This window comes from Candidatus Amarolinea dominans (assembly GCA_016719785.1).
In the GTDB taxonomy this organism is placed as follows: Bacteria; Chloroflexota; Anaerolineae; order SSC4; family Amarolineaceae; genus Amarolinea; species Amarolinea dominans.
Genome location: JADJYJ010000028.1, coordinates 1 through 115,343 on the forward strand (window position 1 = coordinate 1; position 115,343 = coordinate 115,343).

A 115,343-nucleotide genomic window follows, 5' to 3' on the forward strand; every position below is an offset into this window, starting at 1 on the left:
GTCCACCTCCGTGGACGCAATGCCAGTCGGCGCAGGCCGAAAAAAACCTGGCGGCGGAACGCCCCCTGCGCCCCGAATTCATTCGGCGGCGGAGATCGGTCGGCGCAGGCCGACCTGGCGGCAGAACGCCCCTGCGCTCCGAATTCATTCGGCGGCAGAGATCGGTCGCGCAGGCCGACCTGGCGGCGGAACGCCCCTGCGCCCCGAATTCGTTCGGCGGCAGAGATCGGTCGGCGCAGGCCGACCTGGCGGAACGCCCCTGCGCCCCGAATTCATTCGGCGGCAGAGATCAGTCGGCGCAGGCCGACCTGGCGGCAGAACGCCCCTGCGCCCCGAATTCATTCGGCGGCGAGATCGGTCGGCGCAGGCCGACCTGGCGGCAGAACGCCCCTGCGCCCCGAATTCATTCGGCGGCAGAGATCGGTCGGCGCAGGCCGACCTGGCGGCGGAACGCCCCTGCGCTCGAATTCATTCGGCGGCAGAGATCGGTCAGCGCAGGCCCACCTAGCGGCGGAACGCCCCTGCGCCCGGAATTCATTCGGCGGCGAGATCGGTCGGCGCAGGCCGACCTGGCGGCAGAACGCCCCTGCGCCCCGAATTCATTCGGCGGCAGAGATCGGTCGGCGCAGGCCGACCTGGCGCGGAACGCCCCGGGGAGGTTGCGCCCCGAATTCATTCGGCGGCAGAGATCGGTCGGCGCAGGCCGACCTGGCGGCGGAACGCCCTGCGCCCCGAATTCATTCGGCGGCAGAGATCGGTCGGCGCAGGCCGACCTGGCGGCAGAACGCCGCGCCCCGAATTCATTCGGCGGCAGAGATCGGTCGGCGCAGGCCGACCTGGCGGCAGAACGCCCTGCGCCCCGAATTCATTCGGCGGCAGAGATCGGTCGGCGCAGGCCGACCTGGCGGCAGAACGCCCCTGCGCCCCGAATTCATTCGGCGGCAAGGCGGCAGAGATCGGTCGGCGCAGGCCGACCTGGCGGCGGAACGCCCCTGCGCCCCGAATTCATTCGGCGGCAGAGATCGGTCGGCGCAGGCCGACCTGGCGGCGGAACGCCCCTGCGCCCCGAATTCATTCGGCGGCAGAGATCGGTCGGCGCAGGCCGACCTGGCGGCGGAACGCCCCTTCGCCCCGAATTCATTCGGCGGCAGAGATCGGTCGGCGCAGGCCGACCTGGCGGCGGAACGCCCCTGCGCCCCGAATTCATTCGGCGGCAGAGATCGGTCGGCGCAGGCCGACCTGGCGGCGGAACGCCCCTGCGCCCCGAATTCATTCGGCGGCAGTGTAGATGGCCCTGAACGATCACTGGCGCCATGCGTTCAGTTCCGTGCTCAGCCTGGCAATGGCCGCTTGCAGCGACGCGTCACAGCCGCGGCTGGCCGTGAAGGCGCGTTCAGCCTGCGCGACGTCGCCGGCGGCCAGGGCTGCGTAGCCCAACACCAACTGGCCGCGCGGCCATTGCGGCGCTGGTTCGACCAGCGCCAGCGCCGCGGCCTGCGCCTGGGCAAACCAGGACGCGGCCGCATCGGGTTGACGCGTCGCCAGGCCCAGGCGCGCGAGGATGGTCACTTCCAGCAGGGCGGCGCTGTCGCTGCCGAGTTGTTGACGGTAATCGGCCAGCAGGGCCAGGGCCTGTTGATAGGCAGTTGCGGCTGCGGCCGCGTCGCCGGCCGTCAGGGGGCCAGGTCGCCGCGGCGGGCCTGGGCATCGGCATTTCCCGGCCACGCGGTCAGGCTGGCGCTGAGCGCGTCGATGGCCGCGGCCGGCTGGCCGTTCGCCGCGGCGATCTGCGCCAGGCCGGCATGGGCCAGAGATTGAAACAAAGGCGTTGCGTTCGAGATGGCGACCACCGCTTGCAGTTCCGAGACGGCGGTCTCAGTCAGTCCGGTGCGCCAGGCGTAGTCGCCGGCCACCAGATGCGCGTAGGCGTCGGTGGCGGGCGCGGCCTGTAAACCGGCGTAGAGGTCAGACGCGGGCTGCTGCCGGCCCTGCGCTTCGTAGTAGGAGGCCAGCACGCCTTGGTAGAAGCTGACCGTGGGCGCCAGGCGCGCGGCGTCCTCGGCCGCCTGCACCGCGCTCGTGACCTGGCAGCGCTTATATTCGACAAAGGCCAACGCGGCGTGCGTGGACGGATTGTTCGCAGCCTGATCGTCCTCGCCGATGGCCTGCCGGTAGGCGTCCGCGGCCGCGTCGAGCTGGCCTTGCTGCAGGTAGACATCGCCCAGGCTGGCGTGCGCCAGGGCATCATGTGGATTGAGCGCCAGCGCCTGCTTGATTTCGGCCACGGCCGCGTCCAACTGTCCCTGCTGCACACGCACCAGCCCCAGGTAGAGATGCGTGCTGGCGTCCTCCTGCCGCGCCAGGGCCGCGGCATAGGTGGCGGCCGCGTCACCCCACTGCTGCAGGCGCTCGTACGCGTGCGCCAGGGCCAGGTAGTTGGTCAGAGCGTCAGGTTCCAGGGTCAGCGCCTGGCGATAGCTGATCGCGGCGTCGGCGAACGCGCCCTGGTCGAAGTAGACGCGGCCGAGGGTGAAAAAGGCCGCGGCCAGGGTTGGGTCGCGACGCGTGGCCTCTTGCAAAGCGGTCTGCGCCGCGGGCAGGTCGCCCAGTTGCCAGCGCAGCGCGCCGAGGACATACCAGGCGTCAGCGCGCCGTGGGTTGATCGCCAGCGCCGCTTGATAGGCGGTTGCGGCCTGCGCCAAATCCTGCTGCTGGTAGTAGACCTGCCCCATCAGCAGATGCGCGGCCTCCTGGCACGGGGTCAGGCGGCTGGCTGCCTGCATCTCGGTCAACGCGTCCTGGAATTTCTGCTGTTGGCTGTAGAGAATGCCCACAAGCAGGCGCGGGTCAGGATCGTCCGGCGCGGCCTTTGCCCAGGCCTGGTACGCGGCCAGGGTCTGCTCCGTTTGCCCGCCGGCGTAGTAGGCATTGCCCAGGCCGTGCAGCACGTTGGGATTCGTGGGCGCCTGTTTTGCAGCCGCCTGGAAGGTCGCCAGCGCGGCGGCGTTATCGCCCGCGGCCAGGTAGGCATCACCCAGCGCCACCTGGGCGGCGATCGGGTCGGCGGCGGTGGTTACGCTTGCCTGGCGCAGTTGCAAGGCCTGACGCCGCGCGGCGGCCGCCACATCAGGCTGGCCCGCGCTCCCGGCAATCGTCGCCAGCAGCGCCTGCGCTTGCGCGCTGTCGGGCTGCAAGGCCACCGCTTTTTGGGCAATGGGCAGGGCGGCCGCGGCATCGCCGGCCTGGAAGGTCAACTCGGCCAGCAGCCGCTGGCTGGACGCGTCCGCGGGGCGCAGGCGCGCGGCCGCGGCCGCCTGCGCCAGGGCCGGCTCGATCTGCCAGGCTGGTGTGCATTGTTCGCTGTAGGCCAGGGCCAGGTTGACGTGCGCCTCGTAGAAGTCGGGCTGCAGGGCCAGCGCCTGCTCCAGATCGCTCACGGCGGCGTCCACCTGCCGGGTGCGGTAATGAATGGCCGCGCGCTGAAAATGGATCGTTTCGCGGCCCACCAGAAAGTCAGCGCTGGCCTGCGCGTTGGCCAGGGCTTTGTCAAAAAAGACCAGCGCCTGGGGCAGGTCGCCCTGGGCGTAGAAGACATAGCCGAGCAGCGCGGTGGAGACGTAGGCCATTTGCTGCGGGCCATCCTTGACGAACAGATCAATGGCCGGAATGGTGGCCGGCGCATGCACGAAGCGTGTCACATCGCGCACGGTGGGCGCGGCGACCACAGCCTGACGGTTGGCGCCGGCGGCCGCAGCGAGGAGCGGCGTCAGTGCCACCGTCGTGTGCTGAAACAGCGGCACATCGGCGATCTCCACCTGTGGGCTGACCCCGGCGTCGTCATACCAGCCCCAAATGAGCAGGGCGGCCTTCTTGTCACGCGCACGCGCCAACGCGGTGGCGGCATCAGGCACAACCTCGCGCAGGCGCACGATCTGCACATCGGCGGCCGCGGCGGCCAGGTCGGTCGCCAGCGCATGCTCGATGCGGCGGGCAAAGTCAATCTGGCGGCTCGATTGGCTGCCGTCGAACGGCGCGATGGCGATGATGAAGCGGGACGGCGGCTGCAAGCGATCCACGAGCGTCCACGCGCCGTAGGCCAGGCCCAGGGTGGTGATGACGGCCAGGCCGATGGCCGCACGGCGGCGCAGGGCCGGCGTGGGCGCGCGGCGGGCCGCGAGAAACATCAGCAGGCCGGCGGCAATGACCAGCGGAGCCACCAGGTAAGGCCAGACGGCTAACAGCGGCGCCAGGGGTCGGGTGAAGAAGTTGAAGAATTCGACCACAAATTGCAGCGCAGCAAACAGCACACTAATCGCCACCAGGAGTGAGGCCAGGCGCTGACGGCGGTCGTGCGCCGGGTCGTAGGAGATGATGTCACGTCCCACCAAGGGCGCCACCCAATCCGCGGCTTTGACCAGGCGACCGGCCACATCCGCTGGTTTGGCGGGCGGCGGGGGCGCGGCCGCGATCTGAACGGGAGCGACGGCGGCAGGTTCGGGCCGCGCCAGCGCTGCACCGGGTAGCTGAGCGGCAGGCCGGTTGCTCTCCGGACCGGACGGCGGCGGTTCGGCCAGGGTGGCGCTTTCCTGGAAGTCGGCTTCGGTGGCCGGCGCTGTTTCTTCAGCCTGCGCCGCTTCGAGGGCGGCGAGCAGAGCGCTGGCGGAGGCAAAGCGGGCAGCCGGCGCTTTGGCCAGGGCTTGCAGGAGAACGGCTTCGACAGCCGGCCTGAGACTCGGGTTGAGGGTGCGCGGCGCGGGCGGCGGGGTCTGCAAGTGCTGCATGAGCACCCCGCTCAAGGAATCACCGCTGAAGGGCACCTGGCCGGTGAGCATCTGGTAGAGCACGATGCCCAGGGCGTAGAGGTCGGCGGCTGGGGTCACGGGGCCGCCGCCGGCCTGTTCGGGCGACATGTAGGCGGGCGTGCCGACAACGCTGCCGGCCATACTCAACTGGGCGTTGTCACCCAAGATTTTGGCGACACCAAAATCGCTGATCACGGCCTGCCCGTCACGTGTGAAGAGGATGTTGCCGGGCTTGATGTCACGATGGACAGCCCCCTGCGCGTGGGCGTAATCGAGCGCCGCGGCCACAGGGCGCAGCAGGGTCACAGCCTCGGCTGGCGCACAGGGCACGCCGCGCTGGGCCAGACGCTCTTTGAGTGAGCCGCCCTCCAGATACTCCATCACCATGTAGAACTGATCGTCCTGCGTGTCGAAATCGAACAACTGCACGATGGCGGGGTGGCGCAGGGAGGCAACCAGGCGCGCTTCCCGGGCAAAGCGCGCACTCGCCTCTGGATCGTGGGCCAGGTGCGCCAGGAGCACCTTGATCGCGACCCGTCGCTGCAGGCGTGGCTCAAGCGCCAGGTAGACTTCGGCCTGGCCGCCGCTGCCCAGGTGTTCGATAGTCTGATATTTACCAAAGTTGGTTGTGGTTGTCACGATCACAAGTCCTGCTCAGCGGGCGGTCAGTTCGAGCTTCAGGCGTATCTTGACGTCGTTGTCTACGTACAAGGCGCCGTGAACCTGCTGCACGGGGTGAATTTCGGGTATTTTCTCAATAATCCGGGGTAGGGGCATGATCTGCACTGGTCAGACACAGGTGCTAAGGAATGAGAATTAAATAAGTGTCCGCTTTGGTGCTGTCTGTATGCTCAGAATTTGCTCGGAATTGGACAGTTAAAAAATTCTCATTCCTAAGATCGTTATTCAACGCAAAGTCGCAAGGACTCGAAGGGCGCAAAGAAAGATCAGAAAAAGCCTTTGCGTCTCTACGTCCTTGCGCCCTTGCGTTAAAACTTATGTCTTTTGCCCGGTGTCTCTTTCGTATCTTCTCGATCACCCGGGGTGCGCCCCTACAAATTGAGAAGATACGCTAAAAGCTCCATGCAGTTCTGTGGCGCCTCCTGCCAATCGTGGTTGTGCAGCCGCAACGATGATTTGCGATGGACTGAACCTTACCATAAGGCGCCGCGGATGCAAAAAACCGGCAGTTCCATAATGTAGGTACAGAGTTGATTCGTTGTACGAGCCGGCTGAGCCGTTGGCGTTGCAGACTAAGTTAAGCCCGCCGGGCGTCGAGGGAGCGGTGACGTCGCGGCCGATGTTGAGCCAGGAAGACCAGATCGGCTCGGCCATTTTCCAGGAAACGCGGATGCCGTAATTGCCGGTTGCGTAGCCTGAGGTAAAGGTCGAGGTAAACGAGTTGCCGGAGATAGAGCTTGTCCAGTTCCAGGCCGTGGCGCCGGCCGAGTTCTGGCGAGAGACATCATAGGTTCCGGCTTGTCCTGTCCAGCTCCAGGTGCTGTTGGTGTTGGTGCAAAGTGGAGATGCAGATAAAGTGACCGGCGTTGGCGCGGGCCACAGGGGACCGCAACAAGTGTCTTTACAGTCGAAATTGTTGCCGCTGCAGTTGTTGGCTTCTTCGCAGTTTTGGTCGCCGACGTTGCCGCTTGCGCCGCTTGTCCCGCCCGGCCACCATTGATAGTGCCCGGGCAGGTAGACATCATTGCACTAGCTGTTTTGATTGGCCTGGCCGCGCCAGATGTTGTCCGGATCAAAGGGATTACTTTTGCGGCAGGCGCCGGCGCAGGCTGCGGCCGGAGGCGATGTAGTGGGTTGGCCCGTGAATTCGTTCATGCGCGCCGCGGCGGGCTCGTCGCGCACGAAGCCCACCGAATGAATTCGGTGTCTGATACGTGAAACCCGCTCAAGCGGGTTGCGCTGGTGGGAACCCGTTTTGTCAGGCCGTGGTGGTTGGGGTTGTGAATTCGCTCTGCGCAAGTCTTACGAATTCAGCCATCACACCCATCACCAACCTGCTTCAGCAGGTTTCGGTGTATCAGACCGTGAATTCATTCACGGGGCGGCGATGTCCTGTGCCTGCCACGAATTACACGAATTCAGCCATCACACCCATCACCAACCTGCTTCAGCAGGTTTCGGTGTATCAGACCGTGAATTCATTCACGGGGCGGCGATATCCTGTGCCTGCCACGAATTACACGAATTCAGCCATCACCCATCACCAACCTGCTTCAGGTTTCGGTGGTATCAGACCGTGAATTCATTCACGGGGCGGCGATGTCCTGTGCCTGCCACTGCGCTTGCCACGAATTACACGAATTCAGCCATCACACCCATCACCAACCTGCTTTAGCAGGTTTCGGTGTATCAGACCGTGAATTCATTCACGGGGCTTCATTTACTTCATTTACCCCATTCACACGCTACACGAAAAGCAGACCGATCTGCGCCAGGCGGTTGCCGCGGCCGGCCGCGGCCTGGAAGCGCGGGATGAGCAGGCTGTCCACGCCCCAGATGCGCCCCGGCGGCAGGAAGAAGAAGACGATGTGCAGGGTGTATAACATGCCGTAGGTCCAGTACCACTCGAAGGGCAGCGCGGTCAGGCCGATGTACAGGTTGACGGCCTGGATGAAACCGACCAGGCCGCCCAGGCGCGAGAAGAGGCCAAACACGAGGGAGACGGCCAGGAAGACTTCCATCAGGAAGATGCCCCACCCCAGCACACTGATGTTGGGAATGATGACGTTGGCGACGAACGCCTTGTGCAGCGGGACCTTTGAGGCAAAGGCCATGAGGCCCGTCCAGTCACAGAGACCGGCGGTGCGCGCTGTCAAACTGGTGGAAACGGCAAAATCGGCCGGACAGCCGAAGGAAGGGGGCAGCTTCCACGACAACTGGGTGAACCACAGATAACCGATGATGACGCGGCTGAGAAAAAGCCCGAGTCCGCCGAGCCGATCCAGACGTCCGGCTAAGCCAGGGAGAGCGATAGGTTTGAGCATAAGAACCTCCGAAAAGGGCAAAGTGCAAAATGCAAAGTACAAAGCATCATTGGAGCGGGTCGACCTGCCGCAGGCGTCTGTCCCTCATTATTGCACTATGCACTTTGCACTTTGCACTTCCTACAAACTCCAGTAGACGCCACAGTTGGCGCAGGCTTTGTGCGGGTGCGTGCTGAGCAGGTTGACGCGAAATTGCTGATAGAGGTAATCGTTCCAGAGGTCGGCGAAGGGCCGTTCGAAGAGGTTACCCAGGATCAGGCTTTCGTAATCGTGCGTGGCGAAGGGCGAGATGCAGCAGGGCAGGCAGTTGCCGTTGGCGGTGACGTAGGCGGTGGTCCAGGGGCGCAGGCAGGCGCGCCAGGGCGCCTCATCGGCCATGCGTGCGGCATCCAGGCTGTGGCGGGGATCGCGGGCGCCGGAAGCCCGGAACTGCACGCCCAGCGCCGCGCTCAGGGCCTCACATTCAGCGATGATCTGTCCTTGCAGGTCATCGTCATGGCCGAAGATGGCAAGTTCCTGCCGCGCCATACCGTATTGCGTGCCAGGCTCCTGGGCAAAGTAGGTCAGGCGCTGCACATAGACTTCGGGCACGCCCAGTTGCGCGGCCAGGCGCACCAGGTCGGGCAGCTCGATCAGGTTTTCCCGCGTGGCAACGCACCAGATCGAGATCTGCGGCTTATCCGCGCCCAGGCGCCGCTTGGTCGCGGCCAGGCCGCCTAACCCCTCGATGATCTTGTGCAGCAGGTCCGCGCCGCGAATGGCCGCGTAGGTGGCCGCTTCGGCGCCGTCAATCGAACAGCGAAACTGATCGAGGCCGCTGGCTACCAACGCCTCCTGCCAGGCGGGCGTCAGCAGGGTGCCGTTGGAGTTGAAGAGCACTTCCACCTGGCGCGCCTTGAGATAGGCGATCATCTGGGGCAGCTCGCGGTTGAGCAGCGGCTCGCCGATGCCGTGCAGCACAGCCCGTTGCAGGGCCGGGAACTGATCCACGATGGTCACGAACTCGTCGAAGCTGAGCGTTTTCAGCGGCTCACGCGTGAAGTAGGTGCGCGGGCAGGTTTCGCACAGGAGATTGCAGCGATTGGTCACCTCGATGAAGACCACCGCGGGCGACCAGGCCGCGCTGGCGCCGCGCTCGGCGCCAGTCGGCAGGCGGTACGCGTCGGGCAGAAAGGTCTGCTCCGGCAGCACAGGCAGGGGATCTGGGGGTAACTGGGTTGGCGTCAGCGCAATCGGTTGCCGCATGATACTTTCCGGTTGAGTCACCAACTCAAAGACTGTGCGCCGTTCGCCAGCGCTTCGATGGCGGAGGCTGCGCCGACGACCTGGGCGCCGGGGATGAGCTGCTCCGCGGTGATGTTGCGCGGTTTGGCGCAGGCGCCGCACACCCACAGCGTGCCGCCGCCAGCCACGAACTTTTGCACCAGTTCGCCCAGGGGCGCAAAACCGTTGGCCTGCAGGCCGTCACAATAGCCCTGCGTCGCCACCCACACCCCCTCGATCGTGAGCATGGCGGTGACCTCTTGACCGGATGAAAGACCGACATTGGCCACGACAAAGGCCAACGACGCGCGCTCGACATCATCCTTGCCGTGCGTGTTGTTGATTAGAATTTTTGCCATTGGTTGATTCTCCTATCTCGATGGTTGCTCTTGACGCCTGACCAGATGGCGGCTGCCGCGCTGATCGAGCAGCACATTGCCGGTCATACGACACCAGGCCGCCAGGTCAACGGCGACGCTGGCATCCGTAGCGTGAATTTCCAGGGTTTGGCCCGCGTGCAGGCCAGCCATGATCGCTGCGATGTCGTCCAGAGGGCCATCTGCGCAGCCCTTGCTGCCGGCATTGTAGAAGGCGTCGGCGCCCAGCAGTGAGCCAATCACCACGCCGGGCGCGGGCGCGGAGGCAATGATCGGCGCCGCCGCAGGGATGAACACTTGGGCTGCGACGGCAGGGGACGGCGCTGGCGCCTGTCCCTGCCCATACCAGACGACCAGGCAAGTTTCGGTTCGACGAACGCCCACGGCGTTCGCAATGCCGGTCGTCACTCAGTTGCCGAGCGCCTGCAGATCAGGGCTTTCGATCAGGGCGACCAGGTCATAGCGACCGGTCACGCCGTACACATGCCTGATGATCGAATCGTCCAGTTTGAGGTCTTGCAGTTCCTGCACCAACTCCTGTACACGCGTTGGCTCTGCCTCGATCAGGACAAGGGCTTGAATCATGTGGGTTCTCCGTTCGATGATTTTTTGGGAATAAAGGCTGAATTGGTCATGGGGTCGAAGGCTTCACCCGGAAGCCGCTGCCTCACCCTCAGGTGAAGGTCATCAGACCTGGCTGGCCGGTGCGGGCAATGGCATCGAGCTGATCCTGGATGCGCGTGACGGACGCGGCCAATGGGAAGAGATGACGGCTGATCAACATGTCCGCGTCGGTAGACAGGGGGTGCCAGAACACGCCATCGAGGCTGACTGTGACTTCGGGGAGGAGGTTGGTCATGCTCAACTCCAGGCCCTCTTTGGAATAGCCGCGCCGCGCCAGCGGGCGCACGAAATGATCGCTGTCCGGGATGCCCAGGCCGCGATGCAAATCACAGATGTCGGCCAGGCGCGGGGAGTTGACCGGGGTTTCCGTGGTGCTGAGGCGCACCCGAAAGCCACGGCCTTGCAGCAGGCGAATGCCCTCCAGCGTCTTGTCCCAGGAGCCTTTGCCGCGATAGGCGTCATGATCGTCGGCCGTGGCGCCGTCCAGGCTGACCTGCACGCGCAGGTTGTCATGGGCGATGGCGCCCAAGCGCTCCAGCCGCGGGCCGCGCAAGATCATGCCATTGGTCAACACCGTGGTCTTAACCCGGGCCGTGCTGTAGGCCAGCATGTCATAGATGTCATTGAGGATGAAAGGCTCGCCGCCGGTGAAGAAAACCTCGTTGAAGCCCAGGGCCACCGCTTCGTCAACCAGACGCTGGACATTGGCAAGGCCCAGCGCTCGCCGCGGCGCGTTGGGGCTGGACTTGGCCACGCAGTAGGAGCAGCGCAGATTGCAGTCGTAGTTGGTGTAGATCCACAGCTTCCACTGTATAGCCTGTATCGCCTGTATCGCCGGCGCCTCGCAGGCTGAGGCAGGCATGGGGACGGGCGCAGGCAAATCATGCGTGGGAGCGTGCAGCGTGGGGGCCGTTGCCAGGTCAACGTGCATCATCGGATTTCCTTGATCGAGATACCAGATTAGGCCATCAGGGGCAGGGGTGGGTTAGTGTACGACACCAGGCCCGACTGCTCTGTAAACTATCTTTCAATGGTCTCGCAGGCTTGCGATTCGTTACAGCCTGATTGCGTAGGAAAAATCACGAGGTGAGTTTGCGCAGATTGGCCAGGCTGGTCAGCAGCTTCTTGATGCCCTTGTTCTTGAACGCCACCGTCACTTCTTCGTCGTCGCCGCGCACCTGGCTGCTGATGACGGTGCCTTCGCCGAACAGGCCGTGGCTGACGCGATCACCAATCTTGAACTGGGGCGCGCCTGCGGGCCGGGCGGCCGGGGCAGCACGCGGTGCGGAGGTGGGCGATGCAGGCGCGGCGCGCGACGGCGACCAGACCGTGCTGCTGGCCGGCCGCGCGCTGTCCTGCGCCAAACGCGCACGATCGCCACGCGCCTCCGTGGTCACGTGATCTTCGTCCCCGCGGCGGCCCCAGGTGGTGGTGGCGCGGGCGGCGCTGCGCGCGTCGGTGCGGGCGCGCAGGCTGCGGCCCTCCATCAACTTGGCGGGAATGTCCTGCAAGAAGCGGGAAGGGGAGCTGACATCATCGCTGCCCCAACGCGTGCGGCGGAAGGCGTGCGTGAGGTAGAGCCGTTCTTTGGCGCGCGTAATGCCGACGTAGGCCAGACGCCGCTCCTCTTCCATTTCTTCGGGATCTTCCAGGCTGCGCGCGTGCGGCAGCAAGCCATCTTCCATGCCGACCATGAAGACGATGGGAAACTCCAGGCCCTTGGCCGTGTGCAAGGTCAACAGGGTTGGCGCGTTGCTCTGCTCCGGCAGGTCATCAGCGTCGGCCACCAGCGCCACCTCTTCCAGGAACAGGGTCAGGTTATCGGGCGCGGCGATGTTGGCGTAACGCGCGGCCACGTTGCGCAGTTCGAGGACGTTATTCCAGCGATCGTCCCCTTCGCCTGTGCCATCGCGCATGTATTTTTCCAGGCCCGTGTCCTTGAGAACCGCTTCCAGCAGCTCGGCCACAGTGGCGCTGGCACGCAAGCGCAGCCAGCCGGCGTGTAATTCATAGAAATCGCGCAGCGCGCCGAGCGCCCGGCGGTCGAAGGGGTGAGTGGGCGGCGCGTCGGGCGCAGGCGTGGCCGTGGCCCCGGCGCCGGTCAGCGCCAGCGCCAGCGCTTCGAACGGGGTCTTGCCCAGTTCACGCGCCCACTGTTCGAGCGTACTCAGCGTCTTGCCGCCGATGCTGCGCGGGGGCACGTTGATGATGCGGCTGAGACTGACCCAATCGAGCGGGTTATGGATGGCGCGTAGGAAAGCGAGCGCGTCCTTGACCTCTTTGCGTTCGTAGAAGCGCGTCGCGCCCACCAGTTTATAGGGCAGGCTGCGGCGAATGAACGCCTCTTCCAGCGCGCGCGACTGCGCATTGGTGCGATACATGACCGCCGCATCGCCCGGCCGCCGGCCCTGCAACACCAGGCTGGCAATCGTATCCACGACGAACGCGGCCTCTTCGTTTTCGTCATAGGCCTCGAAGATTTGCACCTTGGCGCCATAGCCCTGATCGGTGACCATGTCCACCGGCTTGCGGTGCGGATTGGAGGCAATGACGGCGTTGGCCGTGTCCAGGATGGTCTGCGTCGAGCGGTAGTTGCGGTTGAGGTTGACCACGGTCGCGTCAGGGTAATCATCACGAAGCGCAGGAGATTGCGGAAATCGGCGCCCCGAAAACGATAGATGGATTGATCGGGGTCGCCGACGACGAAAATGTTGCGCCGCGGCCCCACCAGGAGGCGTGTCAGCTCATACTGCGCGCCGTTGGTATCCTGGAACTCATCCACCAGGACATACTGATAGCGCGCCTGGTATTTGCGCCGCACCTCGTCGTTGGCGCGCAGCAGAAGCACCGGAACCATCAGCAGATCGTCGAAATCCATCGCGTTCTGCATCAGCAGCAGTTGCTGGTAGCGCACGTAAATGCGGCTGATCACTTCCTCGCGATAGGTGGCCGGGGTATAGGCATCAGGGCCGATCAGTTCATTTTTGCGCGCGAGATCGTGTTGAGAACGCCCCAGGGTGAGTAGAGCTTCTCATCCAGGTTCATCTCCTTGAGCACCTGGCGCACCAGGGCCAACTGATCGGCGCTGTCGTAGATGACAAAATTCGAGGAGTAGGTGAGATGCTCCGCCTCGCGCCGCAGCAAGGATGCGCACAGGGAGTGAAAGGTGCCGATGGGCAGGCCCCGCAGGTCGGCGCCCAGCAGACGCTCGGTGCGCTCGCGCATCTCGCGCGCCGCCTTGTTGGTGAAGGTCACCGCCATGATCTGCCAGGCCGCGGCCAGGCGTTCCTGCACAAGATGCGCAATGCGGTGCGTCAACACCCGCGTCTTGCCCGATCCTGGCCCAGCCAACACCAGCACGGGACCGGCGGTGGCGGTCACGGCCGTGCGTTGCTCAGGGTTCAATCCAGTCAAAATATCCATCGTTTGTCCAAGTCATGAAAGTGGTTGGTGCTCACGGGGCCGCGTTGGTGGATTGACAGCAGACGCCGCGCCAACCCTGACAGGCTGTCGCTGCGGAGCCTGGTACCGCCACGCCCAGCGCGGTTAAAATCTCCACCACATGGCCCAACGGAAAGCCCATCACCCCGCTGTAGCAACCGTCCAGTCGCGCCACCGGGGCAAAGGTGGGGTGCTGAATGGCGTAGGCGCCGGCTTTATCCTGGGGATCACCGCTGGCGATATACGCCGCCAGTTCATCATCCGTGTAGTTGCGCATCCATACCGTGCTCGTGCTGACCAGGGTCAGCTCACGGCCCTGCGCCGGGGCCAGGCCGGTCACCGCGGTGATGACCAGGTGATCGGTGTGGCGCAGGCTGCGCAACATGCGTGTGGCGTCCGCGGCATCCAGCGGCTTGCCCAGCAGTTCACCGTGGCGCGTCACGACCGTATCGGACGCCAGGATCAGGGCGCCCGGGCGGCGGCCGGCCAACGCCCGCGCCTTGGCCCGGCTGAGGCGGCGCGCCAGCGCCTCAGGCTCTTCGCCCGCACAGGCTTCTTCGTTGACATCCGCGGCTAACGCCTCGAAGATCACACCCAGCCGCGCCAGCAGCTCACGGCGGCGCGGTGACGAGGAGGCCAGGACGAGGATTGGATGGGCGGCTTGGCTGGTCATGAGTCGTGATTGTAGCAGGCGCAGCGTCAGCCGTCAAACAGGCCCCCAGGTTGTTCAGTTGCTTCTCGCCTGTCAGACTGCCCTCGTCGCGGTCAGTTTGCATTGTCAAGGTATCTGTGGTAGAATTTAGCCCGCAAGGATACCACTACATATTGTGGTTGAGTTAAGTAGTCACACTATATGTAGTGTTGATCTGATCAATGGATCAATTCGTTCGTGCCTGCCCCCCGGCCTCGATGGTATACCTCGATTCAGGCGCATGGGTTGTCGGCAACCACTTGTGGCGTCACGGCTGGTGTTGAAACGTAGGTGATTATGTTTTGTCCGCATTGCAAGAGCGCCGATCATCGCGTGGTAGATACGCGGGGCGCCGGTGATGGTATCCGGCGGCGGCGCGAGTGTCATCAGTGCGGGGGGCGTTTCACCACCTATGAGCAGGTGGCAGCCAGTTTGATGGTGGTCAAGAGCGACGGACGGCGCGAGCCGTATGACCGGCAGAAGCTGTTGGGCGGTATTCGCATCGCCTGCGCCAAACGCCCGATTGCCATGGCTGACATGGAGCGTCTGGTTGGGCGGGTGGAGGAGCGGTTGTACAACCTGGGACGCACCGAAGTGGTCAGCAACACCATCGGTGAAGCTGTCCTGCAGGAGTTGAAAGAGCTCGACCTGGTGGCTTACATTCGTTTTGCCACGGTTTACCTGCAGTTTCAGGACCTGTACGCGGTGCGCAACGAGATTGACAAGCTGTTGCCGTCCGGTAGCCTACCACGGTAGGCGCCCAGCGCACAGTAGAGCTATCCAGACGATGAGCGAGATTCGATTTGCGCTGAGCAGCGGCGACCGTTTCAACAGCGTCGCCTTCGACCGCCTGGTCGGCAGCTTGGTGCATCGGGCGCCAGAACCGGAGCACTCGCTGATCATTGACCTGGGCAGCGCCCGTTTTTTCGATCCCTACGGCATGGTCTGCCTGGTCATGCTTGCCCGTTCGTTGCAACGCCACCAACACCAGGTGGCGTTCGTCCTGCCTAATGACAGCGACGCGCTGCAGTTCGGTCATAGCATGGGGTTCTACGATCAGTTGGCATTGTACAGCAGCCTGCGTAATACCGGCCGCACCCGGTCAGCGGCGCCGGTGCGGAGGCACGGATTGGAACTGACCCCCATTTTGGCCGGCACCGATATTTCCACCGTCGTCGGGCATTTTCTGGCGCTGGCGCGGGCCGAGCTGGGCTTTGGTGTGGGTGACCTGGTGGACAGCGCCAAGATGGTGTCTGAGTTGAGCAGCAACGTGCGAGATCACAGCCAGGACCAGGGGCTGGCCGCGGCCCATTTGTACCGGGACCGCCGCGGCAGTCGTTATATCAGCATCGGTGTGGCCGATCTGGGCATCGGCATCCGGCAGAGCCTGAGCCAGAGGCACCCCGAAGCCGGTCAGTGGACGCATGAGCAGGCCGTCGCCCAAGCACTGGCCGGACTCTCCAGCCGATCGGTCGGCGGCGGTCTCGGCCTATCCAGTACACGTGAGTTGGTGCGGCGCTACCAGGGCCACCTCGCCCTGCGTTCGGGTGACGCCAAGCTGCAACTGAGCGCCGACAGACAGCCGCAGGCGCTGCGTGTGGCGTTGTTTGGCGGCACCCAAGTTGGCATTTCGTTCAGCCAGATGGCTGATAAAGGTTGAACATGGCGCTATATGAAAAAGTGATCGTCCTGGACAGCGCAGTCCTTGGGGGACGTGATCGCAGCATGGCCGAGCGCCTTCTGGACGAGATATTCAAACTACCGCGGCGCAGCCTGCTGGTGCTGGAGTGCGCCAAGACGATGTTCATGGATTTCTCGTGGGCGGATGAAGTGGTGGTCGCGATCGTCGAAGCGGCGCAGGATAGCAACATCACCGAGCGCTTCGTCGTGCTGCGAACGGCATCGCCCTCGGTGGCCGAGAGTGTGGATGTGGCGCTCAATCGCCGAGGGCTGGCCTGCGTCCATGTGACCGGGCGCGGTGATCTGCAGATTTTGGGCGCGCTCAGCCCGGTGCTGCGGGAGACCTTCGTGCAGGCGCTGGCGTTGAAGCAGATCAGCGCGCAAGACCTGCCGGGCGACCTGTCGCCGAGTACGAAGAGTAATCGGCTGCGCGACCTGGAGAGCAAGGGCCTGGTCTACCGGGTGGGTATTGAAAATGTAGACGGCGGTGGCCGCCGCTTCTTGTACGAAGTGGTACGCTAAGGATACGCGGGGCCAGATGAAGGGTCATCTGGCTATTATTTTCTATAGCGAATTTGGCATAGTTCACAAAAAACGAGTACCCCATGTCGAAGGAGAGCAAGCGATGGCGACTCACATGACGAGTCTCACTGAAACCGGTCCGGAACCAGGGATGCAGGCTGTGCCCGCGAGCGAGGCAATCAGCAGCCCGCTCGCGACCCATGGGCATAACGGCAACGGCAACTCGCAGAACCACAACGGTAACCATGCGCACGTGGCGACGGCCGCGGCGCTGATTCGGGCTAACAGCAGCCGCCCCAGCATCGTGATCCCCAACATGATCATCAAGCGCGATGGGCGTGTGGTGATGTTTGACATCGGTCGCATCGAAAGCGCTCTCACGCGCTGCTTTCAGAGCCTGAACCGTTTGCCCAGCGTGCCGGTGGAGGAACTGGCCCAACAGGTCGTCAACATCATTGCCGCGAAGCACCCGGCGCCGACCGTCGAGGTGGTGCAGGACATCGTCGAGACGGTGTTACAGGCCGCGGGTGAGTATGAGGCAGCCAAACACTACATCCTCTACCGCGCCGAACATGCCAAATTGCGCGGCGCGCGCCCCATTCCCGAAGACGTGCGCGCGGCGTTCGCGGAGTCCGATCCCTATTTCCCGACCCAGTTGCAAAAGTTCCAGTTCTACGACAAGTATTCCCGGTTCAACTACGATCTGGGCCGGCGTGAAACCTGGATCGAGACGGTGGATCGGGCAGTCGCCTACCTTGTGGAGCTGTCACAGCAGCGCCTGGCGGCCGAGACCTATGAGCGCCTGCGCCGCAGCATGTTGAGCATGAGCACGATGCCTTCCATGCGCCTGCTGGCGATGGCCGGCCCCGCGGCACGGCGCAACAATATCACCATCTACAACTGCTCATATCAGCCGGTAGAGAGCATTGACTCCTTCGTCGAGGCGCTCATCATCTCTATGAGTGGCTGCGGCGTCGGCTATTCAGTCGAGCATCGCTATGTCGAAAACTTCCCGCGCATCCGCAGGCAGACAGGCGCCACCGCCCTGCCCTACGTGGTTGAAGATTCGGCCGAAGGCTGGGCGGATGCGCTGCGCACCGGCCTGGCCACCTGGTTCGAGGGCGGCGATCTCCGCTTCGATCTGTCGCAATTGCGGCCGGCCGGCGCACCGCTGCGCACCAAAGGCGGGCGCGCGTCCGGCCCGGAACCGCTGCGCCGCATGTTGGAGTTTACACGCGGACGCATCCTGTCACGCCAGGGCAACTTTCTGCGGCCGCTCGATGGGCACGACATCATGTGCGCGGTGGGCGGCGCGGCCGTCAGCGGCGGCATGCGGCGCACCGCGATGATCTCGATCTTCGATTTGGATGACGAGGAGATGCGCCAGAGCAAGAACGGCGACTTCGAACGCACCAACAGCCAGCGCTGGAACGCCAACAACTCGGCGGTGTGGCCGGATCGGCAACTGACACAGCTCGAAATCGCACGTTTCATGCTCGATATGATCGAGTCAGGCCGCGGCGAGCCAGGCATCTTCAGCCGCCGCGCGGCCAACACCCTGCGCCCAGAACGACGCGCCGCCAGCGATTTTGGAACCAATCCATGCGTCACCGGGGAGACGTGGGTTGCTGTGGCCGATGGACGTGGTCGAGCTCAAATTCGCGAGCTGGCGGCCGAGGGCAAAGATGTAGACGTTTACACCGTCAAGGATGACAAGCTGGTCATTCGCACCATGCGCAACCCGCGCAAGACGGGAAACCAAACACCGATCTACCGCGTAACCTTTGCCGATGGCAGCTATGTGCGCGTAACGCTCAATCACCGTTTTGTGATGCTGGATGGCTCCGAAAAAACCGCGGCCGAATTGAAGCCAAATGATGCGCTGAAGGCAATGACAGCTTTCTCCTATCAGAAAAAAGGTCTCCCCAAAGTGGTCAAATGCGACTACGATGCGCCAGATAGCTATCGGATGATCCAGTTCGGAACCCATCGCAAGTCAGAGCATCGCCAGATTTATGCGCATCACACCGGCGTGGAATTGAACGGCATCGAGTACCAGCTACATCACCGCGATTTCGACGGACGAAACAATCACATCTCGAACCTGCAATTGATGACGATAGCGGAACATGCGGCCGAGCATCGGGCACGGATGCTAGGTCAGGACAACCCTGCCGTACGCTTGATGAATGATACCTGGCGTAAAAATCTAAGCGATGCCTGCGCCGGCGCGGTCAATGGCAACGCCAAAGAGATTTCCAATGAACAACTGCAAACAGAATTGATCGCTCTCACCCGCAAGGTTGGCCGTGCGCTCTTGCGCAGCGAGTACACCGCTTATGCGCAGGCCAACAACTGGCCGCGTATGTGGCAAGCCTATCGCCGCGATTATTTTGGCGACGACATCCGGCCGACAATGCAACGCCTCGCTCACGAGCTTGGTTTGCCGGTCATGGAAGCATGGGAAGTGGAAGCGCGTCGTTTCACCGATCTGCCGCTCCGCCAGGTCAATGGGCATACAGAAGTGCAGAAGACCTGCGAAATTTGTGGTGCATCCTTTTGGGTGCGTTTCTCGCAACGCGAGCGAGCGGTTTGCAGTCAATCGTGCAGTCAGAAACTGCATTTCCGGCTGCATGGCACTGAAGAACGTCGTATGCAGTTGAAGAATGCCCATGAGCAGCGTAAAGAAGACATACGCCAGCGGCAAGGTTAGAGTCTATAACGATCTGATATCCGAGCTCAACCGTCACCCATCGAAAAAGGAATGGCAGACGCGGTGTCGTCAAACGGAAATCTCACCCGAAGTAAGTCGGGAAAGCAGTCCTTTTCGTTCATGGACAGAGCTGGAAATGGCAGCGGGAGCGACCAATCATCGAGTGATGTCGGTGACGCCAGACGACTTCGATGATGTGTACACCGGTACCGTGGACGAAACACACACGTTTTTCAGCATCGGTAGTGAGCGCCTCGATTCGCGGGGGCGAACCGAAATGGCTTATGTGCTATCATGGCAGTGTGGAGAGATTAACTTGCGTCCGTGGGAATTCTGCAATTTGACGGCCGCGGTGGCGAGGGCAGAGGATACGCCGGAGACGCTGCGCAGCAAGGTGGAGATCGCCACCATCATCGGCGCCATCCAGTCCATGGCCACCCACTTCCCCGGCCTGCGCCCCATGTGGCGGCAAAACTGCGAAGAGGAGCGCCTTAATGGACTGCCCGGTGGTGCAAGACCCGCGCATCATGGCGCAGCTCAAGCACCATGCTCTGCAGATCAACCGCCAGGTGGCCGAGACACTGGGCATCAACCCGTCCGCTTCGATCACCTGTGTCAAGCCAAGTGGCAACACCAGCCAGTTGGTGGACTGCTCCTCCGGCCTGCACGCCCGCTGGGCGCCCTATTACGTGCGCAACGTGCGCGTCAGCGCCCACTCGCCTGTCTTCAAGGTGCTGCGCGATGCTGGCGTACCCATGGGCCCGGAGAACGGCCAGACTCCACAGGACGCCGACACCTGGGTGATCCACTTCCCGGTCAAATCGCCGGACGGCGCCATCACGCGCAAGAATCGTTCGGCCCTTGCGCAGTGCGCGTACTGGCTGCAAAACAAGGTCTACTACACCGAACACAACCCCAGCGTGACTGTGACCTATCACGATGATGAGGTGCTGGATCTGGTCAAATGGGTGTGGGAACACCAGGATGTCGTCGGCGGCATGGCTTTCCTGCCCTCGTATGACGCTCAGTACGATCAAATGCCCTACGAAGAGATCGACGCGGACGAGTACGAGCGCCTGGCGGCCGTCTTCCCGGAGATTGATTTCTCCAAACTCTACCGTTACGAAGAGGAAGACCTGACCACCGCCGCGCAGGAACTGGCCTGCATGGCCGGCGCATGCGACGTGATGCTGTGATTCAGGAGACTGTGCCCGGACTTCCGAAGCCTGCGAGACTGCGGAAGCCTTAGGTTGACATCACGCCCGGACTTCCGAAGTCTGCGAGACTTCGGAAGTCTTTTTGTTGGCACCCCTCAGCGGACGTGCTATAATGTCACGTCACGGAACAAACTGACAAATCTTATGATTATGGCTATAAATCACGCAATATGAAGTGGAATCAGATCGCGCAAGCCAAAGCGCAGCTCGACAAAGAAAGCGGCGCCGTCTTCAAGGACTGGGGCGGACGCTTGCGGGTCGCGCTGGCCTTTCCCAACACCTACTACGTCGGCATGTCCAGCCTGGCGCTGCAAATCATCTACCAAACCTTCAACGCCCTGCCCGATGTCGTTTGTGAACGGGTCTTTTGGGATAAGGGCGGACGCCAGGCCGGCCGCTCGCTCATCTCCCTGGAATCGCAGCACGACATAGACGCTTTTGACGTGCTGGCCTTCACGATCTCCTACGAGATGGACTATTTCAATGTGGTGGAGATGCTCCTGCAGGCAGGCATCCCGCCCCTGGCGGCCGAGCGCAGCGCGGACGCCACGCCGGACGGTCCCACCTGGCCCCTCCTCATCGCCGGCGGCCCGGGGGTCACCATGAACCCGGAACCGATGGCGCCCTTCTTCGACGCTATTGTCATCGGTGAAGGCGAAGAAGTCATCCCTCAACTCACGCAAATCTTCCGCTCCCAAATCAACGACAACCGCCTTGACCTGCTGGCAGTCCTGGACCAGATCCCCGGCGTTTACGTCCCGCTGCTGAGACCGGAGAACAGAGACTGGAGACCGGAGACCGGAGACCGGAGAGCGTCCTCCACCCACAATCTCCAATCTCCAATCTCTAATCTCCAATCTCCTCCTCCGAAAATCCAACGCCTCTGGGTGCGCGACCTGCAAGCGTATCGGACCGCATCTGCGCTCTACACGCCCGACACCGAATTTGCCAATCTGCATCTGATGGAGATTGCGCGCGGCTGCGGCCGCGGCTGTCGTTTCTGCCTGGCCGGTTATGTCTACCGCCCGGCGCGTGAACAGCCGCTCGCCCGCCTGCTGGACTGGGCCAAACAAGGCTTGCAGCATGGCGACCGCATCGGCCTGGTCAGCGCGGCCGTGTCCGATCACACCGAAATTGATGAAATGGCTGTGGCCTTGCGCCAACTGGGCGCGCATCTCCGTCTCTTCGATGCGCACCGACCCGATCAGCGTCCCGCTGGTGCGCGCCCTGGCCGAGAGCGGCACGCAAACGCTGACCATTGCGCCCGAAGCTGGCAGCCAGCGCCTGCGCAACGTCATCAACAAGACGCAGGGCGTGGATGATCTGATGGCCGCAGTAGAACTGGCGGAGGCGTTCAAGTTCCCGCAGCTCAAGCTCTACTTTATGATCGGGCACCCCACCGAGACCGATGAGGACATCGAAGCCCTGGTGCAATTCACGCTCGCCGCGCGCAAGCGCTTCAAGCGCCGCCTGGCGATCAACGCGACACCCTTTGTACCCAAGGCGCACACCCCCTTCCAATGGATGGCGATGGCCGACGAGCGCACCCTCAAGCGGCGCCAGGCCATGATTGACAAACGCCTGCGCCCCCATCAAGTGGCCGTGCGCGCCGAGAGTCCACAGTGGGCGCAGGTGCAGGCGGTCCTGGCCCGCGGGGATCGCCGCCTGGCGCCGGTCCTCCTGGCCCTGGCCGCGCAAGGCGACCTGACCATTCGCAGCTTTCACGCCGCGCTGGCAGACGCAGGCCTGGACGCATCGCAGTTCATCGGCGAGTTTGCGCACGATCGGCCGCTGCCCTGGCGCATCGTCGAAAGCGGGGTCAGCGACAACTTCTTCGATTACGAATGGCGCCTGACCCAAAAGGGCGAGACCGGCAGTCACTGCCCGCCCGATTCGGCCGGCTGTTTGACCTGCCAGGCGTGCGATCCGGCCTGGGCCTTTCGCTTTAGCGACGGCAAGCCGGCGAAGCGGATCGGCACTCACACGTCCGCGGGCGTGCTGAAGACCCCCATTGCGCTGCTGGGTTAGCCGGCAGATGAGCGAGAGAGCGACGACGGCGCCAATCACCAGCCTGCACGACATCCCTGTGTTTCAATTTTCCAGCCTGGCCGGTCACGCGGGCCTGGTGTACGCCATTTCCACGCGCCGCGGCGGCGTCAGCCCCGCGCCCTGGGATTCGCTCAACCTCAGTCACACCCGCGGCGATGACACGGCGCGGGTCAACGAAAATCATCGCCGCTTGTGCGCGGCCTTGAACGTACCGGCCGACGCGCTGACCAATGCCTACCAGGTGCATGGCGCGCAGGTGGGGTTGATTGGGCCGGCGCAGCGCGGCCAGCGCCAGATGGACACCGACGCCCTCATCACCGCCACGCCTGACACACCCCTGCTCCTGCGCTTTGCCGATTGCACGCCCATCCTGCTCTACGACCCGGTGCATCATGCGCTCGGCCTGGCCCATGCCGGCTGGCGCGGCACCGTGGCCGGCATCAGCACGGCGACGGTGCGCGCCATGCAGGCCGCGTTTGGCAGCCGTCCCGCCGATCTGCTGGCGGGGATTGGCCCGGCCATCGGCCCGTGCTGTTACGAGGTGGGCGATGAGGTGGTGGAGGCTGTGCAGCAGGCGTTCAGCAACCCCGCCGCGCTCTTGCCGCCTGGCCGGCGCACCCGGCGCCACTTCGATCTGTGGGCGGCCAATACGCAGCAGTTGCGGGAAGCCGGCGTCCGCCAGATCGAAAGCGCCGAGCTGTGTACGGCATGCCACCACGATTGGTTTTTCTCGCACCGCGCCGCGGCCGGCCGTTGCGGCCACTTCGGCGCCATCGCCATGCTGGCGGCCAGATGAGCGGAGCATGATCGTCATGAACAGAGAACCGTTGGCAGAGAATCTGGCGCGGGTCAGGGCACGCATGGCAGCCGCCGCGCAGCGCGCCGGGCGCGACCCGTCCGCGGTCACGCTGGTGGCCGTGAGCAAGACCCACCCCGTGGAGGCCATTCAAGCAGCCTACAGCCTGGGCGTGCGTGATTTTGGCGAGAACCGGGTGGAAGAAGCGCTGCCGAAGATGGCGGCCGTACAGGCATGGTTGGCGCAGCAGCCCGGCGCGCAGCCGATTACCTGGCATCTGATCGGTCATCTGCAGGGCCGCAAGGCGGCGGCGGCCGTTGGCCCGTTTGGGCTGATCCACTCGGTGGATCGAATGAAAATTGCGCGCAAACTGTCACAGCAGAGCCAGGCCCGTGGTCTGGAGCAGGCCATTTTGCTCGAAGTCAATGTGGCCGGGGAGGCCAGCAAGTACGGCTTCCGTATCGAGGAGATTGGCCCGGCGCTGGCGGAGATTGCGGCGCTGCCGCATCTGCACGTCGCCGGCTTGATGACGATGGCGCCGCTGGCCGCAAACCCCGACGAGGTGCGGCCGGTTTTTCAACGCCTGCGCAGCTTACGCACCGCGCTGGCGCAACGCGCACCGCAGTTCGAGCGCAGTCAGCTCTCGATGGGCATGACCGATGACTTCGAGACCGCCATCGAAGAAGGCGCGACCCTCGTGCGCATTGGCCGCGCGATCTTCGGCGAGCGCGAGTAACGCAATCCGCCGGATTGCCTTCTGGCGAGCGCCAGGCGTCACAACCCCCTGTCACGCAATCCGCCGGATTGCAAACACGAAAGAACGACAAATGCTACACGAAACAACGATTTCCTTCATCGGCTCCGGCGTGATGGCCGAAGCCATGATCAAAGGGGTGCTCGATCAACGCCTGACCAGCAGCGATCGCATCCTGGCGGCCGGCCCGCGCGCCGACCGCGGCTATGCCCTCAGCGAACGCTACGGGATTCACAGCACCACCAGTAACCTGGAAGCCGCCCGCGCCAGCGAGATCGTGGTCTTCAGCGTCAAGCCGCAGGTGCTGCCCAAGGTGCTGCGTGAGTTGAACGGCCACATCGCACCGGAGACTCTCGTCTTGTCCATCGCCGCGGGGACGCGCATCCTCGCCATCAGCCGCGGGTTGGGCGGGCAGCAGGCCATCGTGCGCGCGATGCCCAACACCCCGGCCCAACTGGGCAAAGGCATCACCGTCTGGACCAGCACGCCGCAGGTCAGTGATATGCAGCGCCAGCAGGCGGATCAGATGCTGGGCGCGCTGGGTGAGGCAATCTGGATGGAGGATGAGGCTTACCTGGACATGGCGACCGCGCTCAGCGGCACCGGGCCGGCCTACGTCTTTCTCTTCATCGAGGCGTTGATTGACGCCGGGGTCCACCTGGGCTTCTCGCGACGGGTCGCGGAGCAGTTGGTGCTGCAGACCATGGAGGGTTCGCTGGCGGTGGCGCGCACCAGCGCCCGCCATCCGGCCACATTGCGCAACATGGTCACCTCACCCGGCGGCACGACAGCCGAGGCGTTGTATCAGTTGGAGAAGGGCGGCCTGCGCACGATCGTCTCGAAGGCAGTCTATGCCGCCTATCAAAAATCGAAGTTACTCGGGGAGTTGAGTGAGAAATGATTTTCCTGCGTCAGTTCATCGTTCTGCTGTTCGGCGCGTTGCAGTTTGCCATCCTGATCCGGGTTCTGCTGACCTGGTTCCCCAACCTGGATCGGTCGAACCCACTGGTGCAATTGCTCAGTTCGGTCACCGATCCGATCCTGGAACCGGCCCGACGCCTGATTCCCCCCTTCGGCGGCCTCGACATCTCGCCCATCCTGGTCCTGTTTGCCCTGCAATTGCTCGAATCGGTCCTGCTGCGCGTCTTGTCCTGACATAAAATTGCCGGTTTTCGATTTGCGATGGCCGATGGCCGGTCTGCACTTTGCACTTTGCACTATTCAGCGTTCCTCTCTCCCCTCGTCCACTCTCCGCATGCTGTGCGCAGGGGAGAAGCCGTCGGGGTAGCGGAGGAGGAGTTTGGCGATGTTGGTGGTGGCAACCTCTTCCAACTCGACGCCAACCTCCTGGGCCAACACCGCCAGGTACCATAGCACGTCGCCCAGTTCCTTCACCAGTGCGGCATGGTCAAGTTCATGCTCATGGTACAAGTGCTTCTTCATGTCTTCGGCGATTTCGCCGGCTTCGCCGATCAGGCCCAAGGCCCAGTTCGCCAGGCGGTCGCGACGGGCGCGCTCCGGGCCGATGTTGGCGGTGCGTAAAGCCGCCCGCTGATAGTCGTTGAAATTCATAAGTCGTTCTCCTCTTAGCCCATCAGCAGCGCCCAGAGGGCGCCGAGGACCAGGAAGGGGCCATAAGGCAAGGCGCGCCCCGGCTTATAGCGGTGTTGGATGATCTGCCAACCGATGACAACCAGGGCTGCCAGGGCGCCAGCGATCAAGGTGACAAACAGGGCCTGCACGACACCGGGGTAACCCGTGACCAAACCCACCAGCGTCGCCAGCTTGACATCACCCATGCCCAATCCCGGCCCGGTGCCCGCCTTGAGCAGGGCCGCAAAGAGGGCGCCGGCGATGAAGAACACCGCGAAGGCCGCCAGGGCGACGCCACCTCCCACCAGGGCGTTGGGTAGGCCGCCGACCAGGCCGGTGGCGCCACGCGGGCCGAGACCCAGCGCGCTCGCCGCGGTCGCCACCAGGATCATCGGATAGACGATGGCATTGGGAATGCGCAGGTGTTCCACATCAATGGCCACGATCAGACTGCCGACCGCCAGGTAAAGGCTGTCCAGGCCGAGGCGCGGCGTCCAGCCTTCGGCCAGCCACAGGAGCGGCAGCCCAATCGCCATGACCAGCTCGACCAGCGGCGGTCGCAGCGCCAGGCGCCCTGCGCACGCGGGACAGCGTCCGCGTTGGCGCAGCCAATGCAGCGCTGCCAACGGAGGGGCGGCCACAGGCTGGGCGCAGTGCGGGCAGGGGCGTGCCTGGTCTGGTCGCAGAAAGCGAGGCCAGCCATCGGCCAGCCCGTTGATGGCAAGTGCCAACAGCAGGCCCATCACAAACAAGAGCATGAGATCGAGCATAGGTATCAACCAATCATTTCTCGCATGATCCAACGCGTCGTTTGACACGGGACGCTGACCACATTAGAATGAAGCACCGAGGGCGGCTGGTCGGCGTGGGCGTGACCGGCGCCAAACTTCAACCATGGACCATTCTTTTGCAAGCACCGGATTATCGTGATCGTATCAGTATTTTTCTCTGGGTGATCCTGGCCATGCTGGCGACCGGACTCTTTGTGCAACTGCCGGCCCGCACCATGACCTGGATCATTTTTGGCACTCCCCTCAGTATTGATGTCAACACCTCGACCTTGCTGGCCATCCCGCTACTGGTACTGGCAGCGAGCGGCGTGCGGGCCGTTGTGCGGGCGCATCCGCGTGCCGCGGCCGGCGAGTTGCCCAACGCCTGGATCATGGCGGCGCTACCGTGCGCTTATGTGCTGACGGCCGCGCAGTTCCTCCCCCTGATTCAGGCGCGTGTGACCTGGCTCATCGTGCTGGCCCTGACCGGCTTCCTCCTGGCCGCCATCAGCATGATGATCTACCACACCATTGACGAGAACGATCGTGTCTATCACCTGGCGCGTGTCGCGCTCAATTTCATCACCTACGCCATTGCGCTGCTGCTGTTCCTCATCGTCTATCAATCACGTGCGCGCAGCGTGCTTTCCGGCACCCTGACGACGGTCATCGGCACGCTGCTGACCCTGGAACTGCTGCGCGGCGCCGGCGCAACCATCGCCCAACGCCCGGTATTGACCTACGGTTTGCTCTGCGGCCTGGTGCTGGGCGAAGCGATGTGGGTTCTGAACTATTGGCAATTGCCCGGCCTAACCGGCGGCTTTGTCGTCCTGTTGGTTTTTTACCTGCTGGTGGGACTGGCCCAGCAGGGCGTTGCCGGGACCTGGCGCCGCATGATCGTGTTTGAATTCCTGGCGATCGGCGCGGTCGGTGTGCTGTTGCTCTGGCAGTTCGCCCCGCGCTGATGCGGCCGCGCCGGCCATGTCCAAGTGAAAGTACCACTACCGCCGCGCCTCCTGCACCCGCTGCAGCAGCCGTGCGGGCTGATCGCGCCATTGCTCCCACGGCGTCTGGCCGGCGCTGAGCGCCTGCAGGGTCTCTGTCAGCACCCGGTTGACCGGCGTCCCGATCTCCGCGCTGGCTGCTGCCACCGCTCCGTTCAGATAGGCCACTTCGGTGCGTCCTTTGCCCGCGGCCAGGTCCAGATAGAGCGACGGCGCCTTGCCCCCGCGTGCGCCGCCGACCAGGCGTCCCAGGGCAAGGCGAATCACGGCAGGCGGCAGCGTTCGTATGAGCGGCGCCAGCCACGGAAACGGATAGCCACCCAGGGTGACGGGACGGATGCGCTGAGTCGCCATGACGGCCAATGTCTCACGCCAGGCCGCAATCTCCAGGTCAGCCAGGCGAGGATCGGCCATGACCTGCGCTGGCAGCCACCCCAGGATTGCGCAGGTGGCGTTGGCCAGTTGATTCATCAGCAGCTTGGTCCACTTGAGCGCCCGAAAATCCTCATAGACACGGGTCGGCAGCCCGGCCGCCGCAAACAGCGCGGCCAATGACAGCAGCGGGAACGCGTTGGCCCGCGGGTCAACTGCGGCCAGCGCGATCCGTCCGCGCCGCGTCACCTCGATGACGCCCGGCACGGTCACCGTGACCGGCGTGGTGATCGCGCCCGCGATCACCCGCCCTGCGCCGAGAATGCCCGCCAGGCGCTCCTCATTGCCAACCCCGTTTTGCAGCGTCAGGAGCGGTGGCAGGTGCGGACGCCAGGGCGCCAGCTCGGCCATCACGGTGGCGGTGTCATATGCCTTGACCGTCAGAATCGCGAGATCAAAGCTGGCGCCGCCGGCCAGCGCGGCGGCCAGGGAGGGCACGGCCTCCACCGTCACCGCGGTGTGCGTTTGCACGCCACTGCTCAGCGTCAGCCCGTGCGCCTGGATGGCCTCGACCACCGGCGGCCGGCCGATCAACGTCACCTGCTGCCCAGCCAGAGCCAGGCGCCCACCCACCAGGCAGCCAATCGCCCCGGCGCCAATAATCAAGGTCTTCAGTGTCGTCCTCCGTGTTCATCCCTGTTAATCCGTGGTACTGCCATCCTATACTGCAAGTGGGAATAGACCTCACTTTTTCGCCTAAGGAAACAGGCGCAATTCGTGCCCGCTTGCAGTACAACTGGCAAAAACCGGCAAAAGCGGCTATAATGCGGGCCGGTAGGGATATTCAACTCTGAGCATTCAGCTCTGAGCATTCAGCATTCAGAATTATGACAAGACTGATTCTCGGTATCGAAACCTCATGTGATGAGACGGCCGCCGCGGTGGTGGGGGATGGTCAGCACATTCTGTCCAACGTGGTGGCGACACAAATTGATCTGCACCGCCAGTACGGGGGTGTGTTTCCAGAACTGGCGTCACGACAGCACATCCTGACCATCAAACCGGTCATCGAGCAGGCGCTGACAACCGCCCAGGTCGGCTGGCAAGACATCGCCGCGGTGGCGGTGACCTATGGGCCGGGGCTGGCTGGATCGCTGCTCGTCGGCGTCAACGCGGCCAAAGGCCTGGCTTGGGCGCGCGCCCTGCCGCTGATCGGCGTCAACCACCTCGAAGGCCACATCTATGCCAACTGGCTGCGGGCCGGCGGCAATACCGCGCCCCCGGTCCCTCCTGTGTTGGTGCTGATCGTCAGCGGTGGACACACCGAACTGATCCTGATGCACGAGCACGGTCGTTACACGCGCCTGGGCGCGACGTTGGACGATGCCGCGGGCGAAGTTTTCGACAAAGTGGCACGTCTGCTCGGCTTGGGGTATCCTGGGGGGCCGGCGCTGCAGAGGGCGGCCGAGGGCGGCCGGGCGCAGGCTTTCGATCTGCCGTTGGCGCTGCGCCATGATCCGAAGCACCGCTACAACTTCAGCTTCAGCGGTCTCAAGACGGCCGTGCTGCGTTTGACGCAGGCGCTCAAGGCAGACGGGGCGGCATTACCGGTGGCTGATCTGGCCGCCAGTTTTCAGCGGGCCGTCGCCGAGGCCCTCGTTGCCAGGATTCTGGTCGCCGTTGACGATTTCAAGGTCAGTCAGGTCTGCGTTTGCGGCGGCGTTGCCGCCAATGTTGAACTGCGCCGGCAGTTAGCCGCCCGCTTGCCGGTGCCGCACGCGGTCCCGCCCATCTGGTTATGCACCGACAATGCCGCCATGATCGCCAGCGCCGGTTTTTATCGCTACGCTGCCGGTCAGCGCAGCGCTTGGGACCTGGACGTGCTGCCCAATCTCAAGCTCAACTGAGCATGGGCAGTGGACAAAGGACTATGCGGCGGATGGTGCTGCAGGCTTGGGCCATGCCGCTCTGAGGGCGGCGCGCATGGCCTCTTGTTCGTTCCAGGGGGTCTCGGTGACGCCAAAGCACATCGAGCGCTCGTGGCCCTTGCCACAGGCAATGACCACATCACCGGCGCGCGCCAAACGGCATGCAAACGCCAGCGCTGCCGCCCGATCATCCACTCGCCAGTACGTTTCACCCTCCTGTCCGCCGGCGTCCTGACAGCCGCATGCAATCTCCGCTGAAATGTCCGCAATCGCTTCCGTGCGCGGGTCCTCCGCGGTGATGACGGTGAGATCGGCCAGGCGCCCGCCAATGTGGCCCATCAGGTAGCGTTTGGCCCGGTCGCGCTGGCCCGCGCTGCCAAAAACGGCAATCAAGCGGCCCTCGGGCGCCACCAGCGGCCGGACGGTCTCCAACGCCCGTTGTAATGACACAGGAGAATGGGCAAAGTCAACGATGGCCAGGAATGGCTGGCCTTCATCGAGGCGTTCCATGCGCCCGACAACGCCGTCGAAGCTGGCAATGGCGACGCGCAGCACGTCCAACGGAACACCCAGGGCGAGGGTGGAGCAGGCTGCGGCCAGGATGTTGTAGATGTTGAAATCCCCGATCAGGCGCGTCGTGATCTGCGTTTGCAGGCCGTCCACGGCCAGGCCCAGGTCGTAAATGCTGTGCCCCAGGTCGAGCGTGAAGGTGGTGCAATCAGGGGCATGGGTGATGTCGGCTGCTTGCACGGCGCCGTTCTGCAAGCCATACGTCAGGCGTCGCAACGATGACCGTCCCTGGCTCAGGATGGCGTCCAGGAGGGGAAAACTGGCATCTTCGGCGTTGAGCACGGCTGTCTTGGTTGTCCCCCCTTTTTCGACAGACGCACTCAGGTGCTGGAAGAGGATGCCTTTGGCGGCCGCGTAGTTGTCCCAGGTGCCGTGATAGTCGAGGTGCTCGTGGGTGATGTTGGTCACGATGGCCAGATCGAACTCGCAGGCATCCACCCGGCGCTGATGCAGCCCATGTGACGTGCTTTCGAGCACCGCGACCTCACAGCCGGCCTTGACCATCTCGGCCAGGTAGTGTTGGGTGTCCAGTGCATCCGGTGTGGTGACATGCAGGCCGGTATCGAGGGTGTGACCGCCGATGTCGGCTTGCACCGTGGTGACAAGGCCCACCTTGCGGCCGGCGCCGCGCAAGATGTGTGCGATGAGGGTGCCGGTGGTGGTTTTGCCGTCGGTGCCGGTGACGCCAATGACGGTGAGTTTGCGCGCGGGAAAATCATGCCAGGCGGCCGCCAGCCAGGCCAGCGCGCTGCGGCTGTTTGCAACCTGGAGATACGGTATCTCCGCGCCGCTGAGCGCGCCGCTCTCAGTCGGCGGAAGCTCGCCCACGATGGCGGCCGCGCCCTGCGCCGCGGCCTGGCCGATGAACTCATGACCGTCCACACGCAGGCCGAAAATGGCGACAAACAGCGTGCCGGGGCGCACCTGGCGTGAGTCGGCGGTGATGGAGGTGATGTCCGGGTCGCCCAGGCCATACTGGACGCTGTCGGTGAGCAAGAAAGTCAACTGACTGAGTCGCAAGGCAGCCTCGTTAGGTCAAAGTGCAAAGTACAAAGTGCAAAGCGTTTTCTCCGAAAACGCTTTGCACTTTGCACTATTCAGCGCCTACAGTCTCCTCAGCGTCGCTGCTGCGCTTCGAGCGGCGGCGCGCCCGCGTGGCGGTGTAGATGCGCAGGCCAGTCCAACCACAGGTGGGGTTGTTGCACAGATAACGCCGCATGGGCAGGAAGAAGCCGATGAGGCGGTCACCGGGTGCGCGGTGAACGCGATGCAGTTCCTTGCCGCAGCGCGGACAGGCCTTGTCGGACAGGGACGGCGCCTGGATGATGCGTCGCCGCATGCGCCAGCCCAGCACACCCACTGCTCCCAAGATCAGGACCAGGCCGGTGAGGTCAGAGGCTGTGCGGTTGGTCAGGAAGTTGAGTGTGGTTGTGATCATCGCGGTGATGCCACCAACCAGCGCTTTGCCCGCGCCACTCAGCCACAGCCACAGGCTCTGCCGGATGTTGAACCGTTCGACCAGGAGGAAAAAGCCGAGCAGGATCAGCAGGGTCAGGATAATTTCAAAACGATACTCACGCCAGATGCGTCGCATATTCGCCATTTCTTGTTGAAAGTTCAGCTGCTACGTTACAACGATGCCAGCATGGGCAGCACGGCTTCGGTGGCCCAGGTAATAAAAGGGCCGGGGAAGATGCCGATGACCAGCGTCATAATCATGGCGATGGCGACGACCGCCTGCACAGGCCGCGAGATCTTGAACGGGGTTCGCTCGCCCTGCGGCTCGAAGAACATGTAGCGCACGACGCTCAAGTAGTAGAAGGCCGCGATCGCCGCGTTGACCAGCGCCACAGCCGCCAGGGCGAACGCTTGGGTCTGGATGGCGGCGCCGAAGACGAAGAACTTGCCTATGAAGCCACCGGTGGGCGGAATGCCGGCCAGTGAAAGCATGAAGATGAGCATCATGATCGCGAGGAAGGGCTGGCGGGTGATGAGACCCGACCAATCCTTGAGTTCGACGCTGCCGGTGGCATCTTCGACTGCGGTCACGGTGATGAAGGCGCCGATGTTGGTGAAGAGATAGGCGAACAGATAGATCAGCACGCCGTTGATGCCGTTGAAGGCTTTACCCGGCTCGGACGTGGCGGCGACGAGACCGATCAGGATGTAGCCGGCCTGCGCAATGCTGGAGTAGGCCAGCAGACGCTTGACGTTGGTCTGGCGCAGCGCGGCCAGGTTGCCCAGGGTCATGGTGGCCATGGCGATACCGGCCAGGATGGCGGTCCACTGCGTCTGCACGGCGGGCAGGGCCACCAACAGGACGCGCAGGAGCAGGGCAAAGCCGGTAGCCTTGGAGGCCGTGGAGAGGAAGGCCGTGACCGGCGTTGGCGCACCATCGTAGGTGTCGGGCGCCCACTGATGGAACGGCGCCAGGCTGGCCTTGAAACCAAAGCCGGTGATGACCAGAATGGATGCCGGTAAGCCCAGGGAGGCTGTCAGGCCCTTCGTGTTCTTGAAAGCGGCGGCAATCTCGGTCAGGTAGATGCTGCCGGTGGCGCCATAGAGCAGCGACAGGCCATAGAGCATGACGCCGGAGGCGACGGCGCCGTAGAGGAAGTATTTGATGGCGGCTTCGCTCGAGCGCTTGTCGTCGCGAATGAAACCGGCCAGCACATACGACGTGATGCTGAGGAATTCCATGCCCAGGTAGATCAGCACCAGGTTGTTGGCGCTGACGGCAACGGTCATGGCCAGGGTGGCGGCCAGAAGCATGGTGTAGAACTCGCCCTGATGGCGGCTGCGAGACTGCATGTAATCGCCGGCCGCGGTGACCACCAGGATCATGACGATGATGACGAGCACCTTGAAGAAGACGGCGAAACCGTCCACGGTCATCATGGTCAGCGCAGTGGCGTCTTGTCCGAGCAGGGCCAGGCTGGCAACCAGGGCCAGCACGAGACCGACGAGCGCAATCCCCTGGAAGAGATGGGTGCGCGCGGCGTCGCGATAAACCAGGTCGAGCAGGAAGATGACCAGCCCGGCCAGGAAAATAATCAATTCGGGTGCCAGGAGCAGCAGAGGGTTCACGATCAGCGCTCCTTCCGGCTACATGAGCCGTTGCAAGAGTTCATTGGCGGCCAGATTGAAGAAATTGAGCAGCGGCGTCGGGAAGATGCCGAACAGCACCATGAACGCTACCAGCGGCCACATCGTCACCTTCTCGAAGGTCGCCATGTCGCTTGGCTCGTGTTCGTCCCGGCCGGTGGTCAGGTTGGTCCAGTGATCTATCTTGTGCGGGTCGTAATCGCCCAGGAACATGAACTGGATGATCTTCCAGAGGATGTAGGCGGCGGTGATCACGATGCCGAGGACGCCGACAGCGGCGTAGACCTTGACCAGGTCGAAGGCGCCGCGGAAGACCAGGAATTCGCTCCAGAAACCGGCCAGGCCGGGCAGGCCGAGGGAGGCGAAGGCGGTGACGAGCATGATGCCGTAGTAGTAGGGCAGTTTGGCGCTGAGACCGCCGAACTTCTTCAGTTCGCGGGTGTGCGCGCGCTCGTAGATGATGCCGACCAAGAAGAACAAGCCGCCGGTGATGATGCCGTGGTTGAACATCTGCAAGGCCGCGCCGTTGATGGCCATGGCCTGGCTGTTGATGGTGGCTTGCTCGGTGGCGCCCACGCCGAAGGCGGCGGCGCCGATGCCCAACATGACGTAGCCCATGTGGCTGACAGAGGAGTAGGCGATCAGGCGTTTGAGGTCCCACTGCGCCATGCAGACGAAGGCGCCGTAGATGATGCTGATGACACCCAGGGCGACGACGACCAGTGACCAGGCCTTGAAGGCGTTGGGCAGCGTGGGCAGCACGATGCGCAGGAAGCCGTAAGCGCCGAGCTTCAGCAGGACGCCAGCCAGGATGACCGAGCCGGCCGTGGGCGCGGCCGTGTGGGCGTCAGGCAACCAGGTGTGGAAGGGGAAACTGGGCACTTTGATGGCGAAACCGAGGAAGAAGCCCCAGAAGGCCAGGCTGCCCAGGAACATGTCGTTGGCAAAGGGCTTGGCCTTGGCCGCCTCCACAATGTCGAAGGTGCCGGTGACGAAGTAGACCCCCAGGATGGCCAGCAGCATGGCGACGGAACCGACCAGGGTGAAAATGAAGAACTTGATCGCGGCGTACTGCGGCCGGTCCTTGGCCTGGCCCCAGATGGCGATGAGGAAGTACATCGGCACCAGACCAATTTCCCAGAAGACGTAGAAGAGCACGTAGTCGAGCGAGACGAAGACGCCGAGCATGCCCATTTCCAGCAGCAAGAAGAGCAGGAAGAATTCCTTGGCACGGCGCTTGATCGTGAAGCTGGAATAATACAGCCCCAGGGTGGTCAGCAGCGCGGTCAGGAAGATCAACGGCACGCTGAGGCCATCTACGCCCATGTGGTAGGTTGCGCCGAGCTGCGGAATCCAGGAGTAGACCTCTTGGAACTGGTAGCCGCCGCTGGTTTTATTGTAAGCAAACCAGAGAAAGATAGAAAGCGCCAGTGGTAAGAGGCTAATCAAGACGGACCAGTTCTTGATTGTGCGTTCGTTCTCCTTGGGCAGGAACAGGATCACCAGCGCGCCCAAGAGCGGCGCAAATGTGATGATGGTCAGAAGTGGAAAAGACATGTCAGCTTCCTCCGATTCAGGGGGGAAAAATTTCAGCACGCTCAGGCGTACAGATAAAAGCCCAGTAACAGCATGATGGTCATCACCGCGAACAACAGGTAGTTTTGGCCTTGTCCGGTCTGCAGCTTACGGGCAAGACCCCCCAGGCCGTCGGTCAAGGCGCCCAGGCCGTTCACGATGCCATCCACAATCGGTTCGTCGAAGAAGGCGCGCAGGCCGTCAGACAGCAGACGCCCCAGGCGACCGATGCCATTGACGATGGGGTCAATGACCCAGCGATTGTCGAAGCGGAAGGCCATCTCCCCCAGCCAGACGGCAAAGGCGACGACGGTTCCCTGGTACAATTCGTCAATGTAATACTTGCGGTTGAGCACGGTCCAGACGGGGCCGAGCAGGCGCTTGACCGGGTCAACCTCACCAGCCTTGAGCGGTCGCAGGCCATACACCAACCAGGCCAGGGTCAGGCCGCCGAGCGCGGCGATGATGGAGACCATGAGCGGGAAGGTGTTGAACTCCGGTATGTGGATGGTGTGCGTCAGCGCCTCTTCCAGGCTGCCGATGACATGCTCGAACGGGTTATTGAGCAGGCCACCCAGCACGGGGAACCCCTCCGGGATGCCCACCCAACCGCCGACAATGGCAAAGACGGCGAGCAGCATCAGCGGCCAGGTCATCAGGTCGTTCATGCGCAGCCCGGTCTTGGCCAACTTGGTGGGCAGGCTGGCGTGCGCAGCCGCTTCACTGCGCGGCTGGCCAAAGAAGGTCAGGCAGATCTGACGGCCGGTGTAGAAGGCGGTGAGCAGAGCCGAAAACGCCAGCGTCCAGAAGACCAGGGAGTTGAGCTCGAAGGCGTTGGCCAGGATTTCGTCCTTGCTCCAGAAGCCAGCGGTGATGAGGGGAAAACCGCTGAGGGCCAGGCCGCCGATGAGGAATGTCCAGCCCACGCGCGGGATGCGTTTCCACAGGCCGCCCATGTTGAGCATGTCCTGCGGGTCGAAGGGCGGGCCGTCGTCGTGCGCGTCGTGACCATGACCGTGGTCATCGTGCGTCGGCGTGTGTCCGCCGTGCCCGCCGTGCGCCTCATGCACATGTTGCTCGCCGTGCTCCACCGCGTGAATGACTGCGCCGGAACCGAGGAACAAGAGCGCCTTGAAAAAGGCGTGGGTCAGCAGGTGGAAGGCGGCGGCCACGTATGCGCCGATGCCCAGGGCGGCAAACATATAGCCGAGCTGGCTGATGGTGGAGTAGGCCAGCACTTTCTTGATGTCGTTCTGGGCCACGGCGATGGTGGCCGCAAAGATGGCTGTGAACGCGCCGATGGCCGCGACGAAACTGAGCACCCAGGGCGCCCCTTCAGCCGCCGCATGGAAGAGGGGGAACATGCGGATGATGAGATAGACGCCGGCGGAGACCATCGTGGCCGCATGGATCAGCGCGCTGACGGGCGTGGGGCCTTCCATGGCATCTGGCAGCCAGACGTGCAGCGGGAACTGCGAACTTTTGCCCATCGCGCCCCAGAAGATGAGGAAGGCGGTCAGCGCGGCCCAGGAGATGCCCAGGCCCGGCACCAGTGTTTCCGTCAGATGCTGCATGACTTCCGGATTGCGGAAAATCCCATCGAAGTTGAGCGTACCAGCATGGACGTAGAGCAGGGCCAGGCCGCTGAACATGATGGTATCACCGATGCGCGTGGTGAGGAAGGCCTTGAGGCCCGCGTCCTTGGGCGTGATCTGGTTGGGGTTCCAATACTTCTTCTCGAACCAGAAGGAGATCAGCAGGTAGGAGCACAACCCCATCAACTCCCAGAAGACGAAGAGCATGAAGAGGTTGTTGGCGATGACGAGGCCCAACATGCCGGCGGCGAAGAGCGAGATATAGGCGAAGAAGCGGCTGTAGCGCGGGTCAAGCTCCCTGGAAGAAGCATCTTGGGTCGTGTAGGCCTGGTTTGGATCGAGATGATGCGGCCAGGTCATGTAGCCACGCGCATAGATGAAGATCATCAGGCAGACGAACGGCACCATGAAGAGCATGGCGGCGGTCAGCGGGTCCACGGCGACGCCGAAGTAGCTAAGGCTGGCCTGACCGGTTGGAATTTCCAGCAACGGAAATTGGCCCGGCGTCTCCGAGAATTCCAGATAGTTGGCCAGCGTGGGAATGACGACGACGATCAGCGCGAAGAGCCAACTGACGGCCATAGCGCCAATGGCGATAGTCGAACTGGCCTTCTTCAGGCCGGCGGTCGCCCGCGTCTCATCCCGGTTGGTGACCAGGACAATGATGGCAAATGCCAGCAGCGGAAAGACGGGAATCAGCCACGAGAGATTGAGCATGAGCAACCTCGATTTTTGTTAGGCGGGGCGGGGGCTGTGATGAATGAGTCCAAACGAATCCATCCGACAATACTTGGCATAAATACACGTCTCGTCATTGATTCTGCCCTGGTCGGGGCGCCAGGAAGCGGGCGTAAATCTGTTGCGCAAGGCCAATGCCGACCACCAGGGCGATGCCGCAGATGACCAGGGTCCAGAAATCGGTCTGCCGCCAGACGATCCACAGGATGATGAACACGATCAGGGTGAAGGAGGCGGCGCTCCACTGCACGAAGGTCTGTGCGCGCTTGCCTTCATCGCAGATGCGGATCAGGGCGGCGGCGTCCATGTAACCGGGCTGCACCGCTTCGATCTGGCGAAACAGCTTGCCAGCGTAGCCATAGCCGCCCTTGTTCAGGTATTCCACCGCGCGCTGGTAGACGCGTTCCAGGTCGGCCGCGGTGATGGGTTGGTTCTGACGGTTATCTTGTGTGCGCGCCATGGTGGTTCCCTGCAAGTCCGTAGCGGGCCGGCTGCCCTTTATCCCCTGAGCGTGTCGAGTTCGTCCAGGTTGACGGTTCCCCGGATGCGATAGATCGCAATGATCAGGGCCAGGCCGACGGCGGCTTCGGCCGCGGCCACAGCGATGACAAAAATTGCAAAGAGCTGGCCGGTCAACTCCATCGGATTGCCGAAACGCCAGAAGGCGACCAGGTTGATGTTGACCGCATTGAGGATCAGCTCGACACCCATCAGCACGCCAACGGCGTTACGGCGGGCCAGTGCGCCAAAGAGGCCGATGGCAAACAGTGCGGCCGCCAGAGTGAGATACCAGGAGAGTGGAATCATGAGAATCTCTCGCTTTCTCGCCTATGCCCGTTCGCGGGCGATCATGATCGAGCCGATCAGTGCAATCAGCAGCAGGACAGAGACCACCTCGAAGGGCACCAGGTAGCTGCCGACGAAGTCAATGCCCAGGCGGGCAATGGCATCGGTGGGCACGGCCTGAACAGTGACGGGCCAGGCAACGCCGCGCAGAATGGTGTTCATAAAAACGAAGAGGAAGACGGCGCCGATGGCGACGGCTGCCCCCTGCGCATTGAGGCGCCCGGCCTGGCTGGTGATGCCGCGGCTCAGCATGATAGCGAAGACGATGAGGGTAGCAATGGCGCCGATGTAGACGAGCACCTGTGTCACGGCCAGAAATTCGGCTTCGAGCAGGATGTAGACGCCAGCCACCCCAAAGAAAGCCGCGGTGAGGCACAGCGACGCATGAAACAGGTTGCGCAGCAGCACTGTGAGCAAGGCGGACGCGATGATGAAAGCCGCAATGCCAAGAAATACGGCTTGCTCAACCGTTGGCAACGGAAAGGGGAGAGTGGGCATAGAGACTCCTCCGAACGCAAACTAAAACCGGGACTGGCAACCTTCAGCGGCGCAGTCCCGGTGTGATGTCAAATGCGCACCGGCGGGGGGCCGATTTTCTCCGAAAACACCGGCATGGGGGCGCTACCACCCTGTGCGGCCAAGCGCAGACTGCGTCCAACCACGCCCAGGCCCAAGACCAGGCCGCCGAGTTGCAGGACGAAGAGGGCAACGGTCTGCACAATGGGGCCACCCGGCAACTTGACAGCCAGGGCGACGGTGAAGACAGCGACCAGGCCCAGGGGCACCATCACCTTCCAGGCCAGGTTCATCATCTGGTCAATGCGCAGGCGCGGGAAGGTGGCGCGGACCCACATGTTGAGGTACATCACAAAGATGACCTTGATGCCAAAGTAGAAGATTCCCAGGAGCGGCACCTGCTCGACAAAGGGACCTTGCCAGCCGCCCAGGAAGAGCGTGGTGGCGATGGCGCTCAGGATGAAGGTGTTGAGGAAGAACGCCAGGTAGAACCAGGCGAACTTCATGCCGCTGTACTCAACGTTGTAGCCGGAGACGATTTCCGATTCGGCCTCCAGCAAGTCGAACGGGGTGCGCTCGCCTTCGGCCAGGGCGGAGACAAAGTAGAGCACGAACGACAGCGGCATGATGAAGGCATTCCAGCCGAAGCCGGCCAGCCCGCCCTGCGCCTGGGCGATGCCGTTCATGGACATGGTGCTGGCCACGATGACCACGCTCAGGATGGCGAGGATCATGGGAACTTCGTAGCTCAAGAGCTGCGCCACCACGCGGAAGCCGCCGAGCAAGGCGTACTTGTTGTTGGAACCCCAGCCGGCCATCAGCACCGACATGATGGCGATGGAGCCGAGAGCCACGATGTAGAGCGCGCCGATGCCCATGTCTGCGCCGACGAAGTGCGGCGCCAGCGGAATGGCGCCGAAGAGCATGAGCACCGCGAAGACGGCCAGGACAGGAGCGGCGTTGAACGTCACCTTGTCGGCCGCAGTCGGCGTGATATCCTCTTTGGTCAGCAGCTTCATGGCGTCGGCCACAGTTTGCAGCAGGCCATAGGGGCCAGCGCGATTAGGGCCGAGGCGGTCCTGGATACGGCCGGCCACCTTGCGCTCCAGCCAGATCAGCCCGAGCACCAGGATCAGGGCGAAGATCAGGATGACGGTGGCTCTGATAGTCAGGTTGATGAAAACCGCCAGCCCTGGCGCCAGCCCCCATCCCACCAGGACTCCTTCCAGCCATGCGCCGATACGAGAGGGATCCAGGATGATGTCCATTATTGCCACTCCAACGCGTTCTTGCGCCAGGCATAGGCCAGCCCGCCAACCAAGATCAGAATGAAGATTGCCGCCTCCATGAGTGCCCACAGATCGAGCCGGCCATAGGCCACCGCCCACGGGAACAGGAAGACGGCTTCGATGTCGAAGATGACGAAGATCAGAGCAAAGAGGTAGTACTGGGCCTTGAATTGCACCCAGGTATCGCCCATCGTCTCGACACCGCACTCATAGGTGGATAGCTTGATTGGGTTGGGTCTCTTGGGGCGTAAGAGCCACGCGACGAGTAAACCAACAATGGGGAAGCCAATACCGACGGCTGAGAGGATTCCGACAAACGCATAGGTTTCTAAATTCATAGGCGTCCTCACCAGTGTAACGGAGTGGGTTGCACAAGCAAGTCACGGCGACCACGTAGTCGCGCAGCAACCTGTAAGCCTTGTGACAATTGTCGCGATTATACCATAGGACAATCTAATTGAAAAGATTTGGAGTTGACCTTGTTCAGGCCAGGCGCGGGCACAGCCAGGCGCCAGAGACGACCCAGCGATTGCTATCGGGCTGATAGCGCAGCTCGAAGGTGTCGCCCAGGGCCGTCTGCACCAGGACACAATGCCAGATGCCATCGTCCGCGCGCTCGACCCAGCGGCGGCCGGTAGCCGTCACCACGTGCATCTCGCCGCGCCAGCTAAACGCGCGTGGATGGACCTGCGCGTCCGGCGAGCGCCAGGCGTCCACGGCGGCCGGTGTCCAGGCGCCGGCCGCGGGGGGGCGCAGGTCGCCGCTGTGTGCAGCCGTCTGACGGGCACTGGCCGCGGCGGCGTCCAGCGGCTCGGTCGGCATCCCAGGGTCCGCGGCTCGTTGCGGCCGCTGCTGTTCCAGGTAGCGCAAAATCATGGCCAGGGCTGCATCAGCCGACAGGCGCTTGTTGCCGACGCGGTCCGCGTGCCAGACATGACGCTCGGCCCATTCCGCGTCGGGCGCGGAGAGATGCAGATGGGCCAGGCCAACCGGCTTATCCGGCGTGCCGCCGCCTGGCCCGGCAATGCCGGTGACCGAGACGGCGATGTCCGCGCCAAAGGCGCGTCGCGCGCCCTGGGCCATCTGGCGCGCCACTTCGGCGCTGACCGCGCCCTTGCTCAGCAGCGTATTGTGCTCAACGCCCAGCACATGCTCTTTGGCCGAGTAGGCATAGGTGACAGCGCTGCCCAGAAAGTAGGCGGAGCTGCCGGGTATGTCGGTCAGGCGGTCGCCGATTTGACCGCCGGTGCATGACTCGGCCAGGGCGACCGTCAACCCCAACGTGGTCAACAAGGCCCCGATCTTCACTTCGATGGTATCTGCGTTCATCATCTCCTCAGTTGCCGGCGGTCAGGGCTTGCGCAGTCACCGAGACCTCGGAAGCCCGTCTGCCAGCGGCAGGCGCAGGGTGAAGGTGCTGCCTTTGCCCAACTCGCTGCGTACTTCGATGTCGCCGCCATGCGCCTGCGCCACCCAGTGAACGATGGAGAGACCCAGGCCGGTGCCCCCCAGGCGGCGGGAACGGGCGCGATCGGCCCGGAAGAAACGCTCGAAGATGTGCGGCAGGTCATTTTCGGCGATGCCGATGCCGGTGTCGGTCACTTCGATGCGCACCTGCGCCGATTCACGGTACAGCGCCAGGGTGATCATGCCGCCCGCAGGCGTGTATTTGATGGCATTGTCAATCAGGTTGAGCAACAGTTGGCGCAGGCGGTCCACGTCGCCCATGATCTGCGCCTGATCTTCGTGCCCCAGGCGCAGTTCCACCTGACCCTGGGCCATCATCACGCCCTGGCGGAAAACATCCAGGAGCAGGGTGTCGAGTTCAACCGGCGCCCGGTTCAGGACATGGCCGGCGTCGGCCTGGGCCAACAGCAAGAGATCGCCCACCATGCGGGTCATGCGCCTGGCTTCGGTTTCGATTTCGGCCAGGGCCTCCTGGCGCAGCTCTGCGTCCTCGATGGCGCCCCGCTTGAGCAGGTCAAGGTTGCCCTGGATGGTGGTGAGCGGCGTGCGCAGTTCGTGCGACACATCGCCCACCAGGCGCTGCTGTGTCTGAAACAGGTGATCGAGGCGCGTGAGCATTTCATTGAAGGTCTCGGCCAGCCGGCTGACTTCGTCGCCGGAGTCAGGGATGGCGATGCGCTCGGCCAGGTTCTCGGTGCGGCCGATGCGGCGCGCGGTGGCGGTGATGTCGTCAATGGGCCGCAGCGCCGAGCGCGCCAGGAGGGCGCCGCCGAGGGCAGTGCCAATGATGCCGAGCACACTGATCAGGTAGAGCGCGGTGCGCACCCGCCCCAGCATGTTTTGCATGTCAACCAGCGATTGACCGATCTGCAGTACGCCCACGATGTCCCCATTGGTGTGATGGATGGGCATGGAGTAGACATGAATCGGCGTGCCCTGTTGACGCAGCGTATAGTAGCCGCTTTGCCCTTTCAGGTTGCGATCCAACATCTCCTGGCTGATAGGCAGGATTTGATCCATGTTCTTCAGGTTGGGCGAGCGTTGATAGATGACGCCGTCGGGGGTTAGAACCTGGGCATAGACTTGCGTGGCAAAGACGACCCGCGGCAGCAGGGAGGTGTCGTCGCGGCGCACGGCCGCCATCGGGTCGAGCTCCAGCTCGATGACGGCTGCGGCCTGTTCACCCTGGCCTTTCAGGGTGTTACTGACATCGGCCAGGATCGCGTTGGTCAGAAACGAATAAAGCCCGAAGCTGAACAGCAGCAGCATGGCGCCCAGGAGTGCGCTGTACCAGACGGTCAGGCGAAAGCGGATAGACATGATGCCTGCTTCTATTCCTCGCGCAGGACGTAGCCCACCCCGCGCACCGTTTGCAGCAGGCGTGGTTCGCCGTTGGCTTCCAACTTGGTGCGCAGGTAGCGAATGTAGACCTCGATGATATTCGACTCGCCGCCAAAGTCATAGTCCCAGATGCGCTCATAGATGATGTCGCGCGTCAGCACCTGGCGCGGGTGTTGCATGAAAAGCTGCAGCACATCGAACTCTTTGGCGGTCAGCTCCAGGCGACGCGTGCCGCGCAGTACCTCGCGCGTGGCGTAGTTGAGCACGAGATCGCCGAAGCGAACCTCCTCGCGTGGGACCGTGTTGACGCGCACGCGGCGCAGGAGGGCGCGGATGCGCGCCAGCAGCTCTTCGAAGCTGAACGGCTTGGAAATGTAACCATCGGCGCCGCTGTCCAGGCCAGCCACGCGATCGGGAATGGAATCTTTGGCCGTCAGCATGACGATGGGGACATCGCTGGCCGCGCGCAACCGCCGGCACACCTCCAGCCCGTCAATGCCCGGCAGCATGATGTCCAGGATGACGAGGTCGGGCGGGGTGTCACGGGCCATTTGCAGGCCGTTTTCTCCATCCACCGCGACATCTACCGTGTAGCCTTCGTAGAGCAGGCCACGGCGCAGCAGGTTGGCAATCTTCGGTTCATCTTCGACAACAAGGATTCGATCGCTCATGTTGACTCGGTAATTGTGGATTTGCAGAATCAGGCGCCCGCACCCAACACCGGGCACGGAACGTAGCGGGCGAAATAGCCCTCTACCAGGCGGTCGAACAGCACGGGCTGTTCATCCATGGGTAAATGACTGGCACGTGGCACGATGGGCCAGGTGTGCGCCAGGGATGCGCCGTGCGGCCAGGCGGGCATCGGCCACAGGCACGGTCAGGTCGTGCGCGCCGGTGATGACCAGGGTGGGCGCCTGAATGCCCGACAGCTCGGCGCTCAGGTCAGAACTGAGAATGGCCCGCAGGCTGCCGGCCACGGCTTCCGGCGCGGCGCGGGCCAGGTCAACGATATTGCGGCGCAAGGCCGCGCCGCGGAAAAAGCGCGCGTCGGCGAAGAAGGTCTGCTGCCCGATGCGCGCCAGCAGGTGCGAACGCTGCGAGAGGTGCAGCACATGCTGGCCCAGGCGGGAACGGAGAAAGGCGCCCAGCCCAGGGCCGACGTTTCCGGTGATGACCGGGTTGGAGAGCACCAGGCCGCTGACCAGGTCGGGGTAGGTCAGCGCCAGTTGCAGGGCGATCAGCCCCCCCATCGAATGGCCCACGATGACGACCGGCGTTTGCGTCATCTGCGCCAGGAACGCGCTGACTACGGCCGCGTAGCTTGGCGCCGTGAAATCGAAGTCAGGGGAGGGCCGGCTGGAATCACCAAAGCCAGGCAAGTCCAGGCTGATGACGTGATAGGCCGGCGCCAGGCGCCGGGCGGTGCGTTGCCACATGCGCAAGGAGCTGGCCCAGCCGTGCAAACAGAGCACCGCGGCCCCGTGGCCGTCGGCTTGATAGTTCAATTGCAGATCGCGAACAAGCATGGTTGGCACAAACGACATTATAGCACAAGGCAAAACGAAGATAGCAAAAGAAAAGATGAAGAAATGATTAAAAGCGCAAGAATGGTATTCCCCTACTGGCAAAATCCAGGGCAACTGGTATAATGCCACGATTCTTAGGAGCCGTCACGAAACAAGTGTTGTATCTGCGCCCCTTTGGCAAGCGTGAGAGTTGCGATCATTATTTCATGACGGCTCCTTGGCATGGCGCACAAAGACGAAAAGATAGAGGAGAAGTATGAACCCAGTCGAATTCCTGGCCGAGCGCATGGTTGCCAATGTGGAAAAAGTCATCATCGGCAAGCGCGCCGAGGTGAAGAGCACCCTGATTGGCCTGCTGTGTGAAGGGCACCTGCTGATTGAAGATGTGCCGGGCGTCGGCAAGACGATGCTGGCCCGCTCGATTGCGCGTTCCATCGGTTGCAGTTTCAAGCGTATTCAGTTCACTCCAGACATGTTGCCCAGTGACGTGACCGGCGTGTCGGTTTTCAACCAACGCGATCGCGAGTTCGAATTTCGCCCTGGCCCCATCATGGCACAGATTGTGCTGGCGGACGAGATCAACCGCGCCACACCCAAGACGCAGGCCGCGCTGTTGGAGGCGATGGAAGAGCGCCAGGTGACGGTAGACGGCATCACGCATCTGTTGCAGCGCCCGTTCCTGGTGCTGGCCACCCAGAACCCCATCGAGTACGAAGGCACGTTTCCGCTGCCCGAAGCTCAGGTTGACCGCTTCATGATGCGCATCAGCCTGGGCTACCCAACCCAGGCCGACGAGATTGCCATCCTGAACTCGCAGCAGACTCATCATCCCATCGAGGACATCGAGCAGGTGATCTCGGCCGAGGATCTCATGGCGGCCCAGCGAGCGGTCAAGGAGGTGTACATGGACGACCTGATCAAGGAGTACATTGTGCTGCTGACCAGCGCGACGCGCAAGCATCCTGATGTTTACCTGGGCGCCAGCCCGCGCGGCAGCCTGGCCCTCTACAAGACGTCTCGTGCCCGCGCCGCGATCGAGAGTCGCAACTACGTGATTCCCGATGACATCAAGGCCCTAGCCGATGCCACCTTGTCCCATCGCCTCATCATCAGCCCGTCGGCGCGTATCAAGAATGTGGATGCGCGCGCGATCGTGAGCGAGGTGCTCGATTCGGTGCCGGTGCCGGGCACGCGTGTCAAGACCCGCTGAGGGTCATCGTCTCGACTTTGGACACTTGATTCATGATGCGTCGTCTCTGGGGAATTCTCATCGGCTGGCTGTTGAGCCTGGCCTTTGCGCTAAACACCGGGCGGGATCTCGCCTGGAATATCTTCTATTTGATCACTGCGACCATCCTGTTGAGCGCGCTGTGGGCCTATACCAACGTCAACTGGGTACGCGTGGGGCGTTTTACGCGTGCCCGCCGCGCCCAGGTGGGTAAACTGGCCGAGGAACAGTTCGAGGTGCGCAATCTGAGCCGGCTGCCTAAGCTATGGCTGGAGGTGCGCGATTTCTCGACCCTTCCCGGCCATCATGCCAGCCATGTGGTCAGTTCCCTGGGCGGACAGCGCCGCCAACGCTGGATGGTGCGCACGGTGTGCCAGCAGCGCGGGCGTTTCATGCTTGGCCCGCTGACCCTGAGCAGCGGCGACCCGCTGGGCCTGTTCCGCTTCAGCCGCACGCTGCCCGCCACTTCGCCCATCGTGGTCTATCCGATCACGGTGGACATTCCGGCCTTCAGCCCGCCCATTGGCATCCTGACCGGCGGCGATGCCATGCGCCGGCGCACGCATTATGTCACCACCAACGTCTCCGGTGTGCGCGACTATGAACCGGGTGACAGCTACAACCGCATCCACTGGCGGTCGGTGGCCCGCACCGGACGCCTGGTGGTCAAGGAGTTCGAGCTGGACCCCACGGCCGATCTGTGGTTGATTGTGGACATGGATCGCAGTGTGCAGGTGGCCGCGCCCTGGCAGCCGGTGGAGCACGACGAAGGCCCGGCCATTTTATGGAGGGACAGCCCGCGTGACATCACCCTGGCGCCGAGCACTGAGGAGTACGCGGTGTCGGTGGCCGCCTCCCTGGCCCGCCATTTCATCATGCGCAATCGCTCCGTGGGACTGGTGGCGCATAGCCGTCATCGTGAGGTGCTGCAGGCCGATCGCGGTGAACGGCAGTTGACCAAAATTCTGGAGACGCTGGCGGTGATCGAGACGCTGGGCAACATCCCCTTCAGCCAGGTGTTGACCGGCGAAGGCCAATCGTTGTCACGCCACACCACCTTGATCGTCATCACCGCCTCGCCCGACCCAACCTGGGTGGCCGCGCTGCGTGACCTGCAGCGCCGCGGCGTTTACAGCGTGGCAGTGGTGATTGACGCCGCCAGCTTCGGCCCCAGCCTGCCCAGCAGCACCGTCGTGTCCGAACTCATGGCCAGCGGCATCGTCAGCTACCTGGTCAAACGGGACGACCTCCTCAACGAGGCGCTCACCCTGCCAACCCAGGCGCGTACGTAAATTTTCGGTTTTCGCTCTTCCCTCTACACCCCCACCTCACGCCAGGCGGCCAGCACGAGTGCGGGGGGGACGTGATCGAAGATCTCCACCTGCCCGATGCGCCGCGGGATGATGAAGCGCAGACGGCCCTCTTTTTTCTTCTTATCACTGCCCATGGCAACTAACAACTGCTGCGCACTGGCCGTGAATGACGCGGGGATGCGCACCGGCAAGCCCAGTCGTGCCAACAGATGCACGATGCGATCCCGCAGCGCGTCGTCGCACGCGCCCAGCGCCACGCCCAGGTGCGCCGCGGCCGCCAGGCCGATGGCCACTGCATCGCCATGACGGATGCTGAAATCGGACACCAGTTCCAACGCATGCGCAAAGGTGTGACCCAGGTTCAGGTGAGCGCGGACATGCTGCTCGAACGGGTCCGCCTCCACCACGTTGACCTTCACGCGCACCGCCTCGGCGATCAGATGGGGCAGCGAGCGCGGGCCAACCCCTTCCAGGTCAACAAAGAGAGCGGGCGCGGCCAGGATGCCGTGCTTGACCACTTCTGCCAGGCCGGCGCGGAACTCGGCCGGCGGCAGGGTGGCCAGCAGCGCGGTATCCGCCAGGACCAGCAGCGGCTGTTTGAACGCGCCCACCAGGTTCTTGCCCACGCCCGGCAGGTCAACGCCCACCTTGCCGCCGACGCTGGCATCCACCATGGAGAGCAGAGTCGTGGGCATTTGAATGAAAGGCAGGCCGCGCAGGTAGGTCGCCGCGGCAAAACCGGCCGTGTCGCCCACCACGCCGCCCCCCAGGGCGATGACCGCGCTCTGGCGCTCCAACTCAGCCTGGGCAAATTGGGCATAGAGATCGCGCACCGTGTCCAGGGTCTTGAACGACTCGCCATCGGGCATGGTGCAGAGCCGCGGGGCCAGGCCGCCCGCCCGCAGAGCCTGCATGACGGCGGCGCTGTGCAGCGGCGCCAGGGTGTCGTTGGTGACAAGCGCCGCGGTGGCGCCGATGGGCAGGTCGGTCAGCAGCGCAGGCAGGCGCGCCAGGACGCCGTCGCCGATGATGATTGTATAGTCAGCGCCGGGCGCATGAACAGGCAGCGCAAAGCACTCGCCCTCAACCAGGCCCAGCGCCAGCGCGATCACCCGCTCACCCACGGCCGCGACCGACAGACCCAGGGTGTCCAGTTGCAGCGGAATGGCGCCATACGCGGGCGCCCGTTGGGTCAGGAGGTGCTCGATGTGCTGACGTGGATTCTCGACGTTGAGCAGGGGCCGCGTGCCGTTGCTGCCCACCCGCCGCAGCACCTCATCTGCGTCGGCCTGCAGGCAGATCACAGCGCCGGTAGCCAGCAGCGCCTCGCGATTGGCCGGATTGACCAGCGCGCCGCCGCCAGTGGCGATGACCAGCCCTGTTTGCGCGGTCAATTCATGCACCATGTCGCTCTCATAGCGGCGGAAGGTGGTCTCCCCTTCGACCGCAAAAATAGCGGCAACGGTTTGGCCCTGGCGTTCTTCGATCAGGGCATCCATGTCCACGAAGGGGCGGCGCAAACGGGCCGCGACATAGCGCCCGACGCTGCTCTTGCCCGTGCCCATGAAGCCGGTGAGGACGATATTGCGGCTGTCCGGGGTCATGGTTGGGTCTCTGCTGCGGCCAGCAGGTAGGCGAACTGCCAGGGCACGTTATCCATGGGCAGATCGGCCAGGCGAGACTGGCGCAGCGCCGCGCCGCGCGGCCGCATCTCGGCCAGGCTGTCACCGCCGAGTTTTTCGAGCAAGGCATCGGCCAGGACGAAGGCGACCATCGCCTCGCCCACCACGGCCGCGCGCGGTACTGCGCTGAAATCGGAGCGCTCGTAGACGGTGACGGCCTCCGCGCCGCTGGCCAGGTCAACGGACCGCCGCGGGTTGAGGGTGGTGCTGATCGGCTTCATCGCCGCGCGCAGCACGATCGGTTGCCCGGTGGTGATGCCGCCCTCGAAACCACCGGCGCGGTTGCTGCCGCGCGTCAGCGATCCATCTTCGGCCAGGAAAATCTCATCATGCACCTCCGTACCGGGCCGGGCCGCGTGGGCAAAGGCGTCGCCAATCTCCACCCCTTTGATGGCGTGGATGCTGGCCAATGCGCCCAGCAGGCGCGCACTCAGGCGGCGGTCCCACTGCACGTGCGACCCCAGGCCTGGCGGCACGTCCAGCGCCACCACCTCGAACAGGCCGCCGGCCGTGTCCCTGGCCTGCATGATCTCCCGGATGCGCCGGTGCATGGCCTCCAGCGCGGTCACGTCAGGACAGCGCACATCGTTCTGCTCCGCCAGCGCAAAGCGTTCGCGGTACGTCAAATGTCCCAGGTCGCCCGCGCTGACGCCGCCGATCATGGTCACGTAACTGCCAATGGTGATGCCGAATTCGGCCAACAGGCATTTGCACAGCGCGCCCACCGCCACGCGCGCGGCCGTCTCGCGCGCGCTGGCCCGTTCCAGCGCCAGGCGCAGGTCGCGATAGCCATATTTGATCGCACCAGTCAGATCGGCGTGACCGGGCCGCGGCACGGTCAGCGGGGGGATGGACTTCGCCTGCCAGGCCTGGTAATCGCGATTGGCGATGGTCAGGGCAATGGGCGCGCCGGTCGTCTGGCCGGCCACCACGCCGGCCGTCAGACTGACGCGGTCCTTTTCGATCTTCATGCGCCCGCCGGCCCCGTAGGCCACCTGGCGCCGGGCCAGATCACGATCAATCGCCTCCCGCGTCAGCGGCAAGCCGGCCGGCATCCCTTCCAGAATCGCAGTCAGGCACGGCCCATGCGATTCGCCCGCGGTCAAAAATCGTAACATCCTGCTTCTCCCTCGCTTGCTTCGGCTAATCGGCGGGGTGACTGCGAGGGGATTCTAGCATTGGAAGGGAGAAGGGAGAAATTTGGAGGACCGGAGACCGGAGAGTGTGATTACTGAACACGATGTACGCTTTGCACTTTGTACTATGCACTTTGCACTTTGACCCTGTCTGGTCTACAATCCGGGCGTCGGAGGTGACATTTTGAACAACTTAGCCTTGATCGAAACGATTCTGCGGGACCGGCAGGCGGTCTTTGCTGAAATCCGGCGCAGCGCCAACCTGCGGGGGTCCATTCGCACGATGCTGCTGTTCAGCGCGGGTTTCCTGGCATTGTACGGCGGGGTGATGGGATCAACCCACAGTGTGCTGCAGGTGCTCGCTTCCGCGCTGAAGCTGCCACTGCTGTTTCTGGTGACCCTGGTGGTCTGCGCCCCGGCCCTCTATTTCTTCAACCTGATCTTCGGCTCCAACCAGAGCCTCAGCCAAAACATCGCGCTGATGCTGACCGCGATTACCATCACCTCGGTGGTGTTGCTCAGCCTGGCGCCGATCGTGCTCTTTTTCCTCCTCACCAGCAGCAGCTACCAGTTCTTCAAGCTGCTCAACGTGGGTGTCTTCACGGTCGCCGGCTTTGTCGGCGTCAGCTATCTCTCGCAGGGGATGCGCGCCATCTCCGGTGGACGGGCCGACGGCGTTCAGGCGCGTGCCAACCTGGTGCGCCTGTGGATTTTGATCTACGCGTTCGTGGGCAGCCAGGCCGCGTGGACCCTGCGCCCCTTCGTAGGTGCGCCCAGCATGAAATTCGAGTTCCTGCGCCCGCTCGGCGGCAATTTCTACGCCAACATCTTCGTCAGCCTGGGCGAATTGTTCGGTTTCTTCACAGTGAGGTGAGCCATGAGCGCCAATGACCGTGCGCGTGCAGATGACCTGTTCGATCTGCTGGCCGATGAAGTGACGGCGCGCCTGGCTGCACGGGCGACCGCGGCCGCGGTCACAGCCGCGCCGCGTGTGCCGCCGCCGGCTGCGCCACTGACCCCTTTGCCCCCTGCGGGTGAGGCAGAGCCGACGGCCGAGCAAGAAGCGGTTGCGCAGGAGACGTTGGCCGTTGCCATGCCTGTGACTGCCACGGGCGCCAGCCACCTGATTCGGCGCCTGGCGCTTGGGCTGCTGGTCATCATCGTGCTGATCAACCTGCCGCTCAACCGGCATGGCGCCAGCCTGGCGCGCGCCCTGCCGGGCAGCGCCGCGTTAGTCATTCGCGACGGCCTGGTGGTCAAAGAGGCAGACAAGGATACCATCTACGTCTTTCGCGACGAGCAGTTCCACTGGATCAGCAGCCTGGATGCGTTCGAGCACTTCAGCTACCGCTGGCAGCAGGTGCATGTCGTCGAGCCGGGCTTCATGGCCGGCTTCGAGCTGGGCGCGCCGATTCACGTCCTCCTGAAGTGCCAGGAAAGCCCGCACATCTACCGGCTGGAAAACGACCGCAAGCGCTGGATCGTGGACATCGCCAGCTTCGAGGCCGAGGGACACGTCTGGGACGACGTGCGCTTCGTGGCCTGCGACTACCTGCGCAACATCCCCGACGGCGAGACCATCCCACCGGGGCGCGGGCCGGCGCCACAGCCGTGAGGATGCCACCGCGGTTGAGTGCCCGCCCACAATTCGAGCGCGCGACTTCTGCCCTTCTGCAAATGGCGTGTATAATAATCACAACTCGGACCCCGGCATGAGGGCAGCCAGAGCCTTGCCAGGCGTTCAAAGGAGCCAAAACCATGTACACCCGTTTCGAAATCGTCAATTTCCGGGGGTTCGATCATCTGATGCTCGATCCGCTGGCGCGCGTAAATCTGATTGCCGGCAAGAACAACGTTGGCAAGACCGCGCTATTGGAGGCCCTTTTCCTGCACATCGGCGCGCACAATCCTGAACTGCCGTTGCGCGTCAACGCCATCCGCGGCATCGAACGTTTCCCGCTCCAACCGGATGAGGTGTGGGGTTGGTTTTTCTATGACAAACGCACAGATCGGTCCATCCAGATTTGCAGCCTGGACGATCAAGGATTGAACCGCAGTCTGGCGATGAGACTTGCGCCATCCGAGACCGTGACCCAGGCCGGTAACGGCAACGGCAGCCGCAGCCGGCCGACCGGCTTCATCACCACCGATGTCTCCACAAGACCTGGTGCTGGAATATGCGGATTCGCGCGGCCATCAGGCCGAAGCGCGGGTCATGTTCACGGCCGACGGCGAGATCAAGACCCGCCGTAGCGGCAGCGTCTCGGCCGCGCTGGGCATCTATCTCGGCGCGGCGGCGCGCTTCACTGGCGAAGACGCCGAGCGTTTCAGCAATATCGAGCGCATAGGCCGGACCGATGGCCTGGTTTCTGCGTTGCGGCTGCTGGAGCCGCGCCTGACGCGCCTGACGGTTCTGGTCACAGCGGGCGCGCCGATGATTCACGGCGGGATCGGCCTACGAGAGCTGATGCCGCTGCCGGTCATGGGACAAGGCATGGTGCATCTGTGCGCCATCCTGCTCGCCATCGCCAATGCGCCCGGCGGAACCCTCTTGATTGATGAGATCGAGAACGGTTTGCATCACGCGGCGTTGCCGCAAGTATTCCAGGCGATCGGTGAAGCGGCGCGCGCTTACGATGTTCAACTATTCGCCACCACCCACAGCTGGGAAACGATCCGGGCGGCCCACACCGCCTTTTCTGCCGGCCCGATCTATGATTTGCAACTGTGCAGGTTGGAGCGCACCCGCGAGACCATCAAGCCGGCGATCTACGATCAGGAGGCGTTGGAAGCCGCGCTCAAGTATGACCTGGAGGTTCGCTGATGTTGCCACAACCCCTGACAGCGCTCAAGCAACTGCTTGTCGAGGGCGCGGACGCATCGCGTTTCTTCCAGTCGTTCTCCGCGGCGTTGGCTCTGTCCAGCCTGCAAATCCACAACTTCGGCGGCAATAGCGAGTTGCCTGGGTTCCTCAAAGCCCTGGCGCTCATGCCTGGATTCGACGAGATCGCGTCCCTGGCCATTATCCGCGATGCCGAGGTGGATCCCCAGGCCGCCTTCCAGAGCGTCTGCGCAGCTCTGCGAAGGGCTGGCCTGGCTGCGCCAGCCCAGAGCGGCATCTTCTCCAGCGGCCGGCTGCAAGTGGGTGTGTTCATCCTCCCCGATTCATCATCCGCGGGGATGCTGGAATCCATCTGCCTGCGCGCAGTCGCGGCGGACCCGGCCTATGCCTGCATCGAACCGTATTTTGCGTGTTTGGATCGCGCAGGTGTGCCGCGGCCGGCCAACATGGAGAAGGCGCAGCTTCAGGTATTTCTGGCATCCCGTCACAGGCCCGGCCTGCGCATCGGAGAGGCCGCCGCGGCCGGCGTGTGGCCGTGGCAATCCACGGTCTTCGACGCGTTGCGCCGCTTTTTGCAGGAAGCGGGAACACCATGAGCCAGGTTGTCATCGAGAATCCCGCTATCAACTCGCCCTTTGCTGAGCCAACGGCAAACCTATCAACTTGCTACTGAAGAGCGACTATCACATCCTGGCGAGCCTGGTAGCCAGAGAAGAACTGGATGCTGAGATTGGTGAGAAGCTTGATGCAATTGCGGATGTGGCCGCGAGGGCAAAGCCACGAACTGAACGAGAAGCGTAAACCTGGGGAGCAACGACTATGCCGATGGAGAATCCACCGCATCCGGGTGAGATCATTCGCGACCTGTATCTTGAACCGCTCGCGCTGACTGTGACGCAGGCCGCGGCTGGGCTGGGCGTCACGCGCAAAACGTTTTCTCTCCTGCTGAATGGTCATGCCGGCATTTCGCCTGAGATGGCTGTGCGCCTGTCGAAGGCTTTCGGGCGCACGCCGGAAAGCTGGCTGCAACTGCAGATGCAGTACGATCTGGCCCAGGTCAACCAACGGGTGAACCTTGCGCAGATCAAGTCATTTGTGGTGAGCACAGACGCCGTTGTTGCCGTCGGTGGTTGACGTGAAGATGTGAGTCAGGCAGATAGACTCCCTTAACGCCTGTCTTGTTGCAGGTGTGAGCGGTGAAAAAATGCGGTGCGTATTCTGAATTGCTGCCTGGCGGGACTCCCCTTTGGCGAAAGCGCCGGCGTGTGGTAGACTTGCGGCAGGGTTGCGGGCCGGACGGGGTGTCCGCCGCAATCATGATTCTGACCATCTTTCGTGGCTTTTCATGCACTGGATCAAACTCAAGACGTTCTGGCGACCCTTGCTGGGCCTGGCCGCGGCGGCGCTGCTCAGCACGGGCTGCATTTCTCTCTTTCGTCCCCTGCTCGCTAACGTCAGCGTCGAACCGGCGCTGATCTCCCCCAACGCGGACGGCAGCGACGACGTCACTCGCATCCGCTATACCCTGGGCCGCAATGCGGATCTCTCCATCACCTTCACCGATGCCGCGGGCCAGGCCTTTGCCTTCCGCGAACGGCGCCCGCGCTCACCCGGCGAATACGAGGTGCTGTGGGGCGGCGTGGTCAATCAACTGCGCGTGCTTGATGGCGCGGCCGGCCGCCAGGCGGTTGACAGTTGGGTGCTGCCCGATGGCGCTTACACCTGGGCCATCACCGCGGCGGAGGCCAACGGCAGCAGTCAGCAGATCACCGGCACGATCACCCTGCAGGGCGGCGACACCGAGCTGCCCCTGCTCAACAATTTCATGGTCGTACCGCAGGAGTTTCGCCCCAACCAGGATGGCCTGCGCGATGACTGGGTTTCCATCTCCTACTACCTGACCAAACCAGCCGATGCCGTCAACGTCTACCTGGTGAACCCGGCGCAGCCAGACGTGAAGTATTACCTGCCTGAGAGCGAGCGCGTCATCAAGCCGGGCGAGATGGGGTATCACGAATATCGCTACGAGGGCGGGGTGGACAAGGGCGCGGAACCGCCGCCCGACGGCGCCTACACCATCGTGGGTGAGGCGCGTGACCTGGCCGGCAACCATGTGGTCGTCTCCTCTACCCTCACCATCCAGGAAGGGGGCAAGCCGCGCGCCGACATCCTGCAAGGCGAGATCGAATGGCAGAACGAGGTCAACCGGGTGGTGGGCGTGCCGCTGGGGTCCACGCTCTGCTTCACGGCCACGGTGGCGAACCAGGGCACGGTGCCCATCCGCACGGCTGGCCCCTGGCCCGGACAGACCTATCGCTTCAGCCAGAACTACAACACCCTCGCGATCGCTAACAACGATAAATCATGGCATCAGCAGGCCGGCGCCTGGCGCTTTGGCGTCAACTTTGACACCACCGGGGTTGATTTCCCCTTCCGTTGGGCCATTGGCCGGCCGCAGGACCTGGAACGGCGCGTGATTGACGGCACGGAGCAGTACTATCTGCTGCCCGGTCAGCGCGGGCAGGTCAGCGGCTGTATCGAGTTCGATGAGGCGCCGCCGTCCGCCACCAATTTCTGGTGGGGCGGGCTGATTCACGAGTTCGTCGCGGTGGCCAACAACTACGTGGACCGCATCAGCGTCGAGGTGGGGCAGCCGTGATGCCAAATTGCACCGGCCGCCTGGCCGCCGCGCCGGGGCTGCGCGGCCATGTCTGATTCACGCCCCGGCCTGCGCCTGGCGATCATCATCGTCAACTGGAACGTGCGCCAGCTGCTGGCCGGCTGCCTGACCGCCATCGCCGCCAGTCAACGGCCGCCGGGGCAGAGCTGGGAGGTGTGGGTGGTGGACAACGCCTCGGCCGATGGCAGCGCGGACATGGTGGCGAGCGAGTTTCCCTGGGCACACCTGCTGCGCAGCGCCGAAAACCTGGGTTTTGCACGCGGCAACAACGCGGCCCTGCGCCAGATCGGCTTCGATGCGGCTTTCACCCCGCCTGCGGCCGACGCACTGCCCGATTTCGTGCTCCTGCTCAACCCCGACACGGCCGTCTCGCCGACGGCCGTGTCCGCGATGGTGCAGTTCCTGGCCGATCACCCGAACGCGGGCGGCTGCGGCGCGCAACTGGCCTACGATGATGGTCGTTTTCAACATGGCGCCTTTCGCTTTCCTGACCTCTGGCAGCTCTTCTTCGATTTTTTCCCCCTGCACGGCCGCCTGCTGGCGTCGCGCCTGAACGGCCGCTATCCCCGCGCCTGGTACGCGGCCGGCCAGCCCTTCCCGATTGACGCGGCCCTGGGCGCGGCGCTGATGGTGGCCGGGCAGGCGATCGAGGCCGTGGGGCTGCTGGACGAGCGCTACTTCATGTACTGCGAGGAGATTGACTGGTGCTGGCGTCTGCACGACGCGGGTTGGCCGCTGTGGTGCGTGCCCGCGGCGCGCGTCATCCATTTCGAGGGTCAGAGCACGCGCCAGTTCCGGGGCGAGATGATCGTGGCGCTCTGGCGCAGCCGCTTGCGCCTGTATGCTATCCGCTATAGCCCCCTGCGGCGCCGCGTGGCGCGGGCCATCGTGCGCGTCGGCATGACGCTGGAGAGCCGCCGCGCCCGGCAGCAGTCGGCGCGTGGCACACTGACCGCCGCCGAACTCGCGCTACGCCTGGACGCCTACGGCCGCGTCGCGGCCCTGGCGCGCAGCTAATCCTGCAATTCGTCATGCGATTTGCGCCCTGGCGCCCTGGCGGCTTTGCGTTAGAAATTCAACGCAAGGGTGCAATGCCGGTTGGCGCCGGGCGCCTGAGCAGTTGCCGTAATTCTTTCACGGAGAACACCGTTACTTATGACACCATCTCTGACCGTGGTCATCCTGACCAAGAATGAGGCCCGCCATATCACCGACTGCATCGCCAGCGCGGCCTGGGCCGACCGCGTGGTGGTTTCAGACTCGTTCAGCGATGATGGCACGCCCGCACTGGCACAGGCCGCGGGCGCGCAGGTCATGCAGCGGCCGTTCGAGGGCTGGGCGCGGCAGCGCAACCATGCCCTGGACGCGGTGGAGGCCGATTGGATTTTCTTCCTGGATGCGGATGAGCGTATCACGCCGGAGCTGGCGACGGAACTGCGCGCGGTGATTCAGCGCAGCGAGGTGGGATGGTGGGCGCCGCGTCACAACTTCATCGTGGGCAAGCGCATGGGCCATGCCGGTTGGTACCCTGATTATCAACTGCGCCTATTGAAGCGCGGGGCCGCACGCTACGACCTGTCAAGGCCGGTGCATGAAGTGGTAGAACTGGACGGCGCCGAAGGACATCTGCGCCATCATCTGCTGCACTACAACTACGATTCATGGGCGCAGTTTCACGCCAAGCAGGCGCGCTACGCCGCGTATGAGGCGGGCATCCTCAAACAACGCGGCCTGCGTCCCCGTTTTCACAACTACATTTTGCAGCCCCTGCGCGAGTTCCGCCGCCGCTACATCACCCTGTCCGGCTGGCGTGACGGCTGGCACGGACTGCGCCTCAGCGCGCTGATGGCGTACTACACCTATGTGACGTATGTGGACCTGGCAAAGCTCTGGCGCACGTCCGCCGCGCAGCAGTAGGGCTGTGCCTGCGGCGCATGGGGGTGCATACTCCACGAGAGCGGCCATGAATAGTGGCCCGGCGTCACCGCCGGGCCACTGGGTTGATCCGATGCTAACTCTTCGCCGCCAGGCCGAGGCGTCGGAGGATTTGCGGCATCCCCTGGTCAATGAGTTGGGTAAGCTCCTGCGCGCACCGTTCATACTCGGGTAACGGCTGCCCATAAGGGTCCTTGACATCATGGTGTTGCCCGCTCATTTCGGTGAGCAGGTAGACCTTTCCCAGGTGCTGGGGTGTCGTGTAGAAGATCGAGCGCCGGTGCGCCTCCTCCATCACCAGCACAATGTCCGCGGTCTTGACGTCGGCGATTTCCAGGGAATGCGCCACATGATCGCCAATGTCAATCCCGCGCTGGGCCAACGTCGTTACCGCGTTGGCGCTGGCCGGCTGGCCCACCAACGCGTAGACGCCCGCAGACGCCACGCTGACCTGGTCGGCCAGCCCAAGTTCTTGCAAACGGTGGCGCAGCAGGCCGGTCGCCATCGGTGAGCGGCAGACATTGCCGGTGCATACAAAAAGGACTCGCTTCACAGTTCAGGCCATCTCCGGCTGCAAGAGACCAAAGTCGCCATCCGCGCGGCGGTAGATGACGTTGACGCGGTTGTCATCCACATTGAAGAAGACAAAGAAATCGTGCCCCAGCAGTTCCATCTGCTCGGCGGCCTCTTCGGGGCCCATCGGGCTGATCGGGAAACGCTTGGTGCGCACGATCCTGCCGGACGTGACGCCTTCTTCGGCCGCCATGGACTCCATCTCCTCGGCCGCGCTCTGCATCTGCTCGGCGCGCTCCAATTCACGCCCGCGCCCGCGCTGGCGCTTGTCCTTGTAGCGCTTGACCTGGCGGTTGATCTTGTCCACCACGGCGTCAATGGACGCGAACATATCGTCGCTTTTCTCTTCCGCGCGCAGGATGGAGCCATTGCTGCGCAACGTGACCTGGGCCACCTGACGATCCCCGGCCCGTCTCGAATTCTGCGTGGTCAACTCCACGCGGGCTTCCTGGATGTCGGGCAGGTAGCGATCCAGGCGGCCCACCTTCTTCTCAACGTACTGCTGCAGCCAGTCGGTTATTTCAACATTCTTGCCAGTGATGTGCAGTTCCATTTCTGCCTCTCTTTCGTATGACACCCTGTCAGGGTGTGAAATTGGCCCTGAGACTGTTTCTCAAGGCGAGGGTTGATCGTCCAGCAAGGCATGGGCCGGTGTGTGCGACGACCAACGTGCGCGCGCCAGGGTGAAGGCCCACACCTGTTGGGCGCCGGCTGCGACCAGGGCCGCGGCGCACGCGCCCAGGGTCGAACCGGTGGTACAAACATCGTCAATGAGCACGAAGCGGCGGCCAGGCGCCAGGTTGGCCTGCTCCGGGCGGATGCCAAAGGCGTCGGCGACATTTTCCCGGCGTGCCTGGGCCTGCAAGGTGACCTGCGGCGTGGTTTGGCGTGTGCGCACCAGCAGGCTGCCGTCTACCGGCACCCCCACGGCCGGCCCAATGACCGCGGCCAGCAGTTGCGATTGGTTGTAGCCGCGCTCGCGTTCACGCGCGGGGTGCAGAGGCACCGGCACGATGGCGTCTGGCGGCTGTGGCAAATGGCGCCAACTGGGCAGCATCAGTTCGGCCAGGGGCCGCGCCAGGTCGCGCGCCTGTTTGTACTTCAGCGCGTGGATGGCAGGGCGGACCGGGCCTTCGAACAAGAGCGCGGCGCGGATGCCGCTCAACGCTGGGGTTTGCTGCGCACACGACGCGCACGACCGCCCGTTGATTCCAGGCTGGCCGCAGCGCTCGCACCAGGGCGGGGCCAGGCGCGTCACCGTCCTGCGGCACGCCAAACAGAGGCGACCGCCGGGCTGCCCGCGCTGCTCGCAACTGACACAGCGCGGCGGAAAGAGCATGTCCAGCAAAGTTTGCGACAGCGACGCCCAGGAAAACCCGCGCGGCGACGCGCCGTCGTTGGTCGTCGGCTGGGGGAGGATCATGCCAGGGATTTGGTGTTGACGGTTCGACATAAGCCGGGCCACTCGTCATCGCATCGGATAGGAATGAGAATCAAATAAGTGTCCGCTTTGGTGCTGTCTGAATGCTCAGAATTTGTTCGGAACTGGACAGTCAAAAAATTCTCATTCCATAGGACATGGCGCTTGGGGTTCGCAAAAGCATCAACTGTCACCTCGCAGCCGCGAAAACGCTGCGAGACACGAGAGTCAGTGTCATGCGAACCCTGATTACTGCGTTGGAAAAAGGCTCTGCCAGGCCGTGATGATCCAGACTCGCAGGTCATCACCCATGATCAGCAGAATAGCCAGGACGACGACCGCGATGAGAATCAGAATCAGCGCGAATTCGGCGAAGCTTTGCCCTTCATCATGCCCTTCATCATGGCGCCGTTGATCGCGCGGCCCGCGGGCGAGCCTGTGCTCGTGCATTTACTTACTCCGGCGTCGCCCGAGGCAACGCACAATGTGTCTGCTGCGCGGGAGTTCAGGCATCGGCTGTTGTATCTTGCAGGCGTACCCACCCGCGTCGCAGAGCCAACACCGCAGCCTGCGTGCGGTCATTAACCGCCAGCTTGCGCAGGATCGAGCTCATATGATTCTTCACCGTCTGGCGGCTGATGCCCAGCTCGCGCGCAATTTCCTTGTTGCTGGCGCCGCGCGTGATGTATTGCAGGATTTCCATCTCCCGCGGTGAAAGGGGCACGAACATCTCATCGGCCGATTCGCCAAACACGGCCAACTCCTCGAAGTGCTTGCGGATCCATTGCGCCACCTGCGGGCGTCCCATGATGATATCTTCGATGACGAAGTTGCCGGCCGCTGCCGCCCGAACGGCGGTCACAAGCTCGGAGGGCATGACATCTTTGGGGAAATAGGCGGCCGCGCCGGCGCGCAGCGCATGGAACAACTGCTCATCATCGTGATAGGCGGTCAGGACAATCACGGCAATGGTTTCATTGTTTGTCTTGATCAGGCGTGTGGCCTGCAAGCCATTGAGGGACGGCAGGTTGATGTCCATCAAGATCACATCCGGCTTCAACTGCGGTGCTTTGTCCACCGCCACCTGCCCGTCGGCGATCTCGCCCACCACCGTGAAGTCAGGTTCCAGCTCCAGTACGCGCCGCAACCCCTGTCCAAAGAGTGGATGATCCTCGACAATCAAGATCCGAATCGTTCTTTTCTCAGCCATTGGCATTTCTCCTTGATCTGTTGGCCGCGGTGCGCTGCGTGCAACCAACGGCGCGACTGGTAGGGGCAGTCGCTCTGAACATTCGCAGACATGCAATCATGACACATCGGTGGGGACGCGCAGGGTCAACGTGGTGCCCTGGCCGGGCGCGCTGGTGATCTGCAGACGCGCCTGCAGGAGTTCGGCCCATTCCTGCATATCTATCAAACCGCTGGCATCCACCAAGTCTTCCGGTGCGAAACCGCGCCCGTGGTCGCTGATCTGAATGATCCAGTAGCGATCCAGACTGCTCAACGCCAGCAGGGCATGGCCGGTGCGCGCGTGGCGTGCCACATTGCGCAGCCCTTCCTGGATGATGCGAAAAATCGCTAACTCGACGGTGACCGGCAAGCGCGGTAGGCTGACGGCGCTGTTGATGGACACACGGATGCCATAGTGATCAGAAAAGCGCTGGGCATAGCGCGTCAGGGTCGCAGCCAGCCCCAGTTCCTGCAGCAGCGGCGGCGTCTGCAAATCACTCAGCAGCCAGCGCAGCTCTTCCAGGCTGGCGCGCAGCTCATTTTCCAGGCTGATCAGCCCTTTTTCAACGGTGAGCGGCTCGTTGCGCAGTAGCAGCCGGCATGCAGCCAACTCAACGGCTGCATTGGCCAGGAGTTGACCGGTTGACTTGAGTGAGGCCGCAATGCGTTCCTGGATCTGCTCCTGACGGCGCACCAGGCGAAGATGATCCTGTGCCTTGTCGCGGTCATGGCCGTCACCACACCAAGCGCTGCGCGCGGCGCGCAGCAACTTGAGCGACGGCAATATGGATGGCAACCGGCTGTGCTCAGCCTGATCATCGGGCTGCGTGAACAAGGCCAGGAGTCGAGCCTCGGCTTCGGCGAGGATCTGCTCTCCCTGCTTGATCAGGTCCGGCGCCTCTGTGGGCGCCGCAGACACGGCAGCCAGATCGTTCATGATGGTTTTGTGGTCTTTCTACAACGGTCAACCAGTCGCTTCGTACGGAGGTGGGCTGTGGTCGTAGGTTAAGTTCGCGTCAAGCCTCTCATGAGTATTGTACCATCAGTTGCGTGGAGATGCAACCAAATAGTAGCGGCCGCCTGAAACTGATGAAGAACAGGATCACGTGCGCAAATTGTAACATACCTCTGTGAAGACGCCAAACCACCCCGCCCGGCGACTGCAAGTCGCTGCAACGGCTGCGAAGCCCATCTGCGTGGGCTGTGTGCATCCAGGACGGAAATGCACCCGGCGTGCTATGATCTGTTGACAAAGCTGCGCCAACTGCGTATAATCTGGCATGGGCACGTGACCGGACGAAAAGCACGCTGCCAAGACTTCCCAATTCTTAGGTTCCCCAATCATGTTTTGCGTGTTCCCAGCGACGTACGCGCACCTGTATTTGCGTGCGCGGCTGACATCAACCGGACGCAACAGCCGCCAGTCGAAGGAGGTGATGACGCTTCAGTAATTCTCGCTGCCTGTTCCTGGACACAACCCATCGCGGGTCATGATCCATTGTTCGCGTTCCCAAAGAACCAATCTCCAAAGAAGGAACTCAGATGACTAAGAATCAGCATCGAACAACATGGTTCACGTGGTTTCTAATCGTAGCCATGTTCGTCGTCACACTGGCGCCCATGTCGGCCCTGGCCACAGCGCCCGCAGAAAAGGACGGCGCTGCCGCGGCAGCACCTTCCATCCCCTGGCAGAAATACATCCGTTCGCAACCCAACCCCATGCCACCGGCCGATGACTTCGTCATCGAGCAAATGCTGCGCGCCGACGGCAAGCTGACGTTGAATTCAACGGCGGCTGAGGCCAAAGCCGCGGTGGAAGCCATCAAGGCAAACCTCAATCGCCAGAAGGGCCTGAGCGGTCCCAACCCGATCGCCTATGCCAAGCGCCTGGCAGCCTGGAACCAGGCCGAGAAGCTGGGCAAAAGCCCGATGGCCGCCGGCCTGGGCGAAATTGGCGAAGCCAAGCTCCTGATGGCGATCGTCGAATTCGCCGGGTCCCAGACCTTCGATAACTACCAGACAGTTGACGGCGAGTGCGTGCTGGACGGTACGACGACCACAATCGCCGGCCCGCTGCACAATCAGATCCCTGACCCGGCTCCCACCGGCGACAATAACACCCTCTGGGTGCCAGATTTCACCACCGACTACTACCAGAACCTGTTCTTCGGCGAAGGGCCGACGGCCGGTGTGGGTGTGGTGCGTCCTGACCTGAACGGCGGCGCGGGTGTAGATCTGACCGGGCATACGGCCACCAACTGGTACCTCAAGCAGTCTGAGGGCCTCTATCATCTGACCGGTGATTTCTATGGTTGGGTGCAGCTCCCGGTCTCTGAAGGCGAATACGGTGCAGACGAGCCTTGCACCAGCGGCTCCAACATGAACCGCAACGGTCCTGTCTTCCGCGTGGCGGCTGACACGGCCGATGCCATCAACGCGGCGTACCCCGGTTTCGACTGGAGCGAGTGGGACACCGATGATGACGGCATCGTGGATCATTACATGATCGCCCATGCCGGCGTTGGCAACGAAGCCGGCGGCGGCGCCGAGGGTGAGTTCTCGATCTGGGCACATAGCTGGGATGTCTACGAGGATACTTACGGCGATGGCTCGACCTTCGGCCATCTCGTTGCAGGCATGGACACCCCTGATGATCGTTCCGACGACATCCGCGTCTTCAACTACACCATCGTGCCCGAAGATGCCGACATTGGCGTCATCGTACACGAATACGGCCATGACATCGGCCTGCCTGACTACTACGACACCTCCGGCGCGGCCGAAAATTCAACGGCGTTCTGGGATGTCATGTCAGCCGGTTCCTGGACGGGTGAACTGGGCGGCGCTGACCCGGTCAGCTTCAACCCCTGGGCGCGCACGTTCTTTGGCTGGACCAACCCACTGGTTGTTGACTATGATCTGGCGCAGCCTGTGGATGTGATGTTGGGCCAGGCGGCGGGCACGCCCGCCGGCGCCGAAGACACGGTGCGTGTCAACCTGCCCCCCACGGTCGTCAACGTCCCCAACAAGGCCGGCGATGGTAAGGGCTGGCACAACGAGCTGGGCGACAACCGTGATCAGACGGCTACGCGCAGTTGGGATCTGAGCGGAGTCACCGGCAGCCTCGTCTTCTCCTTCGACACCTACCTCGATCTGGAAGCTGACTACGACTACGGCTACTTCCTGGTCTCCACCGACAACGGCAGCACCTGGGCCTCGTTGCAGGACATGGACGGCGTCGCGGTGACCGATCCGCCCGGCGGCCTCAATGATCACTACGAAGGCGCCCTGCGTTTCGATATATCGGCCTATGCCGGCTTGAGCAACGTCATCACGCGCTTCCGCCAGATGTCGGATGGCGGCGTGCAGTGGGAAGGCTGGTGGATTGACAATCTGAGCGTGACCAACGACGCGACCGTCATCTACAGTAACGATCTGGAAGACTCCAGCGATTGGACGCTGTCTGGCTTCGAGATTGTGCCGATTGATGTCAACATCGAGCACTACTACATGCTCGAATGGCGCAACCTGGGCGGCTTCGGCGCAGACTCCGGCCTGGCCTACGGCTATCAAACGCTGACTCACCCTGGCGGCGGCTGGATCGTGGATCGCGTCACTGCCAACGTGCCCGGCATGGTGGTTTGGTATCGCGACGACACCTACACGAACAACAACGTGCTGGCTGGCGGCCGCGCAGCGAACTCACCGGCCTATGGCCCCAAGGGCAGCACCCTGGTGGTGGACGCGAACGCCGATCCGCTGCTGTGGAGCGGCGGCTTCTGGAACCCGGCGACCAATGCTCGCCAGCCGCAGATGAACGGCCGTCGCCAATCCATGGATGCGGCCTTCGGTCTGGCGCCGACCAATACCTGGAACATCCACGACTACGCGAACATCGCCAATGCGGTGATTGCACTGGGCAATCGCCCGGCCAAGCCCGCGTTCCATGACAGCATGAGCTACGTGCCTGGCTTCGCCTGGCCGAACAACGGCTTCGTCTATACGATCGCCAATGCTTCCAGCGTGGTCATCCCGGCCAGCGGCAACTACACCACCCGCATCCGCGGCCTGGCGGCGGACGGCGTCAACCTGAACGGCGACTTCACCGATCTGTGGGGCGCGACCGTTTCGGGTAATGAGCTTGGCTCCGGCAATCCGGGTGACAGCCATACCCAGTATGGTCTGCACTTCGAGGTGATGGACCAGGCGGCCGATGGCTCCTACGGCCAGGTCAAGATCTGGAACGCGGCGACCGAAGTGGAAGCCATGATCACGGTCACTCCTGACACCTTCGCCGTGGGTCAAACCGCTACCGTGGCCGTGAGCAACGTGAACAACGGCGGCGCGGAAACTGGCCTGCTGCATGTGGTGGGCATTGATCGCAGCCTGGTCTCCTACGTGGACGGCAGCGTCTACGGCGGAGCCTTCCCCATCAGCGTACCGGATGGCGTGGCGGCTCAGATGTTCAAGACCGGCGGCGCCGCGGCGCTGAAGAACGCCTACAGTCCGGACAGCGGCGTGGTCGCCATTGCCTATGTCGGTGACATGGCAGCCGGGCAGGAAGTCAACTTCGGCTTCGATGTGATGGCCGAACTTGGCGCGGCCGGCGGCAACTGGTCGTTCGTGGACAACGTGTACAAGATGGGTGAGCCGATCGCCAGCGCCTCGGCCAGCTTCAGCGTGCCTGCGTTGAATTCCTACGAATTCACGCTGCAGGACGGCCTGAACGGTTACAGCGGCACCAGCGACACCTTCCTCAATGCCTGGATGCCGACGATGGCGTACGGCGGCGATGCGGACTTCTACGTCCGTCAGCCCGGCGTCAAGACCGCGTTGGTCAAGTTCGATCTGTCGGCTATGCCCGGCAGCGCACAGATGACGCAGGCGCAGATCGGCCTCTACGTGACCTACGGCAGCGGCAACCCCGTGACGCTGGAAGCCTATCAGGTCTACAAGGCGTGGTCAGAGATGGCCGCGACCTGGAATGATGCCGATGCCGGCATGCCGTGGGAGATGCCCGGCGCGATGGGGCCGAGCGATCGTGCGGCGAGCTTCGCTGATCGTGTCAGCTTCGGCGGCTCCGGCCGCTGGGTCTGGTTCGACGTGACCGATCTGGCGCAGATGTGGGTGATGAACGCGGACAGCAACCAGGGTATCGCCCTGGCTGGCACCGGCAACACCAACTCTGAGCTGGAGTTCACCTCGTCCGACTACATCGTCACCTTCGTGCGCCCGCAGATGAAGATCGTCTTCCAGGCGCCGTAACGTAATGCGCCGGCGGCTCGAACCGCTGCGTAACTGACCAGGCGGCGCGCCGCCGCCAGCGAGCGATTGGTATCGCACCTGGCAGGCGCGCCGCCCTTTCGCCCCGAATCCATTCGGCGGCAAAGCCGGGTTTGTTGTCATCAGCCTCGAGGGCTGGTTGGCAGCAATCCCGGCTTTTTCTTTGGATTGACAAATCATCGGCAGTGCATATAATCGTTATCGTCCCGATGGTTCTCCACACATGTCGTTCATTTTCCAATTGCTAGAGGAGGTTCTTGCACATGCAACGCACCCAGTGGTCTCGTGTCTTCAACCCAATGCTGATCGTCCTGCTCCTGGTCACGACGTTCCTGGTCGCGCCGGCGACCGGAGGCGCCAGCAGCCAGATCAGCGGTCAGCCAACGTTACGCGCCGCCGCCAACAACGGCGACGACGGCCCACCAGCCCCCATCAACCGAACCAAGGGCTACCGCCAGCCGACGCAGGATGACCCCTACGCCCGCGATGATTGGTTCTACTCGCGGCGCACGGCCGGCGATCCGAACTTCAGCGTGGCGCAGGCCGCTGAGAAGCGCGCCGAAGCTGCCCAGCAGTTCAGCGTGATGCAGAGGACGATCGGCCCCGCCGCGCCCAGCGCCTTCGACGGCGCCTGGACCAACGTCGGCCCTGACCCCATCGTACAGGTGGGCCGCAGCGGTCCCGGCTACTTCCTCGGTATGTCCGGGCGCATCGGCGCCCTTGCCATCCGTTCCAGCGAACCGTACACGATCTACCTGGGCGCGGCCCAGGGCGGCGTCTGGATTTCTTCTACCCTGACCACGGCCTGGACACCCAAGACCGATGATCTGCCTTCGCTGGCGATTGGCGCGCTTGCGCTGGCTCCATCCAATGAAGACATCGTCTACGTCGGCACCGGTGAAGGTGCGCTCTCTGGCGATAGCTACTACGGCAACGGTCTGCTCAAGTCTACCGACGCCGGCAACTCGTTCTTCCAGGTGAGCGGCGCCGCCTTCAACCAGGTTTCGATCTCCAACGTCGCCGTGGATCCCACCAACGCTGACCATCTCTTCGTGTCCACCCTGCGCGGCCGCGGCGGCAACCGTCGCGTCAGCCCGCCCAACCCGACGCCCTTTGGCATCTGGGAATCGAGCGACGGCGGCATCACCTGGACCGACCGTTATACCACCACCGTGGCCAGCCGCGGCGCCACCGCCCTGGTGATGGACCCACAGAACGCGGCCGTACTCTATGCCACGTACTGGAACCAGGGCATCATGAAGTCCACTGATGGCGGCATGAGTTGGTTCGAGGCGATGAACGGCTTGCCCAGCAACGCCAACTACCCGGCTGCGGCCACACGCTTCGCCCTGGCCATTTCGCACCCGGCCGGTCAGGCCTCCGCCACGCTCTACACCGGCTTCGAATGGGTGGATACCGATGGCAACAGCCACCCCTCCACGGTCTGGAAATCCACGGATGATGCCAACACGTGGAGCGAAACCAGCACCGCTGTGGTTGCCGGCTACTGCGGATCGCAGTGTTTCTATGACAACGTGCTGGCCGCAGATCCGACCAATGCCGACATCGTCTATGCCGGCGGCATGTTCGACTATGGCAGCGGCACCGGCGGCATCTACCGTTCGATGGACGGCGGCGCCACCTGGCTCGACATGGGCTGGAATCAGCACCCGGACTTTCACGCCATCGCGATCCGCAACGACGCGCCCAACAACGTGGTGATCGGCAACGACGGCGGCGTCTGGTCGTCGGCCAACTATGGCGGACGCACCAACCCTGGCGACCCCATTGATGCGGCCGACTGGGCCAATCTCAATGGCACTGTGGACCCGAACACGGCCGGCGTGACTGCACGCACCGGCCTGGCGATCGGGCAGTTCACCAGTGTTGCGCAGCATCCGACCAATGTCAACCGTTTCTACGGTGGTACGCAAGACAACGGCACGATGCGCAAGTCGGGCGTCAGCAATAGCTGGTTCGACTATGCCGGCGGCGACGGCGGCCAGGTGATTGTAGACCCCAACAATCCGAACTATGTCTACGGCACCTACTACGGCGTTTCTCCCTATCGCTTCAGCGACGGTATGTTAGGCTCGTTCTTCAGCAACATGAGCATCGCCAATGGCATCAACACGAACGATCGCTCTGAGTTCTATGTCCCCATGGCCATGGATCCGCAGTTCACAGAGCGGCTCTACCTCGGCACCTATCGCCTGTATCGCACCGACAACCGTGGCGACCTGTGGACGACCGCCAGCGGTGATCTGACCTCAGGTTGCAGCGGCGCGGCTCCCAACGGCGCGCGCGGCTGCGTCATCAGCGCCATTGGCCCCACGGCCGGTTCACCCGCCGTGTACGTCGGCGCGTTGGACGGCTACATCAACCTGTCAACCGACGCCACGGCCGCCGCGCCTGTATGGGAGCGCGTGGACAAGGCGCCGCTGCCGGCCCGCCCGGTGACCTCCTTCGCCGTGGACAACTCGAACTATCGCGTGGCCTATGCCGCCTTCGCCGGCTTCAGCGCAGCCACCCCGGCTACCCCAGGCCACGTCTTCAAGACCACCGATGCTGGCGCCACCTGGACCGACATCAGCAGCAACCTGCCTGACATCCCGGTCAACTCGATCATCCAGGATGCCGGTCACGCGGGCACCCTCTATGTCGGCACCGACATTGGGCCGCTGATGACCGCCGATGATGGCGCTTCCTGGCTGCCGATGGGCGCGGGCTTCCCGGTGGTTGCCATCTGGCAACTGAACCTGAACACGGGCACGCGTCAGATCGTGGCCGGCACCCACGGCCGCGGTGTGTGGAAACTGGCTGATGCCGATCCGCGCCCGGCCTTGCAGGTGCGCGCCTTCACGTCCGACCAGCCGGTTGGCCCTGGCAGCCTGTTGACCTTCAATCTGAAGATCAAGAACGGCGGCAATGCGGCGGCAACCGGTGTGCAGGTCAGCAACCCGGTGCCGGCCAACACGACCTTCGTGGGCGCGGACAATGGCGGCGCCCTGGCTGGCGATATGGTTGTCTGGAGCGGCCTGGCGGTGGACGCCGGGACCACGCTGGAACTCAGTTTCACCGTGCAAATTGCCGGCGGTTTGACCACCGGCGACGTCATCACCAATGACGGCACGGTCGTCACCTCGGCTGAAGGCGCCGGCGCTACCGGCAGCCCCAGCACCGTTGTGATGTCGCCCGCCTATGATGTGTCCGCGGTGGCTGACCACACCCTCGATGGCGGCGGTCCGTCCGCGGTGGTGCGCTACATGATCACCGTGCGCAACACGGGTTACAGCGAAGACACCTACTACCTGAAGGCGGCCAAGGAGTACTGGCCGACCACCGTCTGGAACGGTGACTTCAGCAGCCAGATCGCCTATCTCGGCCCGTTGGCGCCCGGCGCCAGCGCCCAGGTTGGCGTGCAGGTGCGCGTGCCGGCCACCGCCACCAACGGTCTGGAGGACATCACCTACTTCAAGGCGATCTCCCTGGCCGAACACAATGTGCAGGCTCGCCTGGAACTGCGCACCATCGCGGTCACTTCCGATATCCTGGTCGTGGATGGCGACACCGGCGCGATTGACGTGGAGTCCTTCTACACCGACGCGCTGACCGCCGCCGGCTACAGTTTCAACTACTGGGACCTGGCCGCTGACCCCAACATCCCGACCGGGTATCTCAACGCTCATCGGGCAGTTGTCTGGTTTACCGGCGTGGCCTACCCCGGACCCCTGCTTCCCTACGAAGCGCAGTTGGCCGGCTTCCTGGACAACGGCGGTAGCCTCTTCCTCTCCGGCATGGATGTCCTGGATCAGGCGGCCGGCACCACCGACTTTGTGCATGATTACCTGCACATTGCCTGGGACGGCAGCGAGATTCAGAACGACATTCCGATGACGGTCGCTTCGGCTGTGGCCGGCAATCCGGTCACCGGCGGTATGGGCGATGTGCCGGTCAACAACGCGGCTGTGGGCTATTCCGACTACAACGACCAGGTGACGCCCGTCGAACCGGCGATGGCGGCCTTCCTGGATGACACCGGCGAGCCGACCGCGCTCACCGTGGGCGACAACGGCTATCGGGTGGTCTTCCTGGGCTTCCCGTTCGAGGCCTTTGGCGATGCCGCCCAACGCGCCGACCTGATGGGCCGCGCGATGAACTACTTCCTGCCGCCGCCCATGAACTACCAGCTGACACTGCAGAACGGCCTGGATGGCTACGCAGGCGCCAGCGACACCTTCATCAACGCCTGGATGCCGACAACCAACTATGGCAACGGCGCCAACCTCTACGTGCGCCAGCCAAACACCAAGAGCATCCTGATCCGTTTCGACCTGGCGGGCATCAGCCGCCGGGCCACGGTCACCAGTGCGCGCATCGGCATCTGGGTCACTTATGTCAGTGACTCAGTTCACGACTACTCGCCGGTGATGCTCAACGTGTATGAGATGTATCGCCCGTGGACTGAAGCCGGCGCCACCTGGAACGAGGCGGATGCCGGCATGGGCTGGGAAGCGCCAGGCGCGCGTGGCCGCTCCGACCGTGCGCACCTGCCCGCGGTGCAGCAGACCGGTTACCGCCGCACCGGCCAGTGGATGTGGTTCGACATCGCGCCGCTGGTGCAGCAGTGGATCGCCGACCCAGGCGGCAACAACGGCCTCATCATCACCGCCAACGGCGACGTCAACGCCGAGATCGAGTACATCGCCTCGGACTTCGCGGACACCACGGTGCGGCCGCAAATGCGGATGACTTACACCGCGCCTTGATCCGTGTCACAGGCCAACAGAGCAGACCCTGCGCCTGCTCTGTCGGCGCTTCCGCCCGACAGAGGTAAAAAACAGGTCTGGTCACGCGTGACCAGACCTGTTTTCTTTTGCCTGAAAAGCACCCCACACCGTAGGTCACGCCTCCGACGTGACAACACCCTCTACAGCAGATCAATTTTCTTTAGGGATAGTAGCGCAGTTCGGTCTGACGGGCGCCGCTGCTGTCCAGCGTCAGCGCGGTGGAGCCGAGGCCTACCCTGAGCTTTGCCGAAGGGTGATCGGGCCAGTACACCACCCCGTTGACCCGCAGCGCAATCCGCTGACCGCCAGCCTGGTAGTACTTCGTGATTGTCGTGCTGCTGCCGCTCGTCATCTTCTCGTAGATCGTCCCCACGTACACCGTCGTGCTGCTGCCAATCACCGCCTTGACCCGGTTGCCGTCCGCCTCATAGGTGTAGCTGGCCAGCACCGTACTTCCCTGCTTCACCTGCTGCAACCGGTTCTCCGCATCGTAGACCAGGGTGTAGGCCACGCCGCCCGCCGTGCGCCCAGCTTTCTCTGCCACGAATTTCACTAATTTGCACGAATTTAGCTTCTGCCTTCGTTTCGATTCGTGCCATTCGTGGCAAAGATCCGCCCAGCTTTCTCTGCCACGAATTTCACTAATTTGCACGAATCGAGCTTCTGCCTTCGTTTCGATTCGTGTCAATTCGTGGCAAAAATCGGGCTGATTGCGCAACTCATGGTAGATCACGGCGATGGCGTCGGGAGTGATGCCATGGCCGCCTCCCACCGATCATCGAGTTTGACCAGCAACTCGCCCAACTCATCCTCGTCAAGCGCCAGCGGTGCCGCGGGCGCAATCTGGGCCGAAAATCGTACGACGAACTCGCCATACCGTGCCAACATGCCGCAAAGTTCGGCGCCTTCCGTATTGGGCGCAATGTAGCTTGCACAGGCTACGTACGCCTCGTCTGCAAAATCCATTAGTGTTGTCAATTCGGGCTTTTCCTCCCAGGCGCCGTAAAAATGTGTACCTGGATACCACACGTCCAGTTGGCGCTTATACTCACGCTGCGCACTGCGTACGAATTCGTAACGATAGATTTCATGATACACTACGCCGTCTCCACTCATGCCTCGTGACGGATGCTCCAGGGCGCCGTGCGAGTCCGCGGTTGGGATGATGGGCCGATTACTCCAGCCAGGAGGGAACAGCGCAGCATCCATCAGCATGGATTCAGTCGTAAAGGGCCGCGGCGGCGCCGGGGCGCCGGGTGTGCAGATGAAGCTCGAGACAGCCACAGCGAGGCAAGTTGCCAGTGTCAGGACCGCCAAACGCAATCTCCGTGTGTTCATGGCGTCACCTCGGCCTGTTGTCGAAGTGACCAACGTCATAAGGCGCACCAGAACCCCGTACTGGAGCATAGTTCGGCGTTCCAGCGGCCAGGACATCATGGTATTCTGCCACCAGCGCCTGGAACGCCTGCAAGGTGACATGGCTGCCATGACGCCTGCTCAGCTCGATGCCCATGCTGATAGGCGTTTGCTTTGAATCCTAGGCTGCCAGTTTGTGTGAGATGTGCATTTGCGTAAGCCCACCAGCCAATCACGGTCGTTTGATAATGATGGCCATACCATGCTGTTCTTCCCACCGCCGAGACGCCACAGCAAAACCGAGATGTCTTCCAACGCCGACTGCTGTTCCCACAGCCATAACGCTGGCACACAGCACCACAAGAATGACGTCGCCAGAAGCAGAAAGCGAGCGAACGAACAGCATTGCAAGCCCGGCAATCAGCGGCAACAGTGACCGGGTTAAGGTTGTCATCTTGTCCCACCGTCTATGCCACCTCTCTGCCTCCGGTGGGAATCTAGACAAATCGACCAGGCCGTTGGCACTGTCCAGCACACCGATTTCTTCGTGAGGCATGGTCGACCGCTCTGGTGCCTTCAGAAAGATCACGTATGTCTGAATACTCACACAGGCCAGCGCCACTGCAATAAGCATCGCGATGAGCAGACGAACAACAGAATTAGCTCCAATTGTAACCACAAGCAAGACCAAATGCCCATACGCGAGTGTCGCCATGGCAAGGACAGCAGCGAAGAACATCTTGATATATACCACTCGCCGCATGGTGATGTGCAAAACAAGGCCGGCGCCAGGAACCACAAGCAGTGCCGCAAGCCACGCCCAAAGTGGAGGTGTATAGTCCCCGATTGGCAACGCCGCATGCAATAACAGGCCCACGGCAATCCCTCCCCCGCCCGACACCCCCGCAAACAGAGGGGAAAGGAGGTTGGTGGAAGAAAGTAAATGTCTCCTCATCGTGGTCTCAAATCCTCCTGCCTGCATGCATCACTGCACAGTTCTTTCGCCGACATGACCGTGCCTATCGAAGCCACATTCGAACCCTTGCTCTCGCACCCGGAGCGACCTTGTTATCCCAATACACACTTCCACCTACAGAGCCCACGACTTCTCCCACAAAAATCAAGGGAGCAACCCCCATGGCTGCTCCCAGCGCTGCACCTGCCAATCCAACACCTTCTGAGAATGCCCACCCACCCGTGTCAACGATAAGATCGGTCACGGTGTTCTTGCTGAAAAAATCTCCGTGGCCAGCGTGGGCAATCAGATTTGGTCCAACAGACGCAAGACCACCAGCGAGGAGAAAAGGGCCATCGCCGCCTCGTCCTGCAGCCCGTATTGCGTTCATGGCACGTGAGCTATTTGCCACTCCGGGATTGAGTCCAATTCTGCGCAATGCGGCAGCAGAACCGGCCGCCACCCAGTATTCCTGACCATTCCTGCCAACAACCTTGTAGATTGAGTATCCTTCCCTGGTATTCACGAACCCAAACGTATAGCCGGAGATATCTTCCGCTCCCTTGTATAGAGTAACTACCGTGTCTGGTGAAAACAAGGCGTCCCAACTCCAGGAATTCGCTGTTCCTCCCTGGTCAGCAATGACTTGCCCTGGCGTTGGCGTACCTAGCGGTGGTGTTGGAGCCGGCAACGGCACTATCACTGGCTTGGATGATCTGGGAGGCGTGGTACCACAACCACCATCTGCGCTTGTGCCACATACCGCTGCGTGTCCGCTGGGGTCGCTGAACCTGAGAGAATTATTGGCCGCGTAGGCGTATCTATTCAGACTTTGCGGATTTTGCGGCTGGGGGATCAGTGTATCGGCCTGAGTGAACCGCCCCAGCGCCGGGTCGTAGTATCTCGCGTTGTAGAAATACAACCCGCCCGCCACCTCGTCCAGCACCTGCCCGGTGAAGCGGCGCTTCGTCGGCGTCGCTGCATCGGTCGCCCCGCGAGTCTCACCCCACGGCTTGTACCACAACTCCGCCGTGCGCTCACCGCTGGCGCCATTGGCCGTCACCGTCGTGCTACCCAGGTGATCGCGCAACAGCCAGTACAACACCCCCGCCACGCGCACCGCCACCCGCTCACCGTTGAAATAGTAGTATTTCGTGTGTGTCGTTGTGCTGCCGACCACCTTCTTCTCGTACAGATTGCCGATGGCAGGTTCTTGGGATTGGGCGAATTCACCATTGGGTACACTCAAATACACCTCTTGACCCTGTGAAATAACCCACCTGATGGGAGGGGCTCGGTCGAAGGTGCTGGGAAACCAGCAACCTGCAACTACAACTCGGCTTCCCGGTCAGCCATACGGCGTTTTTCGTAGAGCGAATTCAACCATTTATCAGCCTGCCGCTGTCTGTACTCTAACAATCCTGCCCGTTGCTCCTCGAATACTTCAGGTTCAAATAGATGAAGTACCTCACCAATGTAAGGCTGCAATTCACCTGCAATGCTCTCTATTTGATTCGCGATAAGAGCAGCGCCACGTAGATCACTATCGGGGAAAGGATACTCCCATGTGGTCTTCCCGTCAGTCAAGAACAAGATAACGTCACCTATATCGAACCATAAGTGAGAAGCGTGGATCGCCCAATCTAGTGGCGCTTGCAGCGAACCGACTTCAACAAAGACGCGTTCTCGTTCCACTATGATTCGTAGACGACACACACGGGATTGGAGTACCACGATGGCATTACCATAATCCTTCGGATAGTCCTCTGCATGCACTACTGAGAAACCAAAGCTCTCCGCTAAACAGTGAAAAGGCTCGTGTATTAACTCGGTGAGCCTGAGTTGCGTCATATCTATCTCCTACTTGACTTTTACCAACATGTCGCCCACTACGTCATACCCAAGTGAGATCAGATATTCCAGCTCCTTTCTGAAATAGGTCCCCGCTTTCGCTTCGCTTACCAAACTTGCCAACCTAAAAGTGTCGCTACGGGCAATAGCATCATCCAAGAACTGCTTGTTCACAGCCCACCTCTGCGCATCGGTTAGCCTATCCCAACTATCATCGACGAAGTTGAGGAAGTTCGCACCGAGTCTGTTTGCCGTATTGACATATGCCGGAAAACGCCCCAAGACAGTCACACCGTTTGTTACGCCCGCATTTGCTGGTCCCTGGACAGAGGCTTTGGCAATCGCCTTGATAGGATCAGCTTCTCCAGTTTGCTGGATCAGTTTGCGGAAAAGAGGATCGTTCGGGTCCAGCCCACCCGGCCCCGCCGTATTGCCACCCTGACCGGCATTCTGCGCCGCCTGCGCTAGCTGATCACCGGCGGCGATGGTTTGGTTTCCATACAACCACGTGGTCTGGGCTGCTACCGGGCCATACTGATAAATCGCCCCTTGCGCCTGGGTCATGGTCTGTTGGGCGCCTTGCATGAGGGCCACAATCAACCCGACACCTGCGCCGCCACCACCGCCGCCCCCGAAATCTACTCCAGCATGGCCGCTGGGGTCAACAAAACGTAGTGGATTACTGCTGCAATAACTGTAACGATTCAGACTTTGCGGATTTCCCGGCTGGGGGACGATCGTATCATCACAATGCCCTCCTAACCTTGCAATTAGTATCACGCCTGGATCTGCAGGCGCGATATCAATGCTGGATCATCCTGAATCCAGTACTGCTGTGTCTGTGGGTCGCGGGTTACGTATTCGGCTTCGATCTGACCGGTATGCAGTCGGCGGTAGACCCACTGGGGCCTGACGCCCAGGCGTTGCGCCAGTGCGGGGACGGTATGATATCCTCGCGCACGACCGGTCGAGGACCGGTTCGGTCGAGCCACCTGTATGCATGCCGAATCGTCGTCACGGCATCCTCCGCCACATCGCTGCGCCGCGCTGAGTGGAAGCCCTCCCGACTCAGTTGCGCCGCAATCTGGGTGTCGTCCAGGCCCTGCGCATGCAATGCGCCCACTCGTTCCACCATCGCCGCATAGCCGTTGACGGTCGTTTGTACGCCGACCGGCGTCTGCACTTCAAGTCGGTGTAGTGGCCGGAGAGCCACACGATGCGCACATGCACCCGGTCGGCTATGTCTCGTCTCAGGATCACCCGCTCGACCAGGCTGCGCAGCAGGGTTTTGCGCTGTGCAGGTGTGCAACCTTCCCATACTGCGGGCAGGTGCGCCGAGAGGTGGGCAAATTGCTCACGCAGGCTCCGGGCGTGATCTTCTGCGGCGCACTGTTGCGTTCACGCCAGCGCTGCGCCGTTTCCTCGACGTTGCGTAACTGGCGTAGCTTTTCCTCCCAGCGCCGCTCCAGTTCGCCCGCCACCAGTCGGTTCTCCGGCTCGACCTGGCTGTACTGCCGCTGCGCCCGCTGCGCTTCGTACTCGGCTTGCTTGACCTGTGCGGCCCATTGCGCCGTCAGCTGTTCCTGTTCTGTGCGCTGTGCCGCTAATACCTCTGCCAGTACGTCGAGGTTGGCCGGGCGCAGGGCCGCAAAGAAGGCTTGTGTGACCGCCGCGTCCACCCTGGGCCCGTGAATCGTGGGACAGGCCGCCACGCCGTACCGGCGCCGCATGTTCTGGCACGGGTAGTGGTGATAACCTTCTTTGTACATCACTTGACGATGGTAGCCGCAGTGTCCGCACACCGCCAGTCCTTGCAGCAAACCAGGCCCTTCCCGTGTTGCGCCCACCGCGCGTAGATCTGCACCGCCGGTGCGCTGTCCATTCCGGACCAACTGCGCCTGGTTCGCTTCGTACTGCGCCCACGTAATGTAGGCCGGGTAGACGTCGCACACAATGGCGATCCATTCCTCTTGCGGCCGACGCCCCCGCACGGCTGGCGGTTGCCCCGGCGTGTGGCGCCTTCGCCCATACACAAACGCACCTGCATAGGCCGGATTGCGCACGATCTCGTAGATCGCCGTGTCTGTTGGTGGCTTCCACACGATCTCTCCGCGCACTGCTCCATGCAGCTGGCGACGCGGTAGCAGCAGTTCTGCGCGCCGCAGGTAGTGCAACACCTGCCCGCAACTCCCCAATTCGGCGAATTTTGCCAGCACCAACTCGATGCTCCCGCGCACCCGCTCTCTCGGGTCTTTCTCCACCCGCCCGTCGGCGGCCCGTCCCAGTCCCGTCGGCAACACCTGGCGGTATGCTCCCCGTTCCACTTGCCGCAGCCGTCCCTCTTCCAATCGTTGCTTCAGAATGTGGAGTTCTGCCTCACTCATTGTCCCCTTCAGTCCCAACAAGAGCCGGTCGTTGAATTGCCGCGGATGGTAGACGCCGTCGTGGTCGGCAATCAGCGTGTCGCATACAGCCGCCAAGTCAAGCAAATGATACCAGTCTCCGTTGTTCCGCGCAGGCGCGATACTTCGTAGCCGATGATGATGCCGACCCGCCCCATGCTGACTTCCGTCACCAGTCGTTGGAATCCGCTCCGACTTGCGCTGTCGCTGCCTGAGCGCCCTTGATCTTCGTCTATCACCTCGATGCGCTCCGCCGACCACCCCAACCCAATCGCCCGCCCCACCATCTGCCGTTGGTTGACCTGGCTCTCCGGGTTGCGTACCACTTGCTGGAGCGTGGATTGCCGAATATAGACGTAAGCCATCCGCGCCAAGTGCTTCTCGCTCACTTTGCTGGACCCCTTCACGCTGGCTCATCGCACCGCTCCTCGTCCAGCCGCTCCCGGCAGACCTGCGCCACGATCCGACGCACGCGTTCCTGTTGCGCCTCCGTCATACTCCCCCACACTGCGGCCGGTGCCATCAGACTCGATGGCACCGGCCGCAGTTCCGTCTGCTCCCCTCTCATCTGGGCATCCATCTGCTGCGTCCTCCTCTGGCCCGGCGATGATCGCCGTGTAGTGTGCCAGCAATTGTCGCACAGAATGCCAGTCGAGGGGACACGAGGCATGTGGTTGCGCCAGGCTGCTCTGGTCGGTCACGCCCACAGGGAGCCAGCGGCGTATGCCAGGGGCCTGTTCGACCTCGAACCAGGTTTGACCGGGTCTTTCGTGGGTCGCGAGCAGCGGCATCGTCCGTCCGCACAGGGGGTGGCGCGGGTCGGTGACGGTAATAACGTCCGCAGAGAAAACAGGTTGCGATGCTTGGGGTGTAGTTTGTTGGTTACAGCACCAGCGTATCGGCCTGAGTGAACCGCCCGACCGCCGGGTCGTAGTATCTCGCGTTATAGAAATACAACCCGCCCGCCACCTCGTCCAGCACCTGTCCGGTGAAACGGCGCTTCGTCGGCGTCGCTTCATCGGTCGCCCCGCGAGTCTCCCCCCAGGGCTTGTACCGCAACTCTGCCATGCGTACACCCGCCTCGCTCGCCGTGATGCTGGTCGAACCCAGGTGTCATCATCATAGCCATATAATTTGATGCTCAACCAGACAGAGATCACTGTTGGATTTGCGGTCCTATTTCGATGGCTTTCCAGTCCTTGACCCATGGCCTATAGCTGGCTGCGATCTCTTGGCAAACATCTGAACCGGGATCCCAACACAAAAACCTGGTAAACTGGTCTGCTGGGCCAGGCTGCTTGAATATAAGAGATGCGGTGGGAAAGTTCGGCGTGATAGCGGGTGGTTGCCTGGTATTCATCTCGAAATAAATCGTGCCCCAGGCAAAGATGCCTTGAGTGGGAAACAACAGATCTAGATCGAGTTGTGGGCCGCCCTCGCTAACCAATCCGTATCTTGCGCTGTAAAGATCAGGTTCTCCAAAACAAGCGATCACCTCGGCGATTGTTGGTTTCATCGGCTGAAAAAAACGGAGAGCAATACTGTCCAATCTGGCGGCGCTAATATCAGCTTGATATTCAACGCGCATGACCTTCCAAGAAAGCGATACTTCATCACCATCTCCTATCGAAAAAACACTAATGTCTTCACGCGGGATCTGATAAGTAGTGCTGATCCACGTTAGCAAATCATCCACCGTGAACTCTCTTCCTATTTGTGCCCGCAACTCCGAGCTGACCATTTGTTTGCAGCCTGGGGTCTGAGCGAAAAAGGCGTTACAGGAAGAAAGAGATAGCGCCAGAAGCAGGAAAATAAGACAAGATATTGCTTTCATCGCCACCCCTCCAGAAGCGCCTGGATTCGACCCATTTGTACGTTCAATGCAGAGGTAGAGATCTTTAGATACTTGATATCATTTGCTCCGTAAGTGGGGATGAAAACCCCACCGGCACCCACGTTTCCAAAGACCCAAACTGTCACCGCTTCGGCCCAGATATCCCACGAATCTGGGTAGGCCCTGAATCCTGCTCCGATACCGGCCGCATACTTGGTCAGAGGAGGCTCGCCCCAGGCGCTGGAGAAACGTCCATAGGTCGCCGCTGTTTGGCCATACATGGTGATCGTGCCGATCTGGATGTTGCTGTGCTAGTCAATGACGTGTGCCAATTCATGCACGACAGTATGCATCAGCCAGGTTGCATCATTTACGGCATTGGATATGCGCACAGTATCGGTGCCTGGTGGCAACGCACAGGGATGGCCGAAACATGATTCCGACCTGATCTGAGCGCCCCCACCGAGCAATCTTCGTAACTGCGCCAAACCCCCGCTGAGCCTGTTGCCGAACCGAACGATTCCAGTATTGAGTCCTAAATCAAAAAATCGTGCCCTACCTCCTGGATATCTGGATCTGAGTGCTGCGCGGCTCTTTCTGCTAATCTTTTGGTAAGCAAGGGATCGAGTAGTGCAAAAAGCTCCAGCAGTCGCCTATACTCATCGTATGTGCCATTAGCAAGTAAAGGCTCCGCAACGCTTTCAATGTTTGAGATGACCCATTCGCGAGGCAAAGACAATATAACATCTCTAACGGCCTTGATCTCACCGTGCGCGTAGCTGGCCTGAAATACAAGGTCATCAAAGAGCTCCTGTAGCTCAGATTGTCTCAAAGACCTCAGCATCCAGGTAGCTGTGTGCTTGCCGTGACCACGTAGGGCGCCCCGGAGCACGGTAACACGATCGACCGGCCCTGTCAGGAATTCGACTGATGCGAAAGCGAAGGCCTCGTGGCTTTGGACCAGTCGGTTCCAAATGGCCAGATCCCGTGCATAAGATGGTTCCATCACTTCTTATTTCCTCCATACTGCCACGGCAAGCTACTAAACAGATCAACGAATCGGTCGAATGCCATCTCCACCGTGTTGAAAATCATATGATGCGTCGCTGGGTGAAGACTTGCAACGTTCACGTCAAGACCATCGGCCACTGCATTGAGGCCAAGTGGGAGTTCTGTGCCACCTGGCAACCTGTGGTAATGCCCAGTGAGAGGCGCCATGTTTGGATCAGCAAAGGTAGAAGCACCGTCTGGAAAAGGCGATGTCTGAGGTGCCAGCATGTTATCAGCGCCGGGGAAAATATCCTTGCCTGATCTCGGCGGACGAGGCCCCGCTCGACTACCAAAAGCATGGAGATCCATGTTTGTTCGGATGCCGCCCGCAACACCAGCCGCCAGAAGCCCAATCCCATGCGCCGCATTGCCCCCATAACCGGACATCGCCTCGAAGATTACGCCATTGTCGGTCGCTGCGCCCAGTGCTAACCCGCCAAGATTTGCTGCACCAGACTCCGCTTGAGCTTGCGCATATCCGGTCGAGATGATGCCGTTGAATTCTTCAGTTGGGTTGAGTGGCTGATAGGCGCCTGCGTTCTCGCCAGGGTGCGCCAGGTAATACTGATAATACGCTTGCTTGGCGCCGATTGGATCCAGTCTTCCTTGCCGCAGTTGCATTTCAATGCTTTGGAGCGCATCTATGCCGCCACAACCATCATCTGCACTTGTTCCACATATGGCTGCGTGTCCGCTTGGATCGATGAACCCGAGTGGAGTTACATCAACATACTACCCCCGAAGCGGTTACAGATCTGCGGCATGTGCGGATCGTGCAGCCACATCACCCCTTGTGCGGACAGATCGTCAAGGTGCTGCGAAACGGTCGGCGTCCGCATGCGGATGAACCATGCTGGCTCATCGAGACGGACGCAGGCGCCCGGCAGCTTGTGCCACAAGCCTGGTGTCGTGCGGTTGAGGACAGCGTGAATTTCTCGCCGATAATCTCGGCCGACCTCCCCCCTGTACACGTGACAATCTTGCGCCAACTGGCTATCATGGTGTGCGAACTCTCGTAAGGAGGAAACGCACCATGTCCCATTCGCACTAACTAGCCCCGCAATCCACCTCACCCCAACAACCTCCTCCCTCTATCAGGAGTCAGGATGTCTGGCTGAGTCTGCCTCATTCCCTGCAGAAGCAGGCTGTGCTGATTCTGGCACAGATCCTTGTCAAGGTCAAGCAGATGGAGGCCAGCCATGACCAGCCCGACTAAGATTCAACCCGGCCATCTGGCTCGTCAAGCCGTGGTCTACATTCGCCAGCCCACTCCCGGTCAGGTCAAAGAGCACCTGGCGAGTCAGGACCTGCAATACCAGCTCGCCCAACGCGCCGTCAGCCTCGGTTGGCCCACAGAGCAGGTGCAGATCATTGACGATGACCTGGGCAAATCCGGCATCTCCAGCGCCGAGCGGACCGGCTTTCAGACGTTGGTTACCGCCGTTGGCCTCGCCCAGGTTGGCATCATTTTGGTCACCGATGTCTCGCGCCTGGCCCGCAACTGCGCTGACTGGTATAGGCTTCTCGATCTGGCCTCTCTCTGCGCCACCCTGATCTCCGATTCCGCCGGAATCTACGACCCGCGCCTGTTCGATGACCGTCTGCTGCTCGGCCTCAAGGGCACCTTTGCCGAAGCCCAGTGGTACAACATGCGCACCCACCTGACCGCCGCACTCTTCAACAAAGCCAGACGCGGCGAACTTGCCTTACGTCTGCCGGTGGGGTATGATCGGCTTGCAGATGGCCGAGTCGTGCTGACCGCCGACCGCCAGGTGCAGGACGCCATCCGCCTGGTCTTTGCGCTCTTTCGCCAATTGGGCAGTGCGCACCGCATCCTGCACTACTGCCACGACCACCAACTGACCCTGCCGTACCTGACATCTGATGGGTTAGGGGGGCGCCTGGTGGCGTGGCGGCCGGCCGATTTCACCACCATCTATCAGATATTGAAACGCCCCATCTATGCTGGCGTCTATGCCTATGGTCGTACGCAGGGTCAACACCTGCCGGGCAGTCAGGGCAAAGTGCGCCGGCAGCGCTTGCCGCAGGAAAAATGGATTGTGCTCAAACCCGACGCCCACGAGGGCTACATCACCTGGGCTGAGTACCAGGAGAACCAAAAACAACTGGCCGAAAATCGTCAGTTGGCGCCCATGGCTGCCGCCGGACCGGCGCGGGAAGGGCGGCCTTGCCTGCACGGCATCGTCTTGTGCGCTCGCTGTGGCGCCCGCTGCACCTGCGTTACCGCAACAAGCCGATCTACGTCTGCGAGGCGCTCAGCCAAGCCCTGGCCCAGCCTCGCTGCCAACGTTTCGGCGTGACGCACGTGGATGTCGCCGTTAGCGGTTTCTGTTAGCCGCCGTGCAACCGGCTCAACTCAGAATTGGCATTGGTGGCCAGCCAACAGGCCGAGGCTGAACGTCAGCAGTTACAGCGCCATTGGCTGAGCGCCTGGAACACGCCCGCTACGAGGCTACTCTCGCCCGTCGGCGCTACGAACAGGTGACCCAGACAACCGCCTGGTCGCCGCCGAGTTGGAACGACGGTGGGAAGAACAACTCGTCGCCGTTCAGACAGTCGAGCGGGCCTGGACCGAACTACAAGCCGCAGCGCCTCTGCCACTCAGCAGCGCTGAACAGGCACAAATCCGCCGTCTGGCCGCAGATCTGCCTGCCCTCTGGCATGCCCCGACTACAACGAACGCCGACCGCAAACGCCTGCTGCGCTGCCTGACTCAAAACCGTGACCCTCGACAGCTCAAGTCAGGTTGGCTTTACCCGCATCCAGGTGCTGTGGCAGACCGGCGCCGCCACCGAGGTGACAGTCCCACGCCCGCGTCCCGGCTGTCGCACGCCCCAACCGGTGCTGGCTCGGCTACGGGAGCTTGCCGCGACGGAGCCGGACTATCGGATCGCCGAAATCCTGAACGCCGAAGGGCGGCAGACGGCGACGCATCACGCCTGGACGAAAGAAAACGTGCGTCAGACGCGCATCAAGTATCGCATCCCCACCGCGTGCGGCCCCTACGCCAGGCAACCCGGCCCGCGCGGAGATGGGTTGCTCTCGGCAGCGGAGGCGGCGCAACAACTCAACGTCTCGCCGGGCATGATCTGCGACTGGTATCGCCGCGGCCGACTGGTGGGTGAACAGCGTCAACCCCATGCCCCGCTCTGGGTGCGCCTGACAGAGGCGTATCACCACCGCTACAGCGGCGCCGCGCCCCTGACCCCAGATTTGATCCTCGAGGCCGACGCACCGTCCGCCCTGGGCCTCAGTCCTGAGCAGATTCGCCAGCGGGTGCAGGCGGGTACCCTGCTCGCCTATCGCATCTGGCGCAATCACGTCTGGCGCTGGTACATCCAGCGGCCACCCCAACCCATCCCCAATCCCACACTCACTTGAGGTGCATTATGCTGACGTCAGTGGTTGATTCCCGACGTAGCTGTACCGATTCAGATTTTGCGGATCTTCCGGCCGGGGAACGATCGTATCATCACAATGCCCTCCTAACCTTGCAATTAGTATCACGCCTGGATCTGCAGGCGCGATATCAATGCTGGATCATCCTGAATCCAGCACTGCTGTGTCTCTGGGTCGCGGGTCACGTGATTCGGCTTCGATCTGACCGGTATGCAGTCGGCGGTAGACCCACTGGGGCCTGACGCCCAGGCGTTGCGCCAGTGCGGGGACGGAGGTGATATCTCTGCGCACGACCGGTCGAGGACCGGTTCGGTCGAGCCACCTGTATGCATGCCGAATCGTCGTCACGGCATCCTCCGCCACATCGCTGCGCCGCTGAGTGGAAGCCCTCCCGACTCAGTTGCGCCGCAATCTGGGTGTCGTCCAGGCCCTGCATGCAATGCGCCCACTCGTTCCACCATCGCCGCATAGCCGCTGACGGTCGTTTGTCGCCGACCGGCGTCTGCACTTCCAAGCCGGTGTAGTGGCCGGAGAGCCACGATGCGCTATGCACCCGGTCGGCTATGTCTCGTCTCAGGATCACCGCTCCTGACCAGGCGCAGCAGGGTTTTGCGCTGTGCAGGTGTGCAACCTTCCATACTGCGGGCAGGTGCGCCGAGAGGTGGGCAAATTGCTCACGCAGCTCGGGCGTGATCTTCTGCGGCGCACTGTTGCGTTCACGCCAGCGCTGCGCCGTTTCCTCGACGTTGCGTAACTGGCGTAGCTTTTCCTCCCAGCGCCGCTCCAGTTCGCCCCGCCACCAGCCGGTTCTCCGGCTCGACCTGGCTGTACTGCCGCTGCGCCCGCTGCGCTTCGTACTCGGCTTGCTTGACCTGTGCGGCCCATTGCGCCGTCAAGACGGTTCCTGTTCTGTGCGCTGTGCCGCTAATACCTCTGCCAGTACGTCGAGGTTGGCCGGGCGCAGGGCCGCAAAGAAGGCTTGTGCGACCGCCGCGTCCACCTTGGGCCCGTGAATCGTGGGACAGGCCGCCACGCCGTACCGGCGCCGCATGTTCTGGCACGGGTAGTGGTGATAACCTTCTTTGTACATCACTTGACGATGGTAGCCGCAGTGTCCGCACACCGCCAGTCCTTGCAGCAAACCAGGCCCTTCCCGTGTTGCGCCCACTGCGCGTGGATCTGCACCGCCGGTGCGCTGTCCATTCCGGACCAACTGCGCCTGGTTCGCTTCGTACTGCGCCCACGTAATGTAGGCCGGGTAGACGTCGCACACAATGGCGATCCATTCCTCTTGCGGCCGACGCCCCCGCACGGCTGGCGGTTGCCCCGGCGTGTGGCGCCTTCGCCCATACACAAACGCACCTGCATAGGCCGGATTGCGCACGATCTCGTAGATCGCCGTGTCTGTTGGTGGCTTCCACACGATCTCTCGCGCACTGCTCCATGCAGCTTGGCGTGGCGGGTAGCAGCAGTTCTGCGCGCTGCAGGTAGTGCAACACTTGCCCGCAACTCCCCAATTCGGCGAATTTTGCCAGCACCAACTCGATGCTCCGCGCACCCGCTCGTCCGGGTCTTTCTCCACCCGCCCGTCGGCGGCCCGTCCCAGTCCCGTCGGCAACACCTGGCGGGCACGCTCCCCGTTCCACTTGCCGCAGCCGTCCTCTTCCAATCGTTGCTTCGATCGTGGAGTTCTGCCTCACTCATTGTCCCCTTCAGTCCCAACAAGAGCCGGTCGTTGAATTGCCGCGGATGGTAGACGCCGTCGTGGTCGGCAATCAGCGTGTCGCATACAGCCGCCAACTAACAAATGATACCAGTCTCCGTTGTTCCGCAAGGCGACGATACTTCGTAGCCGATGATGATGCCGACCCGCCCCATGCTGACTTCCGTCACCAGTCGCTGGAATCCGCTCCGACTTGCGCTGTCGCTGCCTGAGCGCCCTTGATCTTCGTCCATCACCTCGATGCGCTCTGCCGACCACCCAACCCAATCGCCCGCCCCACCATCTGCCGTTGGTTGACCTGGCTCTCCGGGTTGCGTACCACTTGCTGGAGCGTGGATTGCCGAATATAGACGTAAGCCATCGCGCCAAGTGCTTCTCGCTCACTTTGCTGGACCCTTCACGCTGGCTCATCGCACCGCTCCTCGTCCAGCCGCTCCCGGCAGACCTGCGCCACGATCCGACGCACGCGTTCCTGTTGCGCCTCCGTCATACTCCCCCACACTGCGGCCGGTGCCATCAGACTCGATGGCACCGGCCGTGTCCGTCTGCTCCCTCTCATCGGGCATCCATCTGCTGCGTCCTCCTCTGGGCCGGCGATGATCGCCGTGTGGTGTGCCAGCAATTGTCGCACAGAATGCCAGACGAGGGGACACGAGGCATGTGGTCTGCGCCAGGTTGCTCTGGTCGGTCACGCCCACAGGGAGCCAGCGGCGTATGCCAGGGGCCTGTTCGACCTCGAACCAGGTTTGACCGGGTCTTTCGTGGGTCGCGAGCAGCGGCATCGTCCGTCCGCACAGGGGGTGGCGCGGGTCGGTGACGGTAATAACGTCCGCAGAGAAAACAGGTTGCGATGCTTGGGGTGTAGTTTGTTGGTTACAGCACGATCGTATCTGCGGCGAGAAATCGCCCGATGAGCGGGTCGTACCAGCGGGACTGGTAGAAATACAACGCCGTGCCGCTGTCCCATCGCGTCCGGTGGAAGCGGTAGGTCGTCACCTGGTTTGTTAGCGTTAACGCGCCGCGTCAAAGGGATAGTAGCGCAGTTCGGTCCGCGGGTGCCGTTCTGATCCAGCGTGATGGCCGTGGAACCGAGATGATCCGTCAGCAGGTAGTTCACCGCCGCGCTGGTGTTATGGCGCACCGCCACCCGCTGCCCGCCGACGTAGCATTTGCTCTACGCGTGAACGTGAGGCTGTCGAACAGCACGTTCGCGCCATCGGTGCGCAGCGAGACGAAACTGCCGCTCTTCACGGCGGTCGTGTCCGTCCACGCACCCAGGCTGCCGCCATTCCGCCAGGTCGAAGCGCCCGGTCAACGGATCGTAGCTCACCTTGTAGCTGTGCGTCTGTTCTGCCGCATTCGCCGCAGCGAAACTGACGCGCAGCGTGGCGACGTTGCCAGCGTTCTCGTAGATGCGCACATGCGTCGCATCCTGCCAGATGCGGTAGCTGTTGCCGCGCTCGGCCCCGCTGGCCGCCGAGGCGAACAGGTACAGCCCGGCGCTCGTCCCGCTGGTGTAGGTCGCTGTCCACTCGTAGTTCAGCGCCGCGGTTTGTCCGAAGGCGAGATTAGCGTTGGTGTTGCTGCTCGTCGCGCTCTGGCGATAGCCGCCACTCGTCACCGCCCACGTCCCGCTGCTTGCCGTCCAGCCCTGCGCCTGCCCGTCGCTGAAGTCCTCCAGGTACGTCAGCCGCTCGTAGTAGTTGCCAACATAAACGGTCGTGGTGCTGCTGCCGCTCGTCTCCCTGACGCGCGTCCCATCCCCGTCGTAGACGTAGCTGGCGGTTGCCCCGCCGCTCATGCCGGTCAGCCGATTCTCGGCGTCGTAGGTCAACGTGATGTCCTGACTGCCATCGATGCGCCGGCGGCGTTGCCGTTGGGTCATGCCAATCCACTCCGGTCTGTGGGCCTTCCGGAGGGCTGCGCGCCAGCGTAGCCGCGATGGGGACTCCCTGCCGTTTTCCGTAGCTGATGGATATCATGGGAAGCGGGCTTGAGACGGACTCGCTTGACTGAAAGTACAAAGTGTGTGCGCTAACTTTGGTCTTCGTCAGTTTCGTCTCCCCATTCTTCTGATCACCATACGCTTGATATACAATCGAGAATAGCTACCCCGGCATCCTCAGCTTGGCTCATCATCTCAACCGCTTGCTGGTAAACAATGGGAATGCGTTCGTACCAGTAGTCAGGGTTGAGATCCGGGGAGATGTGAGCGTTGGTTGCAGAGACGTTGGGTGGCAGGTTCAATCCGTGTCCGCAGATCCTCTTCAAGCATGTGCTGGCCGACTAGCAATCGCTGATGTAATTTCTCCACTTTCTCCACCGGCAGCCAACCACAATAGGTGCTTCGGTCAGGTGCCATCAAATACCAATAGGGTACTGGTTTTCTATAGGAACTACCTCATTCGGGCTAATATTATATGGAACATTGGGTCCTGACAGTAAAACGGTTGGCAATCCTACTAGCACCTTCCATACATCCTCATTTGGTCCACTCGAAGCTATGGAGCATGCACGATAGTTTGGGCTAGTCATATCCTAGTTCTACGCAGGACTCAGAAAGGTAGACAGAATGGTCAGGAACCAATTCCCCCACAGACCACCCGAGATCGTGGGTCGCACCCTGGCAGGAAATCTCCCATTTCGGTTTTTATCATGAAGAATCCAGTTTTTGAACTGCCGACTTTGCGACGAATTTCAGCGACCCGTGCCCGAGTGAAGCCGGGATTGCTAGCATCCAGTTCTGCTGCCAGCGGAGTCGCAGCAGATTGAAAAAGCGCGGTAATCAAACAGAAAGGCTGTATGTGCTAAAGGACATGGATCACTTCATTCTGCTATCGGACGTCCGTTTCGCCAAATGCGGTCAAACGGTTTAGCCCATTTACCTCCTGAAGAGTAAATCGTAGCGTGACCAAATGGCAGCTTAGTATCTTTCAGATAGTCAGGATCGTTTAACCTCCCCATTGCTTGACATCGCCCACCTGTCGTCTCTCGCACCCAATCGCCAGCACCTGGTCCCTCTTTTCTATTGGGGAATTGTTTGGTTTACCCGAATTAAGTCATAGCACACAGAGATGCAATCTGGCAAGACATACCCGTTTCCCCCTGTTTTGTGCGCAAGGTATCAGGAAGCCTCTAAATGCCCCTGTATCCGGGTCAGGACGACGTGAGAACTGGTACAAGATTTCATCGTCCGGTAGGTCATCCAACGGCTTGACCAGGCATCAGTGACGTCATCAACATGCGACATCGCCTGAACTGCATCATCAGCGTGCGCTACCGCTTTCAGCGCATCGTCGCCATGCGCATCAAGGCCCGCACGTTACGCCGCCCCCGGCGATTACAGGCAAAATCGTGGTGACGCCATCGGCCACCAATGATAGCCCATTTGTCCAATTCAGCCATTCGTTGTTTTTAGCCCGTCGCAGATGTCATAGGCGAGGCACCGATGTCCAGCGCGGTTCTTCCAAACCAATGGCAGGGGATCCAGGTACCCGACAGGGTTATTGCCGCGTAAGAGTGCCTGTTGAGCGATTGCGGATTTTCCGCCCCCGGCACAATCGTATCCGCGCTCAGGAACCGTCCGACGGCGGGTCTACCAGCGGACTGATAGAAATACAACGCCGTGCCGCTATCCCAGCGTTGACCGGTGGAAGCGGTAGGTGGTACCTGACTGCCCGGATTGTAACGCTAACGCGCCCAGGGATAGTAGCGCAAACTCTGTTGGTGTGCGATTGCCGGCGCTGTTCAGCGTCAGCGCCGTGGAGCCGAGATGATCGCCCAACAGATAGTTGATCGTGCTGTCCCCGGTGCGCATCGCGACGCGCGTCGCCGGCGTACTAATACTTCTTGACCGTGCCGTTGTCCATTTCGTGGGTGTTGCCCACGAAGACCGTCTGACGCCGCTGATCGTCTCCTTGACCCGGTTGCCGTCGCCGTCGTACACGTAACTCGCCGTGACGCCCCCGGACATCGCGGTTAATCGGTTCTCGGCATCGTAGGTCAACGTGACATCTGACTGCCGTTGATGCGCCGGGTGGCGTTGCCGTTGGCGTCGTACCAGTATTTCTGATAGCCGGCCGTCGTCCCACCATGGGTCACCGCATGCTTGTGTGCGCCATTCTGATATACTGATTCTGCGTCGTGCTCTCGAAGTGGGTCAGGTTGCCGATGGCGTTGTAGCCGTAGTTCTTCTGGCTGTAACCGCCATGCCCGTGGCGCCACTGGCTGCGCGGTGCTCAGACAGTGCAGCGCATCGTGAGCGAAGCTCTGCGTCTGGGTGGCCGGCGGCATTGGCGGAGGGCCGTTGCATCCGTGATGTCAATGATGCTCACCACGTTGTCGGCGTCATCGTAGGTGTAGCTGATGTTCTGCAGATTGGTGTGGGGGGACGTTTGCCGGTCTTCGCGTCACCAGCCGGAAGTTCTCGCCGCGGTGTAGGTGTAGAGACTGCTGCACCACTCCCGTCGTGCTGCCCAGCCAGCGTTCCGTCGCCTGGCCCAACGCGTTGTAGAGCGTCTCGCCCACATAGGGTGCTGCCGTTGCTCCGCACCTGGCGCAGCAACCCCTGGGTGTTGTAGGTGAAATTCACCTGCTCGCCCACCTGGCCCGCGTTGCCGCCAGGATACTTTTGCCACAGCGGCCGGTCGGCTGAGTCGTAGCGCCAGGCCGTCACGAAGGCGCCGCCCCTGTACCGCTGATCACCTGGGTCTCGGTGATCACCCGGCCACGCAGATCATAGGCCCAGGCGCTTGCTGCCCGATGGATCGTTCATGCCCGTGCGTCGGCCTTGCCCAGGTTGCCGTTCGCCGTGCTGTCGTAGCTGAAGCCGACGGCATAAGCCCCGCTGCACGTCAGGGTGTCCAGGTTGCTGATGCCCGCATGATAGGTCTTGCCCACCAGCCGATTGTGGCCGTCGTAGTAGACACATCGGACGCACGGCGCACGAAGCGTCGGTTGGCGTCGATGGTGTAGACCACAGGCCGCGGGGCGCTGAAATCCGGGTCGGCCGGGTTGTATTCGACTGCGTAGCGGGTCTCGGTGGTCGAGCTGTCAGGCTGCGTGACCATCAGCGGCCGGCCCAACGCATCATAGGTCGTCTGCGTCTTGGCCTGGCCCCAGTCCGGCGGCCGATACGCGCCGCCGGCGGCCGCATAGAAATAGGGGACGTTCTGTTGCTTGACCCCGCCCAACGGGTGATACTGCGTGCTGGCCACGATGCTCTGGCTGTCGGACGCGGCCTCCTGCTGCGTCTGGATGACCTGCCCCAGGCCGTCGTAGAATGCCCAATCGTCCAGGTAGGTCACTGTGCCCGACGCGTCGCCGTTCTGATCATCGCGCAAACTGTGTCTGACCGCCAGCGGCGCAGGGCTGTCAGTGTAAGCGTACTTCTCGGTGGCCGGGTTCGCCCACCCCGCGCCCGGCTTGCGGATTTCGGTCACGCGGCCGAACACGTCATACGTCAGACGGATCGCTGCGCTGTTGGGGTCGGTGCTGCGCTGCAACTGGCCCGCCAACCCGCTGCCGTTCGCCTCGGCCCCGCTCACGCCGTAATAGGTGTTGCTCGTCATCAGAGTCGCGCCGCCGCCCGCGCCGGGGGTGGTCGTCTGGGTCACCGGGTAGGTCTTGAAGGTCGCATCGTACGCTGTGGTCGTCGTCGCGCCGGCCGCGTTGGTCTCGCCGGTGCGGTTGCCGTAGAGATCGTAGCTGTAGAGCGCCGGCCGCGCCCAGTCGGCCTGGTTGGCGCTATCGCAGGTCTTGGCCTGCCACACCTCCTTCAACTGGCCTTTGGTCGGCGGCGTCTGCTGCTGGTTGAAGCCGGTCGTGTCGTAGATCTGCCGCGTCTGGCTCTGACACGCGCCGCCGCTGTCGCCCGCCCACAGCTTCTCCTGCGCCACCCGGTTGACGATGTAGGCGCTGGCGTCATCTCGCGGGTAGTACCAGCGTTCGGTCGTGCGATAGGGGGTGGTGTCGGTCGCATTGGCGTATTCCCGCACGTGGGTCACGTTGCCGTATTGCCAGCCGCCCTGGTTGGCCATCGCATAGGCGTAACGCGTGACCGCAACCGCACTGCCCTGGGTTTGGGTCACCGCGCTCGTGTAAGGCCAATCCACCCCGCCCACCGTCTGCAACAGCCAGCCGGTGGCCGTACGCGCCAGCTCGCCCCCACCCGGCTGCGTGGTGATGACCAACGTCTCCTTGCCCTCCGCGGGTCGGGCTTGCCGGCGCTGGCGTTGTATTGATAGCTGTAACTGTGATTGCGCTGCGTCACCGCCTGGCCCGGCCGCATCCTTCGCCACTTCCTACCGCAGTGTGGCCCAGAAATTCGTAGGTGTCGCGTGGGATCTCGGCGCCGTTGTTGCACCCCACCGGCGTCACGTAGGCACGCGCCTGTCGGGCATATTCGGTCGTCGAGAACAGCCCCAGCCCCGACGCCGCGCCGTTGGTGATGACCTGGCTGGTCACCACTTGCCACTGATAGCTGGTGCATCCGGCGTTGTTGCCCACGAATTCCGGGCTGTAGTTGAACTGCACCGCGCCGCCATAGCCGTTGTTTGCCGTGCGCAGACGCACGCTGTTGCCGCCCCCTGATAGCCGAAGGTGTAGGCCAGCAGCGCTCGCCGTTGGAGCCGTACTGCGTGATCGAGGTCAGCAGCGAATGATTGCCCGCCCGGGATCCGTACCGCAGCCCAACGTGGTGCTGTCGTAGGTGTAGCCCAGGTCGTAGCGCCGCACCAGCTGCCAGGCGCCAGCCGCCGTATAGGCCTCGACGAAGACCTGTTTCAGCCGGCCGTCGCCAAACGAGCTGATCTGGTAGGGATCGCTGTATTTGCAGACGTTCTTGTCATTGCGCGGCTCCCGCACCAGCCGCACCCGCACCGTCGCCGCGCCGTTTTTCGGGGTCAGTGTCAGCGTCTCCGGGTAACTGGCACGCGTGTACTGCCCCGCATTCCCCGTGCAGCCGTTGCTCACCCCCTTGGTTTCGTGCGCCCAGGCGATGTCCCAACGGTTACCCGCCGGGTCTTCGATGCGCGTCAGACCCCACTGCGTCGCGCGCACGCCGCAGCCCTGGCCCCATCCCGTCCAGAACGCTTCATACGCCGTGCCACCGCCCACGCCCCCGGCCGGGTTGCCAAACGTGTACTTCATGCCATCCGGTGTGCGCACCGTCCACGGCTGGGTGTTCCAGGCCAGGCCGTCGCTGTGCTCGATTTTCAGAAACCCCTGTGGGTCGGTGGTCAAGACCCCGCCGCTTTGCTTGATCTCGAACGCGCCGCCGCCGAAGCTCAGGTTGTACGGCCCGGTCTTGCCCAGCGGCCGGCTGATGCTGCCGATGCCCGCCAGGTCCCAACCCAGACCCACCCACGACGCCTGCGCCTGGTACGCGCTGCCGGCCACCTGCCCCAGAATGTTGCTGCCCTGACTGTTGTCGGCCAGTCGTAGTCCCCCTCCCAGCCCGGCCGGCCCGGCAGGCACGTCCAGGTCGTAGCCCACGCTCGCGGCGCCGCTCCACAGGTCGCTGGTGAACGCCTTCAGGCTGGGCAAGATCGTCACGCCGTAGGTTGGGCCGCTGCTGGCCGCAGCATACACGCCCGCGCTGAACACCGTGGTTGCCAGGCTGCCGGTCGCCGGCTCGGCCAGTGGTCCTCGATGCACGCCAATCCCCCGCCTGCTCATCCCAGGTCAGCAGCCGCACTCTTCCAACCCACGCGAGCCTCCGCTGCCGTTATGCGCACCCTCAGACTGACCGGCTGGCCGAAGTCTCCCGTCCGGCGGCGTTGCTTCAGGGCGAAGACCGCTATCAGACCGTCGGCGGGGGCTGCAGGCAGGCTGCGGTAGCGCAGTTGCGTTGGTTGGCTCACCGCGCCCGGTGGTACTTCCACCTGCACCCGCCCATCCGCACTGACCAGCACCCCGCCCTCGCCCGGCGTCAGCCACACCTCATCCGGCCCAGGCGTCGGCGTCGGCGTGCATTCCTGGTCATGACAGGACGGCGGTGGCCGTCGGCGTCGGTGTGGCCGTCGGTGTCAAGTCGCCGTCGGCGTTGGCGTACACTCCTCGTCCTGGCAAAGCGGCGGCTCGACCGTCGCCGTCGGTGTGGCGGTCGGCGGCTCGGCCGTCGGCGTTGGCGTACACTCCTCGTCCTGGCAGGGCGGCGGCTCGACCGTCGGCGTGGCCGTCGGCGGCTCGGCCGTCGGCGTTGGCGCACAGTCCTCGCCCAGGCAGGGCGCCGCGGTGATCGTGATCGCCGCACTGGCCGCCACCCCTGCGCCCACCTCCTCGCCCACGATGGCGACCGTGTTCGTGATGACCTGCCCGCTGACCGCGCCCAGCGCCTGCGCCTGAAACGTGCCGGTCAGCGTGGTGCCCGCGGCCAGTTGGCCAATGGCCCACTCCAGCCGGCGCTCGGTTTCCAGGTAGCTGAAATCCCCTCCCGGCCGGCCAGTAGGCCAGCTCCAGCGGCAGGGTGTCGCTCACCACCAGTCCGCTCAAGTCGCGGTCGGCCAGGGTGTTGGTGATGACCACCGTGTAGGTGACAACGCCCGCCGGCTCCACCTGTGGCGGCGCCGCAGCCAGCGTCAACTGCACGACCGCAGGCGCGGGCGTCGCATCGGGATCGGAAATGAGATCGAAATTGGGATCAGGGGACATGAGTTTAGTAGCGGTATTTATCTGGGGGGGGGGTAGCCGCCGCCGCCGTGGAAAAGAGCAGACTGCACACCACCAACAGATGAACCAACGACGACAGGCGCGGCGCGAGCCGGCCGCGAGTAGAATGTCGGGAGGAGAGAGGAGAGAAAGCAGTAGATAGAAAAGAGAAAATAGAAGAGCGGCGTAACATGACCACAGACTCCTTTCGTGCAGCAAACGAAACGGACGGGGTCAGGGACATTTTCCTGACTGCTGAAGGAGGTCGCAGCCGGGAGAGAACTCACGCCAGGGACTTCCGACGGCGAGACGACTCCGGAAGGCGGGGGCAGGCTTGTGGCTGGTCACAGCATACCACGCGCGGCGATCTGTCAAGAGGCAAAATTTGGGCGCAGCAATTCCGAATTGGGCAGACGTTCGACCACAAGGAACGCATAGAACACAAAGCAACGGCAGGAGATTCGCAGATTGGCGGCGTCTTTGCGCTCTTTGTGTTCTATGTGGCAAAAATCCGCCCCGCTTTCTCTGCCACGAATTGACACGAATTCCAGGATTCTTTCGTGTCAATTCGTGGCCGAAAGTCGGGCCGATGGTCTCCTTGACCCGGTTGCCGTCGCCGTCGTACACATAGCTGGCCGTACATCGGGATCGGAAGGCGGGGGACAGGCTTGCAGCCACCGACGCGATTCAGGCGGTTGCCCGCAGGCGGCGCTGTTCGTCCCGGGCGCGGCGGGCAGCGGCCAGTGAACGCGCGGGCCCGCTGCGCAGGACGTTGATCATTTCGGCCATGATGCAGACGGCAATTTCTGCAGGGGTGCGCGCGCCAATGTCCAGGCCGATGGGCGCGTAGATGCGGCTGAATTTCTCTGGCGGGATGCCCTGCTCCTGGTTGAGAAGCTGGAAGACGGCGCTCACCCGACGCTGCGAACCGATCATGCCGATGTAGGCCAGCGGCGCGTCCAGTACTTCGAGCAGGCAATCAATGTCGTACTGATGGCCGCGCGTGACCAGGACGATGTAGGAGTCCTTGTCCAGGCGACCATCGGTCAGCATGGCATGCACCGTCTCGCGCAGCGGCGCGGCCAGAACCTGGTCGGCCTGCGCAAAACGCTGACGGTTGGCAAACTGCGGCCGGTCGTCCAGCACAGTGACGGTGAATCCGCACAAACTCCCCAGGCTGGCCAGCGGCACGGCGATGTGGCCCGCGCCCACGATGACCAGATGCGGCGGCTGGCGCTGCACCTCCACGAAGACACGCAGCGTCGCGCCCATCTCCTGGCTGTAGTCCAGGGTGCGGTGCTGCTTACCGCTCAGCACAGCGGCCGCATCAGTCAGGACGCGCGCGTCCAGCTCACCCAGGCCCAGGTCGCCCAGCGGTGGTTGATCTCGCCAGACCAATGCCCGGCGCCCCTGGCTGGCCTGGTACGGCCCGGCCGCAGCGATCACGGTGACAAGGGCCACGCCGCGTTTGTCGTCGAGAGAGGCAAGCAGTGCCGTGAGAATCGGATCGGTCATTGGCCCCAACGTTCAATGAAGACATTCATGATGCCGCCGCAGACGCCCAGGCTCTGCATGGAGATGTCCTCGGTCAGATCCACATGGATATTCTGCGGTTCGCCGGTTTGGATCACATCCAGCGCCGCGCGGATGACATCGGCCTCGCCGCAGCCGCCGCCAATCGTGCCCACGTGCTGGCCCAGCGGATGAACAATCATCTTGGCCCCCACCTCACGCGGCACCGATCCCCGCACCTCGGTGATGGTCGCCAGGGCCACGGTTTCGCCCTGGTCAAGCAGGTCGTTCAGTCGGTGATAAATCGTGTCCATCGGTTGCGCTTGCGCCTACCTCCCGCAGATAATCGTCCGGGGTATCCATGTCGCTCAAAATCGTCGGGCTGTCCAACGTGATATGCTCGATCTGTCCAGCCAGCGAGGTCCAGAGGGAGCGCAGGCTGTCTTGCCAGCTCAGCGCCAGCACGGCCGGCCATACCGCACGCGGTAAACAGATGGGATGCCCGCGCCGCATCTGGTAGCTGGGAATGATGATGCGCTGCGGCGGGCCATCGCGCCAGGCCGCAATCACGGCGGCGATGGTGCCCGCCTGGATGCGCGGCTGATCCCCCACCGCAATCAGCGCCGCGTTCACCGTTGGCCCCAGGGCGCGCAGCCCCACCTGGATGGATGAAATCATCTCGCCGGCGGCGTGATCGGGGTTGAAAACGACACGTAGCGGATAGCCTTGCAGCACGGCCGCCAGCGCCTCATGCTCGTACCCGGTCACCACCAGCAGATCCGCCAATGGCGCGGTCAGCAGGGTGGTCACCACCTGCTCGATGACCGTTTTCTGGCCCCACGGCAGCAGTGGCTTGAGCCGGCCCATGCGCGAGGAACGCCCGGCCGCCAGCACCATACCGGCAATCATCGTCGCGGCGCCAGGCCGGGCTTTCATCTCGTAGCCCGATCCGCTCCACGATCGGGCGGGCCTGCATGTCCAAACAAGGTCTTTCATCATAGGCCAATCATAGCACATGGCATCCCCTGCTGCCAAGTTCACCCGCCACCAGGCGATCTCCAATCTCCAATCTCCAATCTCCAATCTCCGCCCCGCTGCTTGACAAATTTTCGGCCCCGTGCGATAACAGTACCATCAAACTCGATTTCGTGTTGAGCATCGTCACGGGCAGGTAACTATGACTGAATCGCAATCGGTACGGATTCTCATCTTGACCGCGGATGCAGGCGCGGGGCACCGCAGCGCCGCTAACGCGCTGGATGGAGCGTTGCGCGCTCGCTATGGCGACCGTGTCGTCACTGCGATTGTCAATCCGCTGCACGAGCCTCATGCACCGATGGCGTTCCGTTTGGCCGAGGAAAATTACCTCAACCGGGTGCAGGCCACGCCCACCCTCTACCAGTTGCAGCACGAGGCCACTGATTCACCGCTTTCGGCCGCGATCTTCAGCCTGTCGGCGCGCTTGCTGCTGACGCGTACCATGACGCGGCTGCTGGTGCGCTGGCAACCCGATGTGGTGGTTTCGGTTTACATGCTCTACAGCGAGGCAGTGGCGCAGCCAGCCCCGCCTGGGCCGCCCGATTCCACATATCACCGTCATCACCGACCTCGGTTCCACCGTCCATGCAGTTTGGTTCTCGCCGCACGATACGCTTTGCGTGGTGTCGTCGGAGGTCGTGCGGCGCAAAGCCCTCACCTGCGGCATGGACGACGCGCATATCGTGATCGCCGGCATCCCTGTGGATCGGCGCTTTGGTCAACCGACGGCCCCGGCCAGCACGTTGCGAGCGGAGTTGGGCTGGGAGGCCGATACGCCGGCCATTCTGCTGATGAGCGGCGGCGCAGGCATCGGTCATGGCCGACCTGGCGGCTGCAATTGATGCAGCCTGCCTGCCTGCGCAGTTGGTTGTGGTCGTCGGTCGTAACGAAGAATTGGAAGAGCATCTGCGCCGTGGCCTGGCGCAATCCCACCCACATCTACGGCTTTACGCGCGAGGTGCCCACGCTGATGCATGCCTCGGACATCGTCTTGACCAAAGCCGGCGGCCTTTCGGTGAGCGAGGCGCTGGCCGCGGGGCTGCCAATCATTCTGCACAGCGCAATTCAGGGCCAGGAGACCGGCAATGTGGAGCATGTGGTGGAGCATGGCGCCGTGTGGGCGCCGACCTCGGCCGAGGTTGTGCGCACGCTCAGGCGCTGGTTGGTGCAGGACCGCAGGAGTGGCGACGCTACACCGACGCGGCGCGAGCATTGGGGCGCGCGCAGGCGGCCGATGATGTGGCTGGCCTGGCCTTCGATGCGGGATACCAGGCGCAGGGGCAAATGCGGCCGGCCGCGGCGCCGCCCCGGCTGATCACCCGCATGCGCCCGCTGCGCGCCTGGGCGGGGCGCTATGCGCGGCGCATGCTACGACCCTAGCTGTGCCGCGAACTGGCTGAGCAGGGTGCGTGGCTCATGTCAAGGCTGAGCGGTGTCACCGACACGATGTGATCCACCACAACGCGTAGATGTCAGAATCGGACTCCAGGCGCCCGGTCAATCTTGATCTGATAGGGCAAACGCACCTCGTCCTCGAAGCGCAGGCGATCACTCAGGATCGTCTCGTAATAGGGCAAGCGGCTGCCGCGTCAGACGCCAGGGCGTCTGCGGCGTGGCGGCTGCGGGAATGTCCATCTTGAGCACATCCACGTCAGGCGGGAAGGGCTGGAGAGCGCCAGGCCTGCCAACCAGCGGGCAAAATGCACCGCCGTGCGCCAATCAACGTCGTAACCGAAACGAGCATGGTAGGCGGGATCGGTCTCCAGCGAAATTGCCAGCGCGGGCACGCCCATATCCGCCGCCTGTAAAGCCGCTCCCACCGTGCCCGAAACCATCACGCTGGTGCCCAGGTTCTCGCCATAGTTGATGCCGGAGATGACCAGGTCCGGACGCTGCTGGCGGCAGACTTCGTGCAGGCCATAGAGAACCGCTTGAGCCGGAGAGCCAGGCACTGAGTAGGCCGGCAGACGGTCGCCGTTCAGACGTAGCTCTTCCACAAAAATGGCGCCGCTGATGCCGCCAGGCAGGCTGCGCCCCATGGCGCTTTGCTGATCCTTCGGCGCCACCACCACCAAATCGGCCAGATCATGCACCGCCTCGATCGCCGCCATCAGGCCCGGCGAATGAATCCCATCATCGTTAGTCAGCAAAATCAAAGGCCGCGTCATCAAGAAAATCTCTCCAAAAAGTGAAGTCTATCCCCGCTTGCAGTATAGCATGAGGTCAACGGCAAGGCAAAGGCCGGTCTGTGCGCGGCTTCGGGAATCCGGACAAAAAGACAGGATTCACGGGATGAACCGCGGCATCCTGTTCATCCTGTAAATCCTGTCCAGCTTCTGCGCTGCGCCGTCAGGCTGCTTAGCGACCGTTCCTGACGCCGCGGCGGGTGTCAATGTCATCTGGATACATCAGCGCCTCGCGCCCGCGCTCGCCGGTGCGGATGCGCACCACGTCATCCACCGGATAGATGAAGATCAGTCCGTCGCCCTCCTTGCCGGTACGGGCCGCGGCCATGATCGCTTCGATGGTCTTCTCCACGTTGTGATCGCTCAGCACGATGTTGACCTGCGCCTTGGGCAGCAAGTCCATGTGGTAGGAGGTGCCGCGCCAGGAAAGCTCAATGCCGCCCTGGCGACCATGCCCGCACCTCGATGACGTTCATGCCCGTGATGCCGATCGCGCAGCGCGCGTCCATGACATCGTTCAGTGCTTCTTCGCGAATGATCGCTTCCGATTTTCTTTGTCATCAGCCTGTCCTTTGCTCTTTGCCTGCGCCCGCGCCAGCCGCTGGATATGGCGCTCAGCCTACTTGCCTGCCAGGCCGCCGCCGGGCGGATGGCGGGCCGCAGGGTGCGGAAGTTGCCGCCAGGCATCAAGTACGTCCACGTTGGTGTAGCCGGGCACGCCCATCTCCGGCAGGTCAAGACCGTGCAGCTCATGCGCCGGCTCGCTGCGCAGCAGCTTGAAGCGTTCAACACCTTTGAAGAAGGCGTAGGACAGCCCGCCCACAACCACAATCACCGAGACCGCTTCCAACCCCTGCGCCACTATCTATCTCGGGCTGCCGTAGAGAGACCGCGCACTGGGCCGGCCACGCCGTTCCAGCCATCGGTGAAAGGGTTGCCATTGGCGAAAATGCCCACCGCCAGCACGCCCCACAGGCCGTTGGCAAAGTGGACGGGCACAGCGCCCACCGGATCATCAATCTGCAGCTTCTCCAGGCCGAAGGTCACAGCGCACACCAGCACACCGGCGATGAGGCCGATCAACACGGCGGCCGGTGAGTCAACGAAGGCGCACGATGCCGTGATGGCAACCAGGCCGGCCAGGACACCGTTGACCGAGAGACCCGGATCTGGCTTCTTGCTTGGCCCCACCAGCCACATCAGGGTCATGGCGGCTACGCCACCGGCCGCGCCGGCCAGCAGGGTGTTGATCGCCGCGTTGACCGCCAGCACGCGGCCTGCGCCCATGAAGGCCAGCGATGAGCCGGGGTTGAAGCCAAACCAGCCGAAGAAAAGGATGATCGTGCCCAGAATCCCCATTGGAATGTTGTGACCCGGCATGGCGTTGGCGCTGCCATCCTTGTTGAAGCGGCCGATGCGCGGGCCGATGACGATCGCGCCCACCAGCGCCAGAGTGCCCCGATCATGTGAACCACGCCAGAGCCAGCGAAATCCACCGCGCCGTTGCCCAGCCCGGCAAAGCGGCCCAGGTTTTGCAGCCAGCCGCCGCCCCACACCCAGCCGCCGACCAGCGGATAGATGAACATGCTGATCCAGAGGCTCATCAGGACGAAACCGCTGAACTTCAGGCGTTCGGCCATCGAGCCAGTGGGGATGGTGGCCGCGGTGTCCATGAAGACCATCTGGAAGAGGAAGAAGGAGAGCACGCACACGTTGGCGCCGACGCCCATGAGCATGAAACCGCTGCCGCCCAGCAGGCCCACCTGGCCGAAACGCAGCAGCGGCGTGCCCAACAGCCCCGCCATGTCGCCCAGGGTTGTGGGGGAGTGCGCCCAGGCGGCCGCCGCGCCGACGGCCGGATAGGTGAAGTTGACCGCGCCAAACTGCAAGGCGAAGCCGGTCAGCCAGTAGCCCAGGGCGCCGATGCAGAACACCATGATGTTCATCATCATCGTGTGCGCCACATTTTTGGCGCGGGTGAAACCAGCCTCCACCAGGGCAAAGCCGCCTGCATGAAGAAGACCAGAAAACCGGCGATCAGCATCCACATCACATTGAGGCCGATCGCAGGATCATTGAGCGGATCAATGCCATCGCCGGCAAAGACACGGGGCGCCAGCATGCTAAAAATCCCCAGAGTGGCCAGGAGCGCGGATACGCGCACCCCAAAACGAAACAGTTTCTCTTTCATCGCACAAAAAATCCTCCCTGCGAATCAGGTGCGTGTTCACGCACAACGCAGGGAGGTTATCTGATCACGGGCCAACTTGCCACGTTCAGCCTGTACAAAAGCTGTTTTCGACCATTTGTGCATTCACAACAGAACTATCCAAACCGGCGCCCCGCTCCTTTGTGCAATCTGCCCGAATCTCCACTCTCCACTCTCCAACCTACAGCCCCGGCGCCACGCGCGCCAACCGTTCCACCGCGCGTTCCAGGTCGCTCATGGCGGTGGCGATGCTGAAGCGCACATGCCCTTCGCCGGCCGCGCCGAACTCGATGCCGGGGGTGCAGGCGATATCAGCCTTTTCCAGCAGGGCATCGGCCACCTGCGCGCTGTTCAGAGCGGTGTTTGGGAAGGTGGAAACAGGTAGAACGCGCCTTCGATGGGCGCGCACGCGATGCCTGGAATCTCCTCCAGCGCGTCCAGCATGAAGCGCCGGCGCGGCATAGGAGGCAACCATTTCCTGGATACAGTCCTGCGGGCCGTTGAGCGCCGCGATCCCCGCGGCCATGACAAACGAGGCCGCGGACGTGACGCTGTGCGTCTGCAATTTCATCGCCAGCTTGACGATGGGCTGTGGCGCGGCCAGCCAGCCCAGGCGCCAGCCGGTCATGGCAAAGGCCTTGCTGAAGCCGTTGACCGTGATCGTGCGCGCGGCCATGCCCGGCTCAGCCGCCAATGAGTAATGCAGCGCGCCGTCGAACAGCAGGTACTCATAAATCTCATCGCTGATGACATAGAGATCGGCCGCGTTCGCCACCGCGACGATGGCGTCAATTTCGGGCCGTGTCAGCACCCGGCCGGTCGGGTTGCTGGGGCTGTTGACCATGATCGCTTTGGTCCTGGGCGACAGGGTGCCGGCGCAGAATCTCTTCTGTCACCAGGAAATTCTGGTCGCTGGGCAGGCTGACATGCACCGGCGCCGCGCCGTTGACGGTGACAATGGGATCATAGCTGACCCAGGCCGGTTCCAGGATCATGATCTCATCGCCGGGGTTGACCAGGGCAGCGATGGCGAGATAGAGCGCCCATTTGCCGCCGGGGTGACGATGATCTGGCCGGGTTGACCTTGGCGCGGTTCTCGCGTTCCAGCTTGGCCGCGATGGCTTCCAGCAGCTTGGGTTTACCCTGCGGGCGGGTAGTTGGTGTCGCCGGCGTTCATCGCCTTGACCGCGGCGTCAATGATGTGCTGCGGCGTCTTGAAATCAGGATCGCCGCCGGCCAGCGCGATGATATCGCGGCCCTGCGCCTTCAGCGCCCGTGCCTTATCCGAAATGGCAACCGTGGCCGAAGGGGGAATTCCGGCCAGCAGGTGAGACAGGTTTTGCATAACAGTTCTCCGTCAGCTAGGTTCACGACCAGTAACTGCTCAGGCGGTGCGCCGTCGCAAGCAAGCGATTGAAATCGCGCCTGATGGGCGTGACGCGGGCGTCCACCTGCGTGGACGCAATCCTGGTCGGCGCAGGCCGACCTTGCGGCGGCACGCCCTTGCGCCCCGAATTCATTCGGCGGCTGTAGTCGGCGCAGGATGCCTGAACAGTGTTGCACTTTCATTGTAAACGAGGCCGGGCAAACGGGCAAGGTCAGGGGGATGGAGTGTTGAGATAGAAACGCCCCGGCAGCATCAAAAACTTGCCACGGGCCTTGTCTATGCTACAATCGCTTTCTGATTTCTCAGGGAGGAATGTTCTGTATGACCGATCGTGCTGTTCGTGTGCGCTTTGCCCCCAGCCCCACCGGCTATTTACATATCGGCGGCGCCCGCTCGGCGCTGTTCAACTATCTCTTTGCCCGCCACCACGGCGGCCAGTTCATCCTGCGCATCGAGGACACCGACCAGAAGCGCTTCGTGGCCGATTCGGTGCAAGACCTGATGACCAACCTGCGCTGGCTCGGCCTCGATTGGGATGAAGGCCCCGATGTGGGCGGCCCCCTATGGCCCCTACACGCAGACCGAACGCGCCGCTCTCTATCAGCAGTGGGCCAACTGGCTGGTGGACAACGGGCACGCCTACCACTGTTATTGCAGCGCGGAACGCCTGGAAGCGATGCGCGCCGAGCAGACAGCCAACAAGCAACCGCCCGGCTATGATCGCCACTGCCGCCACCTCAGCGCGGCCGAACGGAGCGCCATCGAGGCCGCGGGCGCGCCCTTCATCGTGCGCTTCGCCACGCCGCGGACAGGCGACACCGCGGTTCACGATGCCGTGCGCGGCGAGATGATCTTCAGCAACAGCACCCTGGATGACGTGGTGCTACTCAAGTCCGATGGCCTGCCCACCTATCACCTGGCGGTGGTGGTGGACGACCACTTCATGGAAATCAGCCACATCCTGCGCGGATGAGTGGATCGCGTCCTCCCGCCACGTCCTGCTCTACCAGGCCTTTGGCTGGAAATCCCGGTCATGGCCCATCTGCCGGTCATTCTCGACCCCAGCGGCAAGGGCAAGATGAGCAAACGCAAGGTGCGCGTGGGCGATAAGGAATACCCGGTCTTCGTCGAAGCTGCGCAGCGAAGGCTACCTGCCCGAAGCCGTCTTCAACCTGCTCACCAACGTTGGCTGGTCCATGGGCGGCGACCGCGAGGTCTTCACCAAAGAGGAAGCCATCGCCGGCTTTGATCTGACCGGCATCAACGCCGCGCCGGCCGCGCTGCCCTATGGCAAGCTGGAGTGGCTCAACGGCGTCTACGTGCGCAACCTGGCGCCGGCCGAACTCAAGCGCCGCCTGATTCCCTTCCTGGCCGCGGCGCTCAACCTGGATGCCGCGACGTTGGCCGAAAACCCCGTGCTCGACATCCTGCTGGTGGATGTGCAAGAGCGCATCAAGACGCTCTCTGAGGCTGCCGCTATGCTGGACTTTGCTCTGATCGAAGCGCTGCCCGCTTACGACAGCAAACTGCTCATCGCTAAGAAGCTCGACGCGGCCGCTTCGCAGCAGGCGCTCAGCGCCACACGCGCCGCGCTCGTCAGCCTGGGCGACCTGCAGGACCCAGAGCATGTCGAATCCACCCTGCGCGGCCTGGCAGAAACCCTGCACCTCAGCGCCGGGCAGTTGTTTGGCATTCTGCGCATCGCCATCAGCGGCAAACCGGTGACGCCGCCGCTGTTCACCAGCATGAAGGCGCTGGGCGCAACCACCGTCCTGCGTCGCCTCGACGTGGCACTGGCGAAATTGGCCGCCTTGAACTATTTTCTATCAGGAGTTTCAACATGACCACAGCAGCGATTCTCGCACACGAAGTGATCGGCAGCGGCGCCGAAAAAGTCATCGTTTTGGGTGGCTGGCTCGGCGATCGCGGCGTATTCCAACCGATTCAGCATCTGCTGGATCAGGACAAGTTCACCTATTGCTTCGCCGACCCGCGCGGCTACGGCGGTTCGATGGACATCGCCGGCCAGCACACCAACGCGGAAGTGGCGGGCGATGTCGTCGCCCTGGCCGCGGCGCTGGGCTGGGACAAGTTCCATTTCATCGGTCATTCGATGATGGGCAAAGTGGCGCAGTACCTGTGCGCCCATCATGGCGATCGCCTCAAGGCGGTCGTGGGCGTCTGCCCCGTGCCTGCCTGTCGCATCGAACTGGACGCGGGCGGTCACCAGCTCTTCTCCACCGCCTGGGAAATCCCGGCCAACCGCGGCATCATCTGCATGGTCACCACCGGCAACCGCAATACGTCGGTCTGGGAACAGCACATGATTCGCGAGTCGCTGCGCACCACCACGCCAGAGGCCTTCCGCGACTACTTCACGATGTGGGCAGGCGAGGATTTTGCCGCGGACATGCCCGGCTGCCAGACGCCATTTCTGGCGATGACCGGCGAGTTTGATGGCGGCGTGCCGACCGCGTTCGTGCAGGCTACCGTCATGCAGTGGCTGCCCAACGCCGAGCTGCACGTCATGTCCAACTCCGGCCACTATCCGATGCAGGAGACCCCCATTCAGTTCGTCACCGTCTGTGAAGCGTTCCTGGGGCGCTTTGCCTGATCGGCCAGGATCTGGTTCACGCGCCCCGTAGATTTGTCACAGCACGGCCCTTGTGCTAAAATTCCCTCGTTGTCATCGTAGTGGGGGATCGTCTAATTGGCAGGACAGCAGATTCTGGATCTGCGTGTTGGGGTTCGAGTCCCTATCCCCCAGCCAGTATAAGAAAAAATGAAAAAGACGCCGGGTGAATCACCCGGCGTCTTTTTCATTGGCAGCAGAGGCGTGCCGAAATCGCCCGGCGCCGGGCGATCCTCGATCACGGCGACTGTTGGATTCGCTGGCGCCCTCTTACTTGCGCAGCCACGGCAGGAAAATCTTCTGATCGGCGGCGCACACGGCCAGGCTGATGTCGTCCACATGAAAATCGGTGATGTTGTTATCCACGCTGCCGGCGCCGTGCAGGACCAACTGCACAGTCTGACCCGCATACGCCAGCACATTGTAGGTGCGCAGGCTCCAGGCCGCGCTGTGGTCCTGGTTGCTCAGGCTGGCCACAGTGCCCAGCAGATTACCCGCCGCGTCCTTGATCTCCACAGTGAAGATGTCAAGGGCCGCGGCATTGTTCGCTTCCGTGGTGTCAATCTGCACCCACAGTTGCAGCGCGGCCTGGGTGGCGGCGGCCGGCAGCGTCAGCGTCTGCGTCAGGTAGTCGCTGGCGTTCGTGTATCCGCCCAACCAGGCGCTTTGACTGCCGCTGTGAACAAAAAAGCCATCGAGCAATGGAAAACCTGCCGCCGAGGATTCCTGCCAGGGAGCCAGGGTAGCTGCCTCGAAACCCCCATTGACCACAAGCTCCCGGCAGCCGCCTGGCGCGACCTGTGCGGCCACGGGTCGCCCCGCCAGCAGCAGAAACAGCCCGGCGATGAGGGTCATGGCAGTTAAATTAACCCCTCTGACCTCTCTGCGCAGGCGACCACCTGCGTGCGGCGCCGACGCGATGGTGGACATGAATTGATGATCCTGCGACCGATTCTGTATGGGTTCCTGCATGAAAGGTTCTCCTTCGAAAATTCTCAAGGGCATGGCTGTCCACGGCGAGCGGTGATGAAAAAGCACACACCGGGTCTCTGCCCGAAACCCGGTGTATGCTCCGATCCTACTCAGCCTTTTCTTCCCAGGCCGCCACCACCTGTTCGAACTCCGCTTCGTCTTCGATCTCGACCAGAACCTCTTCGTCGCCCTCTTTTTCGATGCGTAGAATCATCAAAGGCGTCTCCGAGTCCTCGTCTTCGTCCTTGTCCTCGTCGTCTTCCTCTTCCTCATCATCGGCTTCGTCGTCATCCAGCGGTGTCAGCACCGCATAGTCGCTGCCGGCCACCGTGATGACCTCCACCAGGACAAATTCCTGTTCATTGCCGTCCTCATCGCTTAGCACGATGATCTCCATACCCTCGTCGTCCTGGTCGTGATCGTGATCGTCGTGTCGTGATCGTGATCGTGATTATGGTTCATTCAGTCCGTCCTTTCTTGATTCGCTCGCACTCTGCAACGTCATATTTCTACGAACTCTTACTATGCTGCAAGCGGGAATAGACTTCACTTTTCCGCCTACGGAAACAGGCGCAATTCGTGCCCGCTTGCAGTATATCGGCGTCACGCCAATTCATGCACTTCCTCGAGTTCGCTCAACACCCGCTCGAAGATGATCAGACCCTCATCAATCAGGTCACGCGGGATCATCAGCGGCGGCGCAAAGCGAATCGTGTTGGGGCCACAGCCGAGGATGAGCAGACCATGGAAGTAACACTGATCTACCAACTCGTTGCGCAGTTCTCCGAAGCGCTCCTTAGTGAGCTTATCGTTGACCAGTTCTGCGCCCACCATCAAGCCCAGGCCACGCACATCCCCGATCGTCGGATGACGCCCGGCCATCTCCTGCAGACGCGCCTTCAGGTACTCGCCCTGCACGCGGCTATTCTCCATGAACTCATCTTCGATCAACTGAATCGTGGCCAGGGCCGCCGCGCACGACAGGGGGTTGCCGCCAAACGTGCTGGCATGTGCCCCCGGCGGCCAGGTCATCAGGCGCTTGCGCGCCACCATGGCTCCCAACGGCAATCCGCTGGCGATCCCCTTCGCCAGGCAGATGATGTCAGGCTCCACGCCAAAATGCTCCATGGCGAACATCTTGCCCGTGCGTCCAAAACCGCTCTGCACCTCATCGGCCACCAGAAGGATGCCGTATTTGTCACACAGCGCGCGCAGCGCCTGCATCCATTCCAGCGGCGGAACCACATAGCCGCCCTCGCCCTGCACCGGCTCCATGAAAATGGCGGCCACCTCTTGCGGTGGCACATTCGTGCGGAAAACCTCAGTTTCAATGCGCCGCACACACTCGATACCGCAGCCCGGATAGGTCAAGTTGACCGGGCAGCGATAGCAGTAGCCGTAATCCACATGCTCCACGCCCGGCATCAGGGGCGCAAAGCCCCGACGCTGCACGTACTTCGAAGCGGTCAATGACAACGCGCCCATCGTGCGGCCGTGAAACGCGCCGCGAAACGCCAGAAAGCGTTGGCGGCCGGTGGTGTAACGCGCCAACTTGAGGGCCGCTTCCACCGCCTCCGCGCCGGAGTTCGTAAAGAACACCAGTGAAGGCTCTGCAATCGGCACCAACTGCGTCAGCTTCTCAGCCAGTTCAATCTGCACAGGGTAATAGAAATCGGTGCCCGAATAGTGCAGGAACTTGTCCGCCTGCGCCTTGATTGCCTCCACCACCTTTGGGTGACAATGGCCCGTGGCGTTCACGGCAATACCGGCGTTGAAATCAATGAAACGGTTGCCGTCTACATCCCACACCTCGGCCCCGCGACCGTGATCAATGACGAAGGGGTAGGATCGGGTGTATGATGGCGACAGCGCCATATGGTCGCGCGCCACAAACATAGCTGACTGCGGCCCCGGCAACACATGCGGATACTCTCGCGCGGGCGCCATCGTTGTCGAATCTTGTGTCTGAGTTGTCATTTGCGTCTCCTCTATCGTTCAAGCCGAAACACGACATTAATTCCAAAATGAGCGCCGCCAGCACGATACTGGCAGCCTGCAGGCTGGGATGCGCAGCGGCTCGACCCGAGAGGGACGCGATGTTTGGTGCGGCGCGGTGACATCATTGGCACGACCGACCTCCTTTGTCGGATACTTTACCAGGCAAGCGCAACTTTTGCAAGTCATTAGCGCCTGCTGGCAGAACGCCGCTACGGCGCGGCTTCAACCGAGACCAGGATCTGCGTCTGACCGCTGTCCTGATCAATCGTGATACTGATGGCAATCTTGTCGCTGCCCTTTTGATACACCAAACTGGTGATCTCGCCGGAGGCAAATCCCTCAGCGGGCAGCAGGCTCCAGCCTGTGACCGGCAGCTTGTCCTTGTAGAAGGCCACTACATCGGCGGGTGACTGGTTGGCAAGGAACGAAGAAAAGTTGCGGCTGGTCAAGGTGGTGCGGGTACCGGGTGGCAGGGGAAACCCGCCGGCGGTAAAGCCCGGCGGCCCCAGTTCCACTGGCGGCGGTACGATAGTGAGCGGCTGGTTGCTTGCCAGCACATCGAAGGCCAGCGCAATGGCGCCTTCACCGCGCTGGCCTTCGCTCAGCTCGATATCACGGCCATGCGCTTCCAGGCGATAGCGCACGATGAAGCCGCCGTCGGCCGCGATCCAAAACTCGCCGCGGGCCTCATCCATGTCGCCGACGTTGACAATGTTCAACTGGCGCTTGTCGAACGCGTAATGCTCTGCTTCCAGGCCGTTGATGATCTCGCTGCCCAGACGGCGCGCCGCGCTGACGCTGACCAACAGCTCCGGTGTGTCGTAGATGAGGCCGGCCGACTGAAAAGGCGTGCCTGTCTCCTCACTGGTCTGAATCCAGTTGTCGTCACCCAGGTTGGTCCAGGTGGTGTCGCCAATGCGGATGGTCTCCATCCGCCCTGCCGCGCCATCCTCGGCGCCCTGCCCGGTGCCTTCCATCAAAACTCGCTGCGCTTCCTGCGGTTGGCGCACATACTCCACCGTGATGCTGATCGTGCCGGAAGCGACCGCGCTGGCGCTGACTTTCTCGCTGAAATCGTAGCGGGTGTAGGTGCGATAGCTCGCCAGGCGATCCATGGCCGCCATCGCCGCCTCGACATCGGGCGCCAGCTCCAGTGCAGGAGTCAGCGCCAGGTTCTCCTGCGCCGCGGCCGCGCTGAGCGTGGCCGTTGGCGCCGGTGTCAGCGTCAGCGTCGGCGCGGGGTCCGGGGTAGCTGTCTTTTGCTCATTGGCACAGCCGGCCAGCAACAGAGCCAGCAGGCAAGCCATCCAGAGTCCTGTTCGTCGCATCGGTGTTTCCTTCGCGTTCATCGTACCCGCCGATACGCCTTTTGTCAAGCCGCCTGCAAATAGACTGCAAGCGGGAATAGGCCCCACTTTTCCGCCCAAGGAAACAGGCGCAATTTGTGCCCGCTTGCAGCAGAGCGCCGCGCCTCGCCCAGTGACCTTGCACAAATCACAATTGATTGGTATCATACTCATAGTGAATCGCGGTCTGATAGATGCAACAACCACACACAAGGAGGACATCATGCAAGCCCGCGACGTTATGACAACCAATGTTGTCATTGTTCAGGCGAGCACGCCCATCGCCGATATTGCGCGCATCCTGCGCACCGTGGCCATCAGCGGTGTTCCGGTCTTCGAGGGGGACACGCTCGTAGGCATTGTCAAAGAAGTTGACCTGATTGCCCGCCATGCCCGGCCGCACTACCCGCGCTACCTCCCCTTGCTTGACGCCCAAATTCCGCTCGGTGGTCAACGTGAGTATCAGGAGATTGTGCGCCGCATCCTGGGCACCACCGCGCGCGACATCATGTCAACGCCGGTCAAGACCTGCCATCCCGATACTGACCTGGAAGAGGTGGCCACCCTGATGGTGGAAAAAAACGCCAACCCGATACCGGTGATGGAACACGGGCGCCTGGTCGGCATCATCAGCCATACCGATCTGATGCGCGCTTTCGACGAGCTGGAGACGCCCAGCGCCGAATCCGCCGCCTGATGATCGGCGCGGCCGCGGCATGAGCAGCCGTGGTGATGCGTGCTACGGGCGAGCCTCCAGCGCCAATCGCCGCACGCGCACCCCATCCACGGCGTCATGTTGCAGGGTCAGGACGGCAGCGCCCGTCAGCGCCAGGGGGACGGTCATGGTCTGCCAGGTGGTTGATAGCAGCGCCTGGCCGACCACGCCGCCATCCGGCCCCATGATCCGCAGGGTTGCGCCGTCGGGGCCGCTGATGCTGATGTGCATGGCCGCGGCGCTGGCCCCATGCATCACGTGCAGGGTGGCGGTGGGCGCTATCTCCCGCCACACCTGGTCGCCCATCAGCGTGCGTTCGCCCCAACCGGCGCCCAACACCGGAAACGGCGCCGGCGCCGCCGGCCGCGTCACCTGGTAGACGCGCAGCCGTTCGTCTGCATACACGGGCGCAGCCTGCGCAAACAGCGCCTCGGCCATCGCCACGGTCGGCGCCCGCTCCCGTTCGCCCGGCATCTTGTAAAAATCGAGCACCACAAAATCCACATCGAGCCAACTGAGGACGCTGGGGCCAACACGCGTCAAATCAACATCCAGAATGTCTGGCCCCAACGCACGCAGGCCCTGCAGAACTGGCGCGCGCGTCGTCAGCGTGCGCGGGTCATCGCGGCTGATATAGCCAACGGTCAGCGGGCGGCCATGCACGGTCTGATAGAGCAGATAACCGGGACGATCCCAGTTCATGGGCAGGTTGAGCACTGCGCCGTGACCGGGCGTCTGCGCCAGGGTGTTGTACCAGGCCGGGGTGTCCGGCGGCGACAGCGGGTAGGGCGCGGGCCAAAATTCAAACAGAACGAGCGCGGCCAACAGCGGCCCCAGCCAGCGTTGCGCACGGGGCAAGCGTGCCTGGAGCGCCATGACCCCACGGCTGGCGAGCAGGCCCAGGGCCAGCATTACCATCACATCGAAGCGGCTGACGCTGCGCGCGATGCGCATGAAGGGCACATGATCGTAGAGCCAGGCGTGCGGCAGGGGCAACGTGCCTCCGCCGGGCAGAAGGTCGCTGTGGCCGGCGATGTGCAGCACCGGGCCGAGGGCCAAAATGGCAAACACGAGCGCAATCAGCAGCCAGAAGCGGGCCTGTCGCCAGTTCGACCCGACGCCGGCAACGGCCAACAGCAGCGGCACGAAGCCGGCAAAGATGCTGTACTCGCTGAAGCTGCTGGTGAAGGTGCGATCAGCCCAGGCGCGCACGGCTTGCCCCCACAGCGGGTGAAAACCTTGGGGGATGACAAAGCCCAACAGATCGGCCGACAAGCGCACCGCTTCGCTGCGCAGCGGCACCATGAAGCTGGCGTTGCGCGCCTCACGCAGCATCGGCAGCCACAACGGGATCAGAAACAAGGCGAACAGCAAGCCGGCCGCCAGCGGCACGGCAAGCAAGCGCAGGGCGGTCACAGGAGCCTCAGCGTGCCGGCCAGGCGCACGCCACAGCGCGAACCAAGCGGCCAGCAGAGCCAGGACGGTGAAGAGCAGGCAGTAGAGGACGTAGTACCAGTCGCACAAGCCAACCAGGATCAGGAAGAGGCCAGGCTTGAGCAGGTCAGCGCGGGTGAGGGCGCCGCGGCGGGCGCGTTGCAGCCCACGCCCCAGGTAGAGCACATAGAAGGGGATCCATTGCAGCGCGATCAACTGCATGTGGCCGAGCAGGTGCGCCAGATGATAGGGCGCAAAGGTGAAGATCAGCCCGGCAATGAAAGCGGGCCAGAACAGGCGTTGTTTCCTGGATTTGGGGGCTGAGTCGTGCGCAAAGATCGCCAGGGTCAGCAGGTACGCGCCCAGGCCGCCGGTGGCAAAGGCCAACAGGACAGCGCCATTGTAGGCCAGGAACAAATTACCGGCCACTTGCAGCGGCAGCGTCACAAGGCCGTTGAACGGGTTGAGGGTGTGGAAATAGAGGCTGACGCCGGTGGGATGGTACAGCAGATCCGTGACAAACGGATCACGCGGCAGCTCGACCAGGCTCTGCCGCAACCACCAGAAGTTCCAGTAGTTCTGCCAGCCATCGAAGCCATCGCCAGGGATAGCAGCGTCCAGGTGCAAAATCAGCGGGAAGGTCAGCGCCAGGGTCAGGACAAAATAGAGCAGGAAAACACGGCCAGCAGGTGGCAGCCGGTCTCCCGCCGCTGTCGTGCGCGTCAAGCAGACAACCTCTGCAGTACCTGCGTCAGGGCTTGGCCGCGCAACTGCGCCGCCTGCGCCAGCAGTTCATCCACCTGCGCGGCGGTGGCGGCGACAAGATCGGCATCCTGCAGCGCGCTGAGATTGACGCGTACGTTGAGCGCCGCGCCCTGGGCGGCCGCCTCGGCCAGCAGCGCGCCAACGCCGCCATCGGTAATGGCGTTGGGATTGCCGATCTCGGTCACGATGACGAGCAGGCGCAGCAGGTCCACGGCCGCGGTCAGTGTTTGCAGCGGGACGGCAATGGCGCCCTTGTAGGCCGCTTGGATGGCGGTGCTGCGCGCGGCTTTCTGCTCTGCGCTTGCCCTGGGCCAACGGAAGGCCGCCATCACCTCCTCGAACGCCGCCGCGTCAGCATCAACCAACGTCAACAAAGCGGCGCGCTGCGCATCCGCCTGGGTTGCGATGGCGCGCATGGTGGCATCCACCTCGGCAAACTTGGCGCGTCCCGTAGTCAACCGGCCGACCATGCCGGTCAGGCTGGCCGCCAACGCGCCGGCCAGCGCCGCCGCACTACCGCCCCCCGGCGCAGGACTGTCCGCGGCCAGGTGTTCCGCAAACTGCACCACACTCTCCTCAACCAACTGCGTCGTCGTCGCCGGTTCACTCATCTCATCCATCCCTTCTCGATTGTCGAATGTCGTTTTGCACTTTGCCCCTGCCATTTTACCCCACGTGGCTTGTTTCGCCGAATCGCTGGTCAGTCAGCCTTGATTCGTGTCAATTCATGCAATTCGTGGCAAAGATCCGCCCAGCTTTCTCTGCCACGAATTACACGAATTTGCACAAATCGAGCTTCTGCCTTCGTGTCAATTCGTGCAATTCGTGGCAAGAATCCTCCCAGTTTTCTCTGCCACGAATTTCACTAATTTTCACGAATCGAGCTTCTGCCTTCATGGCGATTCCCCCACGGCCGGTGCTTCGTGATCGTCGTGCTGCTCCCACTATCCCGGCGCTACCGCACCAGGTAAGGCAAGAACTGAGGGTGTGACAGAGTTGTCGCGGCCAGAACGGTGAGACCGCCGCCACCGCTGACGATCACCCTATCTCCTTGAGCAGATAGCTTGTTGACGCCGCCGGGGAGCGATTGGTAGCCAATCAGGCGCGGAGCAGAGGGGTGTGATACGTCGAAGATGAAGATACCCCACGTGGAGCCAACCAGGAGGTTAGCGCCAACCAAAGCGACTGAACTGAGCAAAGGATCTTCTGGAAAGACATATGACCCAAGTTCAACGATCTGTGTCGGGTTGTGAACATCGAGGATGTCCACCCTACTCCACCGTACTGCATAGACAAGTCCGTTGACAATGTCCAGATCGCGATAGGAGCTCTCGTGACAGCACGTTCCCAGGACGGTTGGGTTTGCGGGGTTGCTGACATCAAATAGCGTCAGGTCGGTGCCGGCGACAAATAAGGTTGTGCCTGCAGTCTTCAAAACAAATCCATTCGGCGGAGCTTCGAATTCGGACATCAGGGCGGGATTGGACGGCCGATGAAGATCAATGATTTGGATCCTATGATAGGGATGCGGCATGCGGTATCCCGATACGTAGGCGTATCCAGAGGCTGTCACTGTCTCCTGAATCCTATACAATTCCGGGTTGTATGTCCCCACAACGCCCGGACTGCCCGCCAGGTCCACATCCACCAACTGCAGTGGGCCGGTGCGGTTCGCCACCAACAGCAGGTCACCGCTCATTGCTAAGGCCTCGATCCCACCATAGACCGGAAGCGTAAAGCGGAGCGATGGCCGCGCCGGGTCGCTGAGATCGAAGGCCTGCAGGTTGGCCCGTGCGCCTTCGACGAAGACCGAACTTTCCTGCACGGCAAACGGACTCGAATTCGCAGGCTCAGGTTCCCGATACCGCGCCAATTGACCGGGTAAATGAAGAGACTCTCTGTCCAGGATCATAAGACCCCAGACATCCACAGCCAGGTAGATAAAATAGCGGGTGACGACGAATCCCCTGGCCCCGCCATAGGGCGGTGCATACAGGAACAAAGAGACTGGCCGACTTGGGTCGCGGATGTCAAGGACCCGTATGCCGGTGGTACTGACCAAGTAGGCCTGATCTCCGAATACTTGCACCCGCGCAACCCCAGTATCCTCAAAACGACCACGAAGGCGAGGATTTGCTGGGTCACTAATGTCGAGGATATGCAGACCTAAAGAGGAGGCATAAAAGGCGAGGTTTCCCTGCAAATCAAAATCGGAGACGTTAAGGCCTGTGTTGTAGCGACCGCGCAGAATCGGCTGGGCAGGGTGACTGACATCTATTATCAAGAGTCCATTGTCGTCTTCAGCAAGCCATACCAGGCTGTCCCGAAACCGCACGCGGAATGCCCTGCCTGCGGTGGCGTAAACTCCCCGGATCGTGGGAGACATTGGGTCGGAAACATCTACGATGAGCAGTCCATCCTCTTCGGCAGCGACATACGCCAGTGTCCCGCTGACGTCTACCCAAGATACTCGATGCGAAGACAGAATGCTGAGCAATCGAGGTTTGGCTGGATCTGCCACATCAATGATGACGAGACCGCTTTCACTGTCCGCAATATAGGCCAGTCCCCGATCATCGAACGCGATATGCCTTGCGTCTCCGGGAGTATCGAAGGCGCCCAAGCGGCGAGGGTGGCGCACATCACTCACATCAACGGCTTCGAAACCGGCTTGGCCGAGCGACACCAGCGCCAGATCGTTGCGCACTGCCACATCCCAAACAAAATCGGACATCCCCAGGATGCTTGCCACTGAAAAGGAACTGACCTGATGCACATCGAAGATCACCAGGCCGGCGCTGTCGGTCATGACGTAGGCTTGCTCATCCTTGACCTGGACGGTGAGAGCCGCGCCGTGCGTGCTGTAACTCCCCAGGGAGTATGGCCCCAGGGGATTGCTGATATCAACGACGTGCAGACCAGCGCCGTGTCCGGCCACGAACAGTCGCGACCCCTCAAGCGCCAGATCGAGGCTGTAGCCAGGCAAATTCAGAAAACTGCGACCGACAGGGCGGCCAGGATCGCTCACGTCTACGACCAGGATACCCGCGTTATAGCTCAGGTACGCATAGGTCCCGGCAACAATCACATCGGTTGTCTGGCCGCTGAGCACAATCGATCCCCGAAGTACAGGCGCAGCCGGATTCGTGACATCCACGACCAGCAGCGCCCCACTACTATCTGCAACATAGGCCAGGTGTCCAACAACTGCAATGCCGTTGGTTGCGCTGCGGCTGGCGAAGCGTCCGACCAGCCTGGGCGTTTCGGGGGTGGTAACATCCAGGATATACAATCCACTTTCCGAGTTTGCAACAAACGCGAGACCTCCAGCCACCGTGATGTTCTCACTGAAACTAGGTAGATCGTAATCCGCGACGCGAACGGGTGTGAACGGATCGGTAACGTTGATGATCCGGAGTCCGCCGCTGCGATAGACAACATAAGCCAGGCGCTCCACGACGGTGATCGCCGTGACAACGTCGGGCAAGATGGCGCTGGAGCCAAGCTTTTGCGGGTGGGCGGCGTCGCTGATGTCCAGAATCACCATGCGTGCGCCAACGCCAAGATAGGCGTAGTTGCCACTGATGAACACGGCGCTCCCCCCGCCACCGGTCATGCTGAGCAGATC

Annotated in this window: 108 protein-coding genes, 1 tRNA gene and 4 pseudogenes (1 of these 113 running past the window's edge); 34 read left to right on the forward strand and 79 right to left on the reverse strand. The window is 62.6% G+C overall.

Annotated elements, in window-relative coordinates; all coding sequences use genetic code 11:
- Positions 1-1,302: 1,302 nt before the first annotated feature.
- The 11 genes and pseudogenes from IPM84_21055 to maf form a co-directional block, all read right to left on the reverse strand.
- Positions 1,303-1,725, reverse strand: coding sequence for a hypothetical protein (locus tag IPM84_21055; protein ID MBK9095197.1), 423 nt, complete (start codon positions 1,723-1,725; stop codon positions 1,303-1,305).
- The gene (locus IPM84_21060) at positions 1,674-5,441 is read right to left on the reverse strand and encodes a tetratricopeptide repeat protein (GenBank protein MBK9095198.1); all 3,768 of its coding nucleotides are present in this window, start codon (positions 5,439-5,441) and stop codon (positions 1,674-1,676) included. The genes IPM84_21055 and IPM84_21060 overlap by 52 nt, the downstream gene beginning before the upstream one ends.
- A gap of 1,071 nt (positions 5,442-6,512) precedes the next feature.
- Complete coding sequence (locus IPM84_21065) at positions 6,513-6,665, reverse strand: hypothetical protein (protein MBK9095199.1); 153 nt, start codon at positions 6,663-6,665, stop codon at positions 6,513-6,515.
- Positions 6,666-7,228: 563 nt separating this feature from the next.
- Positions 7,229-7,807, reverse strand: a complete 579-nt coding sequence (locus tag IPM84_21070) for a hypothetical protein (GenBank protein ID MBK9095200.1) — start codon at positions 7,805-7,807, stop codon at positions 7,229-7,231.
- A gap of 120 nt (positions 7,808-7,927) precedes the next feature.
- Positions 7,928-9,052, reverse strand: coding sequence for an SPASM domain-containing protein (locus IPM84_21075; GenBank protein ID MBK9095201.1), 1,125 nt, complete (start codon positions 9,050-9,052; stop codon positions 7,928-7,930).
- Positions 9,053-9,069: 17 nt separating this feature from the next.
- On the reverse strand, positions 9,070-9,429 hold the full coding sequence (locus tag IPM84_21080; protein MBK9095202.1) for a DsrE family protein: 360 nt from the start codon (positions 9,427-9,429) through the stop codon (positions 9,070-9,072).
- 12 nt (positions 9,430-9,441) lie between these two features.
- On the reverse strand, positions 9,442-9,855 hold the full coding sequence (locus IPM84_21085) for a hypothetical protein (GenBank protein ID MBK9095203.1): 414 nt from the start codon (positions 9,853-9,855) through the stop codon (positions 9,442-9,444).
- On the reverse strand, positions 9,856-10,032 hold the full coding sequence (locus IPM84_21090) for a hypothetical protein (protein MBK9095204.1): 177 nt from the start codon (positions 10,030-10,032) through the stop codon (positions 9,856-9,858).
- A gap of 88 nt (positions 10,033-10,120) precedes the next feature.
- Positions 10,121-11,005 carry a radical SAM protein gene (locus IPM84_21095; GenBank protein MBK9095205.1) on the reverse strand — a complete coding sequence of 295 codons (885 nt, stop codon included), beginning with the start codon at positions 11,003-11,005 and terminating at the stop codon, positions 10,121-10,123.
- A 145-nt stretch (positions 11,006-11,150) separates the two neighbouring features.
- A pseudogene (locus tag IPM84_21100) lies at positions 11,151-13,494 on the reverse strand (UvrD-helicase domain-containing protein).
- A 31-nt stretch (positions 13,495-13,525) separates the two neighbouring features.
- Positions 13,526-14,185: a septum formation protein Maf gene (gene maf / locus IPM84_21105; protein MBK9095206.1), complete on the reverse strand. Its 660-nt coding sequence runs from the start codon at positions 14,183-14,185 to the stop codon at positions 13,526-13,528.
- A gap of 315 nt (positions 14,186-14,500) precedes the next feature.
- Here maf and nrdR point away from each other — a divergent pair, with 315 nt between their 5' ends.
- The 10 genes and pseudogenes from nrdR to IPM84_21155 all read left to right on the forward strand — a co-directional run bounded on the left by nrdR (position 14,501) and on the right by IPM84_21155 (position 25,089).
- Positions 14,501-14,959 carry a transcriptional repressor NrdR gene (gene nrdR, locus IPM84_21110; protein MBK9095207.1) on the forward strand — a complete coding sequence of 153 codons (459 nt, stop codon included), beginning with the start codon at positions 14,501-14,503 and terminating at the stop codon, positions 14,957-14,959.
- 31 nt (positions 14,960-14,990) lie between these two features.
- Positions 14,991-15,863, forward strand: coding sequence for an ATP-binding protein (locus IPM84_21115; GenBank protein MBK9095208.1), 873 nt, complete (start codon positions 14,991-14,993; stop codon positions 15,861-15,863).
- Between the two features lie 2 nt (positions 15,864-15,865).
- Positions 15,866-16,405, forward strand: coding sequence for a hypothetical protein (locus IPM84_21120; protein ID MBK9095209.1), 540 nt, complete (start codon positions 15,866-15,868; stop codon positions 16,403-16,405).
- Between the two features lie 103 nt (positions 16,406-16,508).
- Complete coding sequence (locus tag IPM84_21125; protein ID MBK9095210.1) at positions 16,509-19,118, forward strand: HNH endonuclease; 2,610 nt, start codon at positions 16,509-16,511, stop codon at positions 19,116-19,118.
- Between the two features lie 301 nt (positions 19,119-19,419).
- A pseudogene (locus IPM84_21130) lies at positions 19,420-20,314 on the forward strand (recombinase).
- Positions 20,315-21,523: 1,209 nt separating this feature from the next.
- Positions 21,524-22,363: a radical SAM protein gene (locus tag IPM84_21135; GenBank protein MBK9095211.1), complete on the forward strand. Its 840-nt coding sequence runs from the start codon at positions 21,524-21,526 to the stop codon at positions 22,361-22,363.
- A 7-nt stretch (positions 22,364-22,370) separates the two neighbouring features.
- A complete protein-coding gene (gene pgeF, locus IPM84_21140) occupies positions 22,371-23,180 on the forward strand; it encodes a peptidoglycan editing factor PgeF (protein MBK9095212.1) in 810 nt (269 codons plus the stop codon).
- A gap of 7 nt (positions 23,181-23,187) precedes the next feature.
- Entirely contained in the window at positions 23,188-23,916 is a 729-nt protein-coding gene (locus IPM84_21145; GenBank protein ID MBK9095213.1) for a YggS family pyridoxal phosphate-dependent enzyme, read from the forward strand.
- 91 nt (positions 23,917-24,007) lie between these two features.
- Entirely contained in the window at positions 24,008-24,835 is an 828-nt protein-coding gene (locus tag IPM84_21150; GenBank protein MBK9095214.1) for a pyrroline-5-carboxylate reductase, read from the forward strand.
- Positions 24,832-25,089: a YggT family protein gene (locus IPM84_21155; protein ID MBK9095215.1), complete on the forward strand. Its 258-nt coding sequence runs from the start codon at positions 24,832-24,834 to the stop codon at positions 25,087-25,089. Before IPM84_21150 ends, IPM84_21155 begins: the two co-directional genes overlap by 4 nt.
- Positions 25,090-25,155: 66 nt before the next feature.
- On the opposite strand, the gene IPM84_21160 is transcribed toward IPM84_21155, so the two are convergent.
- Positions 25,156-25,506 carry a nucleoside triphosphate pyrophosphohydrolase family protein gene (locus tag IPM84_21160; protein ID MBK9095216.1) on the reverse strand — a complete coding sequence of 117 codons (351 nt, stop codon included), beginning with the start codon at positions 25,504-25,506 and terminating at the stop codon, positions 25,156-25,158.
- A gap of 14 nt (positions 25,507-25,520) precedes the next feature.
- Positions 25,521-26,297 carry a prepilin peptidase gene (locus tag IPM84_21165; protein MBK9095217.1) on the reverse strand — a complete coding sequence of 259 codons (777 nt, stop codon included), beginning with the start codon at positions 26,295-26,297 and terminating at the stop codon, positions 25,521-25,523.
- 68 nt (positions 26,298-26,365) lie between these two features.
- On the opposite strand from IPM84_21165, the gene IPM84_21170 reads away from it, so the two are divergent.
- Positions 26,366-27,262 carry a hypothetical protein gene (locus IPM84_21170; GenBank protein MBK9095218.1) on the forward strand — a complete coding sequence of 299 codons (897 nt, stop codon included), beginning with the start codon at positions 26,366-26,368 and terminating at the stop codon, positions 27,260-27,262.
- A 36-nt stretch (positions 27,263-27,298) separates the two neighbouring features.
- On the opposite strand, the gene IPM84_21175 is transcribed toward IPM84_21170, so the two are convergent.
- Complete coding sequence (locus IPM84_21175) at positions 27,299-28,348, reverse strand: ketopantoate reductase family protein (GenBank protein MBK9095219.1); 1,050 nt, start codon at positions 28,346-28,348, stop codon at positions 27,299-27,301.
- A gap of 212 nt (positions 28,349-28,560) precedes the next feature.
- Between IPM84_21175 and tsaD the strand changes: the two genes are divergently transcribed.
- A complete protein-coding gene (gene tsaD / locus IPM84_21180; protein ID MBK9095220.1) occupies positions 28,561-29,580 on the forward strand; it encodes a tRNA (adenosine(37)-N6)-threonylcarbamoyltransferase complex transferase subunit TsaD in 1,020 nt (339 codons plus the stop codon).
- 21 nt (positions 29,581-29,601) lie between these two features.
- Here the strand turns inward: tsaD and IPM84_21185 are convergent, their stop codons facing one another.
- The 14 genes from IPM84_21185 to IPM84_21250 all read right to left on the reverse strand — a co-directional run bounded on the left by IPM84_21185 (position 29,602) and on the right by IPM84_21250 (position 44,169).
- Positions 29,602-31,191: a UDP-N-acetylmuramoyl-L-alanyl-D-glutamate--2,6-diaminopimelate ligase gene (locus tag IPM84_21185; protein MBK9095221.1), complete on the reverse strand. Its 1,590-nt coding sequence runs from the start codon at positions 31,189-31,191 to the stop codon at positions 29,602-29,604.
- 73 nt (positions 31,192-31,264) lie between these two features.
- Positions 31,265-31,765: a hypothetical protein gene (locus IPM84_21190; protein ID MBK9095222.1), complete on the reverse strand. Its 501-nt coding sequence runs from the start codon at positions 31,763-31,765 to the stop codon at positions 31,265-31,267.
- A gap of 35 nt (positions 31,766-31,800) precedes the next feature.
- Positions 31,801-33,258, reverse strand: a complete 1,458-nt coding sequence (locus IPM84_21195) for an NADH-quinone oxidoreductase subunit N (GenBank protein MBK9095223.1) — start codon at positions 33,256-33,258, stop codon at positions 31,801-31,803.
- A gap of 18 nt (positions 33,259-33,276) precedes the next feature.
- A complete protein-coding gene (locus IPM84_21200; protein MBK9095224.1) occupies positions 33,277-34,833 on the reverse strand; it encodes an NADH-quinone oxidoreductase subunit M in 1,557 nt (518 codons plus the stop codon).
- A 41-nt stretch (positions 34,834-34,874) separates the two neighbouring features.
- Entirely contained in the window at positions 34,875-37,163 is a 2,289-nt protein-coding gene (locus IPM84_21205; protein MBK9095225.1) for an NADH-quinone oxidoreductase subunit L, read from the reverse strand.
- Positions 37,164-37,257: 94 nt separating this feature from the next.
- Positions 37,258-37,644, reverse strand: a complete 387-nt coding sequence (locus IPM84_21210) for a hypothetical protein (protein ID MBK9095226.1) — start codon at positions 37,642-37,644, stop codon at positions 37,258-37,260.
- Positions 37,645-37,682: 38 nt separating this feature from the next.
- Entirely contained in the window at positions 37,683-37,988 is a 306-nt protein-coding gene (gene nuoK / locus IPM84_21215) for an NADH-quinone oxidoreductase subunit NuoK (protein MBK9095227.1), read from the reverse strand.
- A 24-nt stretch (positions 37,989-38,012) separates the two neighbouring features.
- Positions 38,013-38,528 carry an NADH-quinone oxidoreductase subunit J gene (locus tag IPM84_21220; protein MBK9095228.1) on the reverse strand — a complete coding sequence of 172 codons (516 nt, stop codon included), beginning with the start codon at positions 38,526-38,528 and terminating at the stop codon, positions 38,013-38,015.
- Positions 38,529-38,596: 68 nt separating this feature from the next.
- A complete protein-coding gene (gene nuoH / locus IPM84_21225) occupies positions 38,597-39,814 on the reverse strand; it encodes an NADH-quinone oxidoreductase subunit NuoH (GenBank protein ID MBK9095229.1) in 1,218 nt (405 codons plus the stop codon).
- The gene (locus IPM84_21230; GenBank protein MBK9095230.1) at positions 39,814-40,173 is read right to left on the reverse strand and encodes an NADH-quinone oxidoreductase subunit A; all 360 of its coding nucleotides are present in this window, start codon (positions 40,171-40,173) and stop codon (positions 39,814-39,816) included. The genes nuoH and IPM84_21230 overlap by 1 nt, the downstream gene beginning before the upstream one ends.
- A 145-nt stretch (positions 40,174-40,318) precedes the next feature.
- The gene (locus IPM84_21235; GenBank protein ID MBK9095231.1) at positions 40,319-41,167 is read right to left on the reverse strand and encodes a CinA family protein; all 849 of its coding nucleotides are present in this window, start codon (positions 41,165-41,167) and stop codon (positions 40,319-40,321) included.
- A gap of 33 nt (positions 41,168-41,200) precedes the next feature.
- The gene (locus IPM84_21240) at positions 41,201-42,622 is read right to left on the reverse strand and encodes a HAMP domain-containing protein (GenBank protein MBK9095232.1); all 1,422 of its coding nucleotides are present in this window, start codon (positions 42,620-42,622) and stop codon (positions 41,201-41,203) included.
- 11 nt (positions 42,623-42,633) lie between these two features.
- Positions 42,634-43,314: a response regulator transcription factor gene (locus tag IPM84_21245; protein ID MBK9095233.1), complete on the reverse strand. Its 681-nt coding sequence runs from the start codon at positions 43,312-43,314 to the stop codon at positions 42,634-42,636.
- 111 nt (positions 43,315-43,425) lie between these two features.
- Positions 43,426-44,169, reverse strand: coding sequence for an alpha/beta hydrolase (locus IPM84_21250; protein ID MBK9095234.1), 744 nt, complete (start codon positions 44,167-44,169; stop codon positions 43,426-43,428).
- Between the two features lie 256 nt (positions 44,170-44,425).
- Here IPM84_21250 and IPM84_21255 point away from each other — a divergent pair, with 256 nt between their 5' ends.
- Positions 44,426-45,379 (forward strand): MoxR family ATPase, encoded by a 954-nt coding sequence (locus IPM84_21255; GenBank protein ID MBK9095235.1) that lies wholly within the window; start codon positions 44,426-44,428, stop codon positions 45,377-45,379.
- Between the two features lie 32 nt (positions 45,380-45,411).
- The gene (locus IPM84_21260; GenBank protein MBK9095236.1) at positions 45,412-46,689 is read left to right on the forward strand and encodes a DUF58 domain-containing protein; all 1,278 of its coding nucleotides are present in this window, start codon (positions 45,412-45,414) and stop codon (positions 46,687-46,689) included.
- Between the two features lie 23 nt (positions 46,690-46,712).
- Here the strand turns inward: IPM84_21260 and aroB are convergent, their stop codons facing one another.
- On the reverse strand, positions 46,713-48,314 hold the full coding sequence (aroB, locus tag IPM84_21265; protein ID MBK9095237.1) for a 3-dehydroquinate synthase: 1,602 nt from the start codon (positions 48,312-48,314) through the stop codon (positions 46,713-46,715).
- Positions 48,311-49,510, reverse strand: coding sequence for a chorismate synthase (gene aroC / locus IPM84_21270; protein ID MBK9095238.1), 1,200 nt, complete (start codon positions 49,508-49,510; stop codon positions 48,311-48,313). The genes aroB and aroC overlap by 4 nt, the downstream gene beginning before the upstream one ends.
- Before the next feature lie 202 nt (positions 49,511-49,712).
- On the opposite strand from aroC, the gene IPM84_21275 reads away from it, so the two are divergent.
- From IPM84_21275 to IPM84_21315, 9 genes are all read left to right on the forward strand, one after another.
- Positions 49,713-50,402 (forward strand): actin-binding WH2 domain-containing protein, encoded by a 690-nt coding sequence (locus tag IPM84_21275; GenBank protein ID MBK9095239.1) that lies wholly within the window; start codon positions 49,713-49,715, stop codon positions 50,400-50,402.
- A 3-nt stretch (positions 50,403-50,405) separates the two neighbouring features.
- Positions 50,406-51,143 carry a hypothetical protein gene (locus IPM84_21280; protein MBK9095240.1) on the forward strand — a complete coding sequence of 246 codons (738 nt, stop codon included), beginning with the start codon at positions 50,406-50,408 and terminating at the stop codon, positions 51,141-51,143.
- Positions 51,144-51,286: 143 nt separating this feature from the next.
- On the forward strand, positions 51,287-51,781 hold the full coding sequence (locus IPM84_21285; GenBank protein ID MBK9095241.1) for an AAA family ATPase: 495 nt from the start codon (positions 51,287-51,289) through the stop codon (positions 51,779-51,781).
- Positions 51,744-52,352, forward strand: coding sequence for an ATP-binding protein (locus IPM84_21290; protein MBK9095242.1), 609 nt, complete (start codon positions 51,744-51,746; stop codon positions 52,350-52,352). The genes IPM84_21285 and IPM84_21290 overlap by 38 nt, the downstream gene beginning before the upstream one ends.
- Complete coding sequence (locus IPM84_21295; protein ID MBK9095243.1) at positions 52,352-52,966, forward strand: hypothetical protein; 615 nt, start codon at positions 52,352-52,354, stop codon at positions 52,964-52,966. Before IPM84_21290 ends, IPM84_21295 begins: the two co-directional genes overlap by 1 nt.
- Before the next feature lie 223 nt (positions 52,967-53,189).
- Complete coding sequence (locus IPM84_21300; protein MBK9095244.1) at positions 53,190-53,504, forward strand: HigA family addiction module antidote protein; 315 nt, start codon at positions 53,190-53,192, stop codon at positions 53,502-53,504.
- A gap of 211 nt (positions 53,505-53,715) precedes the next feature.
- Positions 53,716-55,029, forward strand: a complete 1,314-nt coding sequence (locus IPM84_21305; GenBank protein MBK9095245.1) for a hypothetical protein — start codon at positions 53,716-53,718, stop codon at positions 55,027-55,029.
- A 48-nt stretch (positions 55,030-55,077) separates the two neighbouring features.
- Positions 55,078-56,067, forward strand: a complete 990-nt coding sequence (locus tag IPM84_21310) for a glycosyltransferase family 2 protein (GenBank protein ID MBK9095246.1) — start codon at positions 55,078-55,080, stop codon at positions 56,065-56,067.
- Between the two features lie 138 nt (positions 56,068-56,205).
- A complete protein-coding gene (locus IPM84_21315; GenBank protein ID MBK9095247.1) occupies positions 56,206-56,967 on the forward strand; it encodes a glycosyltransferase family 2 protein in 762 nt (253 codons plus the stop codon).
- A gap of 94 nt (positions 56,968-57,061) precedes the next feature.
- Here IPM84_21315 and IPM84_21320 read toward each other — a convergent pair whose 3' ends face one another.
- From IPM84_21320 to IPM84_21345, 6 genes are all read right to left on the reverse strand, one after another.
- Positions 57,062-57,538 carry a low molecular weight protein arginine phosphatase gene (locus IPM84_21320; protein MBK9095248.1) on the reverse strand — a complete coding sequence of 159 codons (477 nt, stop codon included), beginning with the start codon at positions 57,536-57,538 and terminating at the stop codon, positions 57,062-57,064.
- 3 nt (positions 57,539-57,541) lie between these two features.
- Entirely contained in the window at positions 57,542-58,111 is a 570-nt protein-coding gene (raiA, locus tag IPM84_21325; GenBank protein MBK9095249.1) for a ribosome-associated translation inhibitor RaiA, read from the reverse strand.
- Between the two features lie 60 nt (positions 58,112-58,171).
- Complete coding sequence (locus tag IPM84_21330; protein ID MBK9095250.1) at positions 58,172-59,011, reverse strand: ComF family protein; 840 nt, start codon at positions 59,009-59,011, stop codon at positions 58,172-58,174.
- A 216-nt stretch (positions 59,012-59,227) separates the two neighbouring features.
- Positions 59,228-59,428, reverse strand: a complete 201-nt coding sequence (locus tag IPM84_21335; GenBank protein MBK9095251.1) for a hypothetical protein — start codon at positions 59,426-59,428, stop codon at positions 59,228-59,230.
- A 55-nt stretch (positions 59,429-59,483) separates the two neighbouring features.
- Positions 59,484-60,188 (reverse strand): response regulator transcription factor, encoded by a 705-nt coding sequence (locus IPM84_21340; protein MBK9095252.1) that lies wholly within the window; start codon positions 60,186-60,188, stop codon positions 59,484-59,486.
- A gap of 96 nt (positions 60,189-60,284) precedes the next feature.
- Complete coding sequence (locus IPM84_21345; GenBank protein MBK9095253.1) at positions 60,285-61,145, reverse strand: hypothetical protein; 861 nt, start codon at positions 61,143-61,145, stop codon at positions 60,285-60,287.
- A 605-nt stretch (positions 61,146-61,750) separates the two neighbouring features.
- On the opposite strand from IPM84_21345, the gene IPM84_21350 reads away from it, so the two are divergent.
- Together IPM84_21350 and IPM84_21355 are read left to right on the forward strand one after the other, a co-directional pair.
- Positions 61,751-65,473, forward strand: a complete 3,723-nt coding sequence (locus IPM84_21350; protein MBK9095254.1) for an immune inhibitor A — start codon at positions 61,751-61,753, stop codon at positions 65,471-65,473.
- A gap of 281 nt (positions 65,474-65,754) precedes the next feature.
- A complete protein-coding gene (locus IPM84_21355; protein ID MBK9095255.1) occupies positions 65,755-70,260 on the forward strand; it encodes a DNRLRE domain-containing protein in 4,506 nt (1,501 codons plus the stop codon).
- Between the two features lie 181 nt (positions 70,261-70,441).
- On the opposite strand, the gene IPM84_21360 is transcribed toward IPM84_21355, so the two are convergent.
- From IPM84_21360 to IPM84_21430, 15 genes are all read right to left on the reverse strand, one after another.
- Positions 70,442-70,825 (reverse strand): hypothetical protein, encoded by a 384-nt coding sequence (locus IPM84_21360; protein MBK9095256.1) that lies wholly within the window; start codon positions 70,823-70,825, stop codon positions 70,442-70,444.
- A gap of 185 nt (positions 70,826-71,010) precedes the next feature.
- The gene (locus IPM84_21365; protein ID MBK9095257.1) at positions 71,011-71,598 is read right to left on the reverse strand and encodes a hypothetical protein; all 588 of its coding nucleotides are present in this window, start codon (positions 71,596-71,598) and stop codon (positions 71,011-71,013) included.
- Between the two features lie 271 nt (positions 71,599-71,869).
- A complete protein-coding gene (locus IPM84_21370) occupies positions 71,870-72,514 on the reverse strand; it encodes a hypothetical protein (protein MBK9095258.1) in 645 nt (214 codons plus the stop codon).
- Between the two features lie 142 nt (positions 72,515-72,656).
- Positions 72,657-73,670 carry an RHS repeat-associated core domain-containing protein gene (locus IPM84_21375; GenBank protein ID MBK9095259.1) on the reverse strand — a complete coding sequence of 338 codons (1,014 nt, stop codon included), beginning with the start codon at positions 73,668-73,670 and terminating at the stop codon, positions 72,657-72,659.
- A gap of 251 nt (positions 73,671-73,921) precedes the next feature.
- Complete coding sequence (locus IPM84_21380) at positions 73,922-74,443, reverse strand: hypothetical protein (protein MBK9095260.1); 522 nt, start codon at positions 74,441-74,443, stop codon at positions 73,922-73,924.
- Between the two features lie 9 nt (positions 74,444-74,452).
- The gene (locus IPM84_21385; protein MBK9095261.1) at positions 74,453-75,223 is read right to left on the reverse strand and encodes a hypothetical protein; all 771 of its coding nucleotides are present in this window, start codon (positions 75,221-75,223) and stop codon (positions 74,453-74,455) included.
- Positions 75,224-75,296: 73 nt separating this feature from the next.
- On the reverse strand, positions 75,297-75,656 hold the full coding sequence (locus IPM84_21390; protein MBK9095262.1) for a hypothetical protein: 360 nt from the start codon (positions 75,654-75,656) through the stop codon (positions 75,297-75,299).
- 43 nt (positions 75,657-75,699) lie between these two features.
- The gene (locus tag IPM84_21395) at positions 75,700-76,932 is read right to left on the reverse strand and encodes a recombinase family protein (GenBank protein MBK9095263.1); all 1,233 of its coding nucleotides are present in this window, start codon (positions 76,930-76,932) and stop codon (positions 75,700-75,702) included.
- Positions 76,899-77,234, reverse strand: a complete 336-nt coding sequence (locus tag IPM84_21400; GenBank protein MBK9095264.1) for a recombinase family protein — start codon at positions 77,232-77,234, stop codon at positions 76,899-76,901. The genes IPM84_21395 and IPM84_21400 overlap by 34 nt, the downstream gene beginning before the upstream one ends.
- Positions 77,235-77,248: 14 nt before the next feature.
- Complete coding sequence (locus tag IPM84_21405) at positions 77,249-77,425, reverse strand: hypothetical protein (protein ID MBK9095265.1); 177 nt, start codon at positions 77,423-77,425, stop codon at positions 77,249-77,251.
- Between the two features lie 302 nt (positions 77,426-77,727).
- Positions 77,728-77,913, reverse strand: coding sequence for a hypothetical protein (locus IPM84_21410; GenBank protein ID MBK9095266.1), 186 nt, complete (start codon positions 77,911-77,913; stop codon positions 77,728-77,730).
- An 88-nt stretch (positions 77,914-78,001) separates the two neighbouring features.
- Positions 78,002-78,679, reverse strand: coding sequence for a hypothetical protein (locus IPM84_21415; protein MBK9095267.1), 678 nt, complete (start codon positions 78,677-78,679; stop codon positions 78,002-78,004).
- A gap of 535 nt (positions 78,680-79,214) precedes the next feature.
- Positions 79,215-79,685 (reverse strand): hypothetical protein, encoded by a 471-nt coding sequence (locus tag IPM84_21420; protein MBK9095268.1) that lies wholly within the window; start codon positions 79,683-79,685, stop codon positions 79,215-79,217.
- Positions 79,685-80,350 carry a hypothetical protein gene (locus tag IPM84_21425; GenBank protein MBK9095269.1) on the reverse strand — a complete coding sequence of 222 codons (666 nt, stop codon included), beginning with the start codon at positions 80,348-80,350 and terminating at the stop codon, positions 79,685-79,687. The genes IPM84_21420 and IPM84_21425 overlap by 1 nt, the downstream gene beginning before the upstream one ends.
- Before the next feature lie 98 nt (positions 80,351-80,448).
- Positions 80,449-80,628, reverse strand: coding sequence for a hypothetical protein (locus IPM84_21430; GenBank protein MBK9095270.1), 180 nt, complete (start codon positions 80,626-80,628; stop codon positions 80,449-80,451).
- Between the two features lie 300 nt (positions 80,629-80,928).
- Here IPM84_21430 and IPM84_21435 point away from each other — a divergent pair, with 300 nt between their 5' ends.
- A complete protein-coding gene (locus IPM84_21435) occupies positions 80,929-82,050 on the forward strand; it encodes a recombinase family protein (protein ID MBK9095271.1) in 1,122 nt (373 codons plus the stop codon).
- Between the two features lie 421 nt (positions 82,051-82,471).
- Positions 82,472-83,131 (forward strand): hypothetical protein, encoded by a 660-nt coding sequence (locus tag IPM84_21440; GenBank protein ID MBK9095272.1) that lies wholly within the window; start codon positions 82,472-82,474, stop codon positions 83,129-83,131.
- Positions 83,132-83,865: 734 nt separating this feature from the next.
- On the opposite strand, the gene IPM84_21445 is transcribed toward IPM84_21440, so the two are convergent.
- The 14 genes from IPM84_21445 to IPM84_21510 form a co-directional block, all read right to left on the reverse strand.
- Complete coding sequence (locus tag IPM84_21445) at positions 83,866-84,045, reverse strand: hypothetical protein (protein MBK9095273.1); 180 nt, start codon at positions 84,043-84,045, stop codon at positions 83,866-83,868.
- Positions 84,042-84,572, reverse strand: coding sequence for a recombinase zinc beta ribbon domain-containing protein (locus tag IPM84_21450; GenBank protein MBK9095274.1), 531 nt, complete (start codon positions 84,570-84,572; stop codon positions 84,042-84,044). Before IPM84_21450 ends, IPM84_21445 begins: the two co-directional genes overlap by 4 nt.
- Before the next feature lie 1,173 nt (positions 84,573-85,745).
- Positions 85,746-85,868, reverse strand: a complete 123-nt coding sequence (locus IPM84_21455) for a hypothetical protein (protein ID MBK9095275.1) — start codon at positions 85,866-85,868, stop codon at positions 85,746-85,748.
- A 178-nt stretch (positions 85,869-86,046) separates the two neighbouring features.
- Positions 86,047-86,757 (reverse strand): hypothetical protein, encoded by a 711-nt coding sequence (locus IPM84_21460; protein ID MBK9095276.1) that lies wholly within the window; start codon positions 86,755-86,757, stop codon positions 86,047-86,049.
- Positions 86,758-88,503: 1,746 nt separating this feature from the next.
- Positions 88,504-89,007, reverse strand: a complete 504-nt coding sequence (locus tag IPM84_21465; protein MBK9095277.1) for a hypothetical protein — start codon at positions 89,005-89,007, stop codon at positions 88,504-88,506.
- 195 nt (positions 89,008-89,202) lie between these two features.
- Positions 89,203-89,547, reverse strand: coding sequence for a hypothetical protein (locus IPM84_21470; GenBank protein MBK9095278.1), 345 nt, complete (start codon positions 89,545-89,547; stop codon positions 89,203-89,205).
- A 178-nt stretch (positions 89,548-89,725) separates the two neighbouring features.
- Positions 89,726-91,171, reverse strand: a complete 1,446-nt coding sequence (locus tag IPM84_21475; protein MBK9095279.1) for an RHS repeat protein — start codon at positions 91,169-91,171, stop codon at positions 89,726-89,728.
- A complete protein-coding gene (locus tag IPM84_21480) occupies positions 91,140-91,445 on the reverse strand; it encodes a hypothetical protein (protein ID MBK9095280.1) in 306 nt (101 codons plus the stop codon). The genes IPM84_21475 and IPM84_21480 overlap by 32 nt, the downstream gene beginning before the upstream one ends.
- Positions 91,446-91,520: 75 nt before the next feature.
- Positions 91,521-92,528, reverse strand: coding sequence for a hypothetical protein (locus IPM84_21485; protein ID MBK9095281.1), 1,008 nt, complete (start codon positions 92,526-92,528; stop codon positions 91,521-91,523).
- A 17-nt stretch (positions 92,529-92,545) separates the two neighbouring features.
- Positions 92,546-92,812, reverse strand: a complete 267-nt coding sequence (locus IPM84_21490) for a hypothetical protein (GenBank protein ID MBK9095282.1) — start codon at positions 92,810-92,812, stop codon at positions 92,546-92,548.
- 40 nt (positions 92,813-92,852) lie between these two features.
- Positions 92,853-93,524 carry a DUF11 domain-containing protein gene (locus IPM84_21495; protein ID MBK9095283.1) on the reverse strand — a complete coding sequence of 224 codons (672 nt, stop codon included), beginning with the start codon at positions 93,522-93,524 and terminating at the stop codon, positions 92,853-92,855.
- Between the two features lie 684 nt (positions 93,525-94,208).
- Entirely contained in the window at positions 94,209-95,036 is an 828-nt protein-coding gene (locus IPM84_21500) for an XdhC family protein (GenBank protein ID MBK9095284.1), read from the reverse strand.
- Positions 95,033-95,347, reverse strand: coding sequence for an XdhC family protein (locus IPM84_21505; GenBank protein MBK9095285.1), 315 nt, complete (start codon positions 95,345-95,347; stop codon positions 95,033-95,035). Before IPM84_21505 ends, IPM84_21500 begins: the two co-directional genes overlap by 4 nt.
- Positions 95,310-96,032, reverse strand: coding sequence for a nucleotidyltransferase family protein (locus tag IPM84_21510; protein MBK9095286.1), 723 nt, complete (start codon positions 96,030-96,032; stop codon positions 95,310-95,312). The genes IPM84_21505 and IPM84_21510 overlap by 38 nt, the downstream gene beginning before the upstream one ends.
- Positions 96,033-96,210: 178 nt before the next feature.
- Here IPM84_21510 and IPM84_21515 point away from each other — a divergent pair, with 178 nt between their 5' ends.
- Complete coding sequence (locus tag IPM84_21515) at positions 96,211-97,386, forward strand: hypothetical protein (protein ID MBK9095287.1); 1,176 nt, start codon at positions 96,211-96,213, stop codon at positions 97,384-97,386.
- Between the two features lie 274 nt (positions 97,387-97,660).
- On the opposite strand, the gene surE is transcribed toward IPM84_21515, so the two are convergent.
- The 7 genes and pseudogenes from surE to IPM84_21550 form a co-directional block, all read right to left on the reverse strand.
- Positions 97,661-98,239: a 5'/3'-nucleotidase SurE gene (gene surE / locus IPM84_21520; protein ID MBK9095288.1), complete on the reverse strand. Its 579-nt coding sequence runs from the start codon at positions 98,237-98,239 to the stop codon at positions 97,661-97,663.
- Between the two features lie 190 nt (positions 98,240-98,429).
- Positions 98,430-98,766, reverse strand: a pseudogene (locus IPM84_21525) (P-II family nitrogen regulator).
- 110 nt (positions 98,767-98,876) lie between these two features.
- Positions 98,877-99,119 carry an ammonium transporter gene (locus tag IPM84_21530; protein MBK9095289.1) on the reverse strand — a complete coding sequence of 81 codons (243 nt, stop codon included), beginning with the start codon at positions 99,117-99,119 and terminating at the stop codon, positions 98,877-98,879.
- The gene (locus IPM84_21535; GenBank protein MBK9095290.1) at positions 99,119-99,529 is read right to left on the reverse strand and encodes an ammonium transporter; all 411 of its coding nucleotides are present in this window, start codon (positions 99,527-99,529) and stop codon (positions 99,119-99,121) included. Before IPM84_21535 ends, IPM84_21530 begins: the two co-directional genes overlap by 1 nt.
- Entirely contained in the window at positions 99,472-100,209 is a 738-nt protein-coding gene (locus IPM84_21540; GenBank protein ID MBK9095291.1) for a hypothetical protein, read from the reverse strand. The genes IPM84_21535 and IPM84_21540 overlap by 58 nt, the downstream gene beginning before the upstream one ends.
- Entirely contained in the window at positions 100,206-100,448 is a 243-nt protein-coding gene (locus IPM84_21545; GenBank protein ID MBK9095292.1) for a hypothetical protein, read from the reverse strand. The genes IPM84_21540 and IPM84_21545 overlap by 4 nt, the downstream gene beginning before the upstream one ends.
- A gap of 199 nt (positions 100,449-100,647) precedes the next feature.
- Positions 100,648-101,811 (reverse strand): annotated as a pseudogene (locus IPM84_21550) (pyridoxal phosphate-dependent aminotransferase).
- Positions 101,812-102,174: 363 nt separating this feature from the next.
- On the opposite strand from IPM84_21550, the gene IPM84_21555 reads away from it, so the two are divergent.
- The 5 genes from IPM84_21555 to IPM84_21575 all read left to right on the forward strand — a co-directional run bounded on the left by IPM84_21555 (position 102,175) and on the right by IPM84_21575 (position 104,623).
- On the forward strand, positions 102,175-102,573 hold the full coding sequence (locus IPM84_21555; GenBank protein ID MBK9095293.1) for a hypothetical protein: 399 nt from the start codon (positions 102,175-102,177) through the stop codon (positions 102,571-102,573).
- Positions 102,530-102,826, forward strand: a complete 297-nt coding sequence (locus IPM84_21560; protein MBK9095294.1) for a hypothetical protein — start codon at positions 102,530-102,532, stop codon at positions 102,824-102,826. Before IPM84_21555 ends, IPM84_21560 begins: the two co-directional genes overlap by 44 nt.
- A gap of 133 nt (positions 102,827-102,959) precedes the next feature.
- Entirely contained in the window at positions 102,960-103,697 is a 738-nt protein-coding gene (locus IPM84_21565; GenBank protein MBK9095295.1) for a hypothetical protein, read from the forward strand.
- Positions 103,694-104,467 (forward strand): alpha/beta hydrolase, encoded by a 774-nt coding sequence (locus tag IPM84_21570; GenBank protein ID MBK9095296.1) that lies wholly within the window; start codon positions 103,694-103,696, stop codon positions 104,465-104,467. Before IPM84_21565 ends, IPM84_21570 begins: the two co-directional genes overlap by 4 nt.
- A gap of 81 nt (positions 104,468-104,548) precedes the next feature.
- Positions 104,549-104,623: transfer RNA gene (locus tag IPM84_21575), tRNA-Gln, on the forward strand.
- A 132-nt stretch (positions 104,624-104,755) separates the two neighbouring features.
- Here IPM84_21575 and IPM84_21580 read toward each other — a convergent pair.
- The 4 genes from IPM84_21580 to IPM84_21595 all read right to left on the reverse strand — a co-directional run bounded on the left by IPM84_21580 (position 104,756) and on the right by IPM84_21595 (position 108,783).
- Positions 104,756-105,457: a hypothetical protein gene (locus IPM84_21580; GenBank protein ID MBK9095297.1), complete on the reverse strand. Its 702-nt coding sequence runs from the start codon at positions 105,455-105,457 to the stop codon at positions 104,756-104,758.
- 106 nt (positions 105,458-105,563) lie between these two features.
- Positions 105,564-105,854, reverse strand: coding sequence for a DUF1292 domain-containing protein (locus IPM84_21585; GenBank protein ID MBK9095298.1), 291 nt, complete (start codon positions 105,852-105,854; stop codon positions 105,564-105,566).
- A gap of 206 nt (positions 105,855-106,060) precedes the next feature.
- Complete coding sequence (locus IPM84_21590; GenBank protein ID MBK9095299.1) at positions 106,061-107,404, reverse strand: acetyl ornithine aminotransferase family protein; 1,344 nt, start codon at positions 107,402-107,404, stop codon at positions 106,061-106,063.
- Between the two features lie 260 nt (positions 107,405-107,664).
- A complete protein-coding gene (locus IPM84_21595) occupies positions 107,665-108,783 on the reverse strand; it encodes a hypothetical protein (protein ID MBK9095300.1) in 1,119 nt (372 codons plus the stop codon).
- A gap of 241 nt (positions 108,784-109,024) precedes the next feature.
- On the opposite strand from IPM84_21595, the gene IPM84_21600 reads away from it, so the two are divergent.
- Complete coding sequence (locus IPM84_21600; protein ID MBK9095301.1) at positions 109,025-109,498, forward strand: CBS domain-containing protein; 474 nt, start codon at positions 109,025-109,027, stop codon at positions 109,496-109,498.
- Positions 109,499-109,540: 42 nt separating this feature from the next.
- On the opposite strand, the gene IPM84_21605 is transcribed toward IPM84_21600, so the two are convergent.
- From IPM84_21605 to IPM84_21615, 3 genes are all read right to left on the reverse strand, one after another.
- Positions 109,541-111,676, reverse strand: a complete 2,136-nt coding sequence (locus IPM84_21605) for a hypothetical protein (protein MBK9095302.1) — start codon at positions 111,674-111,676, stop codon at positions 109,541-109,543.
- On the reverse strand, positions 111,673-112,326 hold the full coding sequence (locus IPM84_21610) for a cyclodeaminase/cyclohydrolase family protein (GenBank protein ID MBK9095303.1): 654 nt from the start codon (positions 112,324-112,326) through the stop codon (positions 111,673-111,675). The genes IPM84_21605 and IPM84_21610 overlap by 4 nt, the downstream gene beginning before the upstream one ends.
- A gap of 344 nt (positions 112,327-112,670) precedes the next feature.
- Positions 112,671-115,343, reverse strand: partial view of a hypothetical protein gene (locus IPM84_21615; protein ID MBK9095304.1) — the 3' portion only. It continues 270 nt past the right edge of the window; the window shows 2,673 of its 2,943 coding nt (coding positions 271-2,943); its start codon lies off the right edge, out of view — the gene reads right to left on this strand; it ends in the stop codon at positions 112,671-112,673.

Excerpts from the sequence above, each read along its gene's own strand:
- IPM84_21070 (MBK9095200.1), bottom strand. The coding sequence starts at position 7,807 with ATGCTCAAACCTATCGCTCTCCCTGGCTTAGCCGGACGTCTGGATCGG.
- IPM84_21075 (MBK9095201.1), bottom strand. The coding sequence starts at position 9,052 with ATGCGGCAACCGATTGCGCTGACGCCAACCCAGTTACCCCCAGATCCC.
- IPM84_21080 (MBK9095202.1), bottom strand. The coding sequence starts at position 9,429 with ATGGCAAAAATTCTAATCAACAACACGCACGGCAAGGATGATGTCGAG.
- IPM84_21090 (MBK9095204.1), bottom strand. The coding sequence starts at position 10,032 with ATGATTCAAGCCCTTGTCCTGATCGAGGCAGAGCCAACGCGTGTACAG.
- IPM84_21095 (MBK9095205.1), bottom strand. The coding sequence starts at position 11,005 with ATGATGCACGTTGACCTGGCAACGGCCCCCACGCTGCACGCTCCCACG.
- maf (MBK9095206.1), bottom strand. The coding sequence starts at position 14,185 with ATGACCAGCCAAGCCGCCCATCCAATCCTCGTCCTGGCCTCCTCGTCA.
- nrdR (MBK9095207.1), top strand. The coding sequence starts at position 14,501 with ATGTTTTGTCCGCATTGCAAGAGCGCCGATCATCGCGTGGTAGATACG.
- IPM84_21115 (MBK9095208.1), top strand. The coding sequence starts at position 14,991 with ATGAGCGAGATTCGATTTGCGCTGAGCAGCGGCGACCGTTTCAACAGC.
- IPM84_21120 (MBK9095209.1), top strand. The coding sequence starts at position 15,866 with ATGGCGCTATATGAAAAAGTGATCGTCCTGGACAGCGCAGTCCTTGGG.
- IPM84_21125 (MBK9095210.1), top strand. The coding sequence starts at position 16,509 with ATGGCGACTCACATGACGAGTCTCACTGAAACCGGTCCGGAACCAGGG.
- IPM84_21135 (MBK9095211.1), top strand. The coding sequence starts at position 21,524 with ATGCGCACCGACCCGATCAGCGTCCCGCTGGTGCGCGCCCTGGCCGAG.
- pgeF (MBK9095212.1), top strand. The coding sequence starts at position 22,371 with ATGAGCGAGAGAGCGACGACGGCGCCAATCACCAGCCTGCACGACATC.
- IPM84_21145 (MBK9095213.1), top strand. The coding sequence starts at position 23,188 with ATGATCGTCATGAACAGAGAACCGTTGGCAGAGAATCTGGCGCGGGTC.
- IPM84_21150 (MBK9095214.1), top strand. The coding sequence starts at position 24,008 with ATGCTACACGAAACAACGATTTCCTTCATCGGCTCCGGCGTGATGGCC.
- IPM84_21155 (MBK9095215.1), top strand. The coding sequence starts at position 24,832 with ATGATTTTCCTGCGTCAGTTCATCGTTCTGCTGTTCGGCGCGTTGCAG.
- IPM84_21160 (MBK9095216.1), bottom strand. The coding sequence starts at position 25,506 with ATGAATTTCAACGACTATCAGCGGGCGGCTTTACGCACCGCCAACATC.
- IPM84_21165 (MBK9095217.1), bottom strand. The coding sequence starts at position 26,297 with ATGCTCGATCTCATGCTCTTGTTTGTGATGGGCCTGCTGTTGGCACTT.
- IPM84_21170 (MBK9095218.1), top strand. The coding sequence starts at position 26,366 with ATGAAGCACCGAGGGCGGCTGGTCGGCGTGGGCGTGACCGGCGCCAAA.
- tsaD (MBK9095220.1), top strand. The coding sequence starts at position 28,561 with ATGACAAGACTGATTCTCGGTATCGAAACCTCATGTGATGAGACGGCC.
- IPM84_21190 (MBK9095222.1), bottom strand. The coding sequence starts at position 31,765 with ATGCGACGCATCTGGCGTGAGTATCGTTTTGAAATTATCCTGACCCTG.
- IPM84_21200 (MBK9095224.1), bottom strand. The coding sequence starts at position 34,833 with ATGTCTTTTCCACTTCTGACCATCATCACATTTGCGCCGCTCTTGGGC.
- IPM84_21205 (MBK9095225.1), bottom strand. The coding sequence starts at position 37,163 with ATGCTCAATCTCTCGTGGCTGATTCCCGTCTTTCCGCTGCTGGCATTT.
- IPM84_21210 (MBK9095226.1), bottom strand. The coding sequence starts at position 37,644 with ATGGCGCGCACACAAGATAACCGTCAGAACCAACCCATCACCGCGGCC.
- IPM84_21220 (MBK9095228.1), bottom strand. The coding sequence starts at position 38,528 with ATGCCCACTCTCCCCTTTCCGTTGCCAACGGTTGAGCAAGCCGTATTT.
- nuoH (MBK9095229.1), bottom strand. The coding sequence starts at position 39,814 with ATGGACATCATCCTGGATCCCTCTCGTATCGGCGCATGGCTGGAAGGA.
- IPM84_21230 (MBK9095230.1), bottom strand. The coding sequence starts at position 40,173 with ATGAATTTAGAAACCTATGCGTTTGTCGGAATCCTCTCAGCCGTCGGT.
- IPM84_21235 (MBK9095231.1), bottom strand. The coding sequence starts at position 41,167 with ATGATGAACGCAGATACCATCGAAGTGAAGATCGGGGCCTTGTTGACC.
- IPM84_21240 (MBK9095232.1), bottom strand. The coding sequence starts at position 42,622 with ATGTCTATCCGCTTTCGCCTGACCGTCTGGTACAGCGCACTCCTGGGC.
- IPM84_21245 (MBK9095233.1), bottom strand. The coding sequence starts at position 43,314 with ATGAGCGATCGAATCCTTGTTGTCGAAGATGAACCGAAGATTGCCAAC.
- IPM84_21250 (MBK9095234.1), bottom strand. The coding sequence starts at position 44,169 with ATGCTTGTTCGCGATCTGCAATTGAACTATCAAGCCGACGGCCACGGG.
- IPM84_21255 (MBK9095235.1), top strand. The coding sequence starts at position 44,426 with ATGAACCCAGTCGAATTCCTGGCCGAGCGCATGGTTGCCAATGTGGAA.
- IPM84_21260 (MBK9095236.1), top strand. The coding sequence starts at position 45,412 with ATGATGCGTCGTCTCTGGGGAATTCTCATCGGCTGGCTGTTGAGCCTG.
- aroB (MBK9095237.1), bottom strand. The coding sequence starts at position 48,314 with ATGACCCCGGACAGCCGCAATATCGTCCTCACCGGCTTCATGGGCACG.
- aroC (MBK9095238.1), bottom strand. The coding sequence starts at position 49,510 with ATGTTACGATTTTTGACCGCGGGCGAATCGCATGGGCCGTGCCTGACT.
- IPM84_21280 (MBK9095240.1), top strand. The coding sequence starts at position 50,406 with ATGAGCGCCAATGACCGTGCGCGTGCAGATGACCTGTTCGATCTGCTG.
- IPM84_21285 (MBK9095241.1), top strand. The coding sequence starts at position 51,287 with ATGTACACCCGTTTCGAAATCGTCAATTTCCGGGGGTTCGATCATCTG.
- IPM84_21290 (MBK9095242.1), top strand. The coding sequence starts at position 51,744 with ATGTTCACGGCCGACGGCGAGATCAAGACCCGCCGTAGCGGCAGCGTC.
- IPM84_21295 (MBK9095243.1), top strand. The coding sequence starts at position 52,352 with ATGTTGCCACAACCCCTGACAGCGCTCAAGCAACTGCTTGTCGAGGGC.
- IPM84_21300 (MBK9095244.1), top strand. The coding sequence starts at position 53,190 with ATGCCGATGGAGAATCCACCGCATCCGGGTGAGATCATTCGCGACCTG.
- IPM84_21305 (MBK9095245.1), top strand. The coding sequence starts at position 53,716 with ATGCACTGGATCAAACTCAAGACGTTCTGGCGACCCTTGCTGGGCCTG.
- IPM84_21310 (MBK9095246.1), top strand. The coding sequence starts at position 55,078 with ATGTCTGATTCACGCCCCGGCCTGCGCCTGGCGATCATCATCGTCAAC.
- IPM84_21315 (MBK9095247.1), top strand. The coding sequence starts at position 56,206 with ATGACACCATCTCTGACCGTGGTCATCCTGACCAAGAATGAGGCCCGC.
- raiA (MBK9095249.1), bottom strand. The coding sequence starts at position 58,111 with ATGGAACTGCACATCACTGGCAAGAATGTTGAAATAACCGACTGGCTG.
- IPM84_21330 (MBK9095250.1), bottom strand. The coding sequence starts at position 59,011 with ATGTCGAACCGTCAACACCAAATCCCTGGCATGATCCTCCCCCAGCCG.
- IPM84_21335 (MBK9095251.1), bottom strand. The coding sequence starts at position 59,428 with ATGCACGAGCACAGGCTCGCCCGCGGGCCGCGCGATCAACGGCGCCAT.
- IPM84_21340 (MBK9095252.1), bottom strand. The coding sequence starts at position 60,188 with ATGGCTGAGAAAAGAACGATTCGGATCTTGATTGTCGAGGATCATCCA.
- IPM84_21345 (MBK9095253.1), bottom strand. The coding sequence starts at position 61,145 with ATGAACGATCTGGCTGCCGTGTCTGCGGCGCCCACAGAGGCGCCGGAC.
- IPM84_21350 (MBK9095254.1), top strand. The coding sequence starts at position 61,751 with ATGACTAAGAATCAGCATCGAACAACATGGTTCACGTGGTTTCTAATC.
- IPM84_21355 (MBK9095255.1), top strand. The coding sequence starts at position 65,755 with ATGCAACGCACCCAGTGGTCTCGTGTCTTCAACCCAATGCTGATCGTC.
- IPM84_21380 (MBK9095260.1), bottom strand. The coding sequence starts at position 74,443 with ATGACGCAACTCAGGCTCACCGAGTTAATACACGAGCCTTTTCACTGT.
- IPM84_21405 (MBK9095265.1), bottom strand. The coding sequence starts at position 77,425 with ATGGATGCCCAGATGAGAGGGGAGCAGACGGAACTGCGGCCGGTGCCA.
- IPM84_21410 (MBK9095266.1), bottom strand. The coding sequence starts at position 77,913 with ATGGCAGAGTTGCGGTACAAGCCCTGGGGGGAGACTCGCGGGGCGACC.
- IPM84_21415 (MBK9095267.1), bottom strand. The coding sequence starts at position 78,679 with ATGAAAGCAATATCTTGTCTTATTTTCCTGCTTCTGGCGCTATCTCTT.
- IPM84_21420 (MBK9095268.1), bottom strand. The coding sequence starts at position 79,685 with ATGGAACCATCTTATGCACGGGATCTGGCCATTTGGAACCGACTGGTC.
- IPM84_21425 (MBK9095269.1), bottom strand. The coding sequence starts at position 80,350 with ATGCAACTGCGGCAAGGAAGACTGGATCCAATCGGCGCCAAGCAAGCG.
- IPM84_21435 (MBK9095271.1), top strand. The coding sequence starts at position 80,929 with ATGACCAGCCCGACTAAGATTCAACCCGGCCATCTGGCTCGTCAAGCC.
- IPM84_21460 (MBK9095276.1), bottom strand. The coding sequence starts at position 86,757 with ATGACCCAACGGCAACGCCGCCGGCGCATCGATGGCAGTCAGGACATC.
- IPM84_21495 (MBK9095283.1), bottom strand. The coding sequence starts at position 93,524 with ATGTCCCCTGATCCCAATTTCGATCTCATTTCCGATCCCGATGCGACG.
- IPM84_21500 (MBK9095284.1), bottom strand. The coding sequence starts at position 95,036 with ATGACCGATCCGATTCTCACGGCACTGCTTGCCTCTCTCGACGACAAA.
- IPM84_21505 (MBK9095285.1), bottom strand. The coding sequence starts at position 95,347 with ATGGACACGATTTATCACCGACTGAACGACCTGCTTGACCAGGGCGAA.
- IPM84_21510 (MBK9095286.1), bottom strand. The coding sequence starts at position 96,032 with ATGATGAAAGACCTTGTTTGGACATGCAGGCCCGCCCGATCGTGGAGC.
- IPM84_21515 (MBK9095287.1), top strand. The coding sequence starts at position 96,211 with ATGACTGAATCGCAATCGGTACGGATTCTCATCTTGACCGCGGATGCA.
- surE (MBK9095288.1), bottom strand. The coding sequence starts at position 98,239 with ATGACGCGGCCTTTGATTTTGCTGACTAACGATGATGGGATTCATTCG.
- IPM84_21540 (MBK9095291.1), bottom strand. The coding sequence starts at position 100,209 with ATGATGATGAACATCATGGTGTTCTGCATCGGCGCCCTGGGCTACTGG.
- IPM84_21545 (MBK9095292.1), bottom strand. The coding sequence starts at position 100,448 with ATGAAAGAGAAACTGTTTCGTTTTGGGGTGCGCGTATCCGCGCTCCTG.
- IPM84_21555 (MBK9095293.1), top strand. The coding sequence starts at position 102,175 with ATGACCGATCGTGCTGTTCGTGTGCGCTTTGCCCCCAGCCCCACCGGC.
- IPM84_21560 (MBK9095294.1), top strand. The coding sequence starts at position 102,530 with ATGCGCGCCGAGCAGACAGCCAACAAGCAACCGCCCGGCTATGATCGC.
- IPM84_21570 (MBK9095296.1), top strand. The coding sequence starts at position 103,694 with ATGACCACAGCAGCGATTCTCGCACACGAAGTGATCGGCAGCGGCGCC.
- IPM84_21580 (MBK9095297.1), bottom strand. The coding sequence starts at position 105,457 with ATGCAGGAACCCATACAGAATCGGTCGCAGGATCATCAATTCATGTCC.
- IPM84_21585 (MBK9095298.1), bottom strand. The coding sequence starts at position 105,854 with ATGGAGATCATCGTGCTAAGCGATGAGGACGGCAATGAACAGGAATTT.
- IPM84_21590 (MBK9095299.1), bottom strand. The coding sequence starts at position 107,404 with ATGGCGCCCGCGCGAGAGTATCCGCATGTGTTGCCGGGGCCGCAGTCA.
- IPM84_21595 (MBK9095300.1), bottom strand. The coding sequence starts at position 108,783 with ATGCGACGAACAGGACTCTGGATGGCTTGCCTGCTGGCTCTGTTGCTG.
- IPM84_21600 (MBK9095301.1), top strand. The coding sequence starts at position 109,025 with ATGCAAGCCCGCGACGTTATGACAACCAATGTTGTCATTGTTCAGGCG.
- IPM84_21610 (MBK9095303.1), bottom strand. The coding sequence starts at position 112,326 with ATGAGTGAACCGGCGACGACGACGCAGTTGGTTGAGGAGAGTGTGGTG.